At 29.9% G+C, this 115,343-nt stretch carries 108 protein-coding genes and 1 pseudogene (1 of these 109 running past the window's edge); 53 read left to right on the top strand and 56 right to left on the bottom strand.

Going from position 1 to position 115,343, the window contains the following annotated elements; all coding sequences use genetic code 11:
- The 15 genes from Q5I67_RS06010 to Q5I67_RS05940 all read right to left on the bottom strand — a co-directional run.
- On the bottom strand, positions 1 to 728 hold the 5' portion of the coding sequence (locus tag Q5I67_RS06010) for an amidohydrolase family protein (RefSeq protein WP_302486708.1). 151 nt of this gene lie to the left of the window's left edge; the window shows 728 of its 879 coding nt (coding positions 1–728); its start codon is at positions 726 to 728; its stop codon lies beyond the left edge, outside the window.
- A 169-nt stretch (positions 729 to 897) separates the two neighbouring features.
- A complete protein-coding gene (locus tag Q5I67_RS06005) occupies positions 898 to 1,884 on the bottom strand; it encodes a Gfo/Idh/MocA family protein (protein WP_302486707.1) in 987 nt (328 codons plus the stop codon).
- Between the two features lie 14 nt (positions 1,885 to 1,898).
- On the bottom strand, positions 1,899 to 2,681 hold the full coding sequence (locus Q5I67_RS06000) for an EcsC family protein (protein WP_302486706.1): 783 nt from the start codon (positions 2,679 to 2,681) through the stop codon (positions 1,899 to 1,901).
- A gap of 87 nt (positions 2,682 to 2,768) precedes the next feature.
- Positions 2,769 to 3,188, bottom strand: coding sequence for an Rrf2 family transcriptional regulator (locus Q5I67_RS05995; RefSeq protein ID WP_302486705.1), 420 nt, complete (start codon positions 3,186 to 3,188; stop codon positions 2,769 to 2,771).
- 126 nt (positions 3,189 to 3,314) lie between these two features.
- Complete coding sequence (locus tag Q5I67_RS05990; RefSeq protein WP_302486704.1) at positions 3,315 to 4,553, bottom strand: NAD(P)/FAD-dependent oxidoreductase; 1,239 nt, start codon at positions 4,551 to 4,553, stop codon at positions 3,315 to 3,317.
- On the bottom strand, positions 4,553 to 5,284 hold the full coding sequence (locus Q5I67_RS05985; RefSeq protein ID WP_302486703.1) for a pseudouridine synthase: 732 nt from the start codon (positions 5,282 to 5,284) through the stop codon (positions 4,553 to 4,555). Before Q5I67_RS05985 ends, Q5I67_RS05990 begins: the two co-directional genes overlap by 1 nt.
- Positions 5,285 to 5,398: 114 nt before the next feature.
- Positions 5,399 to 6,271, bottom strand: a complete 873-nt coding sequence (gene truB / locus Q5I67_RS05980; protein WP_296897905.1) for a tRNA pseudouridine(55) synthase TruB — start codon at positions 6,269 to 6,271, stop codon at positions 5,399 to 5,401.
- Complete coding sequence (locus Q5I67_RS05975; protein WP_224169811.1) at positions 6,264 to 7,217, bottom strand: bifunctional oligoribonuclease/PAP phosphatase NrnA; 954 nt, start codon at positions 7,215 to 7,217, stop codon at positions 6,264 to 6,266. Before Q5I67_RS05975 ends, truB begins: the two co-directional genes overlap by 8 nt.
- Positions 7,217 to 7,573, bottom strand: coding sequence for a 30S ribosome-binding factor RbfA (gene rbfA, locus Q5I67_RS05970; protein ID WP_296897901.1), 357 nt, complete (start codon positions 7,571 to 7,573; stop codon positions 7,217 to 7,219). Before rbfA ends, Q5I67_RS05975 begins: the two co-directional genes overlap by 1 nt.
- An 11-nt stretch (positions 7,574 to 7,584) precedes the next feature.
- The gene (gene infB, locus Q5I67_RS05965; RefSeq protein ID WP_302486702.1) at positions 7,585 to 9,876 is read right to left on the bottom strand and encodes a translation initiation factor IF-2; all 2,292 of its coding nucleotides are present in this window, start codon (positions 9,874 to 9,876) and stop codon (positions 7,585 to 7,587) included.
- 19 nt (positions 9,877 to 9,895) lie between these two features.
- A complete protein-coding gene (locus Q5I67_RS05960; RefSeq protein ID WP_302486701.1) occupies positions 9,896 to 10,210 on the bottom strand; it encodes a 50S ribosomal protein L7 in 315 nt (104 codons plus the stop codon).
- On the bottom strand, positions 10,200 to 10,469 hold the full coding sequence (locus Q5I67_RS05955) for an RNase P modulator RnpM (RefSeq protein WP_296897894.1): 270 nt from the start codon (positions 10,467 to 10,469) through the stop codon (positions 10,200 to 10,202). Before Q5I67_RS05955 ends, Q5I67_RS05960 begins: the two co-directional genes overlap by 11 nt.
- Positions 10,470 to 10,490: 21 nt before the next feature.
- Complete coding sequence (nusA, locus tag Q5I67_RS05950; protein WP_302486700.1) at positions 10,491 to 11,606, bottom strand: transcription termination factor NusA; 1,116 nt, start codon at positions 11,604 to 11,606, stop codon at positions 10,491 to 10,493.
- Positions 11,607 to 11,634: 28 nt separating this feature from the next.
- Positions 11,635 to 12,081, bottom strand: coding sequence for a ribosome maturation factor RimP (gene rimP, locus Q5I67_RS05945; RefSeq protein ID WP_302486699.1), 447 nt, complete (start codon positions 12,079 to 12,081; stop codon positions 11,635 to 11,637).
- Positions 12,082 to 12,290: 209 nt separating this feature from the next.
- Positions 12,291 to 12,854: an NYN domain-containing protein gene (locus Q5I67_RS05940; RefSeq protein WP_296895742.1), complete on the bottom strand. Its 564-nt coding sequence runs from the start codon at positions 12,852 to 12,854 to the stop codon at positions 12,291 to 12,293.
- 131 nt (positions 12,855 to 12,985) lie between these two features.
- Here Q5I67_RS05940 and def point away from each other — a divergent pair, with 131 nt between their 5' ends.
- The 3 genes from def (at position 12,986) to Q5I67_RS05925 (ending at position 15,248) form a co-directional block, all read left to right on the top strand.
- Entirely contained in the window at positions 12,986 to 13,444 is a 459-nt protein-coding gene (def, locus tag Q5I67_RS05935) for a peptide deformylase (RefSeq protein WP_296895743.1), read from the top strand.
- Between the two features lie 12 nt (positions 13,445 to 13,456).
- On the top strand, positions 13,457 to 14,392 hold the full coding sequence (gene fmt, locus Q5I67_RS05930) for a methionyl-tRNA formyltransferase (RefSeq protein ID WP_302486698.1): 936 nt from the start codon (positions 13,457 to 13,459) through the stop codon (positions 14,390 to 14,392).
- A gap of 88 nt (positions 14,393 to 14,480) precedes the next feature.
- Positions 14,481 to 15,248: a DUF116 domain-containing protein gene (locus tag Q5I67_RS05925; RefSeq protein ID WP_302486697.1), complete on the top strand. Its 768-nt coding sequence runs from the start codon at positions 14,481 to 14,483 to the stop codon at positions 15,246 to 15,248.
- Between the two features lie 53 nt (positions 15,249 to 15,301).
- On the opposite strand, the gene folK is transcribed toward Q5I67_RS05925, so the two are convergent.
- The 7 genes from folK to Q5I67_RS05890 all read right to left on the bottom strand — a co-directional run bounded on the left by folK (position 15,302) and on the right by Q5I67_RS05890 (position 22,473).
- Positions 15,302 to 16,126, bottom strand: coding sequence for a 2-amino-4-hydroxy-6-hydroxymethyldihydropteridine diphosphokinase (gene folK, locus Q5I67_RS05920; RefSeq protein ID WP_302486696.1), 825 nt, complete (start codon positions 16,124 to 16,126; stop codon positions 15,302 to 15,304).
- Positions 16,126 to 16,944, bottom strand: coding sequence for a dihydropteroate synthase (gene folP / locus Q5I67_RS05915; RefSeq protein WP_302486695.1), 819 nt, complete (start codon positions 16,942 to 16,944; stop codon positions 16,126 to 16,128). Before folP ends, folK begins: the two co-directional genes overlap by 1 nt.
- Before the next feature lie 18 nt (positions 16,945 to 16,962).
- Positions 16,963 to 17,451, bottom strand: a complete 489-nt coding sequence (locus Q5I67_RS05910) for an HD domain-containing protein (RefSeq protein ID WP_302486694.1) — start codon at positions 17,449 to 17,451, stop codon at positions 16,963 to 16,965.
- 126 nt (positions 17,452 to 17,577) lie between these two features.
- A complete protein-coding gene (locus tag Q5I67_RS05905) occupies positions 17,578 to 19,626 on the bottom strand; it encodes an OPT family oligopeptide transporter (protein ID WP_302486693.1) in 2,049 nt (682 codons plus the stop codon).
- Between the two features lie 489 nt (positions 19,627 to 20,115).
- Positions 20,116 to 21,309, bottom strand: a complete 1,194-nt coding sequence (gene iadA, locus Q5I67_RS05900) for a beta-aspartyl-peptidase (RefSeq protein WP_302486692.1) — start codon at positions 21,307 to 21,309, stop codon at positions 20,116 to 20,118.
- A 25-nt stretch (positions 21,310 to 21,334) separates the two neighbouring features.
- Positions 21,335 to 21,823: a YjiG family protein gene (locus Q5I67_RS05895; protein ID WP_296895751.1), complete on the bottom strand. Its 489-nt coding sequence runs from the start codon at positions 21,821 to 21,823 to the stop codon at positions 21,335 to 21,337.
- A gap of 14 nt (positions 21,824 to 21,837) precedes the next feature.
- On the bottom strand, positions 21,838 to 22,473 hold the full coding sequence (locus Q5I67_RS05890; RefSeq protein ID WP_296895752.1) for a nucleoside recognition domain-containing protein: 636 nt from the start codon (positions 22,471 to 22,473) through the stop codon (positions 21,838 to 21,840).
- A gap of 380 nt (positions 22,474 to 22,853) precedes the next feature.
- On the opposite strand from Q5I67_RS05890, the gene Q5I67_RS05885 reads away from it, so the two are divergent.
- Complete coding sequence (locus Q5I67_RS05885; protein WP_302486691.1) at positions 22,854 to 24,809, top strand: sigma-54-dependent Fis family transcriptional regulator; 1,956 nt, start codon at positions 22,854 to 22,856, stop codon at positions 24,807 to 24,809.
- Positions 24,810 to 24,907: 98 nt separating this feature from the next.
- On the top strand, positions 24,908 to 25,930 hold the full coding sequence (locus tag Q5I67_RS05880) for a DUF362 domain-containing protein (protein WP_302486690.1): 1,023 nt from the start codon (positions 24,908 to 24,910) through the stop codon (positions 25,928 to 25,930).
- 100 nt (positions 25,931 to 26,030) lie between these two features.
- Here Q5I67_RS05880 and Q5I67_RS05875 read toward each other — a convergent pair whose 3' ends face one another.
- The gene (locus Q5I67_RS05875) at positions 26,031 to 27,377 is read right to left on the bottom strand and encodes an S-layer homology domain-containing protein (RefSeq protein WP_302486689.1); all 1,347 of its coding nucleotides are present in this window, start codon (positions 27,375 to 27,377) and stop codon (positions 26,031 to 26,033) included.
- A 163-nt stretch (positions 27,378 to 27,540) separates the two neighbouring features.
- Positions 27,541 to 29,793: an alpha-galactosidase gene (locus tag Q5I67_RS05870; RefSeq protein ID WP_302486688.1), complete on the bottom strand. Its 2,253-nt coding sequence runs from the start codon at positions 29,791 to 29,793 to the stop codon at positions 27,541 to 27,543.
- Between the two features lie 797 nt (positions 29,794 to 30,590).
- Here Q5I67_RS05870 and Q5I67_RS05865 point away from each other — a divergent pair.
- The 22 genes from Q5I67_RS05865 to Q5I67_RS05760 all read left to right on the top strand — a co-directional run bounded on the left by Q5I67_RS05865 (position 30,591) and on the right by Q5I67_RS05760 (position 45,642).
- Positions 30,591 to 30,827 (top strand): hypothetical protein, encoded by a 237-nt coding sequence (locus tag Q5I67_RS05865; RefSeq protein ID WP_302486687.1) that lies wholly within the window; start codon positions 30,591 to 30,593, stop codon positions 30,825 to 30,827.
- Positions 30,828 to 30,951: 124 nt separating this feature from the next.
- Complete coding sequence (locus Q5I67_RS05860; protein ID WP_302486686.1) at positions 30,952 to 31,230, top strand: hypothetical protein; 279 nt, start codon at positions 30,952 to 30,954, stop codon at positions 31,228 to 31,230.
- Between the two features lie 90 nt (positions 31,231 to 31,320).
- Positions 31,321 to 31,827, top strand: coding sequence for a hypothetical protein (locus Q5I67_RS05855; RefSeq protein ID WP_302486685.1), 507 nt, complete (start codon positions 31,321 to 31,323; stop codon positions 31,825 to 31,827).
- 52 nt (positions 31,828 to 31,879) lie between these two features.
- The gene (locus tag Q5I67_RS05850; protein ID WP_302486684.1) at positions 31,880 to 32,662 is read left to right on the top strand and encodes a hypothetical protein; all 783 of its coding nucleotides are present in this window, start codon (positions 31,880 to 31,882) and stop codon (positions 32,660 to 32,662) included.
- A 2-nt stretch (positions 32,663 to 32,664) separates the two neighbouring features.
- Entirely contained in the window at positions 32,665 to 33,318 is a 654-nt protein-coding gene (locus Q5I67_RS05845; protein WP_302486683.1) for a hypothetical protein, read from the top strand.
- A gap of 2 nt (positions 33,319 to 33,320) precedes the next feature.
- Positions 33,321 to 33,602 carry a hypothetical protein gene (locus Q5I67_RS05840; RefSeq protein WP_302486682.1) on the top strand — a complete coding sequence of 94 codons (282 nt, stop codon included), beginning with the start codon at positions 33,321 to 33,323 and terminating at the stop codon, positions 33,600 to 33,602.
- A gap of 379 nt (positions 33,603 to 33,981) precedes the next feature.
- Entirely contained in the window at positions 33,982 to 34,452 is a 471-nt protein-coding gene (locus tag Q5I67_RS05835) for a hypothetical protein (RefSeq protein ID WP_302486681.1), read from the top strand.
- A 26-nt stretch (positions 34,453 to 34,478) separates the two neighbouring features.
- Complete coding sequence (locus Q5I67_RS05830; RefSeq protein ID WP_302486680.1) at positions 34,479 to 35,132, top strand: hypothetical protein; 654 nt, start codon at positions 34,479 to 34,481, stop codon at positions 35,130 to 35,132.
- Positions 35,133 to 35,249: 117 nt separating this feature from the next.
- Positions 35,250 to 36,032 carry a site-specific integrase gene (locus Q5I67_RS05825; RefSeq protein ID WP_302486679.1) on the top strand — a complete coding sequence of 261 codons (783 nt, stop codon included), beginning with the start codon at positions 35,250 to 35,252 and terminating at the stop codon, positions 36,030 to 36,032.
- A gap of 66 nt (positions 36,033 to 36,098) precedes the next feature.
- Positions 36,099 to 36,380: a Bro-N domain-containing protein gene (locus Q5I67_RS05820; protein WP_302486678.1), complete on the top strand. Its 282-nt coding sequence runs from the start codon at positions 36,099 to 36,101 to the stop codon at positions 36,378 to 36,380.
- Between the two features lie 48 nt (positions 36,381 to 36,428).
- Entirely contained in the window at positions 36,429 to 36,830 is a 402-nt protein-coding gene (locus Q5I67_RS05815; RefSeq protein ID WP_302486677.1) for a hypothetical protein, read from the top strand.
- 33 nt (positions 36,831 to 36,863) lie between these two features.
- Positions 36,864 to 37,550 carry a hypothetical protein gene (locus Q5I67_RS05810; RefSeq protein ID WP_302486676.1) on the top strand — a complete coding sequence of 229 codons (687 nt, stop codon included), beginning with the start codon at positions 36,864 to 36,866 and terminating at the stop codon, positions 37,548 to 37,550.
- Positions 37,551 to 37,588: 38 nt separating this feature from the next.
- Positions 37,589 to 37,837, top strand: a complete 249-nt coding sequence (locus Q5I67_RS05805) for a hypothetical protein (RefSeq protein ID WP_302486675.1) — start codon at positions 37,589 to 37,591, stop codon at positions 37,835 to 37,837.
- A 36-nt stretch (positions 37,838 to 37,873) separates the two neighbouring features.
- Complete coding sequence (locus Q5I67_RS05800) at positions 37,874 to 38,740, top strand: phage replisome organizer N-terminal domain-containing protein (RefSeq protein ID WP_302486674.1); 867 nt, start codon at positions 37,874 to 37,876, stop codon at positions 38,738 to 38,740.
- Positions 38,737 to 39,129, top strand: coding sequence for a YopX family protein (locus Q5I67_RS05795; RefSeq protein ID WP_302486673.1), 393 nt, complete (start codon positions 38,737 to 38,739; stop codon positions 39,127 to 39,129). Before Q5I67_RS05800 ends, Q5I67_RS05795 begins: the two co-directional genes overlap by 4 nt.
- A gap of 17 nt (positions 39,130 to 39,146) precedes the next feature.
- Positions 39,147 to 39,320 carry a hypothetical protein gene (locus Q5I67_RS05790; protein ID WP_302486672.1) on the top strand — a complete coding sequence of 58 codons (174 nt, stop codon included), beginning with the start codon at positions 39,147 to 39,149 and terminating at the stop codon, positions 39,318 to 39,320.
- Position 39,321: 1 nt separating this feature from the next.
- Positions 39,322 to 39,558, top strand: a complete 237-nt coding sequence (locus tag Q5I67_RS05785; protein WP_270348579.1) for a hypothetical protein — start codon at positions 39,322 to 39,324, stop codon at positions 39,556 to 39,558.
- A 20-nt stretch (positions 39,559 to 39,578) separates the two neighbouring features.
- The gene (locus Q5I67_RS05780) at positions 39,579 to 40,301 is read left to right on the top strand and encodes a Rha family transcriptional regulator (RefSeq protein ID WP_302486671.1); all 723 of its coding nucleotides are present in this window, start codon (positions 39,579 to 39,581) and stop codon (positions 40,299 to 40,301) included.
- Positions 40,301 to 42,451: a DNA polymerase III subunit alpha gene (gene dnaE, locus Q5I67_RS05775; RefSeq protein ID WP_302486670.1), complete on the top strand. Its 2,151-nt coding sequence runs from the start codon at positions 40,301 to 40,303 to the stop codon at positions 42,449 to 42,451. Before Q5I67_RS05780 ends, dnaE begins: the two co-directional genes overlap by 1 nt.
- Complete coding sequence (locus tag Q5I67_RS05770) at positions 42,399 to 43,307, top strand: hypothetical protein (RefSeq protein WP_302486669.1); 909 nt, start codon at positions 42,399 to 42,401, stop codon at positions 43,305 to 43,307. The genes dnaE and Q5I67_RS05770 overlap by 53 nt, the downstream gene beginning before the upstream one ends.
- A 62-nt stretch (positions 43,308 to 43,369) precedes the next feature.
- A complete protein-coding gene (locus Q5I67_RS05765; protein ID WP_302486668.1) occupies positions 43,370 to 43,564 on the top strand; it encodes a helix-turn-helix domain-containing protein in 195 nt (64 codons plus the stop codon).
- Positions 43,565 to 43,722: 158 nt separating this feature from the next.
- Positions 43,723 to 45,642, top strand: coding sequence for an ABC-F family ATP-binding cassette domain-containing protein (locus tag Q5I67_RS05760; protein ID WP_302486667.1), 1,920 nt, complete (start codon positions 43,723 to 43,725; stop codon positions 45,640 to 45,642).
- 97 nt (positions 45,643 to 45,739) lie between these two features.
- On the opposite strand, the gene Q5I67_RS05755 is transcribed toward Q5I67_RS05760, so the two are convergent.
- Positions 45,740 to 46,117: a thioesterase family protein gene (locus tag Q5I67_RS05755; protein ID WP_296898578.1), complete on the bottom strand. Its 378-nt coding sequence runs from the start codon at positions 46,115 to 46,117 to the stop codon at positions 45,740 to 45,742.
- A 284-nt stretch (positions 46,118 to 46,401) separates the two neighbouring features.
- Here Q5I67_RS05755 and Q5I67_RS05750 point away from each other — a divergent pair, with 284 nt between their 5' ends.
- A complete protein-coding gene (locus Q5I67_RS05750; RefSeq protein ID WP_296898580.1) occupies positions 46,402 to 47,664 on the top strand; it encodes a dicarboxylate/amino acid:cation symporter in 1,263 nt (420 codons plus the stop codon).
- Positions 47,665 to 47,732: 68 nt separating this feature from the next.
- Here Q5I67_RS05750 and Q5I67_RS05745 read toward each other — a convergent pair whose 3' ends face one another.
- Both Q5I67_RS05745 and Q5I67_RS05740 read right to left on the bottom strand, forming a co-directional pair.
- A complete protein-coding gene (locus Q5I67_RS05745) occupies positions 47,733 to 49,697 on the bottom strand; it encodes a glycoside hydrolase family 127 protein (protein WP_302486666.1) in 1,965 nt (654 codons plus the stop codon).
- A 49-nt stretch (positions 49,698 to 49,746) separates the two neighbouring features.
- Positions 49,747 to 51,093, bottom strand: a complete 1,347-nt coding sequence (locus Q5I67_RS05740; RefSeq protein ID WP_302486665.1) for an MFS transporter — start codon at positions 51,091 to 51,093, stop codon at positions 49,747 to 49,749.
- 238 nt (positions 51,094 to 51,331) lie between these two features.
- Between Q5I67_RS05740 and Q5I67_RS05735 the strand changes: the two genes are divergently transcribed.
- The 7 genes from Q5I67_RS05735 (at position 51,332) to Q5I67_RS05705 (ending at position 59,294) form a co-directional block, all read left to right on the top strand.
- Positions 51,332 to 52,219, top strand: coding sequence for a helix-turn-helix domain-containing protein (locus Q5I67_RS05735; RefSeq protein WP_302486664.1), 888 nt, complete (start codon positions 51,332 to 51,334; stop codon positions 52,217 to 52,219).
- 71 nt (positions 52,220 to 52,290) lie between these two features.
- The gene (locus Q5I67_RS05730) at positions 52,291 to 52,881 is read left to right on the top strand and encodes a ribonuclease H family protein (protein ID WP_302486663.1); all 591 of its coding nucleotides are present in this window, start codon (positions 52,291 to 52,293) and stop codon (positions 52,879 to 52,881) included.
- A gap of 36 nt (positions 52,882 to 52,917) precedes the next feature.
- On the top strand, positions 52,918 to 53,949 hold the full coding sequence (tsaD, locus tag Q5I67_RS05725) for a tRNA (adenosine(37)-N6)-threonylcarbamoyltransferase complex transferase subunit TsaD (RefSeq protein WP_302486662.1): 1,032 nt from the start codon (positions 52,918 to 52,920) through the stop codon (positions 53,947 to 53,949).
- A 453-nt stretch (positions 53,950 to 54,402) separates the two neighbouring features.
- Positions 54,403 to 55,143 carry a sulfite exporter TauE/SafE family protein gene (locus Q5I67_RS05720; RefSeq protein WP_302486661.1) on the top strand — a complete coding sequence of 247 codons (741 nt, stop codon included), beginning with the start codon at positions 54,403 to 54,405 and terminating at the stop codon, positions 55,141 to 55,143.
- A gap of 18 nt (positions 55,144 to 55,161) precedes the next feature.
- A complete protein-coding gene (locus Q5I67_RS05715) occupies positions 55,162 to 55,860 on the top strand; it encodes an SDR family oxidoreductase (protein WP_302486660.1) in 699 nt (232 codons plus the stop codon).
- A gap of 84 nt (positions 55,861 to 55,944) precedes the next feature.
- The gene (locus Q5I67_RS05710; protein ID WP_117584861.1) at positions 55,945 to 56,322 is read left to right on the top strand and encodes a PH domain-containing protein; all 378 of its coding nucleotides are present in this window, start codon (positions 55,945 to 55,947) and stop codon (positions 56,320 to 56,322) included.
- 86 nt (positions 56,323 to 56,408) lie between these two features.
- Positions 56,409 to 59,294, top strand: coding sequence for a DEAD/DEAH box helicase (locus Q5I67_RS05705; RefSeq protein WP_302486659.1), 2,886 nt, complete (start codon positions 56,409 to 56,411; stop codon positions 59,292 to 59,294).
- Positions 59,295 to 59,359: 65 nt separating this feature from the next.
- Here the strand turns inward: Q5I67_RS05705 and Q5I67_RS05700 are convergent, their stop codons facing one another.
- From Q5I67_RS05700 to Q5I67_RS05680, 5 genes are all read right to left on the bottom strand, one after another.
- Positions 59,360 to 59,845: a cell division protein SepF gene (locus Q5I67_RS05700; protein ID WP_302486658.1), complete on the bottom strand. Its 486-nt coding sequence runs from the start codon at positions 59,843 to 59,845 to the stop codon at positions 59,360 to 59,362.
- A gap of 225 nt (positions 59,846 to 60,070) precedes the next feature.
- Entirely contained in the window at positions 60,071 to 61,885 is a 1,815-nt protein-coding gene (gene typA, locus Q5I67_RS05695) for a translational GTPase TypA (protein ID WP_296898600.1), read from the bottom strand.
- 139 nt (positions 61,886 to 62,024) lie between these two features.
- Entirely contained in the window at positions 62,025 to 62,906 is an 882-nt protein-coding gene (gene ylqF, locus Q5I67_RS05690) for a ribosome biogenesis GTPase YlqF (protein WP_302486657.1), read from the bottom strand.
- 150 nt (positions 62,907 to 63,056) lie between these two features.
- Positions 63,057 to 63,743, bottom strand: a complete 687-nt coding sequence (locus Q5I67_RS05685) for a PDZ domain-containing protein (RefSeq protein ID WP_302486656.1) — start codon at positions 63,741 to 63,743, stop codon at positions 63,057 to 63,059.
- A gap of 29 nt (positions 63,744 to 63,772) precedes the next feature.
- Positions 63,773 to 64,891 (bottom strand): aldo/keto reductase, encoded by a 1,119-nt coding sequence (locus Q5I67_RS05680; protein ID WP_302486655.1) that lies wholly within the window; start codon positions 64,889 to 64,891, stop codon positions 63,773 to 63,775.
- Positions 64,892 to 65,860: 969 nt separating this feature from the next.
- Here Q5I67_RS05680 and Q5I67_RS05675 point away from each other — a divergent pair.
- Positions 65,861 to 66,340 (top strand): Hsp20/alpha crystallin family protein, encoded by a 480-nt coding sequence (locus Q5I67_RS05675; RefSeq protein WP_302486654.1) that lies wholly within the window; start codon positions 65,861 to 65,863, stop codon positions 66,338 to 66,340.
- A 48-nt stretch (positions 66,341 to 66,388) separates the two neighbouring features.
- Entirely contained in the window at positions 66,389 to 66,838 is a 450-nt protein-coding gene (locus Q5I67_RS05670) for an Hsp20/alpha crystallin family protein (RefSeq protein WP_302486653.1), read from the top strand.
- Positions 66,839 to 66,979: 141 nt separating this feature from the next.
- Here Q5I67_RS05670 and Q5I67_RS05665 read toward each other — a convergent pair whose 3' ends face one another.
- On the bottom strand, positions 66,980 to 70,528 hold the full coding sequence (locus tag Q5I67_RS05665) for a hypothetical protein (RefSeq protein ID WP_302486652.1): 3,549 nt from the start codon (positions 70,526 to 70,528) through the stop codon (positions 66,980 to 66,982).
- A 679-nt stretch (positions 70,529 to 71,207) separates the two neighbouring features.
- Between Q5I67_RS05665 and Q5I67_RS05660 the strand changes: the two genes are divergently transcribed.
- On the top strand, positions 71,208 to 71,738 hold the full coding sequence (locus Q5I67_RS05660; RefSeq protein ID WP_118204860.1) for a biotin transporter BioY: 531 nt from the start codon (positions 71,208 to 71,210) through the stop codon (positions 71,736 to 71,738).
- Positions 71,739 to 71,751: 13 nt separating this feature from the next.
- Complete coding sequence (locus Q5I67_RS05655) at positions 71,752 to 73,185, top strand: serine hydrolase (RefSeq protein WP_302486651.1); 1,434 nt, start codon at positions 71,752 to 71,754, stop codon at positions 73,183 to 73,185.
- A 235-nt stretch (positions 73,186 to 73,420) separates the two neighbouring features.
- Here Q5I67_RS05655 and Q5I67_RS05650 read toward each other — a convergent pair whose 3' ends face one another.
- From Q5I67_RS05650 to brnQ, 3 genes are all read right to left on the bottom strand, one after another.
- The gene (locus Q5I67_RS05650; RefSeq protein ID WP_302486650.1) at positions 73,421 to 74,878 is read right to left on the bottom strand and encodes a nicotinate phosphoribosyltransferase; all 1,458 of its coding nucleotides are present in this window, start codon (positions 74,876 to 74,878) and stop codon (positions 73,421 to 73,423) included.
- Between the two features lie 250 nt (positions 74,879 to 75,128).
- On the bottom strand, positions 75,129 to 76,739 hold the full coding sequence (locus Q5I67_RS05645) for an amidohydrolase (protein WP_302486649.1): 1,611 nt from the start codon (positions 76,737 to 76,739) through the stop codon (positions 75,129 to 75,131).
- A gap of 27 nt (positions 76,740 to 76,766) precedes the next feature.
- Positions 76,767 to 78,116 (bottom strand): branched-chain amino acid transport system II carrier protein, encoded by a 1,350-nt coding sequence (gene brnQ, locus Q5I67_RS05640; RefSeq protein WP_302486648.1) that lies wholly within the window; start codon positions 78,114 to 78,116, stop codon positions 76,767 to 76,769.
- A 449-nt stretch (positions 78,117 to 78,565) separates the two neighbouring features.
- Between brnQ and miaB the strand changes: the two genes are divergently transcribed.
- From miaB to Q5I67_RS05620, 4 genes are all read left to right on the top strand, one after another.
- The gene (gene miaB / locus Q5I67_RS05635) at positions 78,566 to 79,888 is read left to right on the top strand and encodes a tRNA (N6-isopentenyl adenosine(37)-C2)-methylthiotransferase MiaB (protein ID WP_302486647.1); all 1,323 of its coding nucleotides are present in this window, start codon (positions 78,566 to 78,568) and stop codon (positions 79,886 to 79,888) included.
- A gap of 3 nt (positions 79,889 to 79,891) precedes the next feature.
- Complete coding sequence (mutS, locus tag Q5I67_RS05630) at positions 79,892 to 82,630, top strand: DNA mismatch repair protein MutS (protein ID WP_302486646.1); 2,739 nt, start codon at positions 79,892 to 79,894, stop codon at positions 82,628 to 82,630.
- A gap of 4 nt (positions 82,631 to 82,634) precedes the next feature.
- Entirely contained in the window at positions 82,635 to 84,578 is a 1,944-nt protein-coding gene (mutL, locus tag Q5I67_RS05625) for a DNA mismatch repair endonuclease MutL (RefSeq protein WP_302486645.1), read from the top strand.
- A 101-nt stretch (positions 84,579 to 84,679) separates the two neighbouring features.
- Complete coding sequence (locus tag Q5I67_RS05620; RefSeq protein ID WP_296897862.1) at positions 84,680 to 84,916, top strand: Ada metal-binding domain-containing protein; 237 nt, start codon at positions 84,680 to 84,682, stop codon at positions 84,914 to 84,916.
- A gap of 90 nt (positions 84,917 to 85,006) precedes the next feature.
- Here Q5I67_RS05620 and Q5I67_RS05615 read toward each other — a convergent pair whose 3' ends face one another.
- The 10 genes from Q5I67_RS05615 to Q5I67_RS05570 all read right to left on the bottom strand — a co-directional run bounded on the left by Q5I67_RS05615 (position 85,007) and on the right by Q5I67_RS05570 (position 92,413).
- Positions 85,007 to 85,735, bottom strand: a complete 729-nt coding sequence (locus tag Q5I67_RS05615; protein WP_302486644.1) for a Bax inhibitor-1/YccA family protein — start codon at positions 85,733 to 85,735, stop codon at positions 85,007 to 85,009.
- A gap of 138 nt (positions 85,736 to 85,873) precedes the next feature.
- On the bottom strand, positions 85,874 to 86,902 hold the full coding sequence (locus Q5I67_RS05610; RefSeq protein ID WP_302486643.1) for a LacI family DNA-binding transcriptional regulator: 1,029 nt from the start codon (positions 86,900 to 86,902) through the stop codon (positions 85,874 to 85,876).
- 58 nt (positions 86,903 to 86,960) lie between these two features.
- Entirely contained in the window at positions 86,961 to 87,833 is an 873-nt protein-coding gene (locus tag Q5I67_RS05605; RefSeq protein ID WP_302486642.1) for a ribokinase, read from the bottom strand.
- A gap of 174 nt (positions 87,834 to 88,007) precedes the next feature.
- Positions 88,008 to 88,346, bottom strand: coding sequence for a hypothetical protein (locus Q5I67_RS05600; RefSeq protein ID WP_302486641.1), 339 nt, complete (start codon positions 88,344 to 88,346; stop codon positions 88,008 to 88,010).
- Between the two features lie 79 nt (positions 88,347 to 88,425).
- On the bottom strand, positions 88,426 to 89,718 hold the full coding sequence (locus Q5I67_RS05595) for a metallophosphoesterase family protein (protein ID WP_302486640.1): 1,293 nt from the start codon (positions 89,716 to 89,718) through the stop codon (positions 88,426 to 88,428).
- Positions 89,719 to 89,740: 22 nt separating this feature from the next.
- Positions 89,741 to 90,277, bottom strand: a complete 537-nt coding sequence (locus tag Q5I67_RS05590; protein ID WP_302486639.1) for a flavodoxin family protein — start codon at positions 90,275 to 90,277, stop codon at positions 89,741 to 89,743.
- A gap of 117 nt (positions 90,278 to 90,394) precedes the next feature.
- Positions 90,395 to 90,826: a hypothetical protein gene (locus Q5I67_RS05585; RefSeq protein ID WP_302486638.1), complete on the bottom strand. Its 432-nt coding sequence runs from the start codon at positions 90,824 to 90,826 to the stop codon at positions 90,395 to 90,397.
- Positions 90,827 to 90,856: 30 nt separating this feature from the next.
- On the bottom strand, positions 90,857 to 91,288 hold the full coding sequence (locus Q5I67_RS05580; protein WP_302486637.1) for a rhodanese-like domain-containing protein: 432 nt from the start codon (positions 91,286 to 91,288) through the stop codon (positions 90,857 to 90,859).
- A 9-nt stretch (positions 91,289 to 91,297) separates the two neighbouring features.
- Positions 91,298 to 92,059 carry an EFR1 family ferrodoxin gene (locus tag Q5I67_RS05575; RefSeq protein ID WP_302486636.1) on the bottom strand — a complete coding sequence of 254 codons (762 nt, stop codon included), beginning with the start codon at positions 92,057 to 92,059 and terminating at the stop codon, positions 91,298 to 91,300.
- Between the two features lie 42 nt (positions 92,060 to 92,101).
- Positions 92,102 to 92,413, bottom strand: a complete 312-nt coding sequence (locus Q5I67_RS05570; protein ID WP_167624463.1) for a helix-turn-helix domain-containing protein — start codon at positions 92,411 to 92,413, stop codon at positions 92,102 to 92,104.
- Positions 92,414 to 92,541: 128 nt separating this feature from the next.
- Between Q5I67_RS05570 and Q5I67_RS05565 the strand changes: the two genes are divergently transcribed.
- Positions 92,542 to 93,342 (top strand): MBL fold metallo-hydrolase, encoded by an 801-nt coding sequence (locus Q5I67_RS05565; protein WP_302486635.1) that lies wholly within the window; start codon positions 92,542 to 92,544, stop codon positions 93,340 to 93,342.
- Positions 93,343 to 93,449: 107 nt separating this feature from the next.
- Positions 93,450 to 96,071 carry a heavy metal translocating P-type ATPase gene (locus tag Q5I67_RS05560; protein ID WP_302486634.1) on the top strand — a complete coding sequence of 874 codons (2,622 nt, stop codon included), beginning with the start codon at positions 93,450 to 93,452 and terminating at the stop codon, positions 96,069 to 96,071.
- A 62-nt stretch (positions 96,072 to 96,133) separates the two neighbouring features.
- Here the strand turns inward: Q5I67_RS05560 and Q5I67_RS05555 are convergent, their stop codons facing one another.
- Positions 96,134 to 97,333: an MFS transporter gene (locus Q5I67_RS05555; protein WP_302486633.1), complete on the bottom strand. Its 1,200-nt coding sequence runs from the start codon at positions 97,331 to 97,333 to the stop codon at positions 96,134 to 96,136.
- A 254-nt stretch (positions 97,334 to 97,587) separates the two neighbouring features.
- Complete coding sequence (locus Q5I67_RS05550; protein WP_302486632.1) at positions 97,588 to 98,481, bottom strand: fumarylacetoacetate hydrolase family protein; 894 nt, start codon at positions 98,479 to 98,481, stop codon at positions 97,588 to 97,590.
- 361 nt (positions 98,482 to 98,842) lie between these two features.
- Between Q5I67_RS05550 and sufC the strand changes: the two genes are divergently transcribed.
- From sufC to Q5I67_RS05520, 6 genes are all read left to right on the top strand, one after another.
- Positions 98,843 to 99,592, top strand: a complete 750-nt coding sequence (gene sufC / locus Q5I67_RS05545; RefSeq protein WP_302486631.1) for a Fe-S cluster assembly ATPase SufC — start codon at positions 98,843 to 98,845, stop codon at positions 99,590 to 99,592.
- A gap of 4 nt (positions 99,593 to 99,596) precedes the next feature.
- A complete protein-coding gene (gene sufB, locus Q5I67_RS05540) occupies positions 99,597 to 101,027 on the top strand; it encodes a Fe-S cluster assembly protein SufB (protein WP_302486630.1) in 1,431 nt (476 codons plus the stop codon).
- A 14-nt stretch (positions 101,028 to 101,041) separates the two neighbouring features.
- The gene (locus Q5I67_RS05535) at positions 101,042 to 102,130 is read left to right on the top strand and encodes a SufD family Fe-S cluster assembly protein (RefSeq protein WP_302486629.1); all 1,089 of its coding nucleotides are present in this window, start codon (positions 101,042 to 101,044) and stop codon (positions 102,128 to 102,130) included.
- Positions 102,120 to 103,343, top strand: a complete 1,224-nt coding sequence (locus Q5I67_RS05530) for a cysteine desulfurase (protein WP_302486628.1) — start codon at positions 102,120 to 102,122, stop codon at positions 103,341 to 103,343. Before Q5I67_RS05535 ends, Q5I67_RS05530 begins: the two co-directional genes overlap by 11 nt.
- A complete protein-coding gene (gene sufU, locus Q5I67_RS05525; protein ID WP_015563337.1) occupies positions 103,336 to 103,773 on the top strand; it encodes a Fe-S cluster assembly sulfur transfer protein SufU in 438 nt (145 codons plus the stop codon). The genes Q5I67_RS05530 and sufU overlap by 8 nt, the downstream gene beginning before the upstream one ends.
- Before the next feature lie 523 nt (positions 103,774 to 104,296).
- Positions 104,297 to 104,815: a hypothetical protein gene (locus Q5I67_RS05520; RefSeq protein WP_302486627.1), complete on the top strand. Its 519-nt coding sequence runs from the start codon at positions 104,297 to 104,299 to the stop codon at positions 104,813 to 104,815.
- Between the two features lie 29 nt (positions 104,816 to 104,844).
- Here Q5I67_RS05520 and Q5I67_RS05515 read toward each other — a convergent pair whose 3' ends face one another.
- Positions 104,845 to 105,102 carry a hypothetical protein gene (locus Q5I67_RS05515; RefSeq protein WP_302486626.1) on the bottom strand — a complete coding sequence of 86 codons (258 nt, stop codon included), beginning with the start codon at positions 105,100 to 105,102 and terminating at the stop codon, positions 104,845 to 104,847.
- A gap of 41 nt (positions 105,103 to 105,143) precedes the next feature.
- Complete coding sequence (locus Q5I67_RS05510) at positions 105,144 to 105,350, bottom strand: hypothetical protein (protein ID WP_302486623.1); 207 nt, start codon at positions 105,348 to 105,350, stop codon at positions 105,144 to 105,146.
- Between the two features lie 359 nt (positions 105,351 to 105,709).
- On the opposite strand from Q5I67_RS05510, the gene Q5I67_RS05505 reads away from it, so the two are divergent.
- The gene (locus Q5I67_RS05505; protein ID WP_302486625.1) at positions 105,710 to 106,207 is read left to right on the top strand and encodes a fimbrillin family protein; all 498 of its coding nucleotides are present in this window, start codon (positions 105,710 to 105,712) and stop codon (positions 106,205 to 106,207) included.
- 29 nt (positions 106,208 to 106,236) lie between these two features.
- Here Q5I67_RS05505 and Q5I67_RS05500 read toward each other — a convergent pair whose 3' ends face one another.
- Entirely contained in the window at positions 106,237 to 106,494 is a 258-nt protein-coding gene (locus Q5I67_RS05500) for a hypothetical protein (RefSeq protein ID WP_302486624.1), read from the bottom strand.
- A 41-nt stretch (positions 106,495 to 106,535) separates the two neighbouring features.
- Complete coding sequence (locus Q5I67_RS05495) at positions 106,536 to 106,742, bottom strand: hypothetical protein (protein WP_302486623.1); 207 nt, start codon at positions 106,740 to 106,742, stop codon at positions 106,536 to 106,538.
- Between the two features lie 358 nt (positions 106,743 to 107,100).
- Between Q5I67_RS05495 and Q5I67_RS05490 the strand changes: the two genes are divergently transcribed.
- Positions 107,101 to 107,616 (top strand): hypothetical protein, encoded by a 516-nt coding sequence (locus Q5I67_RS05490; RefSeq protein ID WP_302486622.1) that lies wholly within the window; start codon positions 107,101 to 107,103, stop codon positions 107,614 to 107,616.
- A gap of 2,561 nt (positions 107,617 to 110,177) precedes the next feature.
- Here the strand turns inward: Q5I67_RS05490 and Q5I67_RS05485 are convergent.
- The 4 genes and pseudogenes from Q5I67_RS05485 to Q5I67_RS05470 form a co-directional block, all read right to left on the bottom strand.
- Positions 110,178 to 111,062 (bottom strand): ChaN family lipoprotein, encoded by an 885-nt coding sequence (locus Q5I67_RS05485; RefSeq protein ID WP_302486621.1) that lies wholly within the window; start codon positions 111,060 to 111,062, stop codon positions 110,178 to 110,180.
- 92 nt (positions 111,063 to 111,154) lie between these two features.
- Entirely contained in the window at positions 111,155 to 113,176 is a 2,022-nt protein-coding gene (locus Q5I67_RS05480; RefSeq protein WP_302486620.1) for a TonB-dependent siderophore receptor, read from the bottom strand.
- A 109-nt stretch (positions 113,177 to 113,285) separates the two neighbouring features.
- A pseudogene (locus tag Q5I67_RS05475) lies at positions 113,286 to 114,449 on the bottom strand (TonB-dependent receptor plug domain-containing protein); the annotation flags it as partial.
- Between the two features lie 117 nt (positions 114,450 to 114,566).
- On the bottom strand, positions 114,567 to 115,343 hold a 777-nt coding region (locus Q5I67_RS05470), incomplete at its 5' end, for an RNA-guided endonuclease TnpB family protein (protein WP_302486619.1).

Below are 115,343 nucleotides of genomic sequence, written 5' to 3'. Positions count from 1 at the left end.
GAACCATACATCAATTTTTGATAATCATGTAAATAATTAAACCATGTTCTAAATACATCCAAATATGGTTTAAATTCTTTTATCTGTTTTTTAGCTTTAAAATTTCCCTCCATAAGACCAGACAAATCCATATATACATTTTTATTTTTAGCTACTACCTCTACAGCATCAGCTATCCATGGTGTACCGCAATGTGCAATTACAAATTTTACCTTTGGAAAATCAACAGCTACTTCATCTAGGATCAATGGATGCGAATATTTTAACTTACCCATAGAATTTGCCGTATCGCCCATATGAAAAACCACTGGTACATCATATTTTTGAGCCAATTTATAAAAATATCTATATTTTCTATCTGTAGCTAAATAAGGTTGATATCCTGTATAGATTTTCAGACCGACAGTTGTATTCTCTTCTAATTTAGCCTTAAAACATTCTAAAGTATCCTTTAAATTTTCTCTATTAATTGCTAAAGCATTTATTCCTAAACATTGTACTAAAAAAGAAGGAAATCTCTCTTCTCCATGGTAAATAATTTGTGGATTATTATAGATATTATCTTCGCATTTATCAACTCCCATTCCAATACCCAAGACTATATTATTTTGTTCAAATTGATGTTTCACTTCTTCTAAAGTGCATTTTAAACCAATATTTTCAGCTGTTTTATCAAATATACCTTTAGCTGAAAAATGCATATGACAATCTATAATTTTATCCATCATACATTCACCTCTAAAATCTATATCCTATCTAAACTCTATTATACAAATTATCTTTGTTTAGCTCAATAAACTTACTTATCTAGTTTGATTAAATTATCATTAAAATTATTTTCCAATATAAAAACGCCTTAACATATAGGCGTTTTTATATTTGTTATCCACTAAATATTTATTTTTCAAAAGGATATTTCATATTCCATTGATTGCGTATTTTATCTAATATTTCCATGACAAAAATAGTTTCTTTATGTGGCATTTCTTCACATTCTAACTCATTTTGGTTAATTGCTTTTTGACTAGATAAAACTTCATACTCATATCCAGTTACTTGTTTTGGTATTTCTACTTCTTTAATTAAGTTATGTTCTATGTCATAGACTTTTATTGCTTCTGGATTATTAATATTAGTTACACAAATATAACCTTTCTCTCCATAAATAAAACCAGATCTATCTGTAGGTGTCATCATAGAAGCATGAAGAACTGCCATTTTTCCATCATTCCAAGTGAGTGTTATACTATCTGTTAAATCTACACCTTTATCTGACATCACCGCTTTAGCAAAAATATCTTTTAAATCATTGCCAAATACCATCAAAGCAAAGTTAACTGTATATACACCTACATCAAGCAATGCACCGCCAGCAAGTTCTGGAGAAATCATGCGTTTTACATCTTTAAGTGGATATCCCAAATTTGCCTGAATGGAATGTACTTGTCCTATAATACCAGAAGCAATGACATCATTTATTAATTTTCGTGAAGGCATATATCTTGTCCAAATTGCTTCTGTAATAAGTACCTTATTTTCTTTAGCCAAAGCTAATAAATCTTTTGTTTCATCAGCATTTACAGTAAAAGGTTTTTCACATAAAACATTCTTTTTATTTTCTATACATAATTTAGCTACGCGATAATGTTCACTATGTGGCACAGCAATATAAATTAAATCAATATCTTTATCTTGAATTAATTCTATATACGAACCATATGCTTTTTCTATACCATATTTATCAGCAAAAATTTCAGCTTTAGCTAGAGTTCTTGAAGCCACTGCATAATTCTTCACATTTTTATCTTTCAATCCATTTAAGGTTTCTGCCATCACTGAAGCGATTAAACCTGTTCCAATAATACCTACATTAAAGTCTTTCATAAAATCAAAACTCCTTATATATTATTTAAATTATTAACATCTATATATTCATTATCAGCAATCCATTTTAATTGATATGACCGTCTAGCTGTCCATGCAATATCATTTATATAGGAAGCATTCACTGCTGCTCCTATGCCAGCTCCTATAACTGGCATTATCTGCATCAATTTACGTTTAGTTAAATTAATACCTAATTGTTTAGCTACTTTCTTAACTAAATTACTCATCAAAACTTCTTCAATTATTTTCTTTTGTAAAAAATCTGATTTCAATGCTAATAATGCCTCTTTTTTCTCTTTCATGTCATTAGCACCAGATACAGACAAAATATTCAATACAAATTCTTTATCCTCAGCTGATTTTACCTCATATCCATAACACATAGCAATCTTATGAATAGTTCTAAAAGCTAAAACTATGACAGCACCTACATCAGCTACCATAGTAGCCGTACCACCAAATCCTGTAGCAAAACCTTCCGATCCTGCAATACCGACTGCCCATTTATGCACATTACTAGCCAATTTATCAGATAAAGCTAAATCCTTATGACGCAATTCTTCAATATTATCTACATTTGCATCTTTTAAAATATCATTTTTATTTGCCAATTTCTTGCCAATATCATGGGCATGATATATTGCCTTTTCAACTACCGTTTCAGGAATTATTTTTCTTGTGAATTTACTCATAGGCGAAAACATTTTATTTATACCATTATTGACTACATTCGGTTTTTGCTGTTCCCATCTATTGATTTCTACTAATTGTTTTTCTATATATTCATCATACATCAAGATATCCTCCTCTTTTTCTAACAACATTATAAAAAAAGATTAATTAATATTTACCTTAGTAGGCATATTAATTAATCTCTTTTTTTACATCATATTTTTTTGCCAACTAATTAAATCTGCTAAAGTGATATTATCCACAACTTCACTTATAGCTTCATATAATTTTTCCCAAAGAATTAATGTTGGACATCTATCTGCACGCGTACAATTATTAACATCATCATCTAGACAGGCTACAGGGGCTAAACTCCCTTCAATAAGTCGTAAAATCATTCCCACTGTATATTCTTCTGGTTTTTTAGTCAGGCGATATCCACCCTGAGGTCCACGCAAACTTTTTACAAAGCCTGCTTTATTCAGACTAGACACTATCTGTTCCAGATACTTATCTGAAATTTGCTGACGTTCAGCAATATCCTTTATACGAACTGGTGTTTTTGCATCATTTAATGCGATATCTAACATTAATCGCAATGCATATCTGCCTTTAGTTGATATTTTCATCGAGCTTCAATCCCACCTTACTATAAAATTAAATAAATCCTATCTAATTTATAGTATAACATGAATTTTTTGCCAAAAAAACTATCTACTAAAAAATATTAATATTTCAATTATAAAATCAAAAAATTATTCTAAACTACTGGCCTCACCAGCTACAAAACCCATAGAAAAAGCAGCTTGCAGATTATATCCGCCTGTAAAAGCGTCCACATCTACTACTTCGCCTACGCAATATAAATCTTTAATTAGTTTTGACTCCATAGTTTTAGGATTTATTTCTTTTGTAGAAATGCCCCCAGCTGTTACAATAGCCTCACTAAGTGGTCTTGTCTTTGTAACAGTCATCACCATATTTTGCAATAAATCAACTAATCTTTCACGTTCAGCCTTGCTTATTTGATTTACAAATTTATTTTCATCAATAAAAGCTAAATCAATCACTGTACTAATCATCTTGCTTGGCAATAAGTCGCCTAAAGCATTTTTTATTTGTTTTCTACTATATTTTTCAAAATCTCTACAAATGCGTTTATCAAGCTGTTCTTTTGTCAAAGCAGGTTTGAGATTTAAAGATAATTCTACAGATTTTCCTTCTCTTAACCATTTAGCAATATCACGACTTAAAGTCAAAATAATTGGCCCACTTACACCAAAATGAGTGAATAACATCTCACCAAACATTTCTTTTTTTACTTCACCATCAACTAATACCTTTAAATTTACATTGCGAAGTGATAAACCTTGGAAATCTTTTACCCAATCTTCTTCACATTCTAAAGGTACAAGTGCTGGAAATAAAGGCTCAATAGTATGCCCAATCTGTTTTGCCATGCGATACCCATCACCTGTTGAACCTGTCCCAGGGAAGGATGAACCACCTGTAGCTAAAATGACAGCATCGGCTTCATATAAATTATCTTCTTCAGTGATTACACCTGTTACTTTATTATTATCTACTTTTAAAAATTTTACACTTTCATTTAACTTTATCTGTACTGCCAATCTATGCAAAATTTTTTCAAAGGCATTTACGATATCAATAGCTTTATCACTTACAGGAAAAATTCGTCCACCGCGTTCTTCTTTTAATGGCACATCTAATTCCTCAAAAAAGCTTCGAATATCCCAATTAAAGAATTTGCTGAATACACTATATAAAAATCTACCATTACCAGGAATATTTTTTACAAACTCTTGCAATGGTGCTGTATTTGTTACATTACAACGACCTTTACCAGTAATTAATAATTTTTTACCCAAGCGATTGTTTTTTTCCAATAACATCACTTCTGCACCATTTTGTGCAGCACTGACAGCCGCCATAAGTCCAGCAGCCCCACCGCCAACAACAATAACCTTACGCATTATTTATCTCCTATTTTTTTACGCAAACGCAATAATTCAGTTTCAGTTAATTTTCTATATTCTCCACGTTTTAATTTACCCAAAGTAAGACCTGCAAATGCTATGCGTTTTAAGGCTTTGACTTCATATCCTAAAGCCTTAAACATACGGCGAACTTGGCGATTTTTACCTTCATAGATAGTAATCTCCACGCGAGATTCTTTCAAAGTTTTATTTATAGAGTCTAAATATACATCAGCAGGTGCAGTTTTACCATCTTCCAACTTCACACCATTTGCTAATTTATCTAAAGCTTCTATATTAATAATACCATCTATTCTTGCAACATAAGTTTTGCCAATCTCATATTTAGGATGCAATAACTTATTCATAAATTCGCCATCATTTGTGAGTAATAATAATCCTTCTGTATTATAATCCAAACGACCAATAGGGAAAATTCTTTCCTCTACATCAGATAAGATATCCACAACAGTTTTTCTGCCACGTTCATCTTTTACACTAGAAATATATCCTTTTGGTTTATTGAGCATATAATATACTTTTTTTGCTTCAACTTTAAGCATTCTGCCATTATATGAAATTTTATCTTTTACAGGATCAACCTTTGTTCCTAATTCAGTTACTACTACACCATTGACGCGAATTTTACCATCTGTAATTAATTTTTCTGCTCCACGACGCGAAGCAATCCCTGTACGAGCTAAAAATTTTTGTAATCTTTCTTGCAAAATAATTCTCCTTATATTTTATTATCTATATCAAATTATATCATATAATAAATATCATCTTTATGAAAAAAGAGTATGAATTTCTTATCATTCATACTCTTATATTTCTATTTTTTATAATACTACCTTATGTGGTGCTATCTTATGTTCACTAAATACATAACGACCAATACCGGCAAATTCTTTATCTTTATATAAACGAATAAATTTTTCTGTTATTTCTTCATCTTCTCTAACAGCAATTTGTTTACCTTGTTTAATCATCACTGCTTCTTCATCAGAAATAACATATTTTGGTAAATGTTCAATTGGAAAATCTATCGGCAATAATGCCATATGTGGTAATAGGCCTATTTCTTCTGTAGTAAAAGCATTTTCTAATTTAAATGCTCCCACATGAGTACGGATTAAAAAACTCATCACTGTAGGTATTCCTAAATACTTACCAATATCCATACATAAACTGCGAATATAAGTACCTTTAGAACAAACTACTTCAAAAATAAAGCCATTTTGTGTCATCTCTTGAAAATTAATATCATGAATGACAACATCTCTTTCTGGCATTTCTACTTCTATATTTTTACGAGCCAAATTATACGCTTTTTCACCATTAATTCTGATGGCTGAATACATTGGTGGTCTTTGTTTTATTTCACCACGAAATGTTTCTAATGCCTCTTTTACTTTTTCAGCTGTAGGCATAGTATAATTTTCCATCGTTTCAATGATTTTGCCTGTATCATCACCAGTATCAGTACTAAAACCAAAAGTAACTTCCACTTTATAGGATTTATCTACATCATCCATATATTCAAGCATTCTTGTAGCTTTTCCCAGTGCCACTGGCAAAACTCCAGCAGCTGCAGGATCCAAAGTCCCAGCATGACCTACTTTTTTTAATCCATAGACCTTGCGTAAATGAGATACAATATCATGTGATGTTATTCCTGGTGCTTTTAAAACATTTACAAATCCATTAGGCATTTTCTTTATTCATTCCTTTGATAATAGCATTAAGTACGATATCTTTTGCTTCCATAAGATTTTTATATACAGTCGCACCAGCTGCACGAATATGACCGCCACCGCCAATAGATTGAGCAATCTCACTAACATTTACTGATTTCGAACGCATACTTACTCTAGTTACTTCATCATCAGCATATTTAATCATCACAGCTACATCTACACCACGAATATTTCTAGCAAAATTAACAAAGCCCTCTGTATTATCAGCAGACTCTTTTAAAACCTTATCAATAATCATCAAAGCAATTTTGCCATCATGATATAACTCAATAGTATCTATAGCTCTTCCAGCTGCCTTTACACTAGAAAAAGAACGTTGGTAAAATACTTCAGAAATTTTATCTGGTTTTACACCAATTTCTAACAATTCCGCAGCAGCTTTTAATGTATAAGGTGTTGTATTGCTATAACAGAAAAATCCCGTATCAGAACAAAGACCTGTATAAATACATGTAGCCGCTTCTAAATTAAACTGCCAATTCATTTCTTTGATTAAACTATAGACAATTTGAGCTGTAGCTGCCGCTTTAGCATCAACATAGCAATAATCAGATACTTTTGTATTAGATATATGATGGTCTAAATTCAAAATAGGTGCTTTTACTACATCTTTTACTCTGCCGATACGATCAACATCAACATCTAAAATCACAAGTAAATCACACTCTATAATCTCACCATCTTGAGGTTTTTGATATAAATCTAAACCTTCCATCATACCGAGATTATCTGGTAAATCATCATCTAATAAAATTTTTATATCCTTATTAGTTCCCTTTAGGGCATGATATAGCCCTAAAGTTGAACCAACATTATCACCATCAGGATTTACATGAGAAGATAACACTATTTTATTAGCTTTTTCAATTAATTCACCAGCTTGTTTTAGTGTTACTTCCATTATTTTTGCTCCTCATCTTTTTGCACTTTTATCAATAATTCTTGAATATGTGCACTATATTGAAGTGAAGTATCCATGAAAAATTTAATTTCTGGAATAAATTTTAAACGAATGCGATGTGCTAATTCTCTACGGATAAAACCTAATGAAGAATTCAATCCATTCCAAGTATCTTCAATTTGTTTATCACTGCCCAAAATACTTACGTATAATTTGGCATTGCGTAAATCACTAGATACATCAACTTCTGTAATTGTTACAAAACCAATGCGAGGATCCTTTAATTCTCGCATTATGATTTCACTAGCTTCTTGTTTTATTAATTCTTGTACTTTTTCTATACGAACGCTTCCCATTAATATACTCCTTATTTCTGTGGAATTTCTTCCATATCGTATACTTCGAGAATATCGCCTTCTTTGAAGTCACGATAATTATCAATAGTAATACCGCATTCATAACCAGCTGCTACTTCTTTTACATCATCTTTAAAACGACGTAAAGATTCAATCTGACCTTCATATAATACAATATTATCACGAATGATACGGATTTTAGAATTGTTACATACTTTACCTTCAAGTACATAAGAACCAGCAACTAAAGCTTTAGAGAATTTCATAACTTGACGAATTTCTACTTTACCTTGAATTACTTCTTTATATTTAGGTGCGAGCATACCTTTCATTGCAGACTGAATATCATCAATAGCTTCATAAATTACACGATAAGTATGAATATCAATTTTTTCAGTATCTGCAAGTTTACGTGCATTAGCATCTGGACGTACATTAAATGCAATAATCAAAGCATTTGCCGCAGAAGCGAGCATTACGTCAGATTCAGTTACTGCACCAACACCAGAGTGAACGATACTTACGCGAACTTCACTTTCATTTTTATTAAGACCTAAAAGTGAAGAGGATACTGCTTCAACAGAACCTTGAACGTCAGCTTTAATCAAGATATTTAATTCTTTAATATCGCCTTCGTTGATCTGATTAAATAAATCATCCAAAGAAACTTTCTTAGAACGCATAAGTTCATTACGTTGTTTTTCAATACGTTTTTCAGCAATAGTTTTAGCAAGTTTTTCGTCTAATACTGCAAGTTCATCCCCTGCTTCTGGAACATCAGCAAGACCTAAGATTTCTACTGGCATAGATGGGCCAGCTTTTTTCACTTTTTCACCACGGTCATTGATCATTGCACGAACTTTACCGCAAGCAGTACCTGCAATGATGAAATCACCGATATGAAGTGTACCATTTTGTACAAGTACAGATGCTACAGGGCCACGACCTTTATCAAGGCGTGCTTCGATTACTACACCACGAGCTTCGCGATTAGCATTAGCTTTGAGTTCTTGTACTTCTGCTACTAATAAGATCATTTCTAATAAATCATTGATACCTTCTTTTTTCTTTGCAGAAACAGGTACCATGATTGTAGTGCCGCCCCATTCTTCTGGAATGAGTTCGTGTTCAGCAAGCTGTTGTTTTACATGTTCAGGATTAGCTCCTGGTTTATCCATTTTATTGATAGCTACAACGATTGGCACTTTTGCTGCTTTAGCATGGTTGATAGCTTCCAAAGTCTGAGGCATAACACCATCATCAGCTGCAACGACAAGTACAGCGATATCTGTAACCTGAGCACCACGAGCACGCATAGCTGTAAAAGCTTCATGACCTGGTGTATCTAAGAATACAATTTTTTGACCATTACACATAACTTGATATGCACCGATATGCTGAGTGATACCACCTGCTTCATTTGATGTTACAGATGTTTTACGAATAGCATCAAGCAAAGAAGTTTTACCATGGTCAACATGTCCCATTACTGTTACAACAGGAGGACGAAGTGCTAAATTTTTAGGATCATCTTCAATTTCAGGGATTTCTGTTAAATCAACTTCTGGTGGAAGTTCTTCTACAGCGATACCGAATTCTTCTGCAATTAAAGAAGCTGTTTCAAAATCAAGTTCCTGATTAATTGTAGCCATTGTACCAAGTAACATCAATTTTTTAATAACATCTGTTACAGGGTATGTCATTTTACTAGCTAATTCTTTAACTGTAATTGTTTCGCCAACTTTAATATGTTTTGGACGAATGATTTCTTGTGGTTTATTTTCCACTACAGGCTTATTATTTTTGCCTTTATTTTTCTTATTACCAGCAAATTTATTATTAAAGTTATTATTGTTGTTATTATTTTTCTTATTATTGTTGCGGTTATTATTTCTATCGTTGTTTTGAGGACGATTATTTTTATTGTTGCGATTTTTATTATTAGCAGTATTATTTACTGTATTATTTTTAGCTTTATGTTCATTTACTTTATTATTATTGCGATTAGTATTGCTCTGATGTGTATTACTTTGATTATTTTTATTTCTATTAGAATTATTGTTAACAGAATTATTATTTTTATGATTTGTATGATTTACATTCTGCTGATTATTTTTCTTTGCTGTTTGTTGTTTATTATTATCTTTATTATTCACGATACTAGCTATAACCTCACGTTCTTTCTCGCCAACCAAATTTAGGTTGTTACTAACATTAATATTATTCTTTTTTAAAATATCAATTACTTTTTTACTATCTAAAGCAAATTCTTTAGCTAATTGATAAATTCTATATTTGGACATTAAGCCACCCCCAGGGTTTTCAATTATCCAATATTTTTAAAATAGCTTTTTTAAAGCCTTCATCACAAATCGCTATAGCTGCTCTATCTGTTTTTCCTATAGAATTCGCCATTTCATCTTTTGTAAGCTCTGTATATCTCAATAAAGCCTTACTATTTTGTGATAATTTTTCATATTTTTCCTTTGTGGCAGTAGCTACATCACTAGCCAATAACAATAATTTAACATTATTTTTGCCATTCAAAGTTTTTTCAATGACGAATTCTCCAGATATCACCTTACCAGCACGACAAGCAATGCTTATAATATTTATTAATTTAACCTTATTGTTCATCTAATTTGGCAAATTCCTCTTTTAGCTGTTCATATACTGAGTTATCAATCTGACATTTAAAAGATTTTTCTAAACGACGTTGTTTCACTGCTGCATTCAAACATTCAATATTCTTGCAGATATAGGCTCCTCGTCCAGATTTCTTACCAGTGAAATCTACACTAAATTCGCCTTCAGGACTTTTAACTATACGAATCATTTCACGTTTATTATGAGGTTCTTGACAACCTACACATAAACGAACAGGAAGTTTTTTCATCTATTTACCTCCCAAAGTATTTTAATCAACAGAGAAAGATTCTTCGCTGACTACATTAACCATATTCATATCGTCGGAATCAAAACCTTCTTCAGCAGCCTGGCTTTCGCTCTTGATGTCGATTTTCCAACCAGTGAGTTTTGCAGCTAATCTAGCATTTTGACCTTCTTTACCAATTGCTAAAGATAATTGATAATCTGGTACGATGACTCTAGACATTTTCTTTTCTTCATTTACTGCAACAGATACTACTTTTGCAGGACTTAAAGAATTTGCAATATATTTTGCTGGATCTTCATTCCATTTTACAATATCAATTTTTTCGCCACGAAGCTCGTCAACGACAGCCTGAACACGTAAACCTTTTTGACCTACACAAGAACCAACTGGATCGATTTCTTCATTTGCAGAGTACACTGCTATTTTAGAACGCATACCTGGTTCACGGGCTACAGATTTAATTTCAACAGTACCTTCTTGAATTTCAGGTACTTCAAGTTCAAATAATCTTTTCAATAAACCAGGATGAGTACGAGATACTAAAATTTGAGGCCCTTTAGATGTTCTTTTTACTTCTACTACATAAACTTTAATGCGATCATTATGTTTATATTGTTCTGTACTAATCTGTTCAGATGGTGCAAGTACAGCTTCAGTTTTTCCCAGATCAATAAATACATTATGACCTTCCATACGCTGTACTACGCCAGTTAAAATATCACTAGAACGATTAGAATATTCTTCATAAATAATGCCACGTTCTGCTTCTCTAATACGTTGTACTACTACTTGTTTTGCAGTTTGTGCCGCAATACGTCCAAAGTTAGCAGGTGTTACTTCTATTTCTACTACGTCATCTAAAACAATGCTTTCACCAAATTGTTTTTGAGCCTGTAATAAAGAAATCTCTGTAACTTTATTTTCTACTTTTTCTACAACTTTTTTCTGAGCGTATACATGAAATTCACCAGTTGCTCTTTCTAAATACACACGCACATTAGAAGCAGTATTGAAATTTCTTTTATAAGCAGATACTAATGCTGCTTCTACTGCTTCAAATAATACTTCTGGTGCTATGCCTTTCTCCTGTCCAACTTCTTTTAACGCATCTAAAAAGCCTTTATCTTTGGTTGCCATTTAATTACATTTACTCCTTAATCTTAATTTAAAAATCAATATGCAATCTAACTAAAGCAATATCTTTTAATGCTATTTCTCTAGTTTCATCAATAGTAATAATATCTTTTGTATAACCAGTTAATTTACCAGTTATCATTTTTTCACTATCAATAGCCTTATATAATGTAATATCCACCACTTTGCCCATTTCGCGTTTAAAATCTTTTTCTTTTTTCAACGCACGGTCAAGTCCTGGTGAAGACACTTCCAAAATATAGCGGTCATTGATAATATTTAATTCTTCAAGCTTTTCATCCAGTAGGCCGCTTACTTCCTGACAATCATCAAGGCCAATGCCACCTTCTTTATCGATGTATACACGTAAAAACCAATCACGTTCTTTTACATACTCTACATCAACAAGTTCATAATCAGTATTAGCTAAAATTTCTTCAGCAATTTTTTCAACTGCTTCTTCCACACGATTTGCCATCGAAACACCTCCTGTAATATTATCCCCAATATAAAGTAAAGAGTGGGTGTTTACCCACTCTTTAAGGAATAATCAAATTAACTTCTTTAACTAGTATAGCATAGAAAATTTATCTATGCAAGATTTTATACTTTTATGCAAAAATATCTCTAAAAATAAATTTTCTATTTATAATCACTTATAAGTTTGATCAATTTTACATTTATTTCTTAACTTTTACTTTTTCTAAGTTTATCTAATTTTGCTATAACCTCATCATTTATTCTTGAACCTAATTCACTGCGTTTCAATGGCAAAGCATGCTTACCTGTATATTCATCTCGAATATTTTTTTTACTATGTTTTACTCTACGCCATAGCTCATTTGCTGAAATACGATATGCTCCAGCCCCTAAAATCAACGACTGCTCTGCTCCATCAGATGTCACTACATACACTTCTTTACTATAATATTTAGTTGCTTCATATGCACTGCGTTCAATATAACTATCAGCAGTCTCTTTTTCTTTTGTATATACTACTTTACAATGTTTGGATTTTTCTTCTACATTTTCTTCAGCATTAGTATATTGAGCATCAAAAACAATGGTAATATCATATTTTTCATATTGTCCATATTCCATCAAAAGATGAATTAATTTTTCTCTAGCAAAATCTAAATCTTCATTAATATATTTTTTTAAACTTTCCCATGCATTTATTACATTATAGCCATCTACTATCATATATTTTTCATGTCTATTTGGTGTCAAATATGTTCTACTTCTATTCATAAGTTATTATTCTCCAATTCAATTTTTTGACATTTATATTATATCATAAATACTATTGACTTTGCTTTATACTCTTACCTATGTTAAAATTTATATCAGTGAATTTTGTGAAATTTATAGGAGGAATTTTCGTGGCTATTTTAGATATAAAAAAAGCTGGTGACCTTGTTTTAAAACAACAAGCTAAACCAATTGAAAAAATTGATAAAACTATTCGTACATTACTTGATGACATGGCAGAAACCATGTATAAAGCTAATGGTGTAGGTCTTGCTGCACCTCAAATAGGTCAATCTATACAAGTTGTAGTTATTGACGTAGGTGAAGGTCTTTTAGAACTCATCAATCCTACTATTATTCGCAAAGAAGGTACTGAAATAGATACAGAAGGTTGCTTGAGTGTACCTGGTATTTATGGTGAAGTAGAACGTGCTGCCAAAGTCAGCGTTGAATATTTAAATCGTCGTGGTAAACGACATCGTATCACAGCAACAGGATTACTTGCTCGTTGTCTTCAGCATGAAATTGATCATTTATATGGAAGATTATTTATTGACATAGCTAATAATCTTCAAAAAGTCCAAAAATAAGAGGTGTTTTTAATGCCAATAAAAAATATTGTTTTCATGGGTACTCCAGAATTTGCCGTACCTTGCTTAGATATTTTAAACCAGCACTACAATGTAACTGCTGTATATACACAACCAGATAGACCAAAAGGACGTGGTCAAAAATTAGCCATGTCTCCAGTAAAAGAATATGCCCTACAACACAATTTACCAGTATATCAACCAGAAAAAATAAAAACACCTGAATGTGTAGCCAAGCTTCGTGAATTAAAACCTGATTTAATCATCGTAGTTGCTTTCGGTCAAATTCTTTCTAAAGAAATACTTGATATACCTCCACTTGGCTGTGTAAATGTACATGGTTCATTATTACCTCGTTGGCGTGGTGCTGCTCCAATCCATTGGTCAATCATCAGTGGTGATAAACAAACTGGTATCACTACTATGTATATGGATGTAGGCTTAGATACTGGTGATATGATTTTAAAAGCTACTACTGAAATCACTCCAGATATGACTACAGCACAACTTCATGATAAATTAATGGCTCAGGGTGCAGATTTATTATTGCAGACAGTTCAATTAATCGAAGAAAATAAAGCTCCTCGTGAAAAACAAGATGATAATTTATCTTGCTATGCTAAAATGCTAAACAATGATAATTGTCGCATTGATTGGACAAAATCTGCCCAAGACATCCATAATCTTGTACGTGGCTTAAACTCCTGGCCTGTAGCTTATACTACTTTAAATAATAAGAAATTTAAAATTTGGCAAACAAGAGTAACTGCGGGAACTGGAAATCCTGGCCAAATCATAAAATTGACTAAACATAGTATCATCGTTGCTACTGGTAAAGATGCAATCGAGCTTCTTGAAATCCAGCCACCTAATAAAGCGAAAATGCCAGCAAGTTCATATATAAATGGTCATAAACAAGAACTTGAAAATAATGTATCTTTTATCTAAAAATAACAAGCGAAAGTAGCCTAGCTATTTTCGCTTTCTTACTAATTTCTCACCGATTTTATATTTATATGAAAGATTAGGATAAATTATGTACAATGACATTTTAAAAACTACAAAAAAACGTTTATTCATCAAATTAGCTAGTCTTAGTCTATTTAGCATAATGTTTTTAACATATCTAATTATCTGGCTATGTTATCCTCGCTTATTTGTTTTAAATTTAACAATTATTGCTCAAATAGCTTTTATATTTGTTAGTATAATATTTATTTTTTGTTGTCTATTCATTTTAAATATGATTTTTAATGTAGCCAATATAAGAATATTTTCTTTTCTTGATAAATATATTTTTAACTTTATCAACTTATTATTTCCTATCATTATTTTATGGGGAAAAGTATTTCACATTGGACGCCGTGAAATAGAACGTTCCTTTATCGCTTTGAACAATTATATTCTTACACATAGAAAAATTAAAGTAGAAGCTAAGGATTTATTAGTCATTTCACCACACTGTCTACAACTTGCTACTTGCCCTCATAAAATCACTCATAACATCAACAATTGCAAACACTGTAATCAATGTACTATAGGGCCATTAATTGATATGGCTAATAAATTAGGTTTTAATTTTCGCGTAGCTACTGGTGGTACTCTAGCACGAAAAATAGCAAAAGAACTTCGTCCTAAAATGGTTTTAGCCATAGCCTGTGAACGTGACTTAACAAGTGGTATACAAGATGTTTATCCACTGCCAGCTGCTGGTGTATTAAACATCAGACCTAACGGTCCTTGCTATAATACCACTGTAGATTTAGAATTAGTCGAACAAACAATAAAACAATTTATTAAATAATAAAAAGTTGTAACCATTTGATTTCACATCATTTGATTACAACTTTTTTATTTCTATTGTTTTTTAGTCATCAATTCAGTATACATATCACTGATAGTTTTTCTATATACAGGATGTATTTTATATGGGGCAATTTGCATTAATGGTTTAAGTACAAAATCGCGATTTTTCATATCAGGATGTGGAACAATTAAATTATCTTCTATAATAATATCATCATCATAAAAAATTATATCTAAATCTAAAGTTCTAGGGCCCCAATGTATTTTACGTTCTCTACCCGCATATTCTTCTACTTTTTGTAAAATCTGCAATAATTCTTCAGCTGGCAAAAGTGTTTCTATCTTCATCACACCATTTAAAAATACATCTTGCTCTACATTACCATATGGCTCAGTGATGATTTTATCAGAAATTGCCAATATATTTATCTGTGGTAATTTACTCAAAGCTTCAATCGCTTCATCTATAAATTTTTCTTTATCTCCCAAATTAGAACCAAAAGCCACAAAAGCTTCATGCCAGCCACGTTCAATTTCTACAGATACAGACTCAAATACCTTTTCAATAGGTGCATGTGGTTTTCTAATTTCTAATAAAACACTTTTCACTAATTTAAATTCTAATAACAATGCCTGTGCTAATTGTTCAGCTACTGTTTCAATTAAATCATAAGTATGCTTAGTCATAAAATCATGAATAAAATCGCATACTGTACCATAATTAGTCGAAGCATTTAAATCATCATTCATGCCAGCTTTTCTTGTATTCGTATATAATTCAGCATTTACATAAAAATACTGACCTTTTTCTTTTTCTTCACGATATACTCCATGATAAGCATATACTTCTAAATTATCAATGCGAATTATATCCATCAAAATTCTCCTTTAGCATATTTTATCGCTTCCGCCATTTTTATAGCTCTTAGATTTTCTTTTATATCATGAACTCGTACAAAATCATAATCTGCTAACACTGCCATAATAGATGTAGTAATTGTGCCTTCAACTCTTTCATCAGCAGGCAAACCTAATGTCAACCCTACTACAGATTTTCTTGAAGCACCTAATAATAATGGATGTTTTAGTTCATGCAAGCTAGACAAATTCTTAAGCATCCATAAATTTTGCTCATAAGTTTTGGCAAAACCAATTCCAGGATCTAAGATTATTTTATCATCTTGTATACCAGCCCTATGTGCAATATCTAGGGTTTCTTGCAAATCTTTCACTACATCACTTATAAAATCTTTATAATTTGTATCTTTGCGATTATGCATTAAACAACAAGCTACATTGTTTTCTGCTATGACTTTAGCCAAAATATCATCATATTTTAAGCCCCAAATATCATTGATTAAATCAGCACCAGCTTTTATTCCCTCTTTAGCCACATTTCCCTTATATGTATCCAAAGATACCGGCACATCAAATTCTTTTTTTAAACGTTCAATCACAGGTACGATACGAGATATCTCTTCTTCATCGCTCAATAAAGTATAGCCAGGACGAGTAGACTCTCCGCCAACATCGATAATATCAACGCCTTCATTTATCATTTCTTCAGCATGAAATAAAGCTTTATCTAAAGAATTAAATCTTCCACCATCAGAAAATGAATCAGGTGTTACATTCAAAATCCCCATAATATAAGTGTGTTTACCAAAATCAAACTCTCTACTACCAATTTTCATAAAAAATACCTCAAATAATTAATATTTTAATTTTAAATTTTTCTTTTCATTTTTCCAATTACAAATAGGCTCTACATCACAACAAAAACATGCTCTACTCATCTTATCAGCTCTATATAATAATCCATTTAGATTTTTTTCTTCACTGACTTTACTATCTCTATGTTTTAAAATGGCTTCGATGATCAAGTTTTGCTCATTTTGAGTAAATTTACAGTCATTTAAAATCAAAGGAGCAATCTGTGCACTAGATATTTCATGGCCTATTCCTTGACGATATTGAATATGACGCCCAATATCATGTAATAAAGCTGTCGCATAAATCATATCATCACTTATCTTTAAATTTTCTTTCACATTCAAGATCATCATCAATCTAGCTACATCTAAAAAGTGACTCATATCATGTCGACAAAAAATACGATTTACTTCTTCTTTAGCTATTTCTTTATAACATTTTTTAAATATTTTATGTTGTATAATCGTATTTTTACAATCAAAATTCATGTTTTTTGCTCCCTAATTTTTCTAAAAAATACATATATTTCATTATAAAAGAAAACGACTAATTAAACAATAAAAAAACGACTCCTATTAAAACAATAAATAATAGAAGTCGTTTCTTATAATTAATTATTTATTTAACTTTGTAGTAACTACACGACGTACAAATTCTACCATGAGTAAAATATTTACTAATAATCCAAGCCATTCAGCTGTACCGCCAAAGCTTGCATCAACCATGCGAAGTGGTGATTCGTCGCCACCAGAAGTTACAGAAACAACGATGATACCTGCCATGATAACACCCATCAAGGATTCACCAACGATCAAACCGGAAGCGAATAATACACCATGACGATTGCAGTTATCTACATCACCTGTAATATCCTGTGGACTGCGAACTGCTGCACGTTTACGTAAATATAAATGAACAAAATAAGCAATTACAGCACCAAAAACAAGTGGCATTTCAAGTTCTGGTGGAAGATAGATACCCATACCAACAGCAAGTGGTGGTAAGCTGTATTTTTTAGTGTTTTTCTTCAAAAGAACATCAATGATTATGATGATAATACCAAAAACAACACCATAGAAAATATAAGACCAATCCATATTGCTACTGAAAATACCTCTAGCAATAGTAGTCATAAGTGTTGCCTGTGGAGCAGATAAAGCTTGGCTTTCATCCATGCCTTCACGTGGAAAAGCACCAGGGAAACCATAAGCTTCAAAAAGAAGATTCAATACTGGAGCAATTGCAATAGCACCAGCAATACAACCGATTAAAAGAGCAACCTGCTGTTTCCAAGGAGTTGCACCAACGAGTAGACCAGTTTTTAAATCCTGTAAATTATCATTAGAAATTGCTGCAATACTAGTAATAACACTAGTGATAAAAATAGCAAATGCTGTAGCAAATAAAGTTCCTTCTGAAGATGAGAATAAATTAGCATAATCACCAAGTGCAAGCACTACGATAGAAGAAACGATAATACCTAAAATACCGATACCAGAAATAGGGCTAGAAGATGTACCGATGAGACCTGCCATATAACCACAAGCAGCAGCCACAAAGAAGCCCATTGCAACAGCTACAAAAATACCAACAACAATATATAACCACATTGTGCCAGTAGATAAATGACCATCGGATAAGAAAGAATAAAATACTGTTACTAAACCGATAATAACTAATAAGAATACAATACCAATACTTTTTGGTGACATATCTGTATCCATACGATGTAAATTGTCATTTACTTTACTGCCATCAGATACAGCTTTAATAGACATTCTAATACCATCTATAATTGGTCTCATTAAAGTAAGTAAAGTCCAAATAGCTGCAATACCCATTGTACCAGCACCCATGAAACGAACTTTTGCAGACCAAATACTTTGTGCTGCATCAGAAAGTTCTGTGCCTACTGGAATATTAGTAATAGACATTAAGTAAGGAACAAAACCGCACCAAGCAGCAATCATACCAACGAGCATTGCAATACCGCTTGCAAGACCGATTAAATAACCTGCCCCTAAAAGTGCTGGAGAGAAACCAAGTGGTAAAAGTGTAACAGCTTGTTTACCAACACTGAAATAAGTAAGCATTGAACCAGAAAGATATCCAAATCCACTAGAAAATAAATTGATAAGTGCAGCAATGATACCACCGCTTACAATATCTCTAATACCACTAACACCGGATTTACCTTCAGAACTAGCACTACCAACTTTTAAAATTTCAGCAGCTGCACGACCTTCTGGATAAGGTAAATCTGTATTTACTACCATTGCACGACGAAGTGGAATAGTGAATAACACCCCTAAGCATCCACCACAAGCACAAATCATTAAAGTTTGCCAAAATTGGAATCCTTGCCAATAACCGATCATCAAAAGACCTGGAATAATGAAAATTACGGCAGATAATGTACCTGCTGCTGACGCTTGCGTTTGTACAAGGTTATTTTCCAAAATATTGGAATCTTTGAACATACGCAAAACTGCCATAGAAATTATTGCAGCTGGGATAGCAGAAGAAAATGTAAGACCAACTTTTAATCCCAGATACACATTTGAAGCTGTAAATATAATTGTTATAAGTAAACCTAAAATCATACCACGTATGGTAAGTTCAGGCAGCTTCAATTCATGACTCATAAAATCATGCTCTTTCATCAATTAAATCTCCTTTACAAATAAATTCAAACCTAATTGTATAATACTATTACACAAAGTGCAAGACTAAATACACAATAAAAACATCTTTATAATGATAATTTTAAAAGAAAAAATTAATGATTATCATCGAAATTTTATATAAAACAAATAAAAATCTAATAAATACAGATATTAATTCAATTTCATCTACTTTTATACGGTTTAATGTCCACTTTTAGAAGAATTTTTAATTTTCACAAGTTAACATTAAAAAGTAATATATTAACAATAAAAAAGTTATTATTTTGCTAATTTTACAATTATGTATTTCAACAAAAGACATTTTTATTGTATTAATTAAATTACATTTAATCTATTTATTTAAAATAAAAAATGAAAAAATATTCATTTTAATAAACGAATAAATAAAAAATGCACTCAAATCTCGAAAAAATTTTTCTTTTTTTAGATTTGAGTGCATCTAAATTATTACATTAAGATATTATCTTATCTTTTTTCAAAAGTACCAAATACAATAGGTTTACCATTTTCTACCATATGAGTGCCTCTTGCCCACACATGTTGTAATTGTAAATCTTTATCTAATACTAAAATATCTGCATCGCTATTATTAGCTAAGCAACCTTTTCTTGGATATAATTTAGTGAATTTAGCAATATTGCTTGTAATAATTTTTATAGCATCTGTAATCGCAATATTTTCTTTTTGTACCATATCTCTAAATTCATTCAAAATAGAAATCTGGCTCGCTACACCAACGCCAATATTATTACCAGCTTCATCAAAAATTGGCATACTACCATTACCATCAGAACTCATGGTGATATTTTCAATATTAACACCAGCTTCTAATGCTTGTTTTACAGCTTCACTGGATTTTACAGAATGACTAGAACCAGTTTCAGGGCTGACGCTAGAAGTTACATCCATAATACCGCCTTGTTTTGCCCATTCAATAGCTTCTTTAAATAAACGTTTATTGCGATTCACATGAGTTGGAATGATTTGTGTTTTAGGAATTTCACCATTTTTAGTGATTTCATAAAGCATTTTTAATCCATCTTCACCATCACCTAAATGCATATTAACTACACCAGCTTTACCGCTGAGCATACCGCCCACACGAGCTTCTGCTGTAATCTGTTGATAAGCTTCTTTTGGTGATTGAGAAGAACGATGATCGCACATAGCAATTTCACCAGTACCAATTACTTTATCGATCAAAATAATATCATTGCGTACACTACCTGTAATTGTTGGTGTTGGAATTTCATAAGAACCAGAATAAATATATGCTGTAATGCCTTCATCTTCAAGACCACGAGCTTTGGCAAGTAAGCTAGCTACATGACGAGTTACACCATCTGTACCTAAAAGACCAAGTACTGTAGTTACACCAGAAGTTGTGATATCTGTTAATTGGATTTCTGGTGTTCTCGTAGCATAACCACCTTCACCGCCACCACCGATTAAATGTACATGAGAGTCGATAAAACCTGGTACTACATAATTGCCTTCACAATCAACTACTTCGCAATCATATACTGCTGGTAAAGATAAATCTTCACCTATCATAGCGATTTTTTCACCAGCTACTAAAATATCTTTAACTCCTAAATCTTCAGGAGCAATAACATGTGCATTTTTTAATAAAGTAAAAAATTTTTTTTCTGTATTCATTTAAATCAACCTTCTTATTATAAACTTATTGTAAAAATAACATAATAAAACGCATTGCCCAAATAGATAATAATGCATTAATTACACAAATTAAAATAATCGCAGGATAATGTTTAGTATTTACACCAGAAATACCCAAACAACGACCTACATTCTGTACAGGATTACCCATCAAATAGATAGCAGGTAAAAGAACAGTTACTTGCATGGAATCTAAAGAACCAGCAGTATATAAGCTCATTGCTACACCTACACCACCGCCCATACTCATTAAAGCAGTTATTAAAACTGTTGCTGCTTCACCAGGAAGGCCCCAAAGTCCCATTACAGGCTGAAATACAACACCAATCAAATGTAAAAGACCTGTAACATCTAAAATACGAATAATAACAAATGCCATTACAACATTTGGTAATAAGCTAGTGGTACCAATAGTAAAACCTTTTCTAGCACCATCAATAAATAAATCTAAAATCGTTTTTTTCTGGATAGCTTCTACTTTATTATCACTCATCTGTCTTACCTCACTTATTCTCCAATAAATTTAAAATACAAACGCATTAAATTTGCACCCACGATTTTAAATACAAAAATCACAAGCAAAGGTACAATGATTGGTGCAAGTAAAACACTAAAAGCAGCAGCACCAGAAGAAAAGTAATTTGTTATAAACGCACTACCACTTGTTTGATACGTGATGATAACAGAACGTTCTTTATCTGTCAATTTTCCTTCATCAACTAATTCTTTAACCATACCAGCAGCAGCATCTGTACTTTGCATATTAGCGATATTTGCAAGTGCAGAAACACCCGGTACACCAAGTAAAGGTTTTAATAATGGGTTCATTAATTTTTGAGCAGCCTTCAATCCACCTAAACCATCAATAACATTTACAATTCCTAAAGCTAAAATAACAGCAGGAATAAGTTCTAAAGCAAATAAAAAGCCATCTTTAGCACCGCTACCGCCAGCACCTCTAAAGCTCATAGCCTTATCAGTTGGTATTTGCCCAAAACTACCATTCAATACATTGAAATCTAATGCACGTAAAACCCCATCAGAAGAAGAAAAAATTCCTGAAAATAATAAAATTGCTAATACAAAAACAACATAACCGTACCATGGTACCTTAATTTTCAAATCATCATTGCGTTTTTCCATAAAAATCACTCCCAAATATACTTAAGATATAAATTCACTATATTTATATAGCAATTCTTATGCCAAGTATAATTTATTTTAATTATCTATTATATATGTACATTTGTATTATATTTTTTTATTTAATATATTTATTTTAACGGGAAACTTATATTATTTTACTTTAAATTTCCCATTAACTTTTAAAATAATTGCATAGTAGTCTTATTTTTTAATCTAAAACCTTTATATTACTATTTTATTCAAGAAAATATTTTATTATAATATTTTTGATACTTTGTATACTAAAAAATCTTTACTTCTTTAATATAATAAATTATGTTAGAATAATTTATTATTACCTCAATAATTAAATGATTATAAATATATAGGAGAAACATATGAAAAAATTAGTTATTATTTCTCTAGGATATAATACGGCTCATACTATTTATGAACAATTACGTAATATTCTTTACTCTTCTTTAGATATCAAATATTACTACTCCTCTTCACCACCACCTACTAACCTAGAAGTTGACTTAATTCTTTACTCTAGTGAATATGCTTTCGAAAGAATTAATTTTCATCCCCAAAATGTTCCATATATTATTGCACGTCGTTCTATAAATTACCATGAAATTGGTAAATTATTTAAATTACCCAAATATAGTGATGTCCTGCTAGTCAATGACTCTAAAGATAGTGCCGAAGAAACTATTTTATTATTACAAACATTAGGTATAGACCATATAAATTATTTTCCATATTATCCAGGAATAAAAAATTATCCCAAACTAAAAATAGCTATAACCCCTGGAGAAAACGAGCTTGTACCCAGCTTTGTAAATCATATCATCGACATCAAAACACGTTTAGTAGATATCACATCTATCATTGAAATTCTCATGCATTTTAATATATTAGATAAATTCGCTAATATACTATCTGCAAAATACATTCAGGATATAATTAAATTAATAAAAACAGGCAACAAACTATTAATTGATAGTAGCAAAATGAAAGAACGTTTTAAAACTGTAATCAATAATGTCCATGATGGTTTAATCGCTATCAACAAAGAAAATAAAATATCTGTTTTCAATCCTATTGCCGAAAAATTATTTTCCCAAAAAGCTAGTAAAATTATTGGCCAAGATAGCGAAACTTTTTTAAATGAGAATTTTTTTAAAACTGTAAATAATCCTCGAAAAGAAGGCATATTAAAACTCCCTTCACAAGAACTATTAATTTCAGAAATTCCGCTCTATGCTAAAAATAGTGATAATGGTAAACTATTCGTCTTAAAAGATGTCTCTGAAATTCATCGACTAGAAGAATCTGTACGTCGTCGTTTATATCAAGAACAAAATATTGCTCGCTATAATTTTTCTAATATTATTGGCAAAAGTCCCGCACTTCAAAAAGTACTATCACTTGCACAGAAAATGGCCAAATCAGACTCTACAGTATTTATTCAGGGCGAATCTGGTACGGGTAAAGAATTATTAGCTCAAAGTATTCACAATGCTTCTAATAGAAGTTCTGGCCCTTTTGTCGCTATTAACTTTGCAGCCCTATCTGAAACACTTTTGGAATCTGAATTATTTGGTTATGTTGAAGGCTCTTTTACTGGTGCTAAAAAAGGTGGCTCATCAGGTTTATTTGAAGCTGCTCATAAAGGAACACTATTTTTAGATGAAATAGGCGATGCCTCTCTACCTTTTCAAGTAAAATTATTACGCGTGCTTCAAGAGCGACAAATTCGTCGTGTTGGCAGTATAAAAGTAATTCCTATTGATGTTCGTATTATTGTTGCTACTAATCATAATTTAAAGGAACATATAAAAACAGGCTTAATGCGTGAAGATTTATATTATCGCTTAAATGTACTGCCACTAAAAATGCCTGCACTACGTGAACGCAAAGAAGATATTTTACCTCTTGCCTATAATTTTTATAAGAAATATAAACCTCTATCCATAGATGCGAAAATATATTTTTCTAATATAAAAACCTGCTTACAAAATTATTCTTGGCCTGGTAATATTCGTGAATTACAAAATGTAGTTGAATATTTAACTAATATTTGCCCTAATGAACCACCTCAAAGTAGTGATTTACCTGAAGATATTAAAATTGAAATTTTTAATATTCCTAATGAAACTATTAATTTAAAAGAAGAAATATTATCTGAAATTAAACGCTGTAATAAATTCAAACAACCCATTGGAAGGCGTTCTCTAGCACATAAATTTTCCATTTCCGAAAATAAAATCCGTGAAATTCTTGATATTTTACAAAAAGAAAACTATATAAAAATATCATCCGGAAAATACAGTTTAAAAGCTATCTAAAAACCTCCTAATTATAAAATATTTTCTTGACTTGAAGTCCACTCAAGGATATATGCTTTAGTTAACAGCTAAATCATTATTTAAAGGAGGTATTTTTTATGAAAAATTTTTCCAGACGTGATTTTTTTAAAGTTGCTGGTGGTGCTGTTATCGGTGCAGCAACTTATGGACTAACAAATAATCTATCTCATTCTTTTGCTCAAGCTCCCGTAATTGCTAGCACTAAAGTAAATAATAATATGATTGGCTCAAAGGCTAAAGTATATTTTTCACCTCAAATAGACGCAGAAAATCTATTAAAACTATATAATTTAATCAATGAAGGTATTTATGGAAAAACTGCTATCAAACTTCATACTGGCGAAAAAAATGGTCCTAATATTTTACCTAGAGAAATGGTTCGCACATTCCAAGAACATATACCTAATAGTAATATAGTTGAAACAAATACTTTATATAAAGGTGATAGATATACTACTGAAAGCCATAGAGAAACATTAAAAGTAAATGGCTGGGATTTTTGTCCTGTAGATATCATGGATGAAAATGGTACTGTTATGCTTCCCGTACGTAATGGTAAACATTTCAAAGAAATTTCTATGGGTAAAAATATCATCAATTATGATTCTATGATTGTATTAACTCATTTCAAAGGTCATGCTATGGGTGGATATGGTGGATCAATGAAAAATATTGCTATTGGTTGTGCTGATGGCAGAATTGGTAAATCAATGGTTCATGGAGTTTCAGTCAATAATCAACCTGCAGATTGGGGACAATGGCCAAGCAAAGAACAATTAATGGAAAATATGGCAGAATCAGCCAAGGCTGTTATTGATTATTTTGGAAAACATATTGTATTTATAAATGTTTTACGTAGAATGTCTGTTGACTGTGATTGTGCGGGATTATCTGCTGCTGAACCTACAATCCCTGATATTGGCATCTTAGCTTCAACTGATTTACTCGCTATAGATCAAGCTTCTATTGATCTAGTATACGCTCAACCAAATAATCAAGATTTAGTAGAACGCATTGAATCTCGTCATGGACTACACCAATTGACAGCTATGCGTGATTTAAAAATGGGCAATCCTCAATATGAATTGATTTCCCTCTAATTAATATAAATAAAAAGACATCTCTTAAAAATTAATTTAAAAGATGTCTTTTCTACCTTATAATACCGATTTATTAAATTTATAATTACTATTAATATTATTAGAAGTAAAATTCCATTTGTGCACGGAAGATATCTACATCTTGTCTACCTTCTGTACTTGTTGCATTTACTTGACTACCTGTTGTGTAGAATACTTCTATTGTTGTATTTTCCATTGGTACATAGTCAAAACCAAGTGTCCATCCTCTTACGTTTTCAGTATAGTCCACTGTTGCATCTATTGTTGAGAATGCACCTACATTTCTGTAGTTTGTGAAGATTGCAAAGGAACCTACATCACTTGGATTGTGTTGTTTATAGCGAAGTTCACTAAACCATCCGTCATTTACCACTTCACTACCTACACTATCTGTTATTCCATCTAAATCAGATTTACTATATGCTGCCATCAATGTTAAATTATCTGCAAGTTTTGTATTAAATCCTGCTTCCCAGAAATTTACGCTATCTTTAAAATCTTGTTCTGCTACTGTTACTTCATTTAATCTTCCATATGTTGCACCAATTGCTGTTACTGGGCTAAGATTATATTTCAATCTAGCAGATGAGTATTCTGTTCCAAGATATGCCCCGTATGTTTTAACTGATCCATCTTCATTTCTTTCATTTGTTCCAAATGTAGTTCCAGCTAATGTTCTGCTATCTTTTAATCTACCATAAGTCAATGCTCCAGATAAATCTCCATTTTCAAATGTGTATTCTGCACCAGAGATTTCTGTATCGATTATTCTACCATATGAGGAGAATTCTCCATAACGACCTATTTTCAACATGCTATCGCCGAAATTTCCTTCTGCGTATACTTTATTTACCTGTAAATCTTTATCTCCATATGCAGTTATACTATCAGATTTCATATTATATTCTGTTTCAATCTGTCCTACTGCTGTCCAATTGTCGTTTACTTTCCCTCTCATCCAAAATTCAATATGAGAGTGACTTGCACTGTCGTCTCCATATCCAGCTTTATAGTTAGTAGCATTGATATCGCCATCATCATAACGTAAACGAGCTGTACCTGTGAATTTTAAATTATCACTTTTTTCTTCGAGTTCTGCTACTCTTACACCTAAGTTATCTAGCTCTTCTGCAAATTCTGCAGCTAACTTATCTACAATAGCTTTATCCGCTTTTTGTAAATCTTCTTTTGCCATAGCACGAGCTACAATCTGAGCCATTTCATAGCGAGTCATTATTTTATTGCCTTGATATGTACCATCTGGAAAACCATCAATAACTCCATCAGCAGCAAGTGTTGATACTGCATCATAAGCCCAACTATCTTGAGGAACATCACTAAATGGATTGTTAGCAGCTCCTGCTACTCCCGTACTCATTAAAACTAAAGCAGATGTTGTAATAGTTAATGTAGATTTGTTAAACATAATAATTTCTCTCCTAAAATATAAAATTTTTATTTAAAATAAAGTTTTTGCTTGTAAAAAAATAATAATATTAAAAATTTTCAATCATTTAATCTTTATATGCTAGAGATTGATATTATTTATTATCAATCTCTAACATTTTTGTTTATCTATTTTTATCTAATTATTTATTAACTTTTTTTAAGTGCCAAATAAATGCAGCATAGTCGCCTTCAATAACTGGACTTGGCATACCAGCAAATAATTCTTTACCTTCTTCAGGAATACCACCAACTACTTTATCTGGAACATTAATGCCAACATACATTAATTCATCCCCACCATAAAGTTTGCCAGTGCGTACATCTTCATAAGTAGCATCAGCATCTAAACCTACAGCACAAACAGTAGCTAAATTATCATTTGGTACAGCCAATGTTCTGAAGAAGCTTACTACTGCTTCAGATTTATCTTTAGCTACAAAACTCCATGCAGTTTCATTACCTTCAAATGGACTTTGTAGTCTGTAGAAATCACCAAACTGTATAAGTTCTCTAACTTCTTTGTAGAATGCAACTTGTGCTTTAGTTTGTGCTTTTTCTTCATCAGTTAATTTAGTTAAATCAAGCTCATAACCGAAGTTACCACACATAGCAGAAATACCACGAGTAGCAAATGGTGTAATTCTAGCAACCTGATGATTTGGTACAGCAGATACGTGACAACCGATGGCAACATTAGGATAAACCATAGATGTACCATATTGAATTTTTAAACGTTCAATAGCATCAGTATCATCACTTGTCCAAGTCTGTGGCATATAGTATAAAATACCTGGATCAAAACGTCCACCGCCACCAGAGCAAGATTCAAATAAAATATTAGGGAATTTACTTGTAATAACATCCATTACATGATATAAACCAAGCATATAACGATGAGCCACTTCGCGTTGACGTTCTGCTGGTAAAATAGCAGAGCCAATTTCTGTCATATTACGATTCATATCCCATTTTACATATTCAATATTTGCACTTGCAAGTACATCAGATACAGATTTAATGATATAGTCGCATACATCTTCACGAGAAAGGTCTAAGATCAACTGACGACGAGCAGTAGAGCGTGTACGTCCATCAATATGCAAACACCAATCAGGATGAGCTTCATATAATTTACTAATTGGGCATACCATTTCTGGTTCAAACCATAAACCAAATTTCATACCCATACCGTTGATTTCATCAACGAGTTTTTTCAAGCCACCACGAATTTTATTTTCATTTACAAACCAGTCGCCTAAAGAGCGATCATCATTATTTCTTTCACCAAACCAGCCATCATCTAAAACGAATAATTCAATACCAAATTCACTAGCCTGTTTTGCAATGGCTTTAATTTTTGTTTCATTAAAATCAAAATATGTTGCTTCCCAGTTATTGATAAGTACAGGACGAACTTTATCACGCCATACACCACGCATTAAGCGTTTGCCATATAAATTTTGATAAATGTGACTCATACCTGTCAAACCTTCATTAGAATAAACAAGTACTGCTTCTGGTGTTTGGAAATGTTCTCCTGCTTTTAATAACCATGTGAAATCAAATGGATTAATACCTATCTGCATTCTAGTTTTGCTATACATATCAACTTCTGTATTAGCTAAGAAGTTACCACTGTATACTAAACTCATAGCATAAACATCACCATTTGTTTCTGTAACATCTTTGCGAACAAGAGCCATAAATGGATTCTGTGCATGACTACTTGCACCACGACGACTTTCTACACATTGCCCACCGATGCGAAGTGGTGTACGAATAATATGACGTTCTCTTGCCCAAGAACCAGAAAGTTGAATCATTTCAAACTTACTATCTTTAAAATCAACATTAGCACTTAATGCACGTTGAACTTTTACATTATCAGCACTTTTATTAATTATTTTTGCACTACGAGCAATAGCATTAAATTCTTCAAAAACAGTGAAAGCTAATTCTACATCTACATTTTTAACTTTATCAGTTAATGTAATAACTAATGTCTGAGCTTCTTTATCTGCTTCTACATATGTTGCAGGTAACCCTTCTAATGCAGGTTTGCCATCGATGATTTTATGACTTACATATCTAAAATCTGTAGCACTAGTTCCATCAGCAAATTCAAGTTCAATAGCTGGGCTACGTAAATCTGTAGAACCATATCCTGGATATTCTTGTTCTTTAGATTCTAATTGAAAAGCATCTATATTATCTGTATTAGTTAAAAAACTAAACCAATCTTTTCTACGCACTGTATAATCAAGATTGTCAGTTTTTAGTGAACGACCCCAATATAAATGGAGCAAATGTCCTGTTTCCAACACTTTCATAAGATAACTTGTCTTTTCAGTTTTCAAATGAAAGGTTTTTGTTTCCTGATTAAATATAATCATTTTTTAGCCTCCTTGAATTAAAGATTTTCTTGCACTAATAATTAAATTAAAAATGCTACGATTTTTTGCAAAATTCAATACAACATAAAATTTGTAAACGTTTTCGCTTTTCTTGGTTAATATTATAATATTTCTAAAAAATAAAATCAATGTTTTATGTTTCTTAAAATTGTGTCTATGTTGTATTTTGTAAAAAATAGTTAAAATTTTAATTAAAGGTTATACATAATATAAATATAATTTAATTTACCTAAAAATGCTTTAAAATAGCTCTATATCAAATTTTTTAAATTTAAATTAATTGAATTAAATTCAAAATAAATGTAATGTGTAGCACTGTTATAGCACCTAAAAAATAAAATATATAGTAATCTGTAGCACTTAATATTTAATCTAAAAACTGACAAACAAACTCATCTAATTTTTGATTTTGCTTATCTATAGGCATATGAGTATAAACAGAAATAGTTGTACTTTAATTTAAAAAGTCAAATTTTTAACTGTGTTGGTAGTACACAGTATAATAAAAAGCTAGGTTGTTACTCGGTTTATATTACCGCCCAAAAAATATACTTGTATACTAAGAGATTATCTAGGTAATTCACTTTTGGTTTATTTGTCATTCTATTAAAAGCGACTGAATAAGTACCAGTTGGAAAAGTTCCTCGCTTAGAACATAAACTATTATAAAAGCTTAGATAATTTCTTTTTTATAAGTTAATAAGAGTATAAAGCGTATTGTTTTATGTTGTTATTAGCTTATAAACAAGCTAAAATATTTATTGAGGTGATAAAATATGACCAATGACGAAAAAATGTTACAAATGATGGAAGCATTAACAAGTGAAGTCAAGAATATTAACACTAGACTTGATAGCATGGAAACTAGACTTGATAAAATTGAAACTAGGCTTGACAATATGCAACATGACATCAAAACAGGTTTTGAAATGCTAGGGAATTTTGTACATGAGATTGAAAAATCAACTACTGAAACTGAAAAGCGTTTCAATAGATTAAAACAAGCAATTTAATACTTAATATTAAGGCACTTTATAGAAATTTTATAGAGTGCCTTTTTTATTTGTAAATTTCTATGAGTACATAAGAATTATTTTATGTGTTCTAAAAGTTTATAAATAAAGCGGGGTTTACACTATGGATATTAAAGAATATAAAGAACACAAAATACAAGAAATGCAAGCCATATCTAAAAATATAGAAGAAGAGTTAGCGAAATTAAGTGAATATAGCAGCAGAATAACAACAAGCTTTTTCTTATCAGGCGGCGAAAACTTTTTAAATGTAAAACATTTAGAAAATTGGGAATGTGAAAGACTGCTAGACACTGTTAATAATCTTATAAAATTAAATAATGAATTATGGACTATTGGAAAATGTTTACAAGAATTAAACAGCTTATGCAAGGATAAATAAACATATCTCTATATATGTATTGGTAAAGATTTAAACCGCCTTATATGGCTTGATAGGGCGGTTTAAATTGATTGAAAGGAGGATATATATATGAATAGCAAACAAAAAGAATACTTAAATTTAAAAAAAGAAATGGCTTTAGGTGATATTGAGCAAGCAAAAAAACAAATTGATTTATACTTATCTGATTTATCTTTCAAGATAGATAAATTAAGACAATATTTTTCTGTGCATGGTCTTTGTATTGATGGTGATATTAGAGAAATACACTCTATTACTAGCGAACTATTAGAAGAAAATAACATCATCATTAAAAATAATGCAGACTATAAGACGTTTAAAAAAATGGAGGCTTTAGACATGGATAAACACATTGTAATTTTTGAAAGTTTTCAAATAAATAGAAATGGGAATAAGGTATATAAAATATCTGTGCTACATTGCAATGATAAAGGATATAGAAATGCAACTGAATCAATTGCAAGTAAATTAAACTTGAGATATCGTACAGGGTATATTTATATTCAAGATTATAAATCTTGTATCAAGGAATTGTTTAATAATAGCTTAAATGATGTTGAATTTGTAGACGATTAAACACGCTTAAGATTTATTCTAAGCGTGTTTTTTAGTATAGGAGGATATAAAAATGAGATTAGGAAAATATGAAGAGCTTAACGACAAGCAACAAGAAATTGTTTATAAAAAATATGGTTGTCTTATTGATAGTGCAATAGATAGAAAAATTGACGGCTTAAAACAACAAATGGCAATAGAATTTGATTCTAATTTTGGTATAAAAATAAAACAAAAAGATATTAATATTCACGATGATGGTATTTATGGTATTAATATCTTTCGTGTACCATTTGAGGATAAAACAAGCTTAACAGTAAAAACAATAGAGCCTTTAATGGAAAACTTTTTGCAACTTAGAAAATATGATAATAGGCTTGCTAAATTTGATAATAGAGCTATTAAAGTTTTTCTATCATTGTTTAATAATGATGATATTGAATTTGATGTAGACAATAGCCTTGATACTATTAATTATTATTGTTGGCGTAATTTAGACCATTATCCTAAATTACAGCATGAATTAAACCGCCTTGTAAAATCATTTAAGAAATATTTTAAAAATTATTTATGTAATATTATATCAGAAATACGAACAGCAGCAGATTATTATTTTAATGACAGTGAGTTTTTGTTTGAAGTTTTCGATGATATGTTTTTTGATTTAGACACTTTAAACCTTGTTAAACACATTAAATCTAATCCTAAAGATGTAACAGAAATTAATAATATTTTATCTGATCTATCTTTTAAGATAGACAAATTAAAACAAGATTTTGCTTTAAACAATGCTTTTAATAAACAAGATATCACAGAAATAAAAGTATTAATAAATACAATCGAAGGAGCTGAATAAAAATGTTAGCATTGAGAACATATTATATACAAAATAAATACGTATTATATACAATAGGTGATATTGATAATGATAATCTTATTTATGATTATTATATAAAACCTATTAATACAAAAGGAACTACAGGAACAGAAATGTTTTTCTTTGATAAATGGAATGGCAAATATATAGATTTAGAATTGATTAATAATGATATTCTATTGTCTAGTATAGATAATCTAAATGATATTACAGAAGCTTTAGACAGATTAATAAAATTTAATAATTCAATGGATATTCTTTATATTAAAAACGATACTGTATATAAAAAAACATTTTACCAGATGTCATATCTATTAAAAGAAAAATTTTATTTGATAGAAGCAATATTTAATAAGCAGCAAAAATGTTATTATGAACCAAATTACAATCCATATGTAGACGAATGTATAAAAATTGCTGACAATGAATATATTAAAGTTAAGCAAAGATATAGAATTTACATTGAAGAAAACGATATTCAGAAGCCAATTAGTCTATTAGATGCTACAAATGCAATAGTACCTTTGGTTGATGCTTTCCAATCGTTTATAAAATCTTTTATTCATGGTGAAAATAGAGAAGTTTATAATATCTTTGGGAATAAAATAATATTAGTTTTTGAAGGAGCTGAATAAAAATGTATACATTAAGTGATTATATTACAATGATTGAAGAAGGAAATAATACAGTAATTCTCTTTAATAGAGTCATAGATTTAATACAAAGGGATTTACTATATAAAACAACATCTATTAATAACTTGATAAATTATATGGAAAATATAGGGCTTTATGTTACATTACACGATTATACAAAAGATAATACTATGCAATTTGCTTGCCATTCTTGTAAATATCTATATGTAGAATATGAAGCAGCAAATAATGGAAAAATAAAAATAATTGATGTTAGATTTTAGGAGGGTTTACTTATGAATGTCTTATTAGATATATTCATTTTTATATCATTGGTTTTATGTGTTTTCACAGATGACATGATTGCAATTAAGTCAACAATGTATTTAATATTAATGATAATGTTAGTAGCTCTATTATCAAACGTGATACTAACCAAAAGTAAATATTATAACAGAAAGATCAAATAAAAATGCACTTTATAGATATTCTATAGAGTGCATTTTTATTATAAACAAAAGAAGGGCAAATAATCGGCTGCTATGTTTTTGCTAGATTATAAGAATAATTAAGAATTAAACCAGAAGGTATAAGTTAGAGTTTAAATCTAATTTATACCTTTTATTTAGTTCTTAATAATTTTATAAATAAGGTGGTATTGCTATGTATTTAAGAGTATGTCTTTCAAATGGTACTGATTCAAGATGGATAGATTTAAGTAAAAATCCAAATTTAAAAAATATTTCTGAAGAAATGGGAAATATTTATGTAGATGATATTAAATCTGATTTAGATTTTGATTGGATAGAATTTGATGAGCTACAGAATATAATTAATGTTTTCAATTATTTGAGTTCTAATCGCCTTAAGAGTGATTTTAAAAAGATATTAGAGCTAGGGCTATCTTTCTATGAAGCCTATGAAAAGATAATAGAAAACAAATATTACATTTTTAAAGCTGATGATATATATGACGTTGGGGTATATATGGTCAATAATAACCATTGGACATATAAACGAAATGAAATTCCAGATGATATATATAAAGTATTAGATTTTCAACTAATAGGCGAGGAATTTTTCAATTCTTGGGACTGTGATTTTGTAGATGGTAAATGTATAGCAGTTTATTAATAATAATTAAAAGGTAGGTTTTAAAAATGAAAATGAATAATACAAAACGAGTTATAAAAGCGTTAAACAAATTAGAATATGTTATTGTTACAAGGGATAGATTAAGTAAATTTATGCAAAAATATAACTTTTCATGGATTTATTATTGTGGAAATGAAGCCGATAATTATACAAGATTGAAATATTTTAATGGGGAAACATTAATCACTATTTACGCTAGAGAGCATAGAAATAATACTTACGAACTATTGTATATAGAAAGTATAGAAAATAAAAATGATGTTAAGCAGGAAATCATAGACGAAATAAAAGACCGTTGTTTAAATCAAGATTTTTCTATTATAGGTTATGAAGTCAATAATGAAATAATGGATTTAGGCGGGGGCGATATCTTTGATGATATTAATTATTTAGACTTATTATCAGTAGATAATAATAACGGCTATGGTGCTATGGTTCATTGTGTTCCTTATAAATGGTTTGATTGGGATATTTATGATCGACAATGGATAGAAATAAATTGTTCTTTAGATATATTTGTAGAATACAAAATAGATAAAGATAGTTTAGAAAAAATAAAATCAATTAATAATAATGATGATATTTATTATGAAAATGTTGATTGGGAAAAAGAATTTTGTAATGGAAAATTAAGAGTCACTAACATACAAGAACTTTAATAATAAATGAGGTGAATATTATGAGTATTATTCTAGGTTTTTTAATGGCACTATTTATCCTTTTATTAACATCATCAAACAATCGTTATTAATAATAATTCCAAAGAGGTGAACCCAATGTTTACAAGATATTTAGAAGAAATCAAATTAAGTCGAGGAGATAAAACCTATACAAAATATGCACAAATATTAAGAAAATTTGAAAATAAACCTATAAATATGGATACAGTAAAAAAAATTATGAACTTAAATATGTCTATTAATTCAAAGAAATTCTATTTATCAGTTTGGATTAGAGCATTAAAGTTCTACAAAAAGGACTGTGAAGAAGTAGAAAGATTTACTAAAACTATTCATACACAAGAAAAACTTGCAGAAGCACCAACACAGGAAGCAGTAGAAAAAATTATCAACAGTACAACAGATAAAAAAGTTAAGCTGTTAGTGTCTTTAATGTCATATGCTGGACTTCGTATTTCTGAAGCTCAAAATATGCTTATTAAAGATATTTCTTTAGAGGAAAATAAATTCATTATACGTAATACAAAAAATCATACGGATAGATTATGTATTATAAATTCTAAATTAAAGCCACTGTTAATAGAATGGCTTAATAGTAAAGACCGAAATACAGGGGACTATGTTTTTAACTCTCCTCGTGGTGGTAAATATACTACAAATTATCTAAAAGATATTGTTAAAAATCATTGTATTAAAGCTGGATATCCTGCCTTGCATTGTCATTCATTTAGGCACTACTTTGCAACTAATTTCTATCAAAAAAGTCATAGTAATATAGCTTTAACAGCTAGAGCTTGTGGACATAAAAGCATAAGTACAACAATGAGATACATTGCGACAAATGCATCAGATTTAGCAAATATAATAAATAAATTCTAAAAATATACTTGACAAAATAGCAAGTCAACAAAAAAGTGTATTCAAAGAGAAAAGGAGATTATACTCATGGAAAATCAATTACAAGTATTTTACAATCAAGAATTTGGACAAGTTAGAACTATAATTAAAAATGAAGAAGTGTGGTTCGTTGGTAAAGATGTTGCTGAAGCATTAGGATATAGTAATACTAGAGATGCTTTAACTAAACATATTGATAATGAAGATAGAACTTATGTCGCAATTCACGACGGCAGGCAAAATCGCTCTATGATAATTATTAACGAAAGTGGTTTATATAGCTTAGTATTTTCTAGTAAATTACCTAGTGCTAAGAAGTTTAAACATTAGGTAACAAGAGAAGTATTACCTTTAATTCGTAAAACGGGTAGCTACTCTATGAAACAGCAACCTGTAGATGATACTAAGAAGTTGCGTTCTGAAGCAATGTTGTTAAATGCCAGAACTAGACAAGCAAAAATGTGGAAAGAATTATCACAAATGACAACTATAAAAGAATATAAAGAAATCGCCTTTGCTAAGGCTGGTAATGTATTAGCTGGCAAGGAAATTTTCTCCTTACCAGAAGCAACTGAAAAAACATATTCTGCTGATGAAATAGGTGCAATCTTAGGTGTATCAGCTAATAAAATTGGTAGACTTGCTAATGCCCATAATCTAAAGACTGAACAGTATGGGAAATTATTCTATGATAAATCTAAGTATTCCAATAAAGAAATAGAAACTTTTAGATATTTTGAATGTGCAATAGAGGAATTTAAAAGATTACTTACGAATTAATAAAAAATATTATTAATTCAAGAGGAGATTTTTATGGTTTTTGTATTTCTTTCAGCACTATTTATTTTATTGATTGGAGATGAAACGGGCTGCTTAGTGTTTATACTTGTCACAATTCTAATGATTGTTAGCGAAGCATTTTATGTTGATATATTTGAAGTTATTTGGATTGTTATTGGAATATCTTTGCTTATTTATATTGTTTATTTATTTAAAAACGCAAATAATAACATTACAAATGAAGCAACAATAAACGATACGTCTACTACGCTTAAACCAATAGAGCGTTCTACAAACATATCAGAACCAAAACTTATTTTACAAATAAACTTAAAAAAACAATTATCTAAAATGAATTTTCCGCAAGATATAAAATATGATATATTGCAAACAAAAGAAGAAATAGACATTATATTTTTTAATAAAAATTATTTCTATTTTTTTATAAATAAGCAAGAAAAATGTACCCCTTATGATTTATCAAAATTAGCTATACAAAAAAATATTGACATTAAAGGCGAGTTTATAAAAATTCTTATATTGAACTTAAAAAATGAAATAAAAGATACATTTTATATAGTCATAAATGAGAAATCATTAAATACACTTCATAGAATAATATCAGAAAATCCAACTACTGAATTTATTCCTAACTATATAAAAATTTTATCCTACACTGAGACTAGATACGGAATATCTAAACCAAGAAGTAGAAATTAACTACTTCTTTTTTTATTACAACATAAGGAGAAAATAAAATGTACTCACAAGAAATAGATAAAATATTAACAGATAACAGATTATCTTTTAAAGCTAAAGGTATATATTTAATTATTTATCAAGGTAAAATAAACATTACACTTGAAAATTTAAAACAAATAAGTTCAGATGGAACAACAGCGATTGCTAACGGAATTAAAGAATTAGAACAATTAGGATATATAAAAAAAGAAATTGTTCGGGAAAATGGAAAATTCAAGAAGGTTTTGTATAAAATTACAAAATAAGGTTATAAAATCTTATTTTATTGAAGGAGATTCTGTATGACAAAAAGACGATATTGGTTAAAACTTAGAGAAGATTATTTTAATTCACCAAAAATAAAAAAACTTAGATCAGTTGCTGGTGGTGATACCTACGCTTTAATATATTTAGAATTGCAATGTTATTCTATAAAAAATGAAGGCATTATTGAATTTGAAGGATTAGAAGATAACCTTGCAAAGGAATTAGCTTTAATCTTAGATGAAGAAGAAATGAATGTAGCATATTTATTATCTTATCTTGAAAAATATAAACTTATTGATTGTATTGAAGAAAATAAATATGCCCTAGTTGAAGCAATGGGAACTATTGGTTCTGAAGCTGAAAGTACAAAACGAGTACGAGAATATAGAGCCAGACAAAAAGCGTTACAATGTAACGATAATGTAACGGATATGAAACGTAATGTAACAAAGTGTAACGATATATATAATAAGAATAAAGATATAAGAAATAAGAATAATATATATAATAATATAATGATTGATATAAATATTATTAATGATTATATAAATAATAATAATTTGGAATATGTGGATGCTGAAGAATTTTATAATTATTATTCTTTACGGGATTGGAAAACCAAAAATGGTGAACCAATTACAAATTTAGTAGCTTTATTAGTTAGTTGGAATACTAGAAATAAAGTTAGAGTAGAAGAAGCAAAAGAAATACAAAGAAAAATGAATGAACGACATGATTATGCTGCTGATTCTAATAATGTACCTAAACCTGCACCTTTAGAAGTTCCTGAATTTTCACCTGAAAATGCAAGTGATTTTTTAAATTGGAATAATCTTGTGGAATATGATTTTATATGCTGGAGGATTTTGGAATTAAAAATACAAGGAGAAAATAAAAAATGAGTAGAAAAATTTTATTTAGAGGTAAATTAATTAGCGATAGTGATAATCACAAGAAAAATCAATGGGTGTATGGTAGTTATTTTAAAGATAGAAACAATATTAGTTATATATATAATAAAAAAGAAAATTATTTTTATATAGTAGATGCAGAAACAGTTAGTCAATATATTGGGAAAAAATATAATGGAGATATTGCTAGATTTGTTTCTATGTATGAAGGTGATATTGTATTTGATACTGATGAATATTATGGTGTTCTTAAATACAACGAAAATAAGCATCAGTATTTTATATATTATGGTCGTATTTCAGAAGCTACTGATAATGTAAATTTTATTATTGTTGGCAATATTTGGGATAATCCAGAATTAGTAGAAAAAAGCTCTTGAATAAAAAGGAATAATAAATGACATTTACTGATGAAGAAATGAAAAAATGTTTTCAAATATTAGACGAACTACTAGAAGAGTATAATATTCCAAATAAACTATCGCCTGATGGAATATCTAGGATTGATGGCATGACAGTTGATGAATATTTTAAGAAGAATCCTTTGTTTGAAGAAGATAGGGGGAAATAATATGAAATTTTATGTTTTAACACTAACAAAAGAAATACCACGTTATGATTATGACTTAGAAGATTGGATAAGCGATTATGAAGATATTTGTGTTGGTGTATTTGACAATAGAGATAAAGCTAAAGATGTAGCAAAAAGACATTTTAAAAACTGTGATATTTTTGATATAAGCTTTTTTCGTATTACAGAATGTGAATTAAATGAAATTACAGATATAAGTCAAGAATATATATGTTAATTTAAAAAGGAGAATATACAATGAACGAATTACAACTAATTAACGAACACGGAAAAATTTATGCTGACAGTCGTCAGGTGGCTGAAATGATTGGGAAAGACCATGCAATGCTAATGCGTTCAATACGTAATTATGAAGAAATTTTAGCCACTGCAAAATTGCAGGCACCTGATTTCTTTATTAAATCTAGTTATTTAGACAATCAAGGAAAGCGTAGACCTTGTTACAAACTTACTCGCAAAGGTTGCGATATGGTCGCAAATAAATTAACTGGCGAAAAAGGTATCTTATTTACTGCTGAATATGTAACCAGATTTGAAGAAATGGAAAAACAACTTAATCAAATTAGTGAAACTAAGATAACAGAATACCAACAAAAAGAATTAGAAATTAGAGAAAATGAAGCTAAAGCAAAAGTTGCTGAATTGTGGATAAAACTAGGGGATAGAACTAATATTCCAGAATATAGACAGATTACTGATAGCTATGCTTCATTAGCTCTTGCTGGTAAGCCTGTACTACCATTGCCAGAAGTAAAAGAAAAGACTTATTCAGCTGGAGAAATCGGTAAAATTTTAGGAGTATCAGCAAATAAAATTGGTAGATTAGCGAATGAGTTTAATTTAAAAACAGAAAAATATGGCAAATACTTCTATGATAAATCACAGTATTCTAATAAAGAAGTTGAAAGTTTTAGGTACTATAATAGTGCTATTGATGTATTTAAGGAGTTGTTGGCATAGTGTTTACCCATTTACACGTCCATAGCGACCATAGTTTATTTGATGGCTACCAAACTATTGATGAAATATTAAATAGAGTTAAGGAGCTTGGACAAGAAGCTGTTGCAATAACAGAACATGGGACAATGGCAAGTATAATTGAATTTCACAAGAAAACTTTAGAACAGGATATTAAGCCTATTATTGGTTGTGAGTTCTATTTTTGTGAAGATAAATTTATAAAAGATAGAGCGTTTACACACCATCTTATTTTACTTGCCAAAAATAAAACAGGTTATATGAACCTAAAAAAAATGAATAAGATTGCATTTAATAAAGATGATGGGCATTTCTATTTTAAGCCTAGAATAGACTCTAAAGAATTAACGGAATATTCAGACGGATTGATTTGTTTAAGTGCTTGTTTAGCATCTATAATCAATACCGAAGATGGAGAAAAATGGGTACAATATTTTAAAAATATTTTTGGTGATGATTTTTATTTAGAGGTGCAGCCACACCCTATTGATGAACAAAAAGAATATAATTTTAAATTATTATCTTATTGTGCAAGGTATAAAGTTAAAGCTGTTGTTACAACAGATGCACATTATTCTAAAAAAGAAGATGCTGTATGGCATAAAAAATGGATAGGGTTACAAAAAGGTGAATATTATACCACTGATACTAACTATCTATGGAGCGAAGATGAATTATTAAATTCTAATTTTCTGCCACAAAACATCACACGAGAATTAATTAGAAATACACAAGAAATCACCAATAAGGTTGAAATATATGATTTAGCCCCTGCTGGTAATCATTTTCCAACATATCCAACTAATAATGCCTGTGAAAAGATTAAAGAAATTTGTAGAGGTGTATGGAAGGATAAAGTTCCACGAGGACATTATAAAGAATACGGGGATAGATTTTTGTATGAATTATCTATGCTTGAAAAATGTGGATATACAAATTATCTACTATTAACATGGGATTTTCTTAACTGGTGTAAAGAAAAGAAGATTCTTACTGGTGTTGGTCGTGGCTCTGTAGGTGGAAGTGTAGTTGCTTGGCTTCTTGGTATTCATCACGTAGACCCTATAAAATATAATCTTTTGTTTGAACGTTTTTGTAATCCAGAAAGAGTTTCCGCACCAGATATTGACAATGACCTACAAACATCAAGACGAGGTGAAGCAATAGGTTATTTAATAGATAAATATGGCAATGTAATGAAAATAAGAACTTATTCTTATCTTGGAAATAAAAGTGCTATTAAACGTGCAGGTCAAGTTTTAGGAATTGAACCTACCATTGTTAATGATATTACCAAACAAATTGAGGAAATAGATGATGTTATTAATGTTAGAGTTAAAGTTAATAAAGAGAAACTCATAGATACAGCTAAACATTTTTATGGAAGAATGGGTGCTTTTGGTAGTCATGCTTCAGCTGTTTTGATAACACCAGATGATACGATTAATTATGTTCCAATCGAATATCAAAGTGTATCTGATGAATCACTTGATGGTGAAAGAATTTGGACACAAGTAGCCTCAGGCGATTTCCATGATTTAGAAAACTTTGGATTGATGAAATTAGATGTACTAGGGTTAAACACTTTAGATGTTATAGATAACACTTTAAAACAGATTAAAGATAAAGTTGATATATATAACTTAGATACAAATGATGAAAAAGTATTTAAATTGTATCAAAAAGATAATTTATTAGGTTGCTTCCAAATGGATTCAAGCGGTATGCGAAAACTAGCTAAAGATATGAAAGTTAACTGCTTTGAAAATATTATTGCCTTAGTTGCCTTGTTTAGACCGGGGCCGCTAGGAAGTGGGTTAGTTGATTCTTATGTAAATGGCAAAAATGGTGGACGAATTATTTACCTTTGCAAAGAAATAGAAGAAGTTTTAAGTCCTACTTATAACGTTATTGTATATCAAGAGCAAGTAATGTTGCTTGCACAGAAATTAGCAGGATATACAATGGGACAAGCCGATATGTTGAGAAAAATTATTGGCAGAAAAGAGGAAGATAAAATTGAAAAGGCAACTCAAGACTTTAAAGAAGCAGTAATTAAAAATGGGTTTAGCAAAGAAATTGCTGAATACATTGGTAATCAAATTAAAGCTGCTGGTAGATACATTTTTTAATAAATCTCATGCTACCGCATATGGATATTTGAGTTATATTACAGCATATTTAAAAGTCTATTATCCTAAAGAGTTTATGTGTGCTTTAATAAACTCAAAAAAAGACCAAAAAGACGTTGCACCTTATGTAGAAGAATGTAAACGCTTAAAAATAAAAATATTGCCACCAGATTTACGCAAAGGAAACTTAGAATGGCAGGCTGAAGAAGAAGGTATTAGAGTTGGTTTAACCTATATTCGTAATGTTGGTTCACAGGTTGATACTATTCATTACAAGGATTATCAAGATATTGTTGAACATAACAATAAAAAGATTACTGAAGGTTTAATCAAAGCTGGTGCTATGGATTTCTTGAATATACCTAGAGGAAAAATGCTTATGCAGTTAGTTTCCATGCAAGACTTTCTAAAAAGAAAGAATACTTGCAAACAAAAAGTAGATGAAAATTCTCTAGCACTCGAAAATGCTAAATTAAAAAATGATGCTAAAGAAATTAGAAAATATGAACGACAGTTAGCATCATGGAAAGAAAAGTTAGAAAAATGCACTTTAGAAGAAACTACAGATTGGCAAGAAGTATCTAACTGTCAATTGGAAAATGAGGTGCTAAAGTTTACTTTTTCAGAAGTGCCACGAGTAAAAGATGCTACGATTAAACAAATAAAATTGCATAAAGATAAAAAAGGAAAAGAAATGGCTTTTGTTGTGTTTAGCACTAATTATAGAGAATATAATTGCACTATATTTGCAAAACAATGGAAAGCATGGAGAGATAATTTTTCTATAGGTGCTAAATGTAAAATAGCCTGCTCTAATAGTCAAAACCCAATTCTTGATGATTTTGTATTAATGTAAAACAAAAAGCTCTCTATAGCCTTGTTATAAACTGTAGAGAGCTTCCAAAGGAGGAATTTATATTGAATTTTGATGAATTTAATTTAAATGATGAAGTTTATACACCAGATGAAGTAGCAACTTTATTGAAAATCCCTAAAAGTACAGTTGGTTATTTATTGAGAAATGGAGAAATGAGAGGTACTAAAATTGGCAGACAATGGAGAATAACAAAGAAAAATTTAGAAATTTACTTAGATGATAATACTGTTATTTAAAGCAATGGGTAGCACTTTGTAGCACTTTTGTATAAAAATAATGCTCTAAAACATTGATATATAAGGTTTTATATCACAAATTTAAAATTTTAATTAATCAATTAAGATATGATATAATATACAAACAATAATCATTTAAAGAGAGTGTGTTTTTTATCATGATTCTAACAATAGAAAATCTATGTAAAACTTATGGAGAAAAAGTTTTATTTGAAAATGTAAATTTCAGTCTATCTGATGGCGATAAAATTGGTATTGTTGGCGTAAATGGTACTGGTAAATCAACTTTTATCAAAGTAATCGCTGGTCTTATCCCTCAAGATAGTGGTAATATTATTGCCGGTAAAAATATAAATATAGAGTATTTATCTCAAGATAAAATCTTTAATCCTGAAAATACCATTTTAATGGAAGTTTTTCAGGGAAACCAACCTATAATGAAAACACTTTATGAATATGAAATTACTTTAGCTCAAAGTCAAAAATATCCTCAAAATGATGAATTACAAACAAAAATCATTCAATTAACTAGTAAAATTGATGAATTAAATGGCTGGCAGTTAGAAAGTGATGCTAAAACCATTCTAACTAAATTAGGTATTATGGATTTTTCTGCTAAAATAAAAACTCTATCCGGAGGACAACAAAAACGACTTGCTTTAGCTACAGCGTTAATTCAACCATGTGATTTATTATTACTTGATGAACCAACAAACCATTTAGATAGTGAAACCATCGCATGGCTTGAAGAATATCTTCATAAATTAAAATGTGCTTTAATCATGGTAACACATGATAGATATTTCCTTGATTCTGTTGCTACTAAAATATTAGAATTGGATAAAGGAAAATCTTATGTTTATACAGGCAATTATACTCAATTCTTAGAATTAAAAACTGCCAGAAAAGAACGCGAAGAAGCTTCCGAACAAAAACGTCAAAACTTCCTACGCAATGAATTAAAATGGATACGTCGAGGTGCACAAGCTCGTTCTACAAAACAAAGAGCTAGAATACAGCGTTTTGAAGAAGTAAAAAATCAAAAAGTAAACATCGATAACAGTAAAATTGAAATGGGACTTGCAGGCTCTCGTTTAGGTCGTACTGTAATTGAATTAGAAAATGTAAATTATACTGTAGATAATAAAACAATCATCAAAGATTTTACTTATACAGTTTTAAGAAATGATCGTATTGGTATTTTAGGACCTAATGGTTCTGGAAAAACTACTTTATTAAATATCATAGCAGGTATCTTACCACCAACAACTGGTACAGTAAATATAGGGCAAACCGTAAAAATTGGTTATTTTGCTCAAAAAAATATTGATATGGATGAAAGACTTCGCCCTATTGAATATATTAAAGAAGTCGCTCATCACATAACATTAGCTGATGGTACACAACTAAGTGCATCTCAATTAATGGAAAGATTTTTATTCCCAGGTACATTACAATGGACTCCTATCAGTAAATTATCCGGTGGTGAAAAACGTCGTTTATTTTTATTACGTATATTAATGAGTTCACCAAATGTATTGTTATTAGATGAACCTACAAATGATTTAGATTTACAAACCATGTCTATCTTAGAAGAATTCATTGATAATTTTAATGGTGCTATCATATTTGTATCTCATGACCGCTTTTTCATTGACCGTCTAGCTGATAAAGTCTTTGTATATCAAAAAGATGGTTCTCTTCGTCAATATCCTGGTGGATACTCCTATTACAAAGGTATTGAAGAAAAAGAATTGGCTACATTAGAAAAGGGAAAAAATACTGAAGCCAAAAATTCCACTTCTGATACAGAAAAAACACTTAAAAATATTGCAACTAAAATTGAACCTGTAAAAAAACTTTCTTTTAAAGAACAAAAAGAATATGCTGAAATTGAAGCCATAATTGCCGAAACAGAAGGTAAACTAAAAGTAGTGCAACTTCAAATGAGTCAAAATGCTTCTGACTATGGCAAATTAAATGAACTCACTAAAGAAGAAACTGCTTTACAAGAAAGATTAGATTATTTAATGGATCGCTGGGCATATCTTGAAGAATTAGCCGAAAATAGTAAATAAATATAATAAAAAAAGTAATAAAAAAGAAGCTTTTTGTCTAAATATAGATGAAAAGCTTCTTTCTTTATAAAAATAAACTTAATTTTATTCTATTTTTTTATAATTTACTCATAAATTTTTCATTATTTATGATGAATCTTTCATGTACTCCCTTGCCAATGACTTTATGTGTATCTTTTGCTTCAACTATAAAAGTTAATTTTCTACCTTCAATTTTATCCAAAACTGCTGTTGCTGTTACAATATCATCCATTGCTGTTGGTGCTACATGGGCAATATCTAATTTTATGCCTACAGTACCTTCTCCTTCTTCTAAATAATCTTTTAATGCTGTACATGCAGCTTCTTCCATCAATGCTACCATAGCAGGAGTTGCAAAAACAGGCAACGCACCACTTTTCATATTTTTAGCTGTATTATTCTTTGATACTTTTACTTTAGCTTGTCCAATAATTCCACTTTTTAAATCCAACATAAAAATCCTTCCTATCTCTAAAAAATCTATTTCTATTTTAACATACATAAAAAAATTATCTATGAATTATTTAAACAAATAATTTATAAATATTCAAACTACTTTTATTGTTAAAATAATGTATACAATGTTCTAATAATATTTACATTGACTTAACACTTTATTACTACTATAATGATAAAGGTGTTTTTTTATATATTGTTAAATTGTTAATTTGTTAACTGCATAAAATAACAATATATCTATAGGCTTTATACAATAATATTATTAAAGGAGTTTTTTTAATGAAAAAGTTACGCATTAATTTAACTGCTCAAATTTTTCTTGGGTTAGTCTTAGGTGCTATCTTTGGTTACTTTTTACCCGATATCGGCTCACAATTAAAACCGCTAGGCGATGCATTTATTCGCATGATTAAAATGATCGTTGTTCCTCTTATTTTTAGTACTTTAATCATCGGCATTGCAGGCACAGGCGATTTCAAAAAACTTGGTCGCTTAGGTGGTAAAGCCATAATTTGGTTTGAAGTTGCTAGTAGTTTAGCTCTAGTTGTTGGTCTTGTTATTGTAAATGTACTTCAACCTGGTGTTGGTGTTTCTCTTCCTTCTATTGGGGCTTCTGCTGGTGCTAATGCTGCCGCTACTGCAGAATCTTTCAGTATTTCCATGCACTTATTAAATATCATTCCTGCTAACATCGTTGAAGCTTGTGCCAAAAGCGACATGTTACAGATCATCTTCTTTAGTTGTTTCTTTGGTGTAGCTTTAGCCCATATCGGTGAAAAAGGAAAAATCGTTGTAGAATGTTGCCGTGGAATAGCTGAAGCAATGTTCAAAGTTACTCACTACGTCATGTTATTTGCTCCAATTGGTATTTTTGCTATGATTTCTTATACTGTTGGCACATTCGGCTTAGAAATGCTCATTCCTCTTGGAAAATTAGTATTCTCTCTTTATTTTGCAATTATTGTTTTCTTAATTATTCTTGCAACTATTGCCTCTATTATAACTAAATTAAATTTCTGGCACATCTTTAAAGTTTTACGTGAACCTTTATTATTAGGTTATTCTACTGCTAGTAGTGAAGCCGCATTACCAATAGCTATGAAATGTTTAGAAAAATTAGGTTTACCAAAACATGTCATCACATTTGTTATGCCAACAGGTTATTCTTTTAATCTTGACGGCTCAACTTTATATAGTTCCTTGGCAGTTATTTTCTTAGCTCAAATGTATGATATTGATTTTGGTATCACTCAACAAATCATGATGTTACTTACACTTATGATTTCTACTAAAGGTATTGCTGGTGTTCCGGGTGCTTCTATCATTGTAATCGCTGGTACAGCTGCTTCTTTTGGTATTCCAACAGAAGGTATCGCTATTATCTTAGGTGTAGACCGCATTATGGATATGGCTCGTACATTCTGCAATATCTTTGGTAACTGTATTGCTACTGTTGTAGTTGGTCTTTGGGAACGTGAAATTTCTCGTAGTGAAATAAAATCTTCCTATAAAAATAATTTTAAAGAAGATACTTTAGCCTAAAATAATAAAATAAGATAATAATAAAGCTCCTTAAAAGCTGTCCACTGACTTTTAAGGAGCTTTATTTATTATTTAGCTTTCAACCAAATAGCCATTTCATTTTCACCGCGATTAAAGGCACAAAAATATGGTATTAGTTTTAACTTAATAATCTCTGTATTATTTTGTTTTACGTCTATATTTCTATACAAGACATCATTCCACTGCTTATCTAAAATTAATTTTTCAGCTTCTAATTCTAATTTTACAATGTCCCCTAAGCTATCATTATCCTTATATTCATTTATTTTCTTATTTGTATCTATAGTTATCAAATGCAAATTAGCTCCATTATCCACACCTTCTGCACAATAAATAATAGGGCCTCTTTGTATAGCGACTTTGCCATAATCTTCACGAACTAAAGGATTTGTACAAACAAAATTAGCTTCTATTTGTATATCAAAAATAACTATATCTCCTTTTTCCCAAGTTTTATCTATAATAGCATATCCTTTTTCTATTTTAGGTATAAATTCTTTACCATTTAGCTTGAATGAATATCTATTTGCCCAACTAGGAATACGTAAACCTAATTTAAATGTTGCCTCACTATTTACTTTAAAAGTAATTTTTCCATCCCATGGATAATCTGTAATTTCTTCAATACTTATCACTTGATTATTAATTTTAAAATCAGATTTATTACTTACATATAAATTACTATAAATAGCATCATCTTTTACTGTATACATATATTCATCTAAAGAACTTAATAATCTAGCTAAATTAGGTGGACAACATGCACAACCAAACCACGCTGGACGAACAGTTTTTACATGTGATTTACCTGGATCTTTATGACTTAATTGAGGAACAACTTCCAATGGATTTACATAAAAGAAATGTTTCCCATCAAGAGCCATACCATCTATAACTGTATTATATAAAGCTTTTTCCATTATATCTGCATATTGACTATCCACATCTAATTTTAACATATTATTTGCAAAAAAGATCAATCCTATAGAGGCACATGTTTCACAATACATTGTATCATTTGGCAAATCATAATCTGCAGTAAATGCTTCTCCTATAACAGTAGAACCTATACCACCTGTTATATACATACGTTTAGTAACAATATTCTTCCATAAACGTTTACAAGCTTCAAACATTTTTTCATCATTATTTAAACGAGCCAACATAGCCATACCTGTACACATATACATAACACGTACGGCATGTCCTTCAGCTGTTTCTTGTTCCAAAATAGGCTTATGATTTTGATAATATTCTGGCTTAAAACTTTCCATACCTTCAATTACAGGTTTAGTTGAAGGATCTGTTTTCTGTTGTTCTTTAAAGAAATTTGGATTTTTTCCACGTTCATATAAGAAGAAATTTGCTAATTTCTTATATTTATCATTTTTTGTAAGTTCAAATAAACGAAGTAATGCCAATTCTATTTCTTCGTGTCCATCATATCCATGAATTTTTCCATCTTCACTGCCAAAAACATCATCAATATGATCTGCCAATTTACAAGCAATATCTAATATTTCTTGATTTTTTGTAACACTATAATAGCCAACTGCTGCTTCAATAAAATGCCCTGCACAATAAAGTTCATGACTCTGATATAAACGTTTATATCTACGCTCTGGTGCTTCTATAGTGAAATATGTGTTTAAATATCCATCACTTTGTTGTGCTTTTGCTAATAAATCTACTACCTCATCTGCAATTTTTTGTAAATCGTCATCTTGATGTTGATGTAATGCATATGCTACTGCTTCAAGCCATTTATAAACATCACTATCTTGAAAAACCATTCCATAATGTTTTCCTTTGCTTATTCCAGCTGCAATTTTAAAATTTTCAATAGCATGGCTTTTCTCTGCTGGTATATGATCTGCATCTCTTTCTTTTTCAATTTTAATATCAGCTTCATCATTTAATACTGACCATTGAAAAGGTAACATTTCTTCACGGATTAAATTTATATATTGTTGCCAAAATGGTGCTGTTATTTTTATTTTATTTTCAAACATAATAAATCTCCTTAATAATAATCGATTTTCATCTATTAACTATTTTTTATTAACTATTTCTTTTTGCTAAATCTAAAAGAATATTATTTTCATTTTGTTCATACTTACGATAAAAAAGCATAGGAATAATTCCACATAAGAAAATTATTGCAGGAAGCCATGTAAATACGAATTGTATACCAAATAATGCTGTTGAAGATTGTACTGCATTAGGCACATAACCAAATAAATTCATAACAGCTGCTGGAATAAAACCGCCTATTCCAGAGCCAGCTTTGATACAAAATGCACTTCCTATAGCTGTTAAAAATCCACTAGCACGAATACCTGTTTTCCATTCTCCAAAATCAACTGTATCTGAAAGCATAGCAAATGGCATTGAACATGCTATACCTTGCCCTAAAGAAGCAATAATCCAAAAAATAATCATTAATTCTATATTAGTGCCTACAAAGAAAATACCAATATGTCCGCCTGCAACTAGAATAAAACCTAAAATCATTGTTCCATATTTATTAAATCTTTTTACCAATAATGGAATAGAAATCATACCTACAACTTGAACCAACATTATGCCATTTATAAATGCTGTTAAACTTTTATCTCCTAGATAATATTGACAATAATACACTACAGTGGATAAACGTATAGTTAATGCTATCCAAAAAATCAAATTAGCTATAACAACCAATATCCATGGCCAATTACCTTTTATTGCTTTTACACTATCTTTTATTGGTATACTTTTTATTTTTTCTACGTTAACTTCACGTAAATTCTTAAAAGCTACTATAAATAAAACAATAGCGATAATACCAAAAAATGCTAATGTATATGAAAACCCTTTTTGTTCATTTCCTTCACCAAAAAAAGCAACCAAAGGCAATGTAAAAGTCATACAGATAAATGCCCCTATATTACCGCCAACCATACGAAATGTATTTAATATAACACGTTCACCTGGACGATGAGTTAAATTCGGTAATATTGAAGTAATTGCTGTTTGTATCCCCGTATAAAAAATTCCTGCTAATATATAAGTAACTACAGCATAAATTATTTTTGTTGTACCTGATAGAGCTGGTGTAGTAAATGTAAGCCACATAAATACAGCAAATGGTACACATAACCATAAAAAGTATGGTCTAGATTGTCCATATTTAGATTTAGTATGGTCAACAATAAAACCCCAAACAGGAGCATCTATTGCATCTAATAAACGAGTAAACAATAAAATTGCTCCAGCTGTAGCAACAGATAAACCAAAAACATCTGTATAGAAATACAACAAATAAGAACCTATTATACAATATAATAAATTTCCGCATCCATCAGTTAAACCATAACTTAAACGACCAGATAATGGTACTTTATGATTAATTTGATTATTATTCATATTTAAAACCACCTTATTTTTTTTAGTCACGTAACTTTTAACTGTTTATATTTTATATAATTATTTGAAAACTTTAAATAAATAAAATTAACATTTAATAGTATAATATTAGCATAAATAGTATAATAAAATTATCATAACTAATAAAAAAATATCTATTGTAATATTAATAATTATCAATATTACGCTTAGATTCAACTTTTATTACTATAACGAAATTAATATTTGAGGTGATTTTTTGTATATTATTTTTACTTGTCCACCTTTACCTCATTTAATAGTAGGAGGTAAATCATTATATCGAGTAGGCGATTTACATTTAAGAAGAATCATGCCGTCTACATTTGACTTAATATTTGTAACTGCTGGCAAACTTTATTTAGAAGAAAATTCTCAAAAATATATTCTCAAAAAAGGAGAATTCTTAATTTTACCACCAAATAGATTACACAAAGGATATAAATGTTGTGATGAAGCTACAGATTTCTTTTGGCTACATTTTTATACTACTGGTAAATTCAAATATATGGATAAACCTATCTACGATAAAAATCACAAACAAAAAGCAAATTATCAATTTACTAAAGAACCTTTCCATATATCATTACCTCAACATGGTTCACTAACAGTCGAACAACAATCTCAAATGGCTGAATATATGAATACTATTGTTCAAGTAAAAATTGATAAAACTAAACCCAAAAAAGATTTCTATTCTTCAACTGTTTCTCAATTAAAGAGCCAACAATTATTTTTTTCTATTTTAAGCATTCTTTGTGATATTCATGAGCCAAATACTAAAAATGTAGCAGAAAAAATTTATGAACATTTTTCTCTATTCTATACAGAAAGCTTTGATTTAAAAAAACTATCTGATGAATATGCTTTTCATCCTACACATATAATTCGTTGCGTAAAAAATAAATATGGCTTGAGTCCACTACAACTACTCTTGCACATACGCATACAAAAGGCTAAAGAATTATTAACATACACAAACTTTTCTATTAATAAAGTGGCTATATCTGTAGGATTTGATGATAATGCATATTTTACTAAACAATTTAAACGTATAGTCGGCACTACTCCCACAAATTATAGAAAACAAAATCTAAAATCAATCTAGGTATTATTTTAATTAAAATAGCTATAATAAAACAAAAATGCTATAATAAAACATATTGTAAAGGAGGACATATGGCTACAAAAAAGAAATTTTACGCAGTAAAAAAGGGTTACCAAACAGGAATATTCACTACTTGGGCTGAATGCCAAAAACAAACACAAGGTTTTAAAGGAGCATTATTTAAATCTTTTCCCACAAAAGAAGAAGCTCAAAACTATTTAGAAGATAAACCTTCTACCAATATTTCTGAACAAGATGATGATCGTTATTATATTTATGTAGATGGCTCATATATAAATAGTGAATATAGCTGGGGTATGGCTATTTTTTATAAAGGTAAATTAATAGATACTTTCAATGGAAAAGGCACTTCCATAGATGCTAGCGAACTACATAACGTAGCGGGAGAAATCCAAGGTGCTATGGAAGCTACCAAATGGGCTATTGCTCACGATGAAAAAATTGTAATCTGCCACGATTATATTGGCTTATCTGAATGGGCTTTAGGCAATTGGAAAACAAATAAAGAATTGACTAAAGCATATGCTAAATTCATGAAACCATATTTACATCTAGTGACCTTCAAAAAAGTAGCAGGTCATACAGGAGTATTAGGTAATGAACTTGCTGACAAATTAGCTAAACAAGCTTTAGGTTTATAATAAATTGCTTAATAAAATTAGAGGAGGAATAAAAATTTGACTACTACAGATAATTCATTGACTTTAGGTATAGAATCTAGCTGTGATGAAACTTCTGTTGCTATCTTACGTGGTGGCAGAGAAATACTAGCTAATGTAATTTCTACTCAAATTCCAATTCATCAAAAATTCGGAGGTGTCGTTCCTGAAATCGCCTCTCGTAAACATATTGTTAATATCATGCCTGTTTTAGATGAAGCCTTACACAAAGCAAATGTTACTTTAAAAGATATCGATCGCATTGCTGTAGCGTATGGCCCAGGATTAGTAGGTGCTTTACTTGTAGGCGTATCTGCTGCTAAAACATTAGCTTTTGCTTTAGATAAACCACTAATTGGTGTAAATCACTTAGAAGGTCATATCTTCGCCAATTTCTTATCCACACCTGAACTCCAACCACCATTTATGGCTCTCGTAGTTTCCGGTGGACATACTTCCCTAGTTCACGTAAAAGACTATAATCATTTTTCCCTAATGGGACAAACTCGTGATGATGCAGCTGGTGAAGCTTTTGATAAAGTAGCTCGTGTAATGGGATTACCTTATCCAGGTGGCCCTCAAATTGATAAATTAGCTAAAGAAGGAAATCCTGATGCCATTGATTTCCCTATGGCATTAAATGAAAAAGGTAACTATGAATTCAGCTTCAGTGGCTTAAAATCAGCTGTGCTCAATTATTTAAACAATATGAAAGCAAAACGTATCGAAATCAACAAAGCTGATGTTGCCGCTTCCTTCCAAAAATCAGTAGTTAATATCTTAGTGCATAAAGCTGTAGAAGCAACTCGTCAAACTAACATGACAAAACTCGTACTTGCCGGTGGCGTAGCAGCAAATAGTTCCCTAGAAGGACATCTCCAAAAAGCATGCAAAGAAAATGGCTTAGAATTTTACTACCCAAGCAAAATCTTATGCACAGACAACGCTGCCATGATAGCCTGCCGTGGCTACTACCAAGCCCAAGCAGGAGACTTTGCCGATAGCAACCTAAACGCTATCCCTTATCTAGAACTAACTGACAAAGAATAAGGATTTATTCATTTTTCTTTTATCTAAAAGAAAAAATCCCGCGATATTGATTTTACTTTGATAAAGATAAAATTATGTCTACAACGTCCAAAACTCACTTTGTTCAAACAGTTGGACTAAAAACATAGCCATAATTTTATCTTTATCAATAGCTTTCAGCTACCGTAAAATCTGCTAATGCGGGAAATTTTGGTATTATTTAAAAACAATTACAAAATAATAATTTGTAACTTTTATTTTCCGCATTATAAAATTTTAATGGTAATCGCAAGATTATTGAAAACAATTATCACTGAATACGGTTTTAGTCTGAATGTTTGAGCGAAGCGAGTTTCTAAGCGTTGTATGAAGTGATAATTATTTTCAAAATTAAAATTTTATCTGCGGTGATTTCTTTGGTTCGTTTCTTTGTCATCAAAGAAATGAACTAATACTTAAAGTGGGCGATTTTTTATGTTAGAGATATTTTCTGATACTTCGTTATTATTAGCTATTGGTATAGCTTTTATTTCTACGTTAATCCAATCCTTGACGGGTTTTGGATTTGCTATTGTTTCTACGCCATTGCTTTTAATGGTCTATGATGCCAAAGAAGTCGTTGTACTTTTGCAATTTTTATCTGTTGTTCTTGATACTGTCTTTGTATTTTTTGTCAAAGATAATATTGATTGGCATTTTCTAAAACCATTGCTGATAGGCTCAGTAATTGGTCATCCTATTGGTATTCTCATCTATCTATTTGTGCCTACCATGGGATTAAAAATTTTCATAGCAGCTGTTATCCTATTATTTTTATTTCTCACTAAAATTTATCGTAAACGAGTTACGGAAACTTCCTGTAAAACAGGATTTATTGGTTGTTTATCTGGTATTTTAAATACTTCTACCAGTATGAGTGGCCCACCTCTTATTATTTATTTAACATCTACCAATCGTGATAAAACATCTTTACGTGCCACTTGCATTGCTTATTTTACTATTATCAATTATTTAGGTATCTTTGCTTTTTATTTAGCAGGAAAAGATTTTTCATTTGCTATTGAACAAAGCCTCTATATTATCCCCTTCTGTTTTATCGCTTTATGGTTAGGTAATAAATTATTTCCATATGTTTCTCAAAAAATATTTAATCGACTCGTTTTTGTTATGTTATTATTCAGTGCTTTATATACTATTTATTCAGCTATCAATTAAAAGATAAAGGAGAACTATATGCATAAAGTTGCTGTTGTTACTGGTGGAGCTAGAGGTATTGGCAAAGCCATTTGTGATGAATTCAAAGCTCGAAATATTACAGTATGTACTATTGATGTTTTACCTAATGATTATTTTGTTGGCGATATTGCTGATGAAAAAATATTGACGCAATTTGCCCAAAAAGTAATTGATGAGCATACAAAAATAGATTATTTAATCAATAATGCTTGTCTTATGAAAGGTGGCTTAACTACTGCTTCTTATGAAGATTTTCTCTATGTACTAAAAGTTGGTGCTGTAGCTCCTTTTATGCTCACTAAATTATTTATGAACCATCTTCAAGACAATGCTAGCATCGTAAATATTTCTTCTAGCCGTCATTTGATGAGTCAAGCAGATACTGAAAGTTACACTGCTGCTAAAGGAGCAATTTCTTCACTAACTCATGCTATGGCAGTAACATTACGTGGAAAAGCTCGTGTAAATAGTATTTCTCCTGGTTGGATAGATACTACAAATAGTAAATTTTCCTCAGCAGATAAACTTCAACATTTAGTAAATCGCGTTGGTGTCCCAAAAGATATTGTAAATGCTGTGATGTTTCTTTGCAGTGAAAAATCTTCATTTATCACCGGTCAAGATATCGTCGTTGATGGTGGCATGACGAAACAAATGATTTACCATGACGATTATGATTGGTATTACAATAAATAAAGGTATTCTTCCTTGATACACAGAATTATATTATATAAATATCTATAATATAAAAATATGTATATAAGTATAGGAGGAATTTTTATGGGATTATTTGATAATCTTTTAGGCAATGCCTCTAAAGCAAATCTTGATGATATCCGCCAAGATTACGCTAAATTATTAGCTAATGGTGAAAGCATTCAACAGGCTTATGAAATCTTTCGTGATTTATTTATTTTTACCGACAAACGCCTTATCCTTGTGGATAAACAAGGTCTTACAGGCAAAAAAACACAATATCATTCTATACCATATAAAAGCATAAGACATTTCAGCATTGAAACAGCTGGTCATTTCGATTTAGATGCTGAATTAAAAATATATGTCGCTGGTATGGATATGCCTATTAGCAAAAAATTTGATAAAAGTTTAGACATTTATCAACTACAAGCTATTTTAGCTGAATATGTATTACGTTAAAATAAAAGCTGGGTTTAAAATCCTTTAGAGATTTAAACTCAGCCTTTTTTATCAATAAATTCAATATAAAATTATGAGGTTACTCTATGCAAACACAAAATTATTCCATACAAGAATTACAACAAAGTCTTGCTACTGCTCTTATAGATAAGGAAATAAATTCCTTGCCTGATTTACAACCACAGATAATCTATAATGATTACAACAATGGCTCTAATCTATTAGTAGAATTACTTCAGGAATTACAAACTTGTAAACGATTTTATTTTGCCATAGCTTTTATCACTCAAAGTGGCTTAATTTGTCTTAAAGAATGTTTAAAACTACTTCAAGAAAAAAACATCACTGGCGATATTTTAACCACTGATTATCTATATTTTAATCAACCAAAAGCTTTACAAGAACTGCAACAATATCCTAATTTAAATATTCACATCTATACTAAAGAAAATTTTCATATCAAAGGCTATATCTTTGAACAAAACGATTATTACACTTTAATTGTAGGCAGTAATAATTTAACGCAAACAGCCTTAAAAGCAAATAAAGAATGGAGTCTAAAAATAAATTCTTTAACAAATGGTGCTTTAATCAACAATACACTATCCCAATTTCAACAAATGTGGCAAGAAGCCCTGCCTTTGACTGATATCTGGCTTAAACAATATGCTACTAAATATCATTCTTTACAAAAATTAAAAAGAGAATTTGCTACAGCTCAAGAAAATATCTCTACCAATGATATTGCTCCTAATAAAATGCAACAGGAAGCATTAAAAGCATTAGAAAAATTACAACAAGATAATAAACATAAAGCATTATTGATATCAGCTACAGGCACAGGAAAAACATATTTAAGTGCCTTTGCTGTCAAAAAAGCCAATCCTAAACGTTTATTATTTTTAGCCCATCGCGAACAAATTCTTAAACAAGCTTGTAAAACTTTTGCCCAGATAATACCAGATATCCAATATGGTATTTTGTCAGCTAATCATAAGGATTTTCATAAACCTTATCTATTTGCTACCATAAATATGCTAAGCAAAGAAGAAAATTTAACTCAATTCACACCAACACATTTTGACTATATCATCATTGATGAAACTCATCGAGCTGGTGCTAGTAGTTATTTAAAAATCTTAAATTATTTCCAGCCACAATTTTTATTAGGTATGACAGCGACACCAGAACGCACAGACGGTTTTGATATCTACCAATTATTTGATCATAATATAGCTTATGAAATTCGTTTAAATCAAGCTATGCAAGAAAATTTACTCTGCCCATTTCACTACTTTGGCATCACTGATATCACAGTCGATAATCAAGAAATCAATGATAATTCAACATTTAATGATTTAACTACAGACGCTCGCGTAACACATATCATCAATCAATCTCAATACTATGGCTTTAGTGGAGAACGTCTACGCGGTTTAATATTCTGTAGTCAAATAGAAGAAGCCCAAATACTTTCACAAAAATTTAATGAGCGAGGATTTCATACCATTGCTCTATCAGGTAAAGATAGTCAAGAAACGCGAACTAATGCCATTCATAAATTAGAACAAAAAGAACGCTCTACAGGTCTTGATTATATATTCACTGTAGACATTATGAATGAAGGTATTGATATTCCTGCTATAAATCAAATAATTATGCTCAGACCTACAAAATCAGCCATTATTTTCGTTCAACAATTAGGTCGTGGGCTTCGTAAATATCCACAAAAAGATTATGTAGTAATTCTCGACTTTATCGGCAACTATCAAAATAACTTTATGATACCAATAGCCCTATCTGGTGATACTTCATACAATAAAGATAATATCCGTCATTATATAGCAGAAGGCAATCGCTTCATCTTTGGTGCTTCTACCATTCATTTTGATAAAATAGCTCGTCAAAAAATCTATCAAGCCATTGATAGTGCCAAATTAAGCGATACAGCCTTATTAAAAAATGAATATCTACAATTAAAACAAAAATTAGGAAAAATTCCTTCTATCTTTGATTTTTCCCAGTTTGGTAGTATAGACATTTTAAAATTTCTTGATAAATTTAAAACATATCATAATTTCTTGCAAAAATACGATAGAGATTACACAATTAGATTTACTAAAATTCAAGAAGAAATTCTTTATTTTATCTCTTATCGCTTCGCTAAAGGCAAAAGAATTCATGAACTCATAGCTTTAAAATTATTATTAAAAAACACATCTCATTTACTGGTGAATATCGAACATATTTTAACTACAAAATACCATCAAAAATTAACTGAGCAAATAAAAACTTCTCTAATACGCAATTTAACTAATCTATTCACTATCAGCAATGAGCAAGCTAAATTTAGTAATTGCATTTTCATCAAAGAAAGCGATAATGATTACATCATCAGTGATATTTTTAAATCAGTTTTACAAGATGAAAAGTTCTATTTTCAAATAAATGAAATTCTCGATTTTGCCCTAAAAAGATATCAAAAATACTATCAAAATAAATACAAAAATACTAACCTTGTTTTATATCAAAAATACACTTATGAAGAAGTTTGTTATCTATTAAATTGGCCTCAAAAAATAAATCCTAATGCTATGGCTGGTTATTTCTATGAAAAAACTACGCATACCATGCCAGTATTTATCAATTATATAGCTCCAGATAAAAAAAGAGTAGATTATACTAATGAATTTTTAAACAACACTTTGATTACAGCCTATTCCAAAAGCAATCGAAAATTAGACTCTAGTGATGCTAAACATATATATAATGCCAAAGAAGAAAAAAATACATTATATCTATTTGTACGCAAACCTAGTGAAGACAAAGAAGCTAAAGAATTTTACTTTTTAGGAGAAATCACAGCTCAAGGTGAGCCAGAATTTGCACCAAAATATAATGGCTTTAAAATCCTTTATAAATTGGATACACCTGTACGAGCAGACATTTTCGATTATCTTACAAACACTTAAATAAAAAGACATCTATAAAAAATGATAAGTCCTTTTTAAACTTACATTTTCATAGATGTCTTTTCTTATTTAGACGCCATAATTTCTTCAATAGATACGCCATTTGGTGCATATAATACCATTTTTGCAGAAATTCTTCTTACAGAACCATCCAATACATAACAAGCACCATTCATGAAATCACAAATACGAACTTGTTCTCTTTGTTCAATCTTTTCATAATTGATAAGTACGGCTTTAGATGCTTTTAATGCATCAGCTGCAATTCTTGTATCATTGAAATTACTAGGTTCAAATACAAGTATATTCATATTCGGTTGTTTATATACTTTTAAACTAGGACGATGATTATTTTTTTCTTCATAATTAGATGTTGCTTCGTCTCTTGTAGTTTCAGATACATTAGTATAAATAGAAGGGCCATTTGCCACACGAGTAACGCTAGGAGCTACTTTTACTGTTTGTTTTTGTTTTTCTTCAACTTTTGCTTCTACTTCCTCAACTTCTTCTGGAATTAAGAAGTTAGTAATTTTTGATAAAAAATCAGCCATAATTTCACCTCAAATATTTCATTATAACTCATAAATACACTTTATATAAAATAAAAATAAATCCATACTAGGATAATTCTATATAAAATCAAAAAATCCTGCAAAAACCTGCAATAAATATTATTTTCATAAAATTTATTTGATTATTTAACTACTTAAATAAATCCGTAAATATACTAAGAAGCGACATATATAGATGTCGCTTCTTAAAATATCATCATCAAATTATTTTGCGTTTTTGCGTAAACGTCCACGCTGGGATTTATCAAGAATAGTTTTTCTCAAACGAATGCTTTCTGGTGTAACTTCTACCATTTCATCTTTATTGATGAATTCAAGAGCTTGTTCAAGACTTAAAAGACGAGGTGGAGTTAAACGAATAGCTTCATCAGAAGAAGAAGAACGCATATTGGAAACATTTTTCTTTTTACATGGATTTACGTCCATATCAAGTTCACGAGTATTTTCCCCAATAATCATACCTTCATAAACCATTTGGTTTGGAGAAATGAACATTACACCACGATCTTGAAGAGTGTAAATACCATATGGAGTTGTTTCACCTTGTTCAAATGCTACTAAGGAACCACGGCTACGACCTGGAATATCACCTTTATATGGAGCATATCCACGGAATACATGGTTCATAATACCATTACCTTTTGTATTAGTTAAGAATTCAGAACGGAAACCAATGAGGCCACGTGCAGGAATAGTGAATTCAAGACGTAAGTAACCTTTAAGTTCAGTCATATTGGAAAGTTCTGCTTTACGAGTACCAAGGGATTCCATAACTGTACCCATGAATTCTTGTGGTACTTCAATAGTTAAGTTTTCAATTGGTTCACAAAGTTGACCATTGATTTCTTTATAAATAACTTCTGGTTTACCAATCTGAAGTTCATATCCTTCACGACGCATTGTTTCGATAAGAATAGAAAGATGTAATTCGCCACGACCAGAAACTTTAAATGTATCAGGGCTATCTGTTTCTTCAACACGTAAGCTTACATTTGTTTCAGTTTCTTTAAATAAACGATCGCGTAAATGACGAGATGTTACAAATTGACCTTCACGTCCAGCAAATGGGCTAGTATTAACACCAAAAGTCATGGATAATGTAGGTTCATCAATATTGATGCTAGGTAAAGCTTCTGGATTTTCAGCATCAGCAACAGTATGACCGATACTTGCACTAGGAAGACCAGTAATTGCTACGATTTCACCAAGTTCAGCTTCTTTTACTTCAATACGTTTTAAACCTTGGTAAACATATACTTTACCGATACGTTCTTTAGTTTCACCATCACCACTGATAACTACTACATTTTGACCTTCTTTGATTTTACCACGCATGATACGACCGATAGCTACACGACCAACATATTCATCAGAATCAAGTGTAGTTACCATCATTTGAAGAGGGCCATCAACATCTCCCTGTGGAGCTGGAATTTCTTTAATAAGTAAATCCATTAATGGTTCTAAGCTATCGCTTTCATCGTCAAGATCAAGTTTAGCAATACCATCACGAGCGATTGCGTATACAACAGGGAAATCAAGCTGATCATCATCAGCACCAAGTTCCATGAAAAGTTCTAAAACTTCGTCATAAACGTCATCAATACGCTGGTCAGGACGGTCAATTTTGTTGATAACAACGATAGGTTTTAAACCTTGTTCTAAAGCTTTACGTAAAACATATTTAGTCTGAGGCATAGGGCCTTCAGAAGCGTCAACCAATAGTAAAACGCCATCAACCATGTTGAGTACACGTTCAACTTCACCACCGAAATCAGCATGGCCTGGTGTGTCAACAATGTTGATTTTTATATCTTTATACATTACAGCTGTATTTTTAGACAAAATGGTAATACCGCGTTCACGTTCAATAGCATTAGAGTCCATTACTCGTTCTGCTACCTGTTCGTTAGCACGGAAAATATGGCTTTGTTTAAGCATTGCATCAACAAGAGTTGTTTTACCGTGGTCAACGTGAGCTATGATAGCGACATTTCTCAATTTGTTATTAGTATACAAAAAAATTCCTCCCAATGTATTAATGAAAATTTTATGTTTACATTATCTAAAAAGATTAAATATCTCTTTACTAGTGTAGTATATCAATATCTTTATGTCAAATTAAATTCCCTAAATAGATAAAAATTTTTCTTTAAAATTATGGTCTTTCTAAAGATATTTTTCCTAGTTTTCCTGCTCTAAAATCCTTAAGCACTGCAATCGCAGTTTTTTCAGTATCTACAATACCGCCTTTTTGTAAAAATCCACGCTTTTTGCCTACCAAAGCGAATAACTCTTCACTAGTCTGTGGCAATTCATCTATTTTATAGCGTTCTTTAATATTTTTCGCATAATCATCTTTTAAACGCCATAATAAAATTTCAGCAGCACGTTCAATATCGTAGACTTCATCACTGATAGCTCCTGTAAAAGCTAAATTTAAGCCCACTTCTGGATCTTCAAATTTTGGCCATAAAATACCTGGAGTATCAAGTAAATCAAGATTATTTTTTATTTTAATCCACTGTTTTGCACGAGTAACGCCTGGTCTATCAGCAGTTTTCAATGAAGCACTGCCCGATAATCTATTTATCAAAGAAGATTTTCCTACATTTGGAATACCTACAATCATTACGCGGGCATTACGAGGTTTTACACCTTTATTAGCGAATTTAGCAGTTTTTGCCTTTGCCAATTCATCTGCTACAGTTACCAATTGACGAATACCTTTACCATCTAAAGAATTTATCTTTACTACAGCTTTTCCCATAGATGTAAAATATTCTTCCCATTTATTATTGATATTATTATCTGCTAAATCAATTTTATTTAAAGCGATTAAATGCGGTTTTTTACCAATTAAATCTTTTAAAATTGGATTTGCACTACTATTAGGAATGCGGGCATCACGAAGTTCTATTACTACATCAACTAATTTTAAATTTTCTATAATAATGCGTTTAGCTTTTGCCATATGTCCTGGAAACCAGTTTAACTGTGCAAGTGTGCCTAAATCATCATATTGCATATTATCTTCCATTAAAATAAAAATCCTCCTTACATTAAATAATCTATAACATTTAAATTAATTACCAACAAAAAAGGCACTATCTTGTGTCAACTACAAGACAGTGTCTTATAAAGAGTATTATATACTAATATATATATAAAATCAAAAATTTTTCTTAATTTATTTTAATCCTATAGCATCTATTTTATCTGGAGTCACTTCAATTGTCTTTTCTTCGCCATCCTGAACAACTACAAAAGTTGCAGGTTCAGATGAAAACATATCTATCATTAACCCCATATTAAAATCTTCAAAATTATCGACTATAGATTTACCATTGATACTGATGAGACAATCACCTATTTTTATACCTGCTTTTGCTGCTGGAGACTTTTCAACTACATTAATAATAACTCCATTATCTTTTATTTCACGACTAGAACTTATGCCATAAATATAACTATCGAAAAATAAACGTTTTATAGAATTTAATACTGCTTGCAATTCCTTAACGTTATCATATTCTTCAAATTCATTAGTACCATCAGCATAAATTCTCTCATATCTATTAGAAAGTTTTAATTCTACGTTATTGCCCTTTTGCACTAATTCGCAAATAATATCTTTTTTATCTCGATACATAAATTTATTATCTTTATCTACCGTATCAACAACATTGAATAAAACAATCGTATTATTATCTTTTTCTACCAAATTAGTTTTTGTTGAAAACATATTTATAGCTTTTACTATACCATGTTTTACTTGCTCAACATTTGTATTTTCAAATTCTTCATTAATGCTAGCAGCAAAACAACTAGACGTAATTGCCATCAATAACATAAATAAGATTAATATTTTTTTCATCCAAATCATCTCCTTAAGATTTTAAAAACTTAATCTTCAAAAGTCTTAGCAACTAATTTCAAATAATCAACAATTGTCAAATGTTGCGGACAATGACCTTCACAACTTCTACATTCAATGCAATCAGAAGCTTTCGCATGATTTTTTATCATATCTTGGTATTTCTTCTTACTGCCAGAAGCAATGCCGAAACGTTTTTCATTATTATATAACTCAAAAACTTCTGGTATTTGAATCTGCATTGGACAATTTTCTTTACAATAATTACAAGCTGTACAAGCAATAGCTGTTGTATCATTAATGATTTTTGCTACTTTAAAAGTTGTTGCAATTTCATCTTTAGTTAGTGGTTTAAAATCTTCCATATAGCTTAAATTATCTTCCAATTGTTCCCATGTTGACATACCAGAAAGCACCATAAATACATCATCCAAACTACTAGCAAAACGAATTGCCCATGAAGCCACTGACATTTTTTCATCTTGAGCTTTCAATAAATCTATACCAGCCTGCGGAATATTTACCAATTTACCACCTTTTATAGGTTCCATGACAATTACAGGTTTATGATATTTTTGACAAACTTCATAACATTTGCGAGATTGTACACTATCGCTTTCCCAATCAAGATAATTTATCTGTAACTGTACAAACTCAATATCTTCACCAATTTCAAGTAAAATCTTTTCCAAGAATTCTGCTGTATCATGAAAAGAAAAACCTAACTTTTTAATCTTGCCTTCCGCTTTCATTTGACGCACAAAATCCATAGATTTAAATTCTTTAACCTTTGCATAATTATCAACATCTAAACAATGCAATAAATAATAATCAAAATAATCCACACCACATTTTTCTAATTGTTCATCAAAAATACGTTTATTATCTTCTATGGATTTCAACTGCATTGTAGGCAACTTATCCGCCAATAAAAAGCTTTCTCGTGGATATCTTTTAACTAAAGCTTCCTTTACAAATAATTCACTTTGATAATTATGATACATATAAGCAGTATCAAAATACTTAAAGCCTTTTGCCATAAAAGTATCAACCATTTTACAAAATTGTTCCATATCCACCTTGTTATTTTCCACATCAAGCATAGGCAAACGCATACAACCAAAACCAAGTTTCTTTAAATTTTCCATAATCCCACTCTCCTAAAATATATTTATTTAAATTATAATATTTTTTATAGATATTTTCTAAACAAAATTAAATATAATATAAAAATAAGTTATTCAAAAACTTGAAAAGATACTTATCCTATTCCTAGAAATAGAATTGAAAAAAGTTTTAAAGATATATTAAATAAAAATAATACGAAAAAAGGATGATATAAATATATCTACACAAGTTCAAGCTCCTATGCGAACAGGACTTTTAAAATTTTTGAGAAAAAGTAATATAAATCATCTCAAATAAAAGATATCATTATAATATCATCAAATATAATTCTATGTTATAATATCTTTCGTTGCCCTTCCTATACTGGTAACAGTTAGGAGGTGTTCATATGTTTCGTTTCACTATGTTTTTAGAAGCTGTCATAGCAAGTATAGTTGTCTACTATATTTGCAAAGGGTTAGACATGCTTTTTTCAGTTTTATGTGGCAACTAGCCTAGCTTTAACGTTAGCTATATAACGCAAGAAACCCCATGAAGGTGCGAACTTCATGGGGTTTTGCTGTTCATATGAACTATTTCACTATGTTTTGCCTACATTTAGTATAGCATATTACTTAGATTTTGCAACATAAAGCTTATCAATTCATAAAGAGATGGTACCAAAATGGTACCTCTCATATATTTTAAAAATAACAAAAAGTCAAAATCTAAATAATTAAAGCTCTATAAAGGCTTATAAAATAAGTATAAAAAAATAGTCAAAAAGTCAAAAATAATTATTGACATTTTGACTAATTCGAGTATAATAATACTTGTAAGGACGTTAAGAGATATGAAAGATAAGAAGTATCCCTTAAGATACTTACAAAATCCAAATTTTAATTTTATAAATGACAATAAATAAAAACGGACTTCATAGTCCGTTTAAATCAAAATCTAATTTGACTTTTTGACTTTATTTATTGCTTAATACATGGAGGTTGTTATTTATGTTCGGTTTAGTTCCATTTGCAAAAAATATTGCTAAAAGTGATGATGATTTCAATAAATTATTCGATGTTTTCAATGAACCTTTCTTTCATGAACCATTTGCAAAAATGAATTCTTATGTAAAATCCTTTAAAGTCGATGTAAAAGATACTGATAAAGCTTACGAACTCACAGCTGAATTACCAGGCATCGCCAAAGAAAATATTTCTCTTGACTACAATAAAGGTTACTTAACAATTAAAACAACTACTACAAAATCCACAGAAGAAAAACCTGCTGAAAATGCTGGCGATAAAAACGAAAAACCTCAAGAAAAATATATTCGCCGTGAACGTTATGTAGGTGAAATGCAACGTTCTTTTTACATTGATGATATTGATGAAAAAAATATCAAAGCTTCTTACCAAGATGGTATCTTGACTGTAGTTTTACCAAAAATTACTAAAGAAGAAGCTACAACTCAAATCAATATTGACTAATTTCATTTAAATAAAATTTGACTTTTAAACTTTTAGGAGGCATTTATTATGTTTGGTTTAATTCCTACATTTACAAATAATCTCGCAACTAATGACAACTCTTTCAAATCTATTTTTGATGTTTTTAACGAACCATTTTTCCAAAATGCATTTGCTCCAGTAAATTCCATGTTCAACTCATTTAAAGTTGATGTAAAAGATACTAATAACGCTTATGAACTCTCTGCTGAATTACCAGGAGTAAAAAAAGAAAATATCGCTCTTGATTATCAAAATGGTTATTTAACTATCAAAGCTACTATGCAAAATGAACAAAATCAAAATGAAGAAAATAACTATATTCATCAAGAACGCTATTATGGTACAATGCAACGTTCATTCTATGTAGGTCAGATAGATAAAGCTAACGCTAAAGCTGAATATACTGACGGTGTTTTAAAAATGACATTGCCAAAACTTCAACCACAATCAACAACTACTCAAATTGATATAGATTAATATAAGTAGATCATTCCTCCTGTAACTCCTTTAAAATTAAATACTTTATAAATTAAAGATAGCCTTTATACTTGAGATATTTGCCAGGTCTCAGTATAAAGGCTATTTTTATTATTTACTTATGATATTTAATAATTCATATCATTTTTTAGCTCTTATTCTAAATAAAAGTTGATTTTCTTCCTTATTTTTAGCATATCTATCTTCATTTGAAATATATCCTATTTTATATAAATAATCACCTAATCGTTTATTTTCATCATTTATAGGTAAATATATATTATGTCTTTTTTCTCTATTTGATAACTCTTTATATTCACCATCCATTTTTGCAAAAAGATTTTCTAATTCATCAGCATTAAATAAATCTAAATGCCTTACTAACAATGTTATTTTATTATCTATATTATCAAATACAATTTTAAATAAATCTTTTGTTAAAGTAATACCCGTATTAAAAATTACCTTTTTTAAATATTCATTCATAAAATTTCTACCATAATAATTTACTATTTTTTGACAAAATACTTTATCTGTCATTCCCGTTTCTTCCAGCAAATTACTAAATATATCTTCATCAATCTGAAATACTTCTATATTATCAATAAAACTATCCTTATTTGATAATATATACAATGTTGCTATTTCTACAGATATACCTTTTATCTTATCAAAACATTGTTTATTTAAAGGTATATATTTATTTTGTATCAAAATTTTAAGTTTTTCTTGATTCATTGAAGCAAAATTAAATTCTAAATCATTAAAAATAAATCTTAAATACGATATATATTTTTCAAAAATATTATTATCTATATCACTAAATGATAAATCTTTTATAAACTTTTCTTCAACAAAACTTCTATCACTATTTAAGATTGCATCACATTCCGTAGATAGAAAATCTATTAATACCTCATCTAATCCATTTTTTGAAAATTGTTTCCAATATTGAATAACATTATCAAAATTAGCATTGATTTTTCTATGTTTTAGTAATAATATCCAATATTTATTTTCACAAACAGATATATTTTTTAACTTAAAGTCTTCATGCACTATAATTTTTTCTACTAAATCCATATCATCGCTACATTTAGTCATTAAATCTAAAATATATTTTTCATCATCACAGTTATTATCATTACTCAATATAATTTCTTTTACATATTCTTCAATATTATCGGAAACATTATTTATTAAACAATCATATCCAGAAGTCATTATCATTGTATAGTTCTTCTTATTCAAATCGTTTTCATTTATTTCACTATTTTTGTACATAAGAATAGTATCTATCATATATTTATTGATATCATAATGCTTATTATCAAATATAAAATTTAAAAGTTCTCTATCAACTCCTTCTATATTCAATTTATAAAAGTGTATTTCTAATTTCTCGATTATCTTTTCCAAATAATTAATATTTACATCTTTAAGTTGCATCAATATATCTTCATTTTCCTCAAAAAAATGCTCAAATGCTTTATCTTTATTTAAATTAAGCAATTCTTCTACTTTTAAACTTTCACATAACCATTTAAAATATTCTATTTGTCTATTGTATGTCAATACTGCTTTTTCAGTTAAAAAAATCCACATATTTTCCCATTTTAAAGCTAATAAATTTATAAATTTCTTTCTGTTATTATTCTTCCTTACAAAAGCATCTATAAAAGACCAACTTTCTTTTTTCTCATCTGCTAATTGTTGTATAAAATTATCTAATTTATTCTTATCAATTTCTTTACTACTATTTGATAATAAATACTCTAATAAATAAAAATTATAAACTTCTTTTTGCTTAAAATCTCTTATATTTAATCTATCAACTACACCTCTTAATCTAGTCAATTTATAATCAAATGACTGAACCTCTCTATTTCTTATGTTAAGAATAAAGTTCATATCATCCTTTGTTATACTATCTCCTTTAAAATAGTTAATATACATACTATAATCTTCATCAATATAGCCATATCTTAACATAAAGACTAAGACTTTATTACTTCTAACATTATCAGATAGAACTTCTTTAACATCATTTCTATCAATTAATTCTTTTAAAGATGATATTGATATATTCTGTAACTGTTCATTTAACTCTTCTAAATCATGATGTATACCATCCATTTTTTTATCTTCTAATAATTTTAAAGCCTTCCATCGTTTGCCATAATTTTCTAATAATGATTTTAAATCATTAGAATTTATATTTTTATCTAGATTATTACTATTACCACTAGTATAACAAACAGTATAATCATCCTTATTATTATAAATATCTTTTAAATTAAAGTCCTCATCTAATATCCTTTCTATATAAATAGAATCTCTATTATAATATCCATTATGTCTTTCTATTCTATAAACAGCACCTTTCCAATCAACTAAATAACCACAAAAAGCATATTTTAATTCTTTAGTACTCTTTAAACAATCTTCTTTTACTGATATAATTTGTTTTTCTAATTCATTTATATCTTTTCTAATTTTTTCAACTTCTTTCTCTATAAATGATTGTTTATTTTTAAAGGCTTGCTTAACAATACTTTCATCTTGTTCATTTTGAAGTTCAGCAAAATCTTTTGGATATAAGTTTTTAAATATTATCAATGATAACATCTTTTCATCTACAAGTTTTATACTATCTGAATCTTTCAATGTTCTTTTATAAATCTTAAATTCATTAAAAATATTATACAAAACTCGCATATCCGATACGAATGGTGCTATATCTTTTATATATTCTTTTGATATATTACATTTAGTATTATTTTCAAATTCCTTCAAAAAAACATCTTCTGAATTACTTTCATTAATTATTGGAATAACAGGTATAATATAATCAAAAAATTTAGTACGTTCTTCTTTATTATGGAATAATTCATCTTTTACTGCATAAACAAATTTTACTGGTTTCTTTAAGCCTTCGTAATTATTTATGATAAAATTCAAATCTCTTAACTCTATGAATATATCATTGTTTTCTAGTCTATCTAAATCCTCAAAAAATACAACTTCATATCCTGTTGCTTCAAAAAAATATAAAATTTCATCTATATTCTTATTAAAAATAGATTTTTCATCAATCGCTTCACTTCCAAGAGTAGCATTAGAAAATAATTTTATTTCTTTCAGTTTTAATTTAATCATACCCTGTTTTATTATAATAGTAAGTATTATCATTTCTAATAATACTAAACATGGTATCATTACATATGACCAAAATTCAGGGATACCTAAATCAATTAAAAAATTAATACAATTAATCACTTTTTCCTTTAAAACATCTGGAAAAAATAATACACTTCCAATTGAACAAAACACATTAATGCAGAAAATCCATATAAAAATGTACTTATAGCTCATTTTTTCTATCTTGTTATATCTGCTTTGTGGCAACATATTCTTTTTTACTTTATAAAAAAATTGTTTTAATATTACATTTTCTATTTTTTCTAAAGGTATCTCTTCTTTTTTCCCATCATCTTGAGATTTCCCTTCGCTACTATTAAAAGTCGCCATAGATATAAATGTATATTTTAAACTAGGATGCTTCTTTACATATGTCTTTATGACACTACTTTTCCCAGCTCCATAAGGAGCAGTAATAGCTATATTTTTTATATCTTTATGCTTAATAGCCCAATCCAAAGCATCAATATATTCATCTCCATTTTCCATATCATCTATTGGTGTTAATTTTTTATAATCATTACACTCTGTACAAATACATCTTTTTAAATAATCAATATAATATTCTATTCTGTTTTCAAACCAAACTAATTTTTTTATTACAAATTTTATAAATTTCTCTCTCGTAATAAAACCTTCTTTCTAAATAAATTTAGTAATTTTTAATAATTTTAATATAAGATATTTTGATTATAAAAATACTCTATGATATAATAAAAAAGAGAGATAGCCTGATTGTGGTAGGTCAGCACCTCTCTCTTAGAAATTTCAATTCGTTAAGAAGGCTGTTCCCGCCGTTTCGGAACGGTCTTTTTTTCGTTTATAAACTAATTATTTATAATCTGAAAAAGCGTAGCAATCAAATTTATAATACTTATCACTAACGATAATTTTTCATAAGTCGTCATGCTAACACCTCCCTAACGAGAGGTGTCCGACATCAAGCTATCCCATGACTTCAATTATATCATATCTTTAATTTAAATAATATTATCTATAAATCAATAACTATTTTAAACTTTATATTCTATAACTTTTAAAATAAAACTTAACAACATAGTAAACTCAAAGTTGCTTTAGAGTTGACTATATCTTTTTATTTTCTTATAATCATATCAAAACATACTTTATAAAATTCAATTTTATAAATATATAAGGAGATAATTTTATGTCATCATCATCATTAACAACAAAAACCCTATCAAAAATGGCTGTTTGCGTAGCTATCATCTGCATATCAGCCTACATATCTTTCCCTATCACTGCTGTTCCGTTTACTTGCCTTACTTTAGCTATGTTATTATCAGCATTTTTATCCACACCAAAAGAAACACTAATCATCATGATTGTCTATACGCTAATCGGAGCTATCGGTCTTCCTGTATTTTCTGGTGGTGCAGGTGGTTTTAACTGTTTATTTTCCCCAACTGGTGGTTATCTTTGGGGCTTCATCGTCAGCTATCCTATCGCTAGTTATTTAAAAGGAAATAAAAACTCCTTCAAAAACTTCTTTCTAGCAGGACTTGCTGTCATTCCTATCACTTATATTTTCGGTGTAGCTATGCTTTGCTTCATCATGAAACTTTCCATTTTAGAAGGTATCACCATTGGTGTATTACCTTTCATACCTGGTGATATCATCAAAACTTTAATTGCCAGCTACGTTGCTGTTCGTTTACGCAAAAATTTATTTTATTAATCGAGGAATATATATGATAAACAATAATTTTTTACAAGAAGGTATCTCACCTTCTTATTTTTTTCAATATGTTGATACCTTAACCAATTTAAACTTACATTCACTTGTAATCTATAAAGATAATAAATTGCTCTCCAAAGTTCATATTGCCCCTTATAATGAAGATGAAAAACAGATTTTATTTTCTGTGAGCAAATCCTTTACAGCAGTTGCCATGATGTTTGCTCTCCAAGATAAATTATTTACATTAGATACCACAATTTATTCACTTTTAAAACACAAATTAAAATTTGAACCTACAGAAGATCTAAAAAGCATCACCATACATCATTTATTATCCATGACTTATGGCTTTGTTGATAAAGAAATCCAAACTTTTTACCTAAAAAAAGATTGGATTAGTGAAGCATTTTCTTTAAAATTACAGACAAAGCCTGGTACTTCCTTCTTTTATAATAATCGTTGCCCATTTTTATGTAGTGCCATCATTCAAGAATTAACTGGCAAAAATCTTTTGACTTATCTACAAGAAAAACTCTTTTCTCACTTAAATATAACTAATATAAGTTGGGAAAAAAACGTTCAAAATTATGATAAAGGCTCTTGGGGTTTAAGTCTGACTACAGAAGATTTAGCTAAATTCGGTCAATTTATACTCAATAAAGGTTCATGGAATAATAAACAATTATTAGCTCCTAAATATATTGAAAAATTACTCACAGTATATATAGATACTGACATCAATACATCTCCAGATAGTAAATTAGGCTACGGCTATTATTTTTGGAAATGCCAACCTGAAAAAGCCTTTCGCTGTGCTGGTCTTTTCGGTCAATATTGCATTATCTTGCCCGAAGAAAATATGGTCATAGCTATAACTAGTAATGCTGAAAATGAACAAAAACAAGCCATTTTATCTGCTACATGGAAATTCTTAGCCCAAATAAAAAAAGATAATAAATCCTCTAATCAAGATTTATCATCTTTAAATAACTATCTTTCTAAACTCCATTTACCATATTTACCTAATGATAATTCCATTACTCCCGAAATCTTCCAGCAAGAATTTAAATTTTCCCGTAATCCTTTAAATTTACAGTCCATTTCTTTCTCTCAAATTGCCCATGATTGCATTAGAATTAATTTTACCTTAAATACTGGAAAATATACTATATTAGCCAAATTAAATGATTGGCAAAAAAATAATACTAATTCCCAAAATGATAATTTTGATTCCTGTTCAACTATTTTCTACGAAAACCCTTATGCCAACTATGGCTGGCAAAATAACAAACTAAATTTAAAATTAGTCTATAACCAAGGCATCTTCATTGATACCCTAGAATTCAACTACTACAATCACCAACTATACCTACACTACAACCCCACTCCTTCATTCATCATCAGAACCAAACCCCATTATCTCATATCCAATCCCATAAAATAACAAAAAGGCTAGAGTAACTTATACTCTAGCCTTTAATTTACACACTACAAAAATACAACACCAAACTACTTCCATATTATAAATTTTAGTAGTAATCATATGGTATTGAAAATTTATCTGCGGTGGTTTTTAACATAGTTCTTAGTGCTTCAGCATTTTAGAAATATGTTATGCAATTTATTGTGATTTGAGTTCGTTTCTTTGCCATCAAAGAAATGAACAATTCTTATTTATATTATTTGCTTTTCATTGCATTTTTAACACATAATTCTTTTTTAATATCCCATAATCTCTGAGATAAATCTACATAATAACGATGTGGATTTTCAAAACGTTTTACTTCATCCCATAAAGTATCCACTTCTTTTTGACAATATGCTTTTATTTCTTCTATAGTTGGGCTTTTATATACACATTCACCATTTTTGAAAATAGGAACTTGCAATTCTCTAGCTGTAAAATCAGTTAGGGTTTTTTGTTTCCATGTAGCATTTGGATCAAAAATAGTATGTTCTTGTGTAGTATCAATTGTTTCATCATATAAACAAAGCTCATCGGCAATAGCTTTGCCTGTTTCTTTATCATATAAACGATATACTTTTTTGAAGTGAGGATTTGTTATTTTAGCGATATTTTCACTGAGTTTAATTTTTGGTACGATTTCACCATTTTCATTTTCAATAGCTACTAATTTATATACACCGCCAAATACAGGTGCAGATTTTGAAGTAATCATTCTTTCCCCTACACCGAACACATCTATTTTAGCACCTTGCATTAATAAATCACGAATCAAATGTTCATCTAAAGCATTAGACGCTACGATTTTACAAGTTGTAAGACCTGCTTCATCAAGCATTTTTCTAGCCTGTTTAGATAAATAAGAAATATCCCCAGAATCTAAGCGAATAGCAAAATTAGTTATTCCTTGTGGTACAAGCATTTCCTTAAATATACGGATAGCATTTGGTACACCACTTTTTAAAGTATTATAAGTATCTACCAATAAAACAGCATTATTTGGATAAATTTCACAATAAGCTTTAAATGCTTCATACTCACTATCAAACATTTGAACCCATGCATGAGCCATAGTACCACCAGCTGGAACACCATAAAGTTCATCAGTAAGTGTGCAAGCAGTTCCTGCACAACCACCAATATAAGCAGCCCTAGCACCTTTTACTGCACCATCAGCACCTTGAGCACGGCGAGAACCAAATTCTAATACAGGTCTACCTTGAGCAGCTCTTACTATGCGATTTGCTTTTGTAGCGATAAGAGATTGATGATTTAAAGTCAATAATACAAAAGTTTCTAAAATCTGAGCTTCAATAGCAGGAGCTTTTATTGTCATGATTGGTTCACGAGGGAAAATACAAGTTCCTTCAGGAACGGCATAAATATCTCCTGTAAACTTGAAATTAGCTAAATACTCTAAGAAATCTTCACTAAATATATTTTTAGAACGAAAATACGCTATATCATCTTCATCAAAATGTAAATCTTGTATATAATCAATTACTTGTTGTAGACCTGCTGCTATAGCAAATCCACCTTCATCTGGAATATTGCGGAAAAATACATCAAAATACACATTCTTTTTATGTAAATTATTTTTTAGATAGCCATTTCCCATTGTAAATTCATAAAAATCGCATAACATGGCTAAATTTTCATTTTTTAAATTCATAAAGAACTTCCTTTCAAATTTATAATAAAAAATATTATAAATCCATTCATGTCTTGATACATACTCAATTTATTATTTAAAATAAAAATCGTATTGCTACTATTATATAGCAAGCTGTATTTATTTTCTATACTTTGACCAAAAATAATCTGATATCCCCATATACATCTAAATAAATAAAAAAGAATTCTACATGATATAGAACCCTTTTTTACTTAACAATCATCATAAATATTATTTAACAATACAGTTAAATTTTAGCAAAAACGCAATTACCTTGAATATAAGTTTTATTAACTTTTACTTTATCCACATCTTCTGGATTTATCGCAAAAATATCTCTATCTAGCACTACAAAATTAGCCTTATATCCTATTTTTAATTGACCGAGATTTTTAAAACCTGCAATTTGAGCTGATTTTTTTGTATATAAAATTATAGCAGTCTGCATATCTATAATTTGACTGTCACCACAATCCGTACCATCATAAGCTTTTCTTGTAACAGCTCCTTTGATACATACAAATGGATCAGATGGCACCGCCCATGATGTTGCCGGTGCATCTGTAGAAAAACATAAATTTATTTTTTGTTCCAATAAAGATTTTATCGGATAACACTTTTGCATAGTATCTTCACCTAAATTTTGTAGATAACTTTCTATCTCTGCATATAGAAAAATAGGCTGAGTCACAAAACCAATATTTTTTTCTACAGCTTTATCAATGCTATCTTGACTAGGCAAAGTGATATGTTCAACTCTCACATATGGTCTATCTTGATTGAGCCAATCTTTTTCTGCATAAACTCTATCTACTACGCGTTTTATAGCATTTGTTCCCATAGCATGTACAGATAATTGACATTTATTTTGCTTACAAAAATCAATTGCAGTCTCCAATTGTTCATCAGAACATACACTTATACCGCAACTATCACTGTTTAAATAAGGCTTATCCATCCATGCAGTTTTGCCAGATACACTGCCATCACCTATTAATTTCAATCCAGCAACAAACACTTGATTATCATTATTTTGCTTTTCCTCACTGATAGCAAAATCTTTGTCATGCATAAAGAAATCCCACATATAATACATAGAAACTTCTTGCTTAAAACCTTTTGCTATCGCTTTTTTATAATAAGTATAATTATCGGATTTATCCAAATTGCCCATATCACAGACTGCCACTATACCTTGTGAAGTTAATAAATCGCCTAAATCTACTAAATTCTGTACTTTTTCAGCTTCATTTAATTCAGGTATATAAGGCAAAACTAAATTTCTAGCATTTTCTTTTAAAACACCTGTAGGCTCACCGCATTCATCACATTCAATTTGCCCACCTTCTGGGTCTTTCGTATTCTTATCTATTCCTGCTAAAGCTAACGCTTTACTATTTACACATCTTATATGACCACAAGTGCGAATGATTGCCACAGGAAAATCTTCTGTTCCTTCATCTAAATCCCAACGAGTTATAAAACGTTTTTCAGCGAATTTCCCTTCATCATAACCCCAGCCCAAAATCCATTCATTCTTATTATCTTTTTTCAATTGTTGAGCTTTTGTTTTTATTTCTGCAATCAAGTCTTTTATAGAATTCACTTTTGGAGGTAATGCTGATATTTCTTTGCTAAAATCAGCAAGCATTACAGGGTGCATATGTGCATCTACAAATCCTGGCAATACGCAAGCATTATTTAAATCTATTATTGGAAAATCACAAGTTGGTCTATCTTCTTTTTTCCCAATCCATTTTATATATCCATTTTCCACAATCATACTATCAGCATGAAGATTATCTTCATCTGATGTGAAAATTTTTCCATTCTCATAAATAAAATTATTTTCTTCCATAAAATATACTCCAAATACTAATTAAAATTAATTGTCCCAAACTTCGTAAGCAATACTTTCTTTTTTCTTAAATTTATAGATAACAGCACCTATGACATAACCTAAAATTGTAGGAATTAGCCATGCAAAACCTTGTTTAGCTAATGGAATTTGATTGATAATATTCATTAAACCAGAAATGTCTATATTCACTAATCCTGTCATCACTGCTAAATTTAAAGCATCAAATAATGACATAATAAAAGCTACCCAAACAGCACCTTTCCATGCACCATCATTTGGCACCCATTTTTTACCTAAACCTAAGAAAGTCAATACTACTGACATTGGGAATAAAATCATAAAAATAGGGCCAGATATTTTAAGTACATTGCTAACACCAAGACAAGAAATTATAAAAATAGCAATAGTAATCATCAAAGAAGCTTGTCTATAGGAAATTTTACCTTTAAACCATGCTTCCACCCATTGACCAGCAGTAGCAATCATACCTATAGCAGTAGTCAAGCAAGCCAAAATAACAGCAACAGCTAAAATAAAACTACCTTCATAACCTGCTAAATTTTTCACTAAATCAGTGAGTAAAAATGTAGCATTTACATCTAAACTATAATAATTTACACCTTGAGCTCCTAAATATGCTAAGCCAGCATAAACAACAAATAATAAAGTAAAACCTACTAAGATAATACCGAGCATCATCTTATTATATTCTTGTTTGTTGCAATAACCTTTTTCACGAAAAGCAGTGATAAACATACCTGCACAAATAATACCTGTACCTACATCACCTGTATTATATCCTGTAAAAAATCCATTCAAAAATGACTCTTTGGCTGTAGAAATAGAGCTACTATGTAATGTATCGATAGGATTTACAATGGCTAATACAACAATTGCCAATAAAGTAATAAGTAAAGCTGGTGTCAAATAATTGCCCACTTTATCAATAACAGTGGAACGGTTCATAGCAAAATAATATGATATTGCAAAAAATATAGCTAGAAAAATAATTCTCGCCATAAATGGCAATTCACCAAAAATTCCTTGCATACCAGACTCAAAAGCAACACCGCCACATCTAGGTATAGTACCAAAGATAACAACTAATAAACCAAGTCCCATATATAAATAATGCCACCAACTATTGATATGTTTCATCATATCTTGCAAATTATATCCTACATTACCTACAGAAGCTAAAGCCATCATAGGAAATAAAATTCCTGTAAGTGCTAAACCAATAATTGCCCAGCCAACTTGTTCACCTGATACTAGACCTATAATCGGTGGAAAAATCAAATTACCTGAACCAAAAAAGATAGCGAACATCGCAAAACCCATAACTAAAATATCTTTTTTCATATTTTTCTTCATCTATTTACCACTCCTCTTTTAAAATTTATCAATTGATTGTATTTATCTTATATCTTTATCGTATAATTATACCAAAGCTCTACATATTGTCAATGATATATTTAAATCAATTATATACATATTATTATTCTTTCTATACTATACATTTGTATTTTTGTTTTGGTGTTTATTAACATTTTTTTCTAAGTACTCATATTATTTATTTTAAAATAAATAATATCATCTTCAATTTTAAAATAATCAACAAGCAAAGTACATTATACTAATACATATTATTTGCAAAATTATACTGCTAATCTTCATTTTTACTAAGTATTGAAGTCCATTTTAGAAAATGATATAATTATTTTATTGTGGATATAGCCACCAGTATTAATTAGCTGGTGGCTATTCTTATCTTAATTATTTAAATTGTTAATTTTAATTTATTTTTAGAAAGGATGTATCTTTTGCTAGATAATAAACAATTATTATATAAAATTTTACCTTATGGCTGTCAGATGAATTTCTCTGATGGCGAACGCTTTGCAGGTCAATTAGAACGCATGGGTTATAAACCTGCTGAAAAATTAGAAGATGCCAATATCATCATCATCAATACTTGCTGTGTTCGTGAAAGTGCTGAAAAGAAAATTTACGGCAAAATTGGCGAAATCAAACATTTAAAACAGCAAAAACCAGATTTAATTTTAGGTATTACAGGCTGTATGGCACAAAAAGATGGCGATGCTATATTTAAAAAAGCTCCTCATGTAGATTTTGTACTTGGCACAAATAAAATGTATGATTTACCTGCTGTATTAGAAGAAATTTTTGCTTCTCGTGGTCATATTGTCAAATTAGCTGGCGATTATGATATGCCACCAAATGTAGAACCAGCAGAAAATAATTCTTTATTTGCTTTTGTGCCTATTATGTATGGTTGCAATAATTTCTGTACTTACTGTATCGTTCCTTATGTTCGCGGTCGTGAACGCAGTCGTGCACCGCAGGAAATCGTTGCTGAAATAACAAAACTCGCTCAAAATGGTGTAAAAGAAGTTACTTTACTCGGTCAAAATGTTAATTCCTACGGAAAAGATAGAGATGATGCTGATTTTGCCGATTTACTTGCTATGGTAGATAAAATCGAAGGCATTGAACGTATTCGTTATATGACTTCTCACCCTCGTGATTTAACAGATAAAGTTATCGAAACTATAAAAAATAGCAAACATATCTGTGAACATTTCCATTTGCCAGTTCAATATGGTACAGACAAAATGCTCAAAGCTATGAACCGTGGTTATACTACAGCTTACTATAAAGAACTTGTAGCTAAAATCCGTAGTCAATTCCCTGAAGCTAGTTTCACTACTGATTTAATCGTAGGTTTCCCTGGAGAAACAGATGAAGATTTTGCTCAAATGCTCGAATTCTTAAAAGAAATTCGCTATGACGCAGCTTATACATTCTTGTATTCTAAACGTTCTGGCACACCAGCAGCTACTATGGAAAATCAAGTTCCTCAAGAACTCAAAAAAGAACGTCTTCATAAATTAATGGACGCTCAAAATGAAATCAGCTTAGAAATAAATCAATCTTTATTAAATAAAACAGTAGAAGTAATGGTTGAAGGCCCTAGTAAAACAGATCCTAATGTTTATACTGGTCATACTCGTACAAATAAAATTGTACTTTGGGAACATAAAGATGAACAAATCGGCGATTTAGTACAGGTAAAAATAACTCATCCACAAACTTGGGTATTAAAAGGTGAATTGGAGGCGTAAATTTTGAAACTCACTCCAATGATGCAACAGTATCAAGCTGTAAAAAATGCACACCCAGACCAAATATTATTCTTTCGTCTAGGTGACTTTTATGAAATGTTCTTGGACGATGCTATACTCGTTTCCAAAGAATTAGAACTCACATTAACTAAAAGAAGTACAGCAGGTGATGGCATTCCTATGTGTGGAGTGCCTTATCATGCTGCTGAATCTTATATCAATAAATTAGTAAATAAAGGCTATAAAGTAGCTATCTGTGAACAAATCGGCGACCCTAAAGCAAAAGGACTCACAAAACGCGAAGTCATCAAAATCGTAACTCCTGGTACAGTGATGAACGAATCAGCTTTGACTAGCAGTAAAAACAACTATATAGCTTTAATCTATGAAGAAAATCATGCTATTTATCTAGCTGGTGCCGATATTTCCACTGGAGAATGCTTTTATAGCATTTATGATGGCCCTGATCGTTGCCAATTATTATTTGACGAACTTTATCGCTTGATGATGCCAGAATTATTATTAATTAAGCCTTTTTCTTATGAACGTGAATTAAAAAATTTCTTATCTCTTCGTTTAAATAATTGCTTAGTTAATGAATTGGCTGAAATCACATCACAAGTTGAAGACCTTATGCTTCAACATTTTGATGTGCATAATCGCCCAGATAATAAAACTGCTCATAAGGCAATTGCTACTTTACTTGAATATTTACATGAAACAGTAAAAACAGATTTAACTCATCTGAATAAATTAACTTATTTAGACTCTTCAAAATCTCTATTTATTGATACCTATACTTTGCGTAACTTAGAAATAACTCGCAATCTTCGCGATGGTGGCAAAAAAGATACATTATATGATGTTTTAGACTTCACCAAAACAGCTATGGGGAGCCGTCTTTTACGTAAATGGTTAGAATATCCATTACTTAACCCTAAAAAGATAAATGACCGCTTAGATGCTGTAGCTAATCTTGTATCTGATTTTTCCTTGCGTAATAATCTTCGTGAACAATTAAAAGAAATCTATGACTTTGAAAGATTATTGACTCGTATGGAAGTAGGTACGGCTAATGCCCGTGATATGAATGCCCTAAAATCTTCATTATATGTATTGCCTACTATAAAAAAAGCCTTAGCTAAAGCCACTGCTAAATTATTGGCAAATATTCATCAAAAAATTTCTACCTATGATGATTTAGTAATTTTAATTGATAAAGCAATCGTTGAAGATCCTAGCTTCTCCATTCGTGAAGGCGGCTTCATCAAAGATGGCTATAATCAAGAATTAGATGAATACCGCAATATCGCTAAAAATAGTAAACGTCTTTTACAGCAAATGGAAGAAGACGAAAAAAATAAAACTGGTATCAAATCCTTAAAAATCGGCTATAACAAAGTATTTGGCTATTATATCGAAGTTCGCCATAGCTCCACAGAAATGGTACCTGAAAACTATATTCGTAAACAGACTTTAGCCAATGCTGAACGCTATATCACACCAGAACTCAAAGAATTTGAAACTAAAATTCTCGGTGCACAAGAAAAAATTGTTCAATTAGAATATAATCTCTTTACAGAACTTCGCGATATCTTAAAAACAAAAATAAGCTCCATTCAAAATACTGCTCATGAAATAGCTATTTTAGACGTTTTAGTAAGCTTAGCTCAAGCAGGTGATGAATATAATTACATTCGTCCAAAATTATTAGATGATGGCACTATCCATATCAAAGATGGAAGACATCCTCTTGTTGAACGCATTTTAAATCGAGATTTATTCGTGCCAAATGACACTCATTTGGATAATGCTCAAAATGAAATCATGATTATCACTGGCCCTAATATGGCTGGTAAATCAACATATATGCGACAATCGGCTCTACTCACATTGATGACGCAAGTAGGTTCTTTCATACCTGCTCGTGAAGCTTCAATTTCCCCTGTGGATAAAATTTTCACACGTATAGGTGCTAGCGACGATTTAGTCAGCGGACAAAGTACTTTTATGGTAGAAATGAACGAAGTATCTCATATTCTAAAATATGCTACAAATAAAAGTCTTGTCATTTTAGATGAAATTGGACGCGGTACAAGTACGTACGATGGTATGAGTATTGCTCGTGCTGTTATTGAACATATACGCGACCATATCGGAGCTAAAACTTTATTTGCTACACATTACCATGAACTAACTGACCTAGAAGATGATGTTCATGTAAAAAATTATTGTATTGCCGTAAAAGAAAAAGGCTCTGATGTAACCTTCTTACGTCGCATTATTCGCGGTAGTGCTGATAAATCATATGGTATTCATGTTGCTAAATTAGCTGGATTACCTCAAGAAGTCGTAAAACGTGCGGAAACAATTCTCATTGATTTAGAAAATACAGCTCCAACTAAAGAAAAAACTATTATTTCTAAAAATAATTCTGACAAAGACAATATAGATACTACAATAAAACAAGATACAGCTATCACAAATGATACATCCCAAGAAATAAATTATCTTCAAGATAATCAAGAAGATACTGAAACAGCTGATTATCAAGAAAAAACACCAACTTTAACTGCTAACTCAACTAAAAAGTTGAAATTCATGCAAGTAGCAGAAATGCCAACTTTATTCGGCGTAAGTATAAGCACTCAATTAAAAGAATTAGATTTAATGAGTATGACACCACTAGACGCCATGAATAAATTATACGAATTGCAACAACAGGCAAAACAAGAGGAGTGATATTATGACTTCTATTCATATTTTAGATGATATCACTGTCGATAAAATAGCAGCTGGTGAAGTTGTCGAGCGACCAGCTTCTGTAATTAAAGAACTTGTAGAAAATTCCATAGATGCTCATGCGGATAAAATTGAAGTAGAAATCTTAGCTGGTGGAACATCTTTTATGCGAGTTACAGATAATGGCGATGGCATGGATAATCAAAATGCTAGACTAGCTATCTTGCGTCATGCTACTAGTAAAATCAAACAAGTAGATGATTTGATGTCTATAGATACTCTAGGTTTCCGTGGTGAAGCCTTGCCATCTATCGCTGCTGTATCAAGATTTAATTTGATTACACGTCGCCCACAAGATGATTTAGGCACTACTATAAAATTAACAGGTGGTCGCATTGATGAAATTGAAGATATGGGCTGTAATATCGGTACTACTATCAAAGTAGAAGATTTATTTTTCAATGTACCTGCTCGTAAAAAATTTCTCAAAACCACTACCACAGAAGCAAATAAAATAAATGATTTCATCATAAAATTAGCTTTATCTAAGCCTAATATTGCTTTTAAATTGATCAATAATAATAAAATAGCTATCACTACTCCAGGTAATGACTCTCTATATGATGCTATTGAATGTATCTATGGTGCTAAAGTCAGTGAAGAATTATTGCCCATCGAAGCGATAACTGACGATATCAAAGTAACAGGCTTCATCTCTAAACCTGCTATTATCCGCAGTTCTCGCTCTTGGCAAACATTCGTCATCAATGGTCGCGTGGTCAATAGTAGAATTATTTCCAAAGCAATCGACAATGCTTACCATTCATTACTGCCAAAATCTGGATATCCATTTGTTATTTTAAATATCGAAATCAACAAACGAACTATTGATATCAATGTACATCCTCAAAAAGCAGAAATAAAATTTGAAGATGAATCCTTATTATTCAAGACTATATACCATGCTGTTTTAGAAGCTGTAAAACCTAGTGATAATCAAGCTCTAAGTGATTTTGCTATTCCTGTAACAGATAAAGCATTGCATATTGAAAAAACAGTGCCGAAACAAATCAATATGGATTTACCTGAAGACAATTCATCTACTCCATCAAATTCATTTAAACAAAATTCAATCAACCATATACCATCATTAAAAAATAATACAACTCCTTTAACAGCAGATTTAAATAAATTTCGCCAAGCAAGAGAAACACTTCATCCTAATTTATCTAATCATCACAATAATACTGTTAAAGAAACTGCTATTCAAGATTACCAAACAAATACTACTACAAAACCTCAAACAGATATAAATATTTCATCTAGCGAAAACTCGACAGATTGTCAAAATTCTAATCAATTGTTAAAAGAAGCTGTCAACCTAACTCCAATTGGACAAATTGATGCTTGCTTCATTGTCGCTCAAGGCCCTAATGGAGGAATGTATATCATTGACCAACATGCAGCACATGAACGCATTTTATACGATAAATTTGCTAAACAAACTGAGCGAATTCCTGTTCAACCATTATTGATGCATTTATTTTTAGATGTAAATAATAGTGAATTAACTCTAATTGAAGAAAATCAACAAATTTTATATGATTTAGGCTTTAACGTAGAATTAGCAGGACAAAATCAGATCCGTTTAAAAGAAGTTCCCGCTGATATAAAACCACAAGAAAGTGAAGATATTTTCCGTGAAATTTTAATTTCACTTTCTCAGTTGCACACACCTACTCCTCAAGAAATTCGTCATTCCTGCTTAGCTATGACAGCCTGCAAAGCCGCTATCAAGGCTGGCGATATCTTAAATATCACACAGATGAAGATAATCTTAAATGAACTCGCACAAACGACTTTACCATACACCTGCCCACATGGCAGACCAACTATTATAAAATTCAGTACTTACGATTTAGAAAAAATGTTTAAACGAGTACAATAATAAAAAAATAAGAAAAAGATAGGCTAATTTGTCTATCTTTTTCTCTAATAATATTTATATACTACATACAATATATTAAAATAATAAAGGATGTGTATTTTATGTTTAAACAAACTAAAAAGAAAACTGCCATTATTTTATTAACTTTAGTTACTTTATTGATGACCTTAAATATAGCAACAGCTACAACTTATATTGGTTCATCTCAAAGCAATAAATTCCACTATACAGATTGCCGCTGGGCTAAAAAAATTAATCCAGAAAATGCCATATATTTTGGTAGTCGTGAAGAAGCTTTTAGCTACGGCTATGTACCTTGCAAAGTATGTAAACCTTAAAAATAAACATTTATTCTTAAAATAACAAAACCCCTAGAAAATATTTCTAGGGGTTTTATTAAATCAAAAATTTTATTCAACTATTATAAATTAATCATCATTGCCAAACATAGCCATGATCATCTGTAAAAGTCTTAAAATCTCGATATAGAGCCATACAAGAGTTAAGAGTAAACCAAAAGCACAGAAGTATTCATAGTACTTCGGAGCCCCATAAGCTACAGCCTTTTCAATATTATCAAAGTCTAAGAGCAAGTTAAATGCTGCTACACCTGCGATAATAAAGCCAATCGCTATACCAAAAATACCACTTGTTGGCATCATATGGAAACCGAATAAACTTGCAATGATATTCACGAAATAGAAAATCGCTACAGCACCTGTCATGGAAATAATCACAGAACGCACTGTTTCAGTAACTTTTATGACACGTGTTTTCCATAAAACAAGCATTAAAATCATTGTAGCCAATGTAATACCTACTGCAATTGCAGAGATACCAAAATACATTCTTTCAAATTGTGCAGAAATGATACCAAGTACTGCACCTTCAAAAACTGCATATCCAGGTGTTGTCATCGGTGCTAAATGTGGTTTAAAGCAAGTAACAAATGTTAAAACTACACCCACAATCATACCTAATATCAATACACCATAAGCAGCAGGGCTATTGGCTAAAAATACACCAGAAGCAATTGCTGAAGCAATAGTAACCAGTGTTAAACCAAATGCCTTCGTAATTGTACCTTTTAATGTAGCAGGAGCATCTATATATTCTGTAGATGACTTACTGATTATCTTCATAGCTGGATTTGCCATAAAAATCTCTCCTTAAATATATATGAATTCTTTCTTTATATTATATCACATTTCCTACCACAAAATAGGTAAAAAATCTCTATCTATTTATTCTTTTTAACTATACACTAGTTAATTATCTAAAAAAATATTTCTATTTCATTGACTTATAGCTTTCGTACTATTTCTAACAATTAACTTAGGTTCTAGAATGACAATTTTATTTTTTATATCATTTTCATTATTAACTAATAGCTCAATTACTTCTGTAGCCTTTTGTCCAATCTCTTCTATGGGCTGACGAATGGTAGTCAATGGTACTTCTAATAAAGATGCAAAAGCTATATCATCATATCCCACAATAGAAATATCTCTAGGTACGACTAAATTATGTTCTTTTATACTAGCTAATGCTCCCATCGCTGAAAAATCATTTGCTGCAAATATTGCTGTTATATTTTTCTCTAATAAGTCATCACAGCCCATTTTCCCTTTTTCAAAAGAATAATCTCCTTCAAAAATTAGATTTTCATCTATTTTTATATCATTATCCTTCAATGCTTGTTTATAACCTGCTAATCTTTGTCGTGCATCATCTAAAATTAAAGGTCCCGTTATACAGCCTATTTTTTTATGCCCTAATTTTATTAAATGTTCTGTTGCTAAATATGCACCTTGCAAATGATCAACACTGATTTTATACTTTCCAATATCAAACATATCACGGTCAATCAAACAATATGGTATATTATTATCCTCTAAAAAATTTATAGTTTCTTCTACTTCTCTTTCTGTGCTATTAGCCGCCATACTCAAAAAAATCCCATCAACCATATAATCGCAGAGCATTTTTAAATGCTTTAATTCTTGCTTATGTTTATTATCTGAATTACAAATCAACAAATTCCAATTATGTTTATGACATTCATCTTCTAAAACCTTTGCTGTATAAGAAAAAAATTGATTTCTAATATCAGGTAAAATAAAACCTATAATATTACTTTGTTTTTTCACTAAACCTACCGCCATTTTATTTGGTCGATAACCCATTTCTTTTACAGCTTTAGCTATGATTAATTTTGTTTCTCGAGGAATATGACTCGCTTTATCATTCAACACCAAAGAAATCGTTGTAACTGAAAATCCTGTTTTTTTTGCTATATCCTTGATAGTAACACGTGATTTCATTCTTATTCAAACCTTTATTATTTATTTATAAATATTATAAAAAAATATCTTTTTCAGTTCAATCCACTTCTGCAATTTTAGGAATAGATACACTTGCTCCTTTTCTTGATACTGTAATCGAAGACGCTTTACTTGCCTTTTGCAAACTTTCTTCAATAGATTTACCCTGTTGTCTTAATGCAATAAAATATCCTGTAAAAGTGTCTCCAGCAGCTGTTGTATCTACAGCATCAACTTTATAAGCAGGTTGAAAAATATTTATATCTTTATGACGATAATATGCACCCTTATCACCAAAAGTTAAAATAATTTCTAATTCAGGATATTTATTAGCCAAACTATCTAAAATATCCTCAATTTTTTCTTTACCTGCCAAATATGCTCCTTCATGTTCATTGACAAAAATTCCATCTATTGCCTGCATATCATATTTATTAAGATTATCATTGATTGGTGAAGGATTAAGATATATCTTCATTTGTTTAGCTTTTGCTACTTCAATAATATAATCAATATTGGAAATTTCATTTTGTAAAATTAAAATATCACCTTGTGCAAAATCTTGCATCACTTCATCAATATAAGCTTTATTTACTTCATAATTAGCTCCATGAAATAAAATAATACAATTTTGTCCATGTTTATCAACTTGAATAATAGCCTGACCACTTGCTGTTTCCACTGTTTTAATCAAAGATGTATCTACATTATTATCTTTTAAAGCCTGTAGCAAAATCTCTCCATCTTTACCAACACAACCAGCATGCATGATATTTCCACCAGCTTTAGCTACGGCAATTGACTGATTTAAACCTTTACCACCTACACTTTCACTAAAACTTACAGAGTCGATAGTTTCTCCACCTTTTACAATTTCTTCAACAGCATAAACCTTATCAATATTTAACGAACCGAAATTTAAAATCTTCATAAATAAAATTCTCCTTTATTTTTATCTATTTTAATAAAACGTTTTACTTAAATTTTAAAAACTATAATTATAATACAATCATTTTTTCAATTAGTCAATATTATCTAAAAATAAAAAATACTTTATAAGTAAAAAGCTTTCTACATAGATATATAATCTAGTAGAAAGCCTTTTTTATTTTACAAGCTCTATTAATTTTTGTTTTACTGCTGGTAAAAAGAATTTACAATTTTTCATCTGTGTTTCACTGATACCAAAAGTTTCACCATCTTCAATCAAAGCGATTAAATTATCTACAGCACCAGCCATTACACAAAGTTCTTTAAATGTAAAATCATTTACATGATTAGTAAATTTATCTAAAGATAAATGTGCTAAATCTTTTGCTTTTTCTTCTTCTTTTTTGGAAGTCAATCCTGCAAAATCAGTCTGCAAAAAAATACTTAAAGCAAATCTTATTACATTTGCTTCTTCTCCAGAAAACAAAGCTTTTTGAGAATTTAATGGTAACATTTTAAAACCTCGCTATTTATGTATTATACTAAATATCAATGTTTTCAATTATACCATAAATTCTACTGTTAATATATTATTATTTTTCTAAAGTTACTGTATCAATCTGCGTATTATCTGGTAAATAGCAACTAAAAGTCAAGCTATTTTCATCAGCTTCTAATACTACATAATTATCTGTCTCTGGTTGTGGTGGTACATATTCATCAAGTGGATTTCTATGCCATAAATTAGGATAACGCACATTTCCAGCTACACCCGTAAGCAAATATAAAGTTCCTTGATCATCTTGAGCAAAATCTCTGATTAATACTCTACGTCTATATGTGTGTAAATGTGCTGTCAATACTGCATCAACATCATATTTATCAAATATCGGCATATAGATTTCACCATGTCTAGAAAAACTTATTTCATCACCTAATGGTCTTGCATCTCTACCATAATTTAAAATATCTCTATGCATTAATACAACTTTCCATTTTTTATTCGTAGTTGCCAAATCATTTTCTAACCATTTGAGCTGTTCATTCAATAAATCTGGTTCAAAATTTGCCATCTCATCATCTTGCGTATTAATCACTGTAAAATGCACATCACCATAATCATAAGAATAATACTGATTTTGATATTTATCACTGCCATTTGTCGGCAAATTAAACATCGTTAAATATATATTCGGCATAGCTACTTGCCAATCAGTAGTATAAGTTTCATGATTTCCCTGTACTGGAGATACTGGTATATTATTTACCATTGGTTCTACGCCATCAAACCAACCATTCCACTGTACTAAATCGTATCCATTATCCACTAAGTCGCCCATATTTATAAAGAAATCACTATCTTGATTATTTTGCCATGCAGTCATCGCCAGTGATTTCCATTCTGTGTAGTCATTTGATTGAGAGTCAGGGAAAATTAAAGCCTTAAATTTATTATTATTTTCTTTTGCTGTTTTTAATTTATACCAATCACTGCGATTATTTTCAAAGCCCAATCTATAATCATAGACCATATCAGCTTTTAAATTTTCTAAAGTTACAGCATAAATATAAATCTTTTTATTATCGATATCTAAAACACTTTTTTGTGGTTTTACCTGTGAAATATCATCTTCATTTTCCTGCTTATATTCTAAAACAAAATCATCTCTATCGTTCAAAGATTGCCACATAATAGTTCTACTATTAGCACTATCTTTTGTAATAACTTGATGTAAATTCATATATTCTTCACTATTCAGTAAATTATATACCTTTGTTGCAAAAAACATTTGTTCTACTTTATTTCTAAGTGGTGAATATGACATTATTCCTATTGCACAGATAATTATTAATAACAATACACTAATAATTATTCTTTTTTTCATTAAATCACCTCATATTCTTTTATCAAACATTTTTCCCCATTTCATATGCTTCTTGTATAGCTTTAGTATCTTTTATTTCTCCTTTTTGCCAAGCACCTACACCATAAATAATGCCTTTTTCAGTTGGATTTTCTAAACAATCTAAAAAACCTCTAAAGCATTCAATACTTCTTTCCATCATATTTAAATCAGTATCTGCTGCTGTGATTATAAAATAAAACTCTTTATTACTTAAATTTGTATATTGAGGCACAATTCTGTCGATTAAAGTTTTCATCTGTGCATTAATTGTATAAAAATATACTGGACTAGCCATAACAATAACATCAGCTTTGAGTAATTTAACTAAAATCGCTTTCATATCATCTTTTTGCACACATTCATGTGTAGTATTACAAACACCACAACCTGTACAATAATTTATATTTTTATCTGCCAAAAAAATTTTTTCTACATCATGACCAGCTTCAATTGTACCTTTCATAAATTCATCACATAAAATATCAGAATTCCCTTTTCTTCTTGGACTAGCTGATAATATAATAACATTCTTTTTCATTGTAATCTCTCCTCTAAATAATACATTTCTTTTGTTATTTATACTATAAACCTTGGAGTAAACTTCATGTCAATAAAAAAAATACCTAGTATTAGAATTAATACTAGGTATCTTCTCTTATCTCCAAATCAACTGCATTAAATTTTTATACTCATTATTCAAATGTCTTATGATTACATCAAACATAGTATAAATCAAATTGCCTTCTTTTTCTACTTCATTGAGAAGAACGCAGCAATCTAAGATCAAATTATCTTCATTATCAAAATAATATTTAAATGCTTTATACGTTTTGTTTAACTCATTTATACCTATTCTTAGCTCTGTTTCATTATCTTTATTTAAAGCTTTAGCGGCTACAAAAACTCTTATCATTCCATAAATACTATCATCTAAAATAACTAATACTGGTAATTTTTGCCCTTTAATATCAAGATTTGAACGAAAAACTACTGTATTAAGTTCACTATTTTCAATTTTTTCAAAAGTAAAACACTTTATCTCTTTTTCATCTAAAAATTTTTTAAACTGCTCAGCTCTATTATTCATATATATTACCTCACTAAAATATAATATTTTTTATTTTACTATTTCATATGGCCAGTCTATAATACCACCAAAACTATAAACATTTGTATATCCCATATTTACTAACTTAATTGAAGCTTCTGCAGCTCTTTTACCACTTCTACAATACACTAAAAGCATTTGATCTTTATTTGGTAATATTGTTGCTACTTTTTCACTATCAACGACAATCTCTTCATTAGGCAAAGATATTGCATTTTTTACATGACCTTCATTATATTCTTCTGTCGTTCTAACATCAATAATTATATAATTTTTTTCTGTATCCATTAATTGTTTAGCATATTCTGGACTAATTTTTTGAAAACTAGCTACTTGCGTTGCATTTACAACTTCATCATCAGCTTGTGCTATTTGCTGAAAAGTTACAAAACTAATGCCTAAAATCATAACCATTAACATATATTTAACATATTTAAACATAATTACACCTCACCAACGTTTAAACAACTCATTTCCTATTACTTCTGGATGATGATATTGTTTATCTTTTAAATTATAATTACCAAAACTAATTGCTTGAACTGGACACCATTGAATACAAGCCAAACAGTATATACATTTATTATTTGACTTAAATTTAATTATTCCTTCTTTTTCCACAATATTATTTGTCGGACAAAGCTTTATGCACTGTTTACAATGAATACAATTTCCCTTTATCTTCTTTTTACCTAAGAATTTTTTTATAAAATACCATGAAAATTTCTTTTTTATTACATAAATTCGTAACTTTTTCATTAAAGCATTATTGTTAAATTTATGTTGATTTATTTCCTTCCCTATTTTTAAGACCTTATCTTTATAAGTATTTAATAAATTATAATCATACTTCTTACCCCAAAAACTTAAAATATTATCCGGTAAAAATACTTCATTTCTATATGCTAAATCTATATTTTTAGCTTTTAATAAATCTTGCATTGTTATAAAAGTATTTCCTACTTTACCGCCACAAGTAACTACAGCATAACAATATATTTTCTTATTACTTTTTATCTCTAATTTTTTTATAAAATCTTGCATTAAATCCAAAACATCATAACAATGTACAGGAAAAACAAATCCCATTACACTATCATCATGTTTACAATCTTTTACAGTGCTGATATCTTGCATTTTATCTTGTGTTAAATATGCCAATAATTTCGCTACTTGATACGAATTTCCAGTTCCTGAAAAATAATATATCATTACTTATTAAATTCTCCATTTCTTTTATCCCTTAAATAAATTTTATAAATTCCTATAATACGCTCCCCATTTATTCATTAAGTTTATTATAGGCTCTATTGTTTTGCCTATCTCCGTCAAAGAATATTCCACTTTAGGTGGAACTACAGCATATACTTTGCGAGATATAATTTTATCTTTTTCCAATTCACGTAAATTAGATGTTAATACTTTTTGTGTACAAGGAATAGCCCTATTTAATTCTGAAAATCTTTTTGTTCCTTTTAATAATTCTTTAACTACTAATATTTTTGTTCTTGTCCCGAAAATTTGTAAAGACACAGCTACATCACAAGGTAATAACTCTTTTTCCATATTGCTCTTCTTCCATTTCTTTACTATCTTTGAAGAAACTATAGTACTTTAAAGTGCCTTCTTCATAAACATTTTTATCCATGATATTATTATAACAAATTTATAAATCTATATCAGAAAGGATTTTTATGATGAAAATTCAACAAATACGCAACGCTACTTTAATCATAACGTATGCAAATAAAAGATTTCTAATTGATCCGATGTTTGCACCTAAAGATTTTTATCCACCAATACCAAAATGTTTTAATCCCAACACTAAATGGCCTCTCGTAGATTTACCCTTTGCCACTTCAAAAATCATTGCTAATATTGATGCTGTAATTCTAACACATTATCATATCGACCATTTTGATGAATTTGCAGTCCAAGCACTACCTAAAGATTTAAAAATCTATGTCCAAGATGATATTGATAAACAATTATTGATAAATCCCGGCTTTACCAATATCGAAATTTTAACAAAAGAAGGCAATTCATTTGATGATATCAAGCTCTATAAAATTGATTGTCAACATGGCATAAAAGCTCTAACAGTACCGTATTTTGAATTTACAAGTAATTATTTTAACATGAGTGTACGCTATGAAGCTATGGGCGTTATTTTCCAACATAAAGATGAAGAAACTTTATATCTAGCTGGTGACACTATATTTTGTGATTTTGTTAAAAATGCTATTGCTCAATATGCACCTACTAAAATTATCATCAACTGTGCAGATGCCCAATTTGAACACAGTGGCTCTATCATCATGGGAACTGATGATATTTTAAAACTTCATCAATATGCTCCTGATTTAAAAATAATAGCCAGTCATTTGGATACTGTAGGTCATGCCACTTTAAACCGTCAACAATTAAGCGATTTTATCACTCAACATAAATTATCTGATTATATTTTCATACCAGAAGATGGTGAAATAATCTAAATGAAAATACATTTAGCACAAAAATTTCTTTAAATATTGAAATTAATTATCATTTTTATTATACTTGATATATAATTTATATATCCTAAAGAAAAGAAGTGATATTCTTGCAAAAAGAACATTTTGATATCACAGGTATGACATGTTCCGCTTGCTCTAGTAGAGTAGAAAAAGCCGTCGGTAAATTACCTGGTATAATCAATCACTCGGTGAATTTACTAAAAAATTCTATGGTTGTGGAATTTGATGAAAAATTATTATCCACAAATGAAATCATTCAAGCTGTAGAAAAAGCCGGTTATGGTGCTTCATTGCATTATAATCAATCTGTGGGCAAACAAAGTCCTACAAAAATTGAAAATAAAGTAGAAGATATTCATGCACAAATGAAACAGCGTTTATTTATCTCTATTATTTTCATGTTACCTCTATTTTATATTTCTATGGGACATATGTTTTCCTTACCTATGCCCTCTTTACTTCTAGGCACAGAAAATGCCCTTTCGTTTGCTTTTACTCAATTTTTATTGTTAATTCCTATAGTATTCGTCAATTTCAAATATTATAGCGTAGGCTTCAAAACATTATTTCAACTTTCGCCTAATATGGACTCTTTGATTGCCCTTGGCTCAAGTGCTGCCATTGTCTATGGTATTTATGCCATTTATAAAATAAGCTTTGCCTTAGGTCATGGAGATTTATCCACCGCTCATCATTTCAGCATGGATTTATACTTTGAATCTGCAAGTATGATTTTGACCTTGATCACCTTAGGAAAATTTCTCGAAAGTAGAGCTAAAAACAAAACATCTGATGCTATCACCAAATTGATGAATTTAGCACCGAAAACAGCTCTTCGCTTAGAAAATAATCAAGAACAAGAAATTTCTATTGATGATGTAAAGCTAAATGACATTCTAATAGTCAAAGCAGGTGCAAGTATTCCTACAGATGGTATTATTATTGAAGGTCATGGCGTTATTGATGAATCTTCACTCACTGGTGAACCTATTCCTTGTGATAAAACCATTGACCAAACTGTAATTGGTGGTACAATCAATAAATCAGGCTATTTTAAAATGCGTGTTACTAAAATTGGCGAAAATACTACTTTAGCTCAAATCATAAATCTAGTCGATGATGCTACTAGTTCCAAAGCACCTATTGCCAAAATCGCTGATAAAATCAGTGCTATCTTTGTTCCTATTGTAATAACACTCGCTATTATTGCCACTATCATCTGGCTATTTAAGGGCGAAAGTTTAGAATTCGCTTTATCTATCGGCATCTGTGTATTAGTTATTTCTTGCCCTTGTGCTTTAGGACTTGCTACACCTACGGCTATCATGGTAGGTACAGGCAAAGGTGCTAGTCTAGGTATCTTATCTAAATCAGCCCAAGCATTAGAAACTCTTCACAATATTAATACAGTTGTTCTTGATAAGACAGGCACAATAACTCAAGGCAAACCTCAAGTAACAGATATTTATACTTCAAAAGAAGTAACACTTCAACAATTATTGACCGTTGCCTCTTCATTAGAAAAATTATCTGAACACCCTTTAGGTGAAGCCATTCTTCAAGTAGCCGATAAACACAATATATCAACTTTAGCTGTAGAAAATTTTAAACAAATAGCAGGGCAAGGATTATCTGGTATTATTGACAATTCCATTTGTCTTGCAGGTAATCAAAAATTATTAATCGCTCATAATATTGAAAATGAACCGCTATTTTCCCTAGGTAATAAATTAGCCCAGCAAGGAAAAACACCTTTATACTTCACTAAAGATGATAAAATCCTTGGCTTAATAGCTATCGCTGATACAATTAAAGCAACAAGTCCTCAAGCTATTCAAAAATTAAAAAATCTCGGTATCAATATCTATATGTTAACTGGTGATAATCAACTCACAGCAAAACAGATAGCTAAGCAAATAAATCTTGAAGAAAATAATATAATTTCTGATGTATTACCTCAAGATAAAGAAGCCAAAATTCGTCAACTTCAAAATCAAGGGCAAAAAGTAGCTATGGTAGGTGATGGCATAAATGACGCACCTGCACTTGCTCGTGCTGATGTTGGTATCGCTATTGGAGCTGGTACAGATATCGCTATTGACTCCGCTGATATTATTTTGATGAAAAACAATTTACTAGATGTAGTAACTGCTATAAAATTAAGTAAAGCCGTTATCAAAAATATCCGTGAAAATCTCTTCTGGGCATTTATTTATAATATCATAGGTATTCCTATTGCCATGGGCTTATTTTATACAACCTTTGGTTTAAAATTAAATCCTATGATTGGTGCCCTAGCCATGAGTTTTAGCTCCGTTTTTGTCGTAACTAATGCCCTTCGCTTGCGTTTTTTCCAAAATAATTACCAAACTTCATCCATAAATAAAGATAATTCATCTACTGCCATAAATATTCAAGCAATAGATTTAAATACATCAAAAGGAGACGATAATATGGGATTATTAAATAATTTATTCCACCAAAATAGTGAAAAACAAACTGAAAAAATCATATCTATTGAAGGTATGATGTGCCAACACTGTGTAAGACATGCCACAGAAGCACTGGAAAAAATAGATGGTGTCAGTGATGTAAAAGTAAGTCTTGAAGATAAAAATGCTGTTATCCATGTAAATCAAAATGTTACAGATGAGCAAATAACTAATGCCATTGTTGAAGCAGGCTATGAAGTTACTGCTATAAAATAAACAAATATAAATAAAAAGGCTTTTCTTAGTATTATTTTTTTCACTAAGAAAAGCCTTTATTTTTATTTATTTAACATACGTTTTGCTCTTGCAATTACTTCTTTATACTCTCTTTTTATTCTACTTGCCAATAAATAACTTACGATTGTAGCCAAAATAGCAAATACCCCACCTGTGATACCTACGCTATTTAATCCTGCTAAATCTACAGATAATGAACCAGCAAAAGAACCTACAGCGATACCAACATTATATGAAGATGATGTAAGTGAACCCGCTAATGCCAAAGTCCCTGGATAAAATTTCTTGGACACTTGTAAATAATACATCTGAGTTGGTGTGTTTAATAAATACATTAATATGCCTAAACAGCAAATAACCACACTGCCTAAAATGAATGATTCCATAGTAAAAGTCAATAAAATAGAAAATATTGCCTGTCCTGCAAAAATCATCCATAAAATACGCATACCACCTAAATTATTGAGCATAGGAGATAATAAATTACTGATCATAGCTGCTACGCCAAAAATAACAAATGCCAAAGTCAATAAATTAGCAGATAAGCCCATTTTATCTAATAAAATTGGGGATAAATAAGTATAGAAACAATATGCAGAAGAACCACTTAAAATCATTGCACTTACTGCCATAATAATACGTTTATCTTTTAATAATACTAATTGTTCCATAATATTATTAGTTGGTGGTAAGTTTTTCGTTGGTAAAAATTTAACCATCAATAATAATAATAATATACTAACAACGACGATAAAAGCAAAAGCCACTCGCCAACTAGCAAATTGTATAATGAACATACTAAAAGGCACACCAAATACTGAAGCTATATTAAAACCAGCAAAAATCCAAGATATTACTGAAGAAGTGTATTTTCTCGGTGCAACATCAGGTGCAAATGTCATTGACATTGAAATCAAAGCACTAGATATAGCTGCCAAAAATATTCGTGAAGCCAACATTACAGGATAATTAGGTGCTAACATACAAGCTACATTACCTAGTGTAAACAAAAACATTAAGCTTAAAACCGTACGATATCTAGGAAATCTTGATAAATATGCCGTGATCAAAGGTGCTCCTACTGAATAAACTATGGCAAATGCAGAAATCAATAAACCCGTTTGCGTAATTGATACATTCAAATCTTCTGCAATATTCGGCAAAATACCAATAACCACATATTCACAAGTACCCAATACAAAACTAAGCATAATCAACATGATTACTCTGATATTAAACATAATGTTATGATCTCCTTTACTATTTTTTTATTTATATTCCCTGTACTTATTATTAGTAATAATAAGTAATTTAACTCGTTAAACGTTTACTATTATATATATATTTTTTTATAAATACTATGCTTTCATAGATTAAAAACATTGCTAAATGTCTTTTCTTTTTCTCCCTAAATGAATAAAATGTTCAATTTTCTCACTTAAAATTAAAAGAGTAGATTTTTTATAATCTACTCTTTATCTTCCTCTTAAAAATATCATTTAATTTTATTCACTAATTTACCGATTGGAGGAATTTCACATACTACTTCATCTCCAGATTTTAACCATTTTCCTGGTTTATATCCCATGCCCACACCTGATGGTGTACCTGTAGCAATGATATCACCTGCTTCTAAAGTCATTCCTTGCGATAATTCTGATACTACTTTTGGTATATCATTTAAAAATAATTTTGTATTTGAATTTTGGCGAAGTTCCCCATTTACACTGCATCTTATATCCACTTCTACAGGAAATGGCAAAGCTGATTTATGCAAAATAACAGGGCCCATAGCACTATAAGTATCTAGAGATTTTCCCTTAAACCATTGCATATGTTTTAATTGCAATCTACGTGAAGAAAAATCATTAAAAATGCTATAACCAAAAATATAATCTTCTACTTTATCCACAGGTATATTTTTACCAGTTTTGCCTATGATTACCGCCAATTCCACTTCATAATCTAAAGCATTATCTATATCTAAACAAGCTTGTACATCTTCATTTGTACCGATTATTTTAATAGCACGCTTACCAAAATAAACTGCATCATTGCCTGTTTTCCTGAAATTTTTTGCACGTTCACTAGCTTCTTCTAAATGAGCTTGATAATTTACACCCACACATAAAATATCATGTATTGGTCTTTCTATTGGTGATAATAATTTAACTTCACTCAATTTATAGCTCTTAAAATCATTATTTTCATCATCTAATTTTATCTGTATATCTTTTATATCATCTTCATTTAAATGTTCAATCACATCTTGCATACAGCAAAAAGTTTTATCTGCATATAAATCATTAAGTGCTATTATCTTATCTTCATCATTTGCTAAAACACCTATCAATTTCTTATTTTCTATTTTAAAATTTACAAACTTCATTAGCCTTCATTCCTTTCCTTACTTACTAATTAAAATATATATTATACATTTTTTATCTAAAATCCTTCAAAATCATATTCCTATATATAAACTAGATTTAAAATGATAACAATACAATAATCAAATATAAACCCAAGCTAATTCAATCTATAAACAATTACAACTTCCAAATTATCCTACCAAAATATATGATTAAAAGATTATTTTGCTTGACATTGCATATTATTCATACTAAAATAATAGTAAATTAAACAAAGATAAATTTTATAATACTATATAAACAAACTTATTAATAACTATATCTATTATTTTTTTACGAACTTTAAACCTACTATAAAAGTAGGATAGGAGGATATATTTCATGACTAAATCTCTTTTAAATATTACGGACTTATACGCTAGTGCTGAAGATAAAACAATTTTACAAAATTTAAATTTAAATATAAATAAAGGTGAAACTCATATTTTAATGGGCCCTAATGGTGCAGGAAAATCTACATTAGGCAATGTTATTATGGGTAATTCTCAATATAAAGTAGACCGTGGGAGTATACTTTTTGAAAATGAAGATATTACTTCTGCTAGAACTGATGAACGTGCTCAAAAAGGATTATTCTTATCTTTCCAAAGCCCTATAGAAATCCCTGGTGTTTCTATCTCTCAATTTATCCGTACTGCTATGGAAACAAAAGAAAAAATCCGCCTAAAAGCTTTTCGCGATAAATTAAAAACTGTTACTAAGACACTCGGTATCAATGAACAATGGATCAATCGTGAGTTAAACGTAGGATTTTCTGGTGGCGAACGCAAAAAAATTGAAATGCTTCAATTATTAATGCTAAATCCTAAATTAGCTATCCTAGATGAAACAGACTCTGGTCTTGATGTTGACGCTGTAAAAACTGTTTCTCGCGGTATACAGACATTCCAACAAGATGACCAAAAATCTTTATTAATCATCACTCACAACAGCAAAATCCTTGAATATCTCCATATTGATTATGTTCATATCTTAATCAATGGAAAAATCATCAAAACAGGAGATGCTTCTTTAATAAAAATCATTAACGAACAAGGCTATGAGCCTTTTATCACTGGACAAGGAGAATAAAATCATGAATGAAGCAGAAAAAAGACAAAATGAATATATAAATCAAACTGCTGAACGTGTAGAAAATCGTTATGATTTTAAAAAAGCAGAAAAAGATGCTTATCGTCTCAAAAAAGGTCTCACTCCTGAAATCGTAGAAGAATTATCCGCTAAAAAAAATGATCCTGAATGGATGCGTGAATTTCGCTTGCGTTCTTTAGAAATCTACCACAGCTTAGATGTACCACCATGGGGGCCATCTATTGATGATTTAAATATCGACAATATCGTAACTTATGTAAAACCAAATACTGATATGCAAGGTTCATGGAATAATATACCTGAAGATATCAAAGATACTTTCGATAAACTAGGCATTCCTCAAGCTGAACAAAAATCCTTAGCTGGTGTCGGTGCCCAATACGACTCTGAAGTCGTTTATCACAATCTTAAAGAAGAAGTTGCCAAACTAGGCGTAATTTATACAGATATCGAAACTGCTCTCAAGGGCCCTTATGAACCTATGATACGTGAACATTTTATGAAACTTGTAACACCTCGCGATCATAAATTTGCAGCCTTACATGGTGCAGTTTGGTCTGGTGGCTCTTTCGTATATGTACCACCTGGAGTAAAAGTGGACATTCCACTTCAATCTTATTTCCGTCTAAATGCAGCAGGTGCAGGGCAATTTGAACATACATTGATTATTGTAGATAAAGGAGCTGACCTTCACTTCATTGAAGGCTGTTCCGCTCCTAAATATAATGTAGCTAATCTGCATGCTGGCTGTGTAGAATTATTCGTCGCTGATGATGCAAAATTGCGTTACTCCACAATCGAAAATTGGTCAAAAAATATGTACAATCTCAATACAAAAAGAGCAAAAGTAGGTAAAAATGCTACTATGGAATGGATTTCTGGCTCATTTGGCTCTCATATCTCTTACCTTTATCCAATGACAATTCTTGCAGGTGAAAATGCCAAAGCAGAATTTACAGGAATTACATTTGCAGGTAAAGGACAAAACCTCGATACAGGAGCTAAGATGGTGCATAATGCCCCTCATACATCTTCTTTAATCAATACAAAATCCATTTCTAAAGATGGTGGTGCTAGTACATTTAGAAGTTCTGTCGTTGTAGCCAAACAAGCACAGCACAGTAAAGCCCTAGTTTCTTGCCAATCTTTAATGCTCGATAATATTTCTCGTTCAGATACAATTCCAGCAATGGACGTGCGTACAAATAAAGCCAGTGTCGGACACGAAGCCAAAATCGGTCGTATTAGTGATCAAGCTGTATTTTATCTCATGAGTAGAGGCCTAAGTGAAGCCGCTGCTCGTGCTATGATTGTAAACGGATTTGCTAATCCAATATCCAAAGAATTACCAGTAGAATATGCTGTAGAAATGAATCATTTAATTCAATTAGAAATGGAAGGTGCCATTGGCTAAAAGGAGATATGACTATGAATATAAAATTTGAACATGCAAATAGTTTACCAATGCCAACATGGCGTTGGTTAAAATTAAATGATACAACTATATCTTATGATAATATAGATAAATTAACTCCCCTCAAACCTCAAATCATCAATTCCACGGAAAATATTTCCCTATCTTCACAAAAAGATATAGCTTTTGCCAACTTTCCTCACATCACTACTGGTATCGGCTCAGATGCTGATAATTTTGTAGTAAATAATGCTAGTAACAAAAACTATTTCACTATCAAAACAAATACGATTACCCAAAAACCTTTAATCTTCATTTATGATTTAACCGATAATCTTGATTTAATTGATGATAATTATATTTACGCTCAAGAAAATAGCCAAGCTACTATAATTATCGTTTACAATTCCCCTTATCATAATCAAGGTTTTCATGCGAGCAGTACAAAGATTTTCGCTGAAAAAAATGCTCAAATTAAAATAATTCAACTGCAAACACTCGGCAAAGACTATTTTAACTTTGATGATATCGGCACGCTTGCTCAAGAAAATGCTCGTATATCCATTCAACAAATTGCTTTAGGTGCAAATAAAAATTATCTAGGTGCAAATATAGATTTATTACAAAATAATGCACAACTAGATTTCCAAACAGATTATTTAACTACTAAAAATCAAATGCTCGATATGAACTATATTGTCAATATTCAAGGTCAAAAGACCAAAACTAATTTAACGACAAATGGTATCTTAATGCATAACGCTCAAAAAACACATCGTGCAACTTTAGATTTTAAACAAGGTTGCAAAGGTTCTATAGGTACAGAAGCAGAAAATGTATTATTACTTGATGAAGATATCCACAATAAATCAATTCCTCTAATTCTCTGCGGTGAAGATGATATCGAAGGCAATCACTCCGCTTCTATCGGTGAAATGGATAAGGAACAATTATTTTACCTGCAAACTCGTGGCTTAAATGAAAGACAAATTCGCCAAATGCAAATTGACTCCAAACTTCAATTAATCACAACAAATTTACCTGAAGAACTTCACGCTTATATTTCCACTTATCAACAGGAGGCTTTCTATCATGAAAACTAATTTTCGCCAAGATTTCCCTATATTAAATGATAAAGCAAACCCTGTCGTTTATTTAGATAGTGCTGCTACTACACAAAAACCACTAAGTGTGATAAAATCCCTAGAAAATTATTACGCATCTCAAAACGCAAATCCCCTTCGTGGTCTTTATAAATTGAGTGCTACTGCTACAAGTGAATACGAACAAGCTCGCCATAGCGTAGCACAATTCATCAATGCTAATGAAGATTGTGAGATTATTTTCACTAGAAATACTACTGAATCCTTAAATCTCATCGCCTACACTTACGGCATGGAAAATATCCAAGAAGGCGATGAAATCGTAATCTCCATTCTTGAACATCATAGCAATATACTACCATGGCAAATGATAGCAAAATTAAAAAAAGCTACATTAAAATATATGTATATAAATGATGAAGGCATTATTTCTGATGAAGAAATTCAAACAAAAATCACACCTAAAACAAAGATAGTTTCTATCACTCAAATTTCAAATGTCTTAGGCGTTGCCACTCCTTTAAAAGCTATAATAAAAAAAGCTCATGAAGTAGGTGCTATTGCCATTGTTGATGGTGCTCAAGGTGCTCCTCATATGGCAACAGACGTCCAAGATTTAGATTGCGATTTTTACGCATTCTCCGGTCATAAAATGTTAGCACCTATGGGAATTGGCGTTTTATATGGAAAAAAATCCATACTTGAACAAATGCCTCCATTCTTACGTGGTGGCGAAATGATCGAAACAGTATCCGAACAAGATGCTACATTTGCCCCACTTCCAGAAAAATTTGAAGCTGGTACACCTAATGTATCTGGAGCAATAGCATTAAAAGCCGCTATCGAATATATAAATCAAGTAGGATTTTCCTATATTGAACAACAAGAAGAAAAATTAATGAAAATCGCCATGGAAGAATTATCTAAATTGCCTTATATCACCATTTATGGCTCACCAGATTATAAAAAGCATAAAGGCGTATTGAGCTTTAATATACAAGATATTCACCCTCATGACGTATCTTCACTTGTCGATTATCATGGAAATATAGCCCTTCGTGCAGGCAATCATTGTGCTCATCCATTATTAAAATATCTAAATGCACAATCAACCAATCGCATAAGCTTTTATTTCTATAATACAAAAGAAGATGTTTATCAATTCATTGAACAAATAAAAAAAGTAAGGAGTTATTTAGGATACGATGTTTAATCTCTACAATGAAATCTTAACTGAACACAACCTTCACCCTAATAATAAATGTTCACTAGCAGATGCTACACATCACCAACATGGTATCAATCCTAATTGCGGTGATGAAATCACGCTCTCCTTAAAACTCAATAACAATATTATTGAAGATGCTAGTTTCCAAGGTTCAGGTTGTGCTATTTCTCAAGCTTCCACAGATATCATGATTGATTTAATGCTTGATCAACCAATCGACAAAGCCAAAGAATTATGTCGTTTATTCATTGGCATGGTTCAAGGTACAATCACTGATGAAAAAGAGCTTGCCCCTTTAGATGAAGCTCTTACCTTTAAAAATATATCCAAAATGCCAGCTCGTGTAAAATGTGCCGTACTCAGCTGGCATACTATGGAAACAATCCTAGACAAAGCCCTCCAAAACTCTCAATAAATAAAAAGTATCATCTTGATTTAAATAGTTCAAAACTAAAATTAAGATGATACTTTTTTATTTTATCTAAAAATTACCAGCCAAAATCAAAAAAAATCCCGCTAATCCTTGATAAATAAACATTTTCACTAAATCCCTTCAAATCTCATTATTGCTGATAAAAAATAACTAAAATCCTTGTTCATTAATACTTTTAATAGTATAATAAAAACCATAAGGATTAATTTTTCTAGCATTTAACTTTAACAAGAGTTGTATTTGAATCCCTTCCATAAGAGCCATTAAACTATCTACAGCTTATTTAACTTTAACAAGAGTTGTATTTGAATATTTTAGTTAATATCCAATTTTCCCATTCTGTAGCAATTTAACTTTAACAAATGTTGTATTTGAATTTACTCAGTAGAATATTAATCGAGGTAGAAAGACAAATTTAACTTTAGCAAGTGTTGTATTTGAATTTATTAAAAATTTATCAAATAATTAGAATTTTATATAAATAAGAAGAAATGAGGTATGTAAAATGAAAACTAAATGCTTATTATTTGTAATTTTAATGTTATTAATGACATTAATTAGTGGCTGTAGCAATGAAGGTGATAAGTACATAGGAAAATGGACTGGTTTAGAAAATCCTGATAGCCCACGCTCGTACATTCACCAAATGACAATAGAAAAAAATGGTGATAATTTCATTATAAAAAGAAAAATTGGCCAATATAATGAATTTAATCTAGACAGACAATTAGAATGGCATGATAGCACAGAAGATACCGATAGTGCTACTTTAAAAGACAATAAATTAGTCGTTGGTGGAAATTTAACAACCACAACATACACTTATATAGAAAAAGATAATACGCTTCTATATTCTGGAAATGGTGGGGTTTATCTACAAAAAGATAACGATGGTAAAATATTAGAAGATTTAAAAAAACAAGCAGCAGACGCATTAACTAAATATTGGGAAGAACATCCTTTAAAAAAGACAAGTTCTATAAATGATAATCCATTTGAAAAATACGGAAAAACAAAGTGGTAATAAAAAGCAGGGTTTAAACCCTGCTTTTTTTAATTTCCAAATCTCATAAAGCCTAACGCTGGCTCTTGAAGAGGTCTATTTTCTTCATCAAAAGTACTAGGATTATATGGATCATATCCATAAAACTGACCATCTTCTATTTTTTCTTTATCTAATCTATCAATAGCAGTTTTTGTTTCTTGGTCAACTATATTATTGATAAAACGTGCTCCGTTTGTTTTTATTTTATCAATAGAATTTAATGTATTTACTATATTCATAGCATTTGCACGTTGCTTTTCGCCCAAAATGTTATCTGTTTGTGTACTTAATATTTCAGATTGCAGGTTTATTCTATCATTTTCATTATTAATTGTTTCTTGTATAATATCCGTTGCTTCTTTTTTGTATAAATTTGTTCTTCAGCAAGTTTAAGATTATACTCTTGGTCATTTAATGCTTCTTCAATTTTCCAAGACTTATAAAAGTCTTTATCTTTAAAAACTTTATTAGGATTAATTAAACTTTTACCATCAGGTTTTATAACATTCTCCATTTATGCACTTATTTTATTTCCATCAATATTTATTTTCTAAACTATTTTTTATAATATAAAGTATTTATACTATTTTCTTTATACTGTCTGCTAATTTTTTATAATCTATAATGTGTTTCCCTAGTTTTAAACTATCAAATTCCAAATTCTCTAACATTCTCAATAAATAAAAACTATCATCCTGACTCAAATAGTTGAAAACTAAAATTCTTGTTTATTAATACTTTTAATAGTATAATAAAAACCATAAGGATTAATTTTTCTATCATTTAACTTTAACAAATGTTGTATTTTAATTTATTGAAAATTTAGCAAATGATTAGAATTTTATATAAATAACAAAAAGTGAGGTATGTAAAATGAAAACTAAATGCTTATTATTTGTAATTTTAATGTTATTAATAACATTAATTAGTGGCTGTAGCAATGAAGGTGATAAGTACATAGGCAAATGGACTGGTTTATCAAATCCTAACAATCCTTTATCAGATTTAAGACAAGTAACAATAGAAAAAAATAGTGAAAACAATTTTATTATCAATGAAAAAATAGGTTCTTATAATGCTTATGGCAAAAAATGTGAATGGAAAGAAAATACAAGTACCGATATTGCTACATTAAAAGATGGGAAATTAGTAATAGGTGGAACTTCATTTACTTATATCGAAAAAGATAATACTCTATTGTATAATGGTAATGGTAAATATTATTTAAAAAAAGATGATGATGATAGCGAGTATACTAATTTAAAAAAACAAGCTGAACCATTAGCTATAGAACGTTTTGAAAAATATAAAGCTCAAGAAAAAGAATTAAATACATCTCCTTTTGAAAGATACGGAAAAACAAAGTGGTAATAAAAAGCAGGGTTTAAACTCTGCTTTTTTTAATTTCCAAATCTCATAAAGCCTAATGTTGGCTCTTGAAGAAGTCTATTTTCTTCATCAAAAGTACTAGGATTATATGGATCATAACCATAAAATTGACCAGCTTTTATCTTTTCTTTATCTAATCTATCAGCAACAGCTTTTGTTTCTTGGTCAACTACATTATTAATAAAACGTGCTCCGTTTGTTTTTGTTTTATCAATAGAATTTAATGTATTTACTATATTCATAGCATTTGCACGTTGCTTTTCGCCCAAAATGTTATCTGTTTGTGTACTTAATATTTCAGATTGCAGGTTTATTCTATCATTTTCATTATTAATTGTTTCTTGTATAATATCCGTTGCTTCTTTTTTGTATAAATTTGTTCTTCAGCAAGTTTAAGATTATACTCTTGGTCATTTAATGCTTCTTCAATTTTCCAAGACTTATAAAAGTCTTTATCTTTAAAAACTTTATTAGGATTAATTAAACTTTTACCATCAGGTTTTATAACATTCTCCATTTATGCACTTATTTTATTTCCATCAATATTTATTTTCTAAACTATTTTTTATAATATAAAGTATTTATACTATTTTCTTTATACTGTCTGCTAATTTTTTATAATCTATAATGTGTTTCCCTAGTTTTAAACTATCAAATTCCAAATTCTCTAACATTCTCAATAAATAAAAACTATCATCCTGACTCAAATAGTTGAAAACTAAAATTCTTGTTTATTAATACTTTTAATAGTATAATAAAAACCATAAGGATTAATTTTTCTATCATTTAACTTTAACAAATGTTGTATTTTAATTTATTGAAAATTTAGCAAATAATTAGAATTTTATATAAATAATAAAAGTGAGGTATGTAAAATGAAAAATAAATACTTATTATTTGTAATTTTAATGTTATTAATGACATTAATTAGTGGCTGTAGTAACAATGAAGGTGATAAGTACATAGGAAAATGGACTGGCTTAGAAAATCCTGATAACCCCCAATCTTATATTTATCAAATTTCAATAGAAAAGAATGGAGATAATTTTATTATAAAAAGAAAAGTTAGTAATTATAATGAATTTAATCCAGATAGACAATTAGAATGGCAAGAAGGCGAAGAAAAAACTGAAAGTGCTACTTTAAAAGATGGTAAATTAATAAGTGGAAATGATATTGCTTCAATATCGTATACTTATATAGAAAAAGATAATAGTATTCTTTATTCTGCAAAAGGAATTTATTTACAAAAAGATGATGACGGAACAATATTTGAAAACTTAAAAAAGCAAGCTGCAGATACTTTAACTAAATATTGGGAAGAACATCCTATGATTAATAAAACACCTATTATTGATGACCCTTTTAGCAAATACGGCAAAACAAAATAATAAATAAAAAGTATCATCTTGATTAAAATAGTTTAAAACTAAAATTAAGATGATACTTTTTTATCTAAAATTTTATACAACTAATATACTTGTTTATATTTATTTTTAATAGTATAATCTAATATTATTAATTACCTTATTAATCTAATAATCTATTTAATAATTACATAAGGAGATGTTTTTTTTGCTAAATATTTAGGTGGAGATATTCCACACAAAAAGGAATAAGTGTACAAAAACCATTTGGGAATTTTTGGTTAGTATGGTCAACTGGATTATTCTCTCAAGATAAAATAGATTTAAAAACACAATTAAATACTATACAAGAAGTTACTGATAAAAACAAATTAAAATTATCAGCTGTTGTTGGATGGGGTTTTATTGGTACTGTAATTGCGGGTCCTGTAGGAACTGTTATTGGTTCTATTTTAGGTGGTAAAAAAAATCGAAAAGTTATTGCTTGTGAATTAACAAATGGTTATAAATGTTTATTAGAAGTAAATAATGATGAATATTTAAAATTGATATCTTTTGCTAAAAATAATTTAGATAATTATATTCCAAAATCTATATGTAATAGTGAAAATAAAAATTCATTATCATCAATAAACACTACTAATAACTTAAACGAAACATTGCAAGCACTAAAACAACTTGGTGAATTGAGAGACTTAAAAATAATATCTAATGAAGAATTTGAAGAAAAAAATCTAAATTAATGAATAAAATATAAATATTCCATAATAAATAATATGTTTTATTTCACTATATTTTAGAAATTGTCATGACAAGTATAGTTATTTACTATACTTACAAATGGATATACAAGTATTTTGTTGAGTAACTATCCTGTCGCTCTAGCATTAGCGTAATAATGTAAAAAAGCCTTAGGAACTGACCCTTCCTAAGGCTTTTGTGCGTCATCATGAGTTTGATTTCGTCTATACTTAGTATAGCATATTACATAGATTTTGCAATATAAAGCTTATTATTGTCATGCAAATAAAAAAATAAACTTATAAATAAAAAATATCTTACTTTATAATGAACTACACTCTAAAATTTAGACAAAAATCTCTTTGGGAATGTAATTAAGAATTAAAATAATACTTTTAAAATAAAACTTTACTAGATAAAATCAAGAAAAATCTCGCTAATCCTTGATAAATAAACTTTTTCACTAAATCCCTTCAAATCTCGTTATCGCTGGTAAAAAATAACTAAAATCCTTGTTTATCAATACTTTTAATAGTACAATAAAATCATAAAGATTAATTTTTCTAGCATTTAACTTTAACAAGTGTTGTATTTGAATCCATATTTAGTATTCTGTATCAGTAATTGAGATATCATTTAACTTTAACAAGTGTTGTATTTGAATATCGACTTAGAAGCCACTAAAACATATTTACTGGAAATTTAACTTTAACAAGTGTTGTATTTGAATTTGTCTATGTGATTGTGGCAATGAAAAAATAATTGAATTTAACTTTAACAAGTGTTGTATTTGAATCTACAGCTATACATAATACTATTGGAGCTGTAGGGAATTTAACTTTAACAAGAGTTGTATTTGAATCTTGCATTGCATTTTTGCGGTGCAGGGGGAATATTTATTTAACTTTAACAAGAGTTGTATTTGAATAGTTGGAACAGAAGAAATTGATAAATTTAAACGTGCATTTAACTTTAACAAGAGTTGTATTTGAATTTGCCCTGGGAATTGCGGATATTCTGTTAAACCATATTTAACTTTAACAAGAGTTGTATTTGAATTATGGTGAACCGCATGAGTTAAGGTGCGAACTTTTAATTTAACTTTAACAAGAGTTGTATTTGAATAAAAATACATATCTTACTGGTCGAGATGATAGATTATTTAACTTTAACAAGAGTTGTATTTGAATGTCTGTGTAGTTTTGCCGTTATTATTTCTATTTGTATTTAACTTTAACAAGAGTTGTATTTGAATGCATCTTATTTAAATAGTACTATTTTTATTTAAAATATTTAACTTTAACAAGTGTTGTATTTGAATAAAACTTATAGATGAAATAGAAAAAGAGGAAAAAGAATTTAACTTTAACAAGTGTTGTATTTGAATTTTATTGTTTTTGTATGCAATGCGTGTTATTATGTATTTAACTTTAACAAGTGTTGTATTTTAATTAACTCTCTAGCATTAACGTAACAATGAAAAAAGCCTTAGGAACTGACCTTTCCTAAGGCTTTTGTGCGTCATCATGAGTTTGATTTCGTCTATACTTAGTATAATATATTACATAGATTTTGCAATACAGAGCTTATTATTATCGTGCAAATTAGAAAAATAGACTTATATCTTTAATTCTTCTATATCAGCTAAAAGCTTATCTAATTTTTCTACAGCTATATAACGCAAGAAACCCCATGAAGGTGCGAACTTCATGGGGTTTTGCTGTCTATATGACTCTTTTGTTATGTTTTGCCTATACTTAGTATAACACATTATTTAACTTTAACAAGTGTTATATTTGAATTTACAAATTTTTATAAAGTAAAAATTTAAATTTATCACATTATTATTTTCTCACAAAAGTCATAATTATAGTATCCTCACTATAATTATGCTTCATTTTCTCATATTCTTTAACCTCAATAGGTGTTATAACTATAGTCTTTAAGCTAGGATTTAGTTTATTTACTTTTTCTACTACACCTAAATGTTCATCACCATGAAAACTTCCTTGTACATGGAGGACTTTTGTATCTTTATGTTCCTTTAAAAATTCAACAATACTTTCCGCCATAGTATCATCTTTCAAACATTGAGCTTTATAGAAAGCTTCTATTCTTTCTGGTGTCATCATCATATGACTTTGACCATCGCTCATAGACATATAATTTTTGAATTTATCATAATATCTTTCATACTCTACTAAATGTTTTTTTGGCAAATAAATTTTATCTTTATCTTCAATTAAAGCTAAATCGCCTACTTTTGTATATTTATTAGCTATTCTTCGTGGAATATTTGATGCTAAAACATACATATCTTTTTCTTTAGCAAATTCTACCAATGGTTTATAATCTGTTTGATAATTTTCCCATGGACGAGAATTATTTATAAATTCTGTTTCTGTTATTTCATCATTCAAATATTTATCCATTACTGGCTGAACATCTCTCTCAAACATTTCCATAGATAATATCATATCTTTATTTTGTTTATACATCTCTTGGAAAAATGATAATTCTGCTTCATGAATAGATTTTTGGTCGTGATATTCATTAAAAAATACTACATCATAATTTTGAGAAATGCTCACCGCTTTATCTAAATCAATTTTTTCTCCTTGATAATAATACTCTACGTCAGATTTTTCATCTTGTGCTTGAGCCATACCTCCCAAACAACTAGTCAATACTAGCCCACTACAAGCAATTATCTGCCAAAACTTTTTCAAAACACCATCTCCTTTTAGTAAAAATTTATTTATTAATTAAAACAAAGTAGCAAGATTTTATCCTGCTACTTTATTTAATTTATCTTATTATCTTAGAAAGTCCATTCTGCACCCAAACGCCAAATCATACCATCTAAACCAATATTACTAATTTTTTTATCAAAAATATTATCTACACCTGCATAAACTCTATTTCCTTCACCAAATTTTTTATTGAGTACAAAATTAGTTGTAGTGAAATTATAATCATTATCATCATAATGGTATTTATTAGCCCATTGTTGCCATAAAATCGCACTATATCCCCAATCATCATGATCATCATATAATAATTGCAATGTAGTCATATTTTTTGCTCGATTATCTAAGCGATCACCACTTACTTTATCTGTTGCATCAAGCCAATTACTTGTTGCTTTTATTGTCCATTTATCGTCTAAATTACGACCAATTTCCATTTCCACACCATCAATTTCAGCTTCATCTACATTTACATAACTCTGATCATAATAACTACTACCTATTTGTTTTGTAGTAATTAAATTTTTAATATCATTATTGAAATATGTTAATTTACCAAAATTATTATCTTTTTCAGCTTCAAAACTGATATCCCATGAAGTAGATTTTTCTGGTTTTAAATCTGGATTGCCATAAACATTGACAGTTTGCCCGCCCATTGCACGATGCATTGCCATATATAATTCACTAATAGTTGGAGCTTTAAAGCCTTTACCCCAATTAGCCTTAATGCGACTATTATCACTGATAAAATATGTCGCACCTATTTTTGGTGTAACTTCTCCACCAAAAGAACTATCATGGTCATAACGCACAGATGGAATTACTAATAAATTATCATTCACTTGCCATTCATCTTGGATATATCCTGCCCAAGTATTTATTTCTTTATCTGAATAATATTTATTACTCACCATTCCATTTCCTGATTGACTTACTTGATGTACATTATCACCTCCATCACTCAAACGAGTACCTTCGACTTTATTTTGACGATATTCGCCTCCAAACGTCAAAAGATGATTATCATTTAATTGCACAGTATTCTTACCTTCTATGCCCCAAAGCGTATAAGTGGATTTATCCCAATCATATTTTGGATACATTGAACCCAAAATATTTTCCATTGGTCCTGGGAAATTATTGCGATAATTATATAAATTATTCTCTTTATCCAATCTACTATAAAAAGTCCTAATCATATAATCACTATTATCAGTTTTGCCACTATAACCTAAACTATAATCATATCTTCTATAATCATACCATTCTTTTTTATCCTTACTAGTTTGCAAAACGCCTGTTGATGTATATTTATCAGCATAATCTGCCTTTGTATGCTCATTATAATAACCAAGCGTCAAATCAATTTCTTTATCATTGCCTAAATCCCATGTTCCAGCAAAATTAAAATCTTGGATAGGGCCATAATAATTACTGCCTTCATCTCCAGCTTGCATATTTTTGCGTATATCACTAAAACGCATATCAAAAGTAGAACTGAAATTTCCCTGTTTACCAAAATCTATATGATAATAATTATTTATAGCTTCTGATCCTGTAGAAAAGCCTACCATAACTGATGGCTCTTTTGATTTTTTAGTGATGATATTAATTACTCCACCTAAAGCATCTGAACCATATTGTGCTGAAGCACTGCCACGCACAATTTCAATACGTTCAATATTTGACAGACTCAATCGACCTAAGGCATAAACGTTTTGTGTAGCACTTGTATCTTCTCCAGCAACTCTTTTACCATCTATTAAAATTAAAGTATGATTTGTGCTCATTCCACGAATCATCACATTATGACCTGCCATACCTGCTGAAGTTACATCTACATTAGCTGCCAAACGAAGTGCAGAATAAACATCTGTTGCTCCTAATTGTTCAATATCTTCTTTAGTAATTACTTCTACAGTTTGCGGTACAGCTTTTACTTCCTCTTGAGTTCGTGTTGCTGTAACTACTACATCTGGTGTAACTACCACGTCATTATTTTGTATATCTTGTGCATATACTGGACTTGATAAACCTAATAACACTGATAAAGTCAATAAAGTTTGCTGTTTTTTTGTAGATAATCTCATTATATTAACTCCTTTGTATGTAATTGTTTATATTAACAATAATCATTATCATTAATATAAACAGATTAAACGTATTATTTGCTTTTCTTTAGCTATGAATATTTTTTATTTAAAAAGTAATCTCTGCTCCTACACGCCAAATTCTACCTTCTAAATAAATATCTCCTATTTTTTTATCTCCAATATTATCTACACCTGCATAAACTCGTCCACTTCGACCATCATCAAAAGCGAATTTTTTATTTACTACAAAATTTAAAGTATTATAATCATAATTTTCATTAGCATAATGATAATTACTTACCCAAGAATTCCAAAGCTTAGCACTATATCCATTAATATCATTATCATCATAATTCAATTCTAAAGTGGAAATATTATCGGCTGTCGCAGATACTTTTTCCCCATCACTGTCTTTAGCATTAAGCCAATTACTAGTCGCTCGAATAGACCAATTGTCATTGAATTGGCGACCTATTTCAAATTCTACGCCATCAGTTTTGGCATCTTGAGCATTGATAAATGTATTTTTTCCATTTACTTTATCATATGTTATTAAATTATCGTATTTACTATTAAAATAATTTAATTTCAACCAATTATTATCTTTTTCAGATTCAAAACCGAGTTCCCATGTAGTAGCTTCTTCTGGTTTTAAATCTGGATTTCCATATATCGTAGTAAAACCATGATCTTGCCCAGCATATAATTCCACTAAATTCGGAGCTCTCCATGATTTACCCCAATTCGCTTTTATACGACTATTATCACTTAGAAAATAAGTTGCACCTAATTTAGGTGTCGTTTTTCCGCCAAATTGTTCATCATGGTCATATCTCACCGCTGGAATAAATAAAATTTTATCATTTATAAACCATTCATCTTGAATATATCCCGCATAGGCAGAATTATCTTTACTATTACCTTCACCTAAAGCTAAGATTGGGCCTTCTACACCTATATTTTTATATTCAACACCATAAGTTAATAAATGCTCATCTCCTGCTTGTACTGTATTTTTAGCTTCAATACCTAAAGTATCAAATGTGTTTTGCTTATAACTATTATTTTTACTGCCCTTATATTCTTCCTTATCATATCGATTATAATAAGCTCTAATCATATAATTACTATTATCGCCTTTTCCATTATAAGCTATACTATAATCTTGATTTGTCTTATCATAATTTGTAGAACTTTTGCCCATTCCCATAGAAGAATAATCTGTTATTTTCTTTGATTTTTCATCATAATAACCTATATAAAAATCTAAATTATTATTATCCTGAACCTCCCACGACTAAAGTCGCGGGGTTCTCGGTCAAATATTCTAACGAATACAGTATCTCCGAGCTATCCCCATAGTTCCTACGGTTCTTGTATATATTATTTATGCTATGTTTAATATTCTTAATCCTTCATTTCTAATATTTATAGCTGCATTTACATCTCTATCGTGATGTGTTTTACATTTAGGACAGTTCCATTTTCTAACATCTAAGTTTTTTACTTCAGTATTTTTATACCCACAAACATGACATAATTGGCTTGAAGGATAAAATTTATCTATTTTGACAATAACTTTTCCAAACCATTTGGCTTTATATGTTAGTTGTCTCATAAACTCTGACCAACTGACATCAGCTATATTTCTTGCTAATTTATGATTTTTCATCATGTTTTCAACTTGCAAATCTTCAAGACAGATTACATCGTAGTTTCTGATAAGTTGACATGTTACTTGATGTAGTAAATTGCGTCTTTGATTGGCAATTCTATCATGCAATTTAGCCACTTTTACTCTAGCCTTTTCCCAATTTGAGCTTCCTTTTGTTTTTCGAGAAAGCTCTCTTTGGAGTTTAGCTAATCTAGTCAGTGATTTTTGCAAGTATTTAGGATTGCTATATTTTACTGCATCTGAGGTTATGACAAAATCCTTTATTCCTAAATCTAAACCGACATATTTATTCGTTTTTATGAATTCAGGTTGAGGCAGGTCTGTACAACATAGTGCAACGTAATATTTTCCACTAGGAGTCTGTGATACTGTCGCACTTAAAATTCTACCTTCTATTTGGCAATATTTATCTCTTATTTTTATCTTACCTATTTTAGGTAGTTTTATTTTATTTCCTAAAAATACAATGTTGTTATTTGTCATATTTGT

The organism is uncultured Megamonas sp. (assembly GCF_958438645.1).
Classification (GTDB): domain Bacteria; phylum Bacillota; class Negativicutes; order Selenomonadales; family Selenomonadaceae; genus Megamonas.
This window is presented reverse-complemented; position numbering and strand designations above follow the sequence as displayed.

Bases quoted from the DNA above. Each gene is read 5' to 3' on its own strand.
- Q5I67_RS05710 (WP_117584861.1), top strand. From the start codon at position 55,945: ATGGGATTATTTGATAATCTTTTAGGCAATGCCTCTAAAGCAAATCTT.
- sufB (WP_302486630.1), top strand. From the start codon at position 99,597: ATGAATGAAGCAGAAAAAAGACAAAATGAATATATAAATCAAACTGCT.
- truB (WP_296897905.1), bottom strand. From the start codon at position 6,271: ATGCCTAATGGATTTGTAAATGTTTTAAAAGCACCAGGAATAACATCA.
- Q5I67_RS05995 (WP_302486705.1), bottom strand. From the start codon at position 3,188: ATGAAAATATCAACTAAAGGCAGATATGCATTGCGATTAATGTTAGAT.
- Q5I67_RS05580 (WP_302486637.1), bottom strand. From the start codon at position 91,288: ATGTTTAAATATGTTAAATATATGTTAATGGTTATGATTTTAGGCATT.
- fmt (WP_302486698.1), top strand. From the start codon at position 13,457: ATGCCAATAAAAAATATTGTTTTCATGGGTACTCCAGAATTTGCCGTA.
- nusA (WP_302486700.1), bottom strand. From the start codon at position 11,606: ATGGCAACCAAAGATAAAGGCTTTTTAGATGCGTTAAAAGAAGTTGGA.
- Q5I67_RS05550 (WP_302486632.1), bottom strand. From the start codon at position 98,481: ATGAAGTTTGTAAATTTTAAAATAGAAAATAAGAAATTGATAGGTGTT.
- Q5I67_RS05760 (WP_302486667.1), top strand. From the start codon at position 43,723: ATGATTCTAACAATAGAAAATCTATGTAAAACTTATGGAGAAAAAGTT.
- Q5I67_RS05530 (WP_302486628.1), top strand. From the start codon at position 102,120: ATGAAAACTAATTTTCGCCAAGATTTCCCTATATTAAATGATAAAGCA.
- Q5I67_RS05685 (WP_302486656.1), bottom strand. From the start codon at position 63,743: ATGAAAAAAATATTAATCTTATTTATGTTATTGATGGCAATTACGTCT.
- Q5I67_RS05620 (WP_296897862.1), top strand. From the start codon at position 84,680: ATGTTTAAACAAACTAAAAAGAAAACTGCCATTATTTTATTAACTTTA.
- Q5I67_RS05860 (WP_302486686.1), top strand. From the start codon at position 30,952: ATGGATATTAAAGAATATAAAGAACACAAAATACAAGAAATGCAAGCC.
- Q5I67_RS05705 (WP_302486659.1), top strand. From the start codon at position 56,409: ATGCAAACACAAAATTATTCCATACAAGAATTACAACAAAGTCTTGCT.
- Q5I67_RS05845 (WP_302486683.1), top strand. From the start codon at position 32,665: ATGTTAGCATTGAGAACATATTATATACAAAATAAATACGTATTATAT.
- Q5I67_RS05730 (WP_302486663.1), top strand. From the start codon at position 52,291: ATGGCTACAAAAAAGAAATTTTACGCAGTAAAAAAGGGTTACCAAACA.
- Q5I67_RS05655 (WP_302486651.1), top strand. From the start codon at position 71,752: ATGATAAACAATAATTTTTTACAAGAAGGTATCTCACCTTCTTATTTT.
- Q5I67_RS05820 (WP_302486678.1), top strand. From the start codon at position 36,099: ATGGAAAATCAATTACAAGTATTTTACAATCAAGAATTTGGACAAGTT.
- Q5I67_RS05785 (WP_270348579.1), top strand. From the start codon at position 39,322: ATGAAATTTTATGTTTTAACACTAACAAAAGAAATACCACGTTATGAT.
- Q5I67_RS05790 (WP_302486672.1), top strand. From the start codon at position 39,147: ATGACATTTACTGATGAAGAAATGAAAAAATGTTTTCAAATATTAGAC.
- Q5I67_RS05595 (WP_302486640.1), bottom strand. From the start codon at position 89,718: ATGAAAAAAAGAATAATTATTAGTGTATTGTTATTAATAATTATCTGT.
- folP (WP_302486695.1), bottom strand. From the start codon at position 16,944: ATGAAAATTGGTAGTAGAGAGTTTGATTTTGGTAAACACACTTATATT.
- Q5I67_RS05645 (WP_302486649.1), bottom strand. From the start codon at position 76,739: ATGGAAGAAAATAATTTTATTTATGAGAATGGAAAAATTTTCACATCA.
- Q5I67_RS05890 (WP_296895752.1), bottom strand. From the start codon at position 22,473: ATGGAAAAACGCAATGATGATTTGAAAATTAAGGTACCATGGTACGGT.
- sufU (WP_015563337.1), top strand. From the start codon at position 103,336: ATGTTTAATCTCTACAATGAAATCTTAACTGAACACAACCTTCACCCT.
- Q5I67_RS05535 (WP_302486629.1), top strand. From the start codon at position 101,042: ATGAATATAAAATTTGAACATGCAAATAGTTTACCAATGCCAACATGG.
- Q5I67_RS05800 (WP_302486674.1), top strand. From the start codon at position 37,874: ATGACAAAAAGACGATATTGGTTAAAACTTAGAGAAGATTATTTTAAT.
- Q5I67_RS05745 (WP_302486666.1), bottom strand. From the start codon at position 49,697: ATGTTTGAAAATAAAATAAAAATAACAGCACCATTTTGGCAACAATAT.
- Q5I67_RS05505 (WP_302486625.1), top strand. From the start codon at position 105,710: ATGAAAACTAAATGCTTATTATTTGTAATTTTAATGTTATTAATAACA.
- Q5I67_RS05755 (WP_296898578.1), bottom strand. From the start codon at position 46,117: ATGTTGGATTTAAAAAGTGGAATTATTGGACAAGCTAAAGTAAAAGTA.
- Q5I67_RS05510 (WP_302486623.1), bottom strand. From the start codon at position 105,350: ATGGAGAATGTTATAAAACCTGATGGTAAAAGTTTAATTAATCCTAAT.
- infB (WP_302486702.1), bottom strand. From the start codon at position 9,876: ATGTCCAAATATAGAATTTATCAATTAGCTAAAGAATTTGCTTTAGAT.
- rbfA (WP_296897901.1), bottom strand. From the start codon at position 7,573: ATGGGAAGCGTTCGTATAGAAAAAGTACAAGAATTAATAAAACAAGAA.
- Q5I67_RS05585 (WP_302486638.1), bottom strand. From the start codon at position 90,826: ATGAATAATAGAGCTGAGCAGTTTAAAAAATTTTTAGATGAAAAAGAG.
- Q5I67_RS05815 (WP_302486677.1), top strand. From the start codon at position 36,429: ATGAAACAGCAACCTGTAGATGATACTAAGAAGTTGCGTTCTGAAGCA.
- Q5I67_RS05715 (WP_302486660.1), top strand. From the start codon at position 55,162: ATGCATAAAGTTGCTGTTGTTACTGGTGGAGCTAGAGGTATTGGCAAA.
- Q5I67_RS05990 (WP_302486704.1), bottom strand. From the start codon at position 4,553: ATGCGTAAGGTTATTGTTGTTGGCGGTGGGGCTGCTGGACTTATGGCG.
- Q5I67_RS05495 (WP_302486623.1), bottom strand. From the start codon at position 106,742: ATGGAGAATGTTATAAAACCTGATGGTAAAAGTTTAATTAATCCTAAT.
- Q5I67_RS05865 (WP_302486687.1), top strand. From the start codon at position 30,591: ATGACCAATGACGAAAAAATGTTACAAATGATGGAAGCATTAACAAGT.
- Q5I67_RS05590 (WP_302486639.1), bottom strand. From the start codon at position 90,277: ATGAAAAAGAATGTTATTATATTATCAGCTAGTCCAAGAAGAAAAGGG.
- Q5I67_RS06000 (WP_302486706.1), bottom strand. From the start codon at position 2,681: ATGTATGATGAATATATAGAAAAACAATTAGTAGAAATCAATAGATGG.
- Q5I67_RS05570 (WP_167624463.1), bottom strand. From the start codon at position 92,413: ATGGAAAAAGAGTTATTACCTTGTGATGTAGCTGTGTCTTTACAAATT.
- Q5I67_RS05840 (WP_302486682.1), top strand. From the start codon at position 33,321: ATGTATACATTAAGTGATTATATTACAATGATTGAAGAAGGAAATAAT.
- iadA (WP_302486692.1), bottom strand. From the start codon at position 21,309: ATGAATACAGAAAAAAAATTTTTTACTTTATTAAAAAATGCACATGTT.
- Q5I67_RS05895 (WP_296895751.1), bottom strand. From the start codon at position 21,823: ATGAGTGATAATAAAGTAGAAGCTATCCAGAAAAAAACGATTTTAGAT.
- Q5I67_RS06005 (WP_302486707.1), bottom strand. From the start codon at position 1,884: ATGAAAGACTTTAATGTAGGTATTATTGGAACAGGTTTAATCGCTTCA.
- Q5I67_RS05520 (WP_302486627.1), top strand. From the start codon at position 104,297: ATGAAAACTAAATGCTTATTATTTGTAATTTTAATGTTATTAATGACA.
- folK (WP_302486696.1), bottom strand. From the start codon at position 16,126: ATGGATATAATTCGCATTGATAATTTAGAAGTATATGCTTATCATGGA.
- Q5I67_RS05675 (WP_302486654.1), top strand. From the start codon at position 65,861: ATGTTCGGTTTAGTTCCATTTGCAAAAAATATTGCTAAAAGTGATGAT.
- Q5I67_RS05835 (WP_302486681.1), top strand. From the start codon at position 33,982: ATGTATTTAAGAGTATGTCTTTCAAATGGTACTGATTCAAGATGGATA.
- Q5I67_RS05880 (WP_302486690.1), top strand. From the start codon at position 24,908: ATGAAAAATTTTTCCAGACGTGATTTTTTTAAAGTTGCTGGTGGTGCT.
- ylqF (WP_302486657.1), bottom strand. From the start codon at position 62,906: ATGGAAGATAATATGCAATATGATGATTTAGGCACACTTGCACAGTTA.
- Q5I67_RS05960 (WP_302486701.1), bottom strand. From the start codon at position 10,210: ATGAACAATAAGGTTAAATTAATAAATATTATAAGCATTGCTTGTCGT.
- Q5I67_RS05600 (WP_302486641.1), bottom strand. From the start codon at position 88,346: ATGTTACCATTAAATTCTCAAAAAGCTTTGTTTTCTGGAGAAGAAGCA.
- Q5I67_RS05885 (WP_302486691.1), top strand. From the start codon at position 22,854: ATGAAAAAATTAGTTATTATTTCTCTAGGATATAATACGGCTCATACT.
- Q5I67_RS05825 (WP_302486679.1), top strand. From the start codon at position 35,250: ATGTTTACAAGATATTTAGAAGAAATCAAATTAAGTCGAGGAGATAAA.
- sufC (WP_302486631.1), top strand. From the start codon at position 98,843: ATGACTAAATCTCTTTTAAATATTACGGACTTATACGCTAGTGCTGAA.
- Q5I67_RS05805 (WP_302486675.1), top strand. From the start codon at position 37,589: ATGTACTCACAAGAAATAGATAAAATATTAACAGATAACAGATTATCT.
- Q5I67_RS05810 (WP_302486676.1), top strand. From the start codon at position 36,864: ATGGTTTTTGTATTTCTTTCAGCACTATTTATTTTATTGATTGGAGAT.
- Q5I67_RS05780 (WP_302486671.1), top strand. From the start codon at position 39,579: ATGAACGAATTACAACTAATTAACGAACACGGAAAAATTTATGCTGAC.
- mutL (WP_302486645.1), top strand. From the start codon at position 82,635: ATGACTTCTATTCATATTTTAGATGATATCACTGTCGATAAAATAGCA.
- Q5I67_RS05720 (WP_302486661.1), top strand. From the start codon at position 54,403: ATGTTAGAGATATTTTCTGATACTTCGTTATTATTAGCTATTGGTATA.
- Q5I67_RS05575 (WP_302486636.1), bottom strand. From the start codon at position 92,059: ATGATATATTATTTTTCAGGAACTGGAAATTCGTATCAAGTAGCGAAA.
- Q5I67_RS05975 (WP_224169811.1), bottom strand. From the start codon at position 7,217: ATGGAAGTAACACTAAAACAAGCTGGTGAATTAATTGAAAAAGCTAAT.
- Q5I67_RS05660 (WP_118204860.1), top strand. From the start codon at position 71,208: ATGTCATCATCATCATTAACAACAAAAACCCTATCAAAAATGGCTGTT.
- Q5I67_RS05750 (WP_296898580.1), top strand. From the start codon at position 46,402: ATGAAAAAGTTACGCATTAATTTAACTGCTCAAATTTTTCTTGGGTTA.
- Q5I67_RS05700 (WP_302486658.1), bottom strand. From the start codon at position 59,845: ATGGCTGATTTTTTATCAAAAATTACTAACTTCTTAATTCCAGAAGAA.
- Q5I67_RS05665 (WP_302486652.1), bottom strand. From the start codon at position 70,528: ATGGAAAATGGAGATGAATATATTGATGCTTTGGATTGGGCTATTAAG.
- Q5I67_RS05870 (WP_302486688.1), bottom strand. From the start codon at position 29,793: ATGATTATATTTAATCAGGAAACAAAAACCTTTCATTTGAAAACTGAA.
- Q5I67_RS05670 (WP_302486653.1), top strand. From the start codon at position 66,389: ATGTTTGGTTTAATTCCTACATTTACAAATAATCTCGCAACTAATGAC.
- Q5I67_RS05740 (WP_302486665.1), bottom strand. From the start codon at position 51,093: ATGAATAATAATCAAATTAATCATAAAGTACCATTATCTGGTCGTTTA.
- Q5I67_RS05830 (WP_302486680.1), top strand. From the start codon at position 34,479: ATGAAAATGAATAATACAAAACGAGTTATAAAAGCGTTAAACAAATTA.
- Q5I67_RS05905 (WP_302486693.1), bottom strand. From the start codon at position 19,626: ATGAAAGAGCATGATTTTATGAGTCATGAATTGAAGCTGCCTGAACTT.
- Q5I67_RS05480 (WP_302486620.1), bottom strand. From the start codon at position 113,176: ATGAGATTATCTACAAAAAAACAGCAAACTTTATTGACTTTATCAGTG.
- Q5I67_RS05910 (WP_302486694.1), bottom strand. From the start codon at position 17,451: ATGAATTTTGATTGTAAAAATACGATTATACAACATAAAATATTTAAA.
- rimP (WP_302486699.1), bottom strand. From the start codon at position 12,081: ATGGCAAATCGTGTGGAAGAAGCAGTTGAAAAAATTGCTGAAGAAATT.
- Q5I67_RS05955 (WP_296897894.1), bottom strand. From the start codon at position 10,469: ATGAAAAAACTTCCTGTTCGTTTATGTGTAGGTTGTCAAGAACCTCAT.
- Q5I67_RS05565 (WP_302486635.1), top strand. From the start codon at position 92,542: ATGATGAAAATTCAACAAATACGCAACGCTACTTTAATCATAACGTAT.
- Q5I67_RS05940 (WP_296895742.1), bottom strand. From the start codon at position 12,854: ATGAATAGAAGTAGAACATATTTGACACCAAATAGACATGAAAAATAT.
- Q5I67_RS05605 (WP_302486642.1), bottom strand. From the start codon at position 87,833: ATGAAGATTTTAAATTTCGGTTCGTTAAATATTGATAAGGTTTATGCT.
- Q5I67_RS05850 (WP_302486684.1), top strand. From the start codon at position 31,880: ATGAGATTAGGAAAATATGAAGAGCTTAACGACAAGCAACAAGAAATT.
- Q5I67_RS05795 (WP_302486673.1), top strand. From the start codon at position 38,737: ATGAGTAGAAAAATTTTATTTAGAGGTAAATTAATTAGCGATAGTGAT.
- Q5I67_RS05925 (WP_302486697.1), top strand. From the start codon at position 14,481: ATGTACAATGACATTTTAAAAACTACAAAAAAACGTTTATTCATCAAA.
- brnQ (WP_302486648.1), bottom strand. From the start codon at position 78,116: ATGAAGAAAAATATGAAAAAAGATATTTTAGTTATGGGTTTTGCGATG.
- Q5I67_RS05490 (WP_302486622.1), top strand. From the start codon at position 107,101: ATGAAAAATAAATACTTATTATTTGTAATTTTAATGTTATTAATGACA.
- Q5I67_RS05615 (WP_302486644.1), bottom strand. From the start codon at position 85,735: ATGGCAAATCCAGCTATGAAGATAATCAGTAAGTCATCTACAGAATAT.
- Q5I67_RS05610 (WP_302486643.1), bottom strand. From the start codon at position 86,902: ATGAAATCACGTGTTACTATCAAGGATATAGCAAAAAAAACAGGATTT.
- Q5I67_RS05650 (WP_302486650.1), bottom strand. From the start codon at position 74,878: ATGAATTTAAAAAATGAAAATTTAGCCATGTTATGCGATTTTTATGAA.
- Q5I67_RS05680 (WP_302486655.1), bottom strand. From the start codon at position 64,891: ATGGAAAATTTAAAGAAACTTGGTTTTGGTTGTATGCGTTTGCCTATG.
- Q5I67_RS05875 (WP_302486689.1), bottom strand. From the start codon at position 27,377: ATGTTTAACAAATCTACATTAACTATTACAACATCTGCTTTAGTTTTA.
- Q5I67_RS05855 (WP_302486685.1), top strand. From the start codon at position 31,321: ATGAATAGCAAACAAAAAGAATACTTAAATTTAAAAAAAGAAATGGCT.
- Q5I67_RS05555 (WP_302486633.1), bottom strand. From the start codon at position 97,333: ATGTTTAATATCAGAGTAATCATGTTGATTATGCTTAGTTTTGTATTG.